Annotated in this window: 83 protein-coding genes; 35 read left to right on the forward strand and 48 right to left on the reverse strand. The window is 73.9% G+C overall.

Annotation, left to right across the window (positions count from 1 at the left end):
- Window positions 1-91: 91 nt before the first annotated feature.
- Genes ACF1BN_RS21075 through ACF1BN_RS21090 form a run of 4 tightly spaced genes read right to left on the reverse strand, consistent with a single transcriptional unit; the run spans window position 92 to window position 4,863 of the window.
- Window positions 92-1,111 (reverse strand): DUF5914 domain-containing protein, encoded by a 1,020-nt coding sequence (locus tag ACF1BN_RS21075; RefSeq protein ID WP_392333101.1) that lies wholly within the window; start codon window positions 1,109-1,111, stop codon window positions 92-94.
- 1 nt (window position 1,112) lies between these two features.
- Window positions 1,113-2,141 (reverse strand): phytoene/squalene synthase family protein, encoded by a 1,029-nt coding sequence (locus ACF1BN_RS21080; RefSeq protein WP_392333102.1) that lies wholly within the window; start codon window positions 2,139-2,141, stop codon window positions 1,113-1,115.
- On the reverse strand, window positions 2,138-3,676 hold the full coding sequence (gene crtI / locus ACF1BN_RS21085; RefSeq protein ID WP_392333103.1) for a phytoene desaturase family protein: 1,539 nt from the start codon (window positions 3,674-3,676) through the stop codon (window positions 2,138-2,140). Before crtI ends, ACF1BN_RS21080 begins: the two co-directional genes overlap by 4 nt.
- On the reverse strand, window positions 3,673-4,863 hold the full coding sequence (locus ACF1BN_RS21090) for a polyprenyl synthetase family protein (RefSeq protein WP_392333104.1): 1,191 nt from the start codon (window positions 4,861-4,863) through the stop codon (window positions 3,673-3,675). The genes crtI and ACF1BN_RS21090 overlap by 4 nt, the downstream gene beginning before the upstream one ends.
- A gap of 248 nt (window positions 4,864-5,111) precedes the next feature.
- Here ACF1BN_RS21090 and ACF1BN_RS21095 point away from each other — a divergent pair, with 248 nt between their 5' ends.
- Together ACF1BN_RS21095 and ACF1BN_RS21100 are read left to right on the forward strand one after the other, a co-directional pair.
- Window positions 5,112-5,873, forward strand: coding sequence for a class I SAM-dependent methyltransferase (locus ACF1BN_RS21095; protein ID WP_392333105.1), 762 nt, complete (start codon window positions 5,112-5,114; stop codon window positions 5,871-5,873).
- A 290-nt stretch (window positions 5,874-6,163) separates the two neighbouring features.
- Window positions 6,164-6,736, forward strand: coding sequence for a DUF4383 domain-containing protein (locus ACF1BN_RS21100; protein WP_392333106.1), 573 nt, complete (start codon window positions 6,164-6,166; stop codon window positions 6,734-6,736).
- A 190-nt stretch (window positions 6,737-6,926) separates the two neighbouring features.
- Here the strand turns inward: ACF1BN_RS21100 and htpG are convergent, their stop codons facing one another.
- Together htpG and ACF1BN_RS21110 are read right to left on the reverse strand one after the other, a co-directional pair.
- Complete coding sequence (gene htpG, locus ACF1BN_RS21105; RefSeq protein WP_392333107.1) at window positions 6,927-8,846, reverse strand: molecular chaperone HtpG; 1,920 nt, start codon at window positions 8,844-8,846, stop codon at window positions 6,927-6,929.
- 132 nt (window positions 8,847-8,978) lie between these two features.
- A complete protein-coding gene (locus tag ACF1BN_RS21110; protein WP_392333108.1) occupies window positions 8,979-9,626 on the reverse strand; it encodes a type III effector protein in 648 nt (215 codons plus the stop codon).
- 127 nt (window positions 9,627-9,753) lie between these two features.
- Between ACF1BN_RS21110 and ACF1BN_RS21115 the strand changes: the two genes are divergently transcribed.
- Together ACF1BN_RS21115 and ACF1BN_RS21120 are read left to right on the forward strand one after the other, a co-directional pair.
- Window positions 9,754-10,185 carry an Hsp20/alpha crystallin family protein gene (locus ACF1BN_RS21115; protein WP_392333109.1) on the forward strand — a complete coding sequence of 144 codons (432 nt, stop codon included), beginning with the start codon at window positions 9,754-9,756 and terminating at the stop codon, window positions 10,183-10,185.
- A gap of 248 nt (window positions 10,186-10,433) precedes the next feature.
- Window positions 10,434-10,877, forward strand: coding sequence for a DUF2267 domain-containing protein (locus ACF1BN_RS21120; RefSeq protein ID WP_392333110.1), 444 nt, complete (start codon window positions 10,434-10,436; stop codon window positions 10,875-10,877).
- A gap of 132 nt (window positions 10,878-11,009) precedes the next feature.
- Here ACF1BN_RS21120 and ACF1BN_RS21125 read toward each other — a convergent pair whose 3' ends face one another.
- The 3 genes from ACF1BN_RS21125 to ACF1BN_RS21135 all read right to left on the reverse strand — a co-directional run bounded on the left by ACF1BN_RS21125 (window position 11,010) and on the right by ACF1BN_RS21135 (window position 13,376).
- A complete protein-coding gene (locus ACF1BN_RS21125; protein WP_392333111.1) occupies window positions 11,010-11,186 on the reverse strand; it encodes a hypothetical protein in 177 nt (58 codons plus the stop codon).
- Window positions 11,187-11,352: 166 nt separating this feature from the next.
- Window positions 11,353-12,786: a carotenoid oxygenase family protein gene (locus tag ACF1BN_RS21130; protein WP_392333112.1), complete on the reverse strand. Its 1,434-nt coding sequence runs from the start codon at window positions 12,784-12,786 to the stop codon at window positions 11,353-11,355.
- A gap of 209 nt (window positions 12,787-12,995) precedes the next feature.
- A complete protein-coding gene (locus ACF1BN_RS21135) occupies window positions 12,996-13,376 on the reverse strand; it encodes a hypothetical protein (protein ID WP_392333113.1) in 381 nt (126 codons plus the stop codon).
- A gap of 231 nt (window positions 13,377-13,607) precedes the next feature.
- On the opposite strand from ACF1BN_RS21135, the gene ACF1BN_RS21140 reads away from it, so the two are divergent.
- Complete coding sequence (locus tag ACF1BN_RS21140) at window positions 13,608-14,714, forward strand: PI-PLC domain-containing protein (RefSeq protein WP_392333114.1); 1,107 nt, start codon at window positions 13,608-13,610, stop codon at window positions 14,712-14,714.
- A gap of 83 nt (window positions 14,715-14,797) precedes the next feature.
- On the opposite strand, the gene ACF1BN_RS21145 is transcribed toward ACF1BN_RS21140, so the two are convergent.
- The 8 genes from ACF1BN_RS21145 to ACF1BN_RS21180 form a co-directional block, all read right to left on the reverse strand.
- On the reverse strand, window positions 14,798-16,639 hold the full coding sequence (locus tag ACF1BN_RS21145) for a N,N-dimethylformamidase beta subunit family domain-containing protein (protein WP_392333291.1): 1,842 nt from the start codon (window positions 16,637-16,639) through the stop codon (window positions 14,798-14,800).
- A 65-nt stretch (window positions 16,640-16,704) separates the two neighbouring features.
- Window positions 16,705-18,105, reverse strand: a complete 1,401-nt coding sequence (locus ACF1BN_RS21150) for a condensation domain-containing protein (RefSeq protein ID WP_392333292.1) — start codon at window positions 18,103-18,105, stop codon at window positions 16,705-16,707.
- A 71-nt stretch (window positions 18,106-18,176) separates the two neighbouring features.
- Entirely contained in the window at window positions 18,177-18,602 is a 426-nt protein-coding gene (locus ACF1BN_RS21155; protein WP_392333115.1) for a phosphopantetheine-binding protein, read from the reverse strand.
- Window positions 18,599-18,823 carry an MbtH family protein gene (locus ACF1BN_RS21160; RefSeq protein ID WP_376599195.1) on the reverse strand — a complete coding sequence of 75 codons (225 nt, stop codon included), beginning with the start codon at window positions 18,821-18,823 and terminating at the stop codon, window positions 18,599-18,601. Before ACF1BN_RS21160 ends, ACF1BN_RS21155 begins: the two co-directional genes overlap by 4 nt.
- A complete protein-coding gene (locus ACF1BN_RS21165; protein WP_392333116.1) occupies window positions 18,820-21,939 on the reverse strand; it encodes an amino acid adenylation domain-containing protein in 3,120 nt (1,039 codons plus the stop codon). Before ACF1BN_RS21165 ends, ACF1BN_RS21160 begins: the two co-directional genes overlap by 4 nt.
- The gene (locus tag ACF1BN_RS21170) at window positions 21,936-23,507 is read right to left on the reverse strand and encodes an AMP-binding protein (protein WP_392333293.1); all 1,572 of its coding nucleotides are present in this window, start codon (window positions 23,505-23,507) and stop codon (window positions 21,936-21,938) included. Before ACF1BN_RS21170 ends, ACF1BN_RS21165 begins: the two co-directional genes overlap by 4 nt.
- Window positions 23,508-23,524: 17 nt before the next feature.
- On the reverse strand, window positions 23,525-29,560 hold the full coding sequence (locus ACF1BN_RS21175; RefSeq protein WP_392333117.1) for an amino acid adenylation domain-containing protein: 6,036 nt from the start codon (window positions 29,558-29,560) through the stop codon (window positions 23,525-23,527).
- Window positions 29,557-32,838, reverse strand: coding sequence for an amino acid adenylation domain-containing protein (locus tag ACF1BN_RS21180; protein WP_392333118.1), 3,282 nt, complete (start codon window positions 32,836-32,838; stop codon window positions 29,557-29,559). The genes ACF1BN_RS21175 and ACF1BN_RS21180 overlap by 4 nt, the downstream gene beginning before the upstream one ends.
- A 604-nt stretch (window positions 32,839-33,442) precedes the next feature.
- Here ACF1BN_RS21180 and ACF1BN_RS21185 point away from each other — a divergent pair.
- Both ACF1BN_RS21185 and ACF1BN_RS21190 read left to right on the forward strand, forming a co-directional pair.
- Window positions 33,443-35,311, forward strand: a complete 1,869-nt coding sequence (locus ACF1BN_RS21185; RefSeq protein ID WP_392333119.1) for a glycosyl hydrolase family 18 protein — start codon at window positions 33,443-33,445, stop codon at window positions 35,309-35,311.
- 243 nt (window positions 35,312-35,554) lie between these two features.
- Window positions 35,555-36,199, forward strand: coding sequence for a T6SS immunity protein Tdi1 domain-containing protein (locus ACF1BN_RS21190; RefSeq protein ID WP_392333120.1), 645 nt, complete (start codon window positions 35,555-35,557; stop codon window positions 36,197-36,199).
- 52 nt (window positions 36,200-36,251) lie between these two features.
- Here ACF1BN_RS21190 and ACF1BN_RS21195 read toward each other — a convergent pair whose 3' ends face one another.
- Together ACF1BN_RS21195 and ACF1BN_RS21200 are read right to left on the reverse strand one after the other, a co-directional pair.
- Entirely contained in the window at window positions 36,252-37,160 is a 909-nt protein-coding gene (locus tag ACF1BN_RS21195; protein WP_392333121.1) for an arginase family protein, read from the reverse strand.
- 17 nt (window positions 37,161-37,177) lie between these two features.
- Window positions 37,178-37,864 (reverse strand): TetR/AcrR family transcriptional regulator, encoded by a 687-nt coding sequence (locus ACF1BN_RS21200; protein ID WP_392333122.1) that lies wholly within the window; start codon window positions 37,862-37,864, stop codon window positions 37,178-37,180.
- A gap of 202 nt (window positions 37,865-38,066) precedes the next feature.
- Between ACF1BN_RS21200 and ACF1BN_RS21205 the strand changes: the two genes are divergently transcribed.
- From ACF1BN_RS21205 to ACF1BN_RS21225, 5 genes are all read left to right on the forward strand, one after another.
- Window positions 38,067-40,685, forward strand: coding sequence for a beta-glucosidase (locus ACF1BN_RS21205; RefSeq protein ID WP_392333123.1), 2,619 nt, complete (start codon window positions 38,067-38,069; stop codon window positions 40,683-40,685).
- A gap of 173 nt (window positions 40,686-40,858) precedes the next feature.
- Entirely contained in the window at window positions 40,859-42,139 is a 1,281-nt protein-coding gene (locus tag ACF1BN_RS21210; RefSeq protein ID WP_392333124.1) for an extracellular solute-binding protein, read from the forward strand.
- 129 nt (window positions 42,140-42,268) lie between these two features.
- Window positions 42,269-43,243 (forward strand): carbohydrate ABC transporter permease, encoded by a 975-nt coding sequence (locus tag ACF1BN_RS21215; protein WP_392333125.1) that lies wholly within the window; start codon window positions 42,269-42,271, stop codon window positions 43,241-43,243.
- A 3-nt stretch (window positions 43,244-43,246) separates the two neighbouring features.
- Entirely contained in the window at window positions 43,247-44,116 is an 870-nt protein-coding gene (locus tag ACF1BN_RS21220; RefSeq protein WP_392333126.1) for a carbohydrate ABC transporter permease, read from the forward strand.
- Between the two features lie 176 nt (window positions 44,117-44,292).
- The gene (locus tag ACF1BN_RS21225) at window positions 44,293-46,161 is read left to right on the forward strand and encodes an RICIN domain-containing protein (protein WP_392333127.1); all 1,869 of its coding nucleotides are present in this window, start codon (window positions 44,293-44,295) and stop codon (window positions 46,159-46,161) included.
- Window positions 46,162-46,267: 106 nt separating this feature from the next.
- Here the strand turns inward: ACF1BN_RS21225 and ACF1BN_RS21230 are convergent, their stop codons facing one another.
- Window positions 46,268-46,939: an SAM-dependent methyltransferase gene (locus ACF1BN_RS21230; protein WP_392333128.1), complete on the reverse strand. Its 672-nt coding sequence runs from the start codon at window positions 46,937-46,939 to the stop codon at window positions 46,268-46,270.
- Between the two features lie 116 nt (window positions 46,940-47,055).
- A complete protein-coding gene (locus ACF1BN_RS21235; protein ID WP_392333129.1) occupies window positions 47,056-48,876 on the reverse strand; it encodes a nucleobase:cation symporter-2 family protein in 1,821 nt (606 codons plus the stop codon).
- Between the two features lie 457 nt (window positions 48,877-49,333).
- On the opposite strand from ACF1BN_RS21235, the gene ACF1BN_RS21240 reads away from it, so the two are divergent.
- From ACF1BN_RS21240 to ACF1BN_RS21255, 4 genes are all read left to right on the forward strand, one after another.
- Window positions 49,334-50,062, forward strand: a complete 729-nt coding sequence (locus ACF1BN_RS21240; protein WP_392333130.1) for a helix-turn-helix domain-containing protein — start codon at window positions 49,334-49,336, stop codon at window positions 50,060-50,062.
- A 317-nt stretch (window positions 50,063-50,379) separates the two neighbouring features.
- Window positions 50,380-51,798, forward strand: coding sequence for a nucleobase:cation symporter-2 family protein (locus ACF1BN_RS21245; protein WP_392333131.1), 1,419 nt, complete (start codon window positions 50,380-50,382; stop codon window positions 51,796-51,798).
- Window positions 51,799-51,992: 194 nt separating this feature from the next.
- Window positions 51,993-52,763 (forward strand): class I SAM-dependent methyltransferase, encoded by a 771-nt coding sequence (locus ACF1BN_RS21250; protein ID WP_392333132.1) that lies wholly within the window; start codon window positions 51,993-51,995, stop codon window positions 52,761-52,763.
- A gap of 75 nt (window positions 52,764-52,838) precedes the next feature.
- The gene (locus ACF1BN_RS21255; RefSeq protein ID WP_392333133.1) at window positions 52,839-53,387 is read left to right on the forward strand and encodes a helix-turn-helix domain-containing protein; all 549 of its coding nucleotides are present in this window, start codon (window positions 52,839-52,841) and stop codon (window positions 53,385-53,387) included.
- Between the two features lie 107 nt (window positions 53,388-53,494).
- Here the strand turns inward: ACF1BN_RS21255 and ACF1BN_RS21260 are convergent, their stop codons facing one another.
- From ACF1BN_RS21260 to ACF1BN_RS21270, 3 genes are read right to left on the reverse strand one after another with little or no spacing between them, the layout of a single operon-like run.
- Complete coding sequence (locus ACF1BN_RS21260) at window positions 53,495-53,818, reverse strand: Asp23/Gls24 family envelope stress response protein (protein ID WP_392333134.1); 324 nt, start codon at window positions 53,816-53,818, stop codon at window positions 53,495-53,497.
- On the reverse strand, window positions 53,815-54,435 hold the full coding sequence (locus ACF1BN_RS21265) for an Asp23/Gls24 family envelope stress response protein (protein WP_392333294.1): 621 nt from the start codon (window positions 54,433-54,435) through the stop codon (window positions 53,815-53,817). Before ACF1BN_RS21265 ends, ACF1BN_RS21260 begins: the two co-directional genes overlap by 4 nt.
- Window positions 54,432-55,001: an RNA polymerase sigma factor gene (locus ACF1BN_RS21270; RefSeq protein ID WP_392333295.1), complete on the reverse strand. Its 570-nt coding sequence runs from the start codon at window positions 54,999-55,001 to the stop codon at window positions 54,432-54,434. Before ACF1BN_RS21270 ends, ACF1BN_RS21265 begins: the two co-directional genes overlap by 4 nt.
- A gap of 191 nt (window positions 55,002-55,192) precedes the next feature.
- Here ACF1BN_RS21270 and ACF1BN_RS21275 point away from each other — a divergent pair, with 191 nt between their 5' ends.
- From ACF1BN_RS21275 to ACF1BN_RS21290, 4 genes are read left to right on the forward strand one after another with little or no spacing between them, the layout of a single operon-like run.
- On the forward strand, window positions 55,193-55,690 hold the full coding sequence (locus tag ACF1BN_RS21275; RefSeq protein WP_392333135.1) for an Asp23/Gls24 family envelope stress response protein: 498 nt from the start codon (window positions 55,193-55,195) through the stop codon (window positions 55,688-55,690).
- 52 nt (window positions 55,691-55,742) lie between these two features.
- The gene (locus ACF1BN_RS21280) at window positions 55,743-55,925 is read left to right on the forward strand and encodes a hypothetical protein (protein ID WP_392333136.1); all 183 of its coding nucleotides are present in this window, start codon (window positions 55,743-55,745) and stop codon (window positions 55,923-55,925) included.
- Window positions 55,922-56,827, forward strand: coding sequence for a DUF6286 domain-containing protein (locus ACF1BN_RS21285; protein WP_392333137.1), 906 nt, complete (start codon window positions 55,922-55,924; stop codon window positions 56,825-56,827). The genes ACF1BN_RS21280 and ACF1BN_RS21285 overlap by 4 nt, the downstream gene beginning before the upstream one ends.
- Entirely contained in the window at window positions 56,820-57,356 is a 537-nt protein-coding gene (locus tag ACF1BN_RS21290; RefSeq protein ID WP_392333138.1) for a hypothetical protein, read from the forward strand. The genes ACF1BN_RS21285 and ACF1BN_RS21290 overlap by 8 nt, the downstream gene beginning before the upstream one ends.
- A gap of 150 nt (window positions 57,357-57,506) precedes the next feature.
- On the opposite strand, the gene ACF1BN_RS21295 is transcribed toward ACF1BN_RS21290, so the two are convergent.
- Window positions 57,507-58,274 (reverse strand): class I SAM-dependent methyltransferase, encoded by a 768-nt coding sequence (locus ACF1BN_RS21295; protein WP_392333139.1) that lies wholly within the window; start codon window positions 58,272-58,274, stop codon window positions 57,507-57,509.
- A 93-nt stretch (window positions 58,275-58,367) separates the two neighbouring features.
- Here ACF1BN_RS21295 and ACF1BN_RS21300 point away from each other — a divergent pair, with 93 nt between their 5' ends.
- Complete coding sequence (locus tag ACF1BN_RS21300; RefSeq protein WP_392333140.1) at window positions 58,368-58,925, forward strand: winged helix-turn-helix transcriptional regulator; 558 nt, start codon at window positions 58,368-58,370, stop codon at window positions 58,923-58,925.
- A 323-nt stretch (window positions 58,926-59,248) separates the two neighbouring features.
- On the opposite strand, the gene ACF1BN_RS21305 is transcribed toward ACF1BN_RS21300, so the two are convergent.
- The 3 genes from ACF1BN_RS21305 to ACF1BN_RS21315 form a co-directional block, all read right to left on the reverse strand.
- Entirely contained in the window at window positions 59,249-60,019 is a 771-nt protein-coding gene (locus ACF1BN_RS21305) for a hypothetical protein (RefSeq protein ID WP_392333141.1), read from the reverse strand.
- 360 nt (window positions 60,020-60,379) lie between these two features.
- On the reverse strand, window positions 60,380-60,874 hold the full coding sequence (locus ACF1BN_RS21310) for a hypothetical protein (RefSeq protein ID WP_392333142.1): 495 nt from the start codon (window positions 60,872-60,874) through the stop codon (window positions 60,380-60,382).
- 233 nt (window positions 60,875-61,107) lie between these two features.
- A complete protein-coding gene (locus tag ACF1BN_RS21315; protein WP_392333143.1) occupies window positions 61,108-62,343 on the reverse strand; it encodes a hypothetical protein in 1,236 nt (411 codons plus the stop codon).
- 230 nt (window positions 62,344-62,573) lie between these two features.
- Here ACF1BN_RS21315 and ACF1BN_RS21320 point away from each other — a divergent pair.
- Window positions 62,574-63,417, forward strand: a protein-coding gene (locus tag ACF1BN_RS21320) for an IS5 family transposase (protein WP_392333296.1) whose coding sequence is annotated in 2 segments (ribosomal slippage) — window positions 62,574-62,896 and window positions 62,895-63,417 — 846 coding nt in all. Because the reading frame shifts where the segments join, the coding sequence is not laid out codon by codon here.
- Here the strand turns inward: ACF1BN_RS21320 and ACF1BN_RS21325 are convergent.
- Both ACF1BN_RS21325 and ACF1BN_RS21330 read right to left on the reverse strand, forming a co-directional pair.
- A complete protein-coding gene (locus ACF1BN_RS21325; protein ID WP_392333144.1) occupies window positions 63,414-63,959 on the reverse strand; it encodes an AAA family ATPase in 546 nt (181 codons plus the stop codon). The genes ACF1BN_RS21320 and ACF1BN_RS21325 overlap by 4 nt on opposite strands.
- Window positions 63,960-64,026: 67 nt before the next feature.
- On the reverse strand, window positions 64,027-64,683 hold the full coding sequence (locus tag ACF1BN_RS21330) for an NADPH-dependent F420 reductase (protein ID WP_392333145.1): 657 nt from the start codon (window positions 64,681-64,683) through the stop codon (window positions 64,027-64,029).
- Between the two features lie 110 nt (window positions 64,684-64,793).
- Between ACF1BN_RS21330 and ACF1BN_RS21335 the strand changes: the two genes are divergently transcribed.
- Together ACF1BN_RS21335 and ACF1BN_RS21340 are read left to right on the forward strand one after the other, a co-directional pair.
- Window positions 64,794-65,231 (forward strand): winged helix-turn-helix transcriptional regulator, encoded by a 438-nt coding sequence (locus ACF1BN_RS21335; RefSeq protein WP_392333146.1) that lies wholly within the window; start codon window positions 64,794-64,796, stop codon window positions 65,229-65,231.
- A gap of 599 nt (window positions 65,232-65,830) precedes the next feature.
- A complete protein-coding gene (locus tag ACF1BN_RS21340; protein ID WP_392333147.1) occupies window positions 65,831-66,556 on the forward strand; it encodes a dienelactone hydrolase family protein in 726 nt (241 codons plus the stop codon).
- A gap of 31 nt (window positions 66,557-66,587) precedes the next feature.
- Here ACF1BN_RS21340 and ACF1BN_RS21345 read toward each other — a convergent pair whose 3' ends face one another.
- Entirely contained in the window at window positions 66,588-68,633 is a 2,046-nt protein-coding gene (locus ACF1BN_RS21345; protein WP_392333148.1) for a BTAD domain-containing putative transcriptional regulator, read from the reverse strand.
- Window positions 68,634-68,911: 278 nt separating this feature from the next.
- Here ACF1BN_RS21345 and ACF1BN_RS21350 point away from each other — a divergent pair, with 278 nt between their 5' ends.
- Entirely contained in the window at window positions 68,912-69,754 is an 843-nt protein-coding gene (locus ACF1BN_RS21350; protein ID WP_392333149.1) for an alpha/beta hydrolase, read from the forward strand.
- Window positions 69,755-70,099: 345 nt separating this feature from the next.
- Here the strand turns inward: ACF1BN_RS21350 and ACF1BN_RS21355 are convergent, their stop codons facing one another.
- Both ACF1BN_RS21355 and ACF1BN_RS21360 read right to left on the reverse strand, forming a co-directional pair.
- Window positions 70,100-70,363 carry a hypothetical protein gene (locus ACF1BN_RS21355; protein WP_392333150.1) on the reverse strand — a complete coding sequence of 88 codons (264 nt, stop codon included), beginning with the start codon at window positions 70,361-70,363 and terminating at the stop codon, window positions 70,100-70,102.
- A 56-nt stretch (window positions 70,364-70,419) separates the two neighbouring features.
- On the reverse strand, window positions 70,420-70,869 hold the full coding sequence (locus ACF1BN_RS21360; protein ID WP_392333151.1) for a hypothetical protein: 450 nt from the start codon (window positions 70,867-70,869) through the stop codon (window positions 70,420-70,422).
- A gap of 306 nt (window positions 70,870-71,175) precedes the next feature.
- Here ACF1BN_RS21360 and ACF1BN_RS21365 point away from each other — a divergent pair, with 306 nt between their 5' ends.
- The 3 genes from ACF1BN_RS21365 to ACF1BN_RS21375 all read left to right on the forward strand — a co-directional run bounded on the left by ACF1BN_RS21365 (window position 71,176) and on the right by ACF1BN_RS21375 (window position 73,873).
- Window positions 71,176-72,459, forward strand: coding sequence for a hypothetical protein (locus ACF1BN_RS21365; protein WP_392333152.1), 1,284 nt, complete (start codon window positions 71,176-71,178; stop codon window positions 72,457-72,459).
- Window positions 72,460-72,462: 3 nt separating this feature from the next.
- Complete coding sequence (locus ACF1BN_RS21370) at window positions 72,463-72,624, forward strand: hypothetical protein (protein WP_392333153.1); 162 nt, start codon at window positions 72,463-72,465, stop codon at window positions 72,622-72,624.
- 835 nt (window positions 72,625-73,459) lie between these two features.
- The gene (locus ACF1BN_RS21375) at window positions 73,460-73,873 is read left to right on the forward strand and encodes a hypothetical protein (protein ID WP_392333154.1); all 414 of its coding nucleotides are present in this window, start codon (window positions 73,460-73,462) and stop codon (window positions 73,871-73,873) included.
- A 153-nt stretch (window positions 73,874-74,026) separates the two neighbouring features.
- Here ACF1BN_RS21375 and ACF1BN_RS21380 read toward each other — a convergent pair whose 3' ends face one another.
- From ACF1BN_RS21380 to ACF1BN_RS21390, 3 genes are all read right to left on the reverse strand, one after another.
- Window positions 74,027-74,389 carry a hypothetical protein gene (locus ACF1BN_RS21380; RefSeq protein ID WP_392333155.1) on the reverse strand — a complete coding sequence of 121 codons (363 nt, stop codon included), beginning with the start codon at window positions 74,387-74,389 and terminating at the stop codon, window positions 74,027-74,029.
- A gap of 22 nt (window positions 74,390-74,411) precedes the next feature.
- A complete protein-coding gene (locus ACF1BN_RS21385) occupies window positions 74,412-74,771 on the reverse strand; it encodes an antibiotic biosynthesis monooxygenase family protein (RefSeq protein WP_392333156.1) in 360 nt (119 codons plus the stop codon).
- A 191-nt stretch (window positions 74,772-74,962) separates the two neighbouring features.
- A complete protein-coding gene (locus tag ACF1BN_RS21390; RefSeq protein WP_392333157.1) occupies window positions 74,963-75,562 on the reverse strand; it encodes a maleylpyruvate isomerase family mycothiol-dependent enzyme in 600 nt (199 codons plus the stop codon).
- A 71-nt stretch (window positions 75,563-75,633) separates the two neighbouring features.
- Here ACF1BN_RS21390 and ACF1BN_RS21395 point away from each other — a divergent pair, with 71 nt between their 5' ends.
- Together ACF1BN_RS21395 and ACF1BN_RS21400 are read left to right on the forward strand one after the other, a co-directional pair.
- Window positions 75,634-76,554: a LysR family transcriptional regulator gene (locus ACF1BN_RS21395; RefSeq protein WP_392333158.1), complete on the forward strand. Its 921-nt coding sequence runs from the start codon at window positions 75,634-75,636 to the stop codon at window positions 76,552-76,554.
- A gap of 218 nt (window positions 76,555-76,772) precedes the next feature.
- Entirely contained in the window at window positions 76,773-76,976 is a 204-nt protein-coding gene (locus ACF1BN_RS21400; RefSeq protein WP_392333159.1) for an EF-hand domain-containing protein, read from the forward strand.
- A 435-nt stretch (window positions 76,977-77,411) separates the two neighbouring features.
- On the opposite strand, the gene ACF1BN_RS21405 is transcribed toward ACF1BN_RS21400, so the two are convergent.
- From ACF1BN_RS21405 to ACF1BN_RS21415, 3 genes are all read right to left on the reverse strand, one after another.
- Complete coding sequence (locus ACF1BN_RS21405; RefSeq protein WP_392333160.1) at window positions 77,412-77,690, reverse strand: hypothetical protein; 279 nt, start codon at window positions 77,688-77,690, stop codon at window positions 77,412-77,414.
- A gap of 255 nt (window positions 77,691-77,945) precedes the next feature.
- Window positions 77,946-78,335 (reverse strand): hypothetical protein, encoded by a 390-nt coding sequence (locus ACF1BN_RS21410; RefSeq protein ID WP_392333161.1) that lies wholly within the window; start codon window positions 78,333-78,335, stop codon window positions 77,946-77,948.
- 212 nt (window positions 78,336-78,547) lie between these two features.
- The gene (locus ACF1BN_RS21415) at window positions 78,548-79,291 is read right to left on the reverse strand and encodes a hypothetical protein (protein WP_392333162.1); all 744 of its coding nucleotides are present in this window, start codon (window positions 79,289-79,291) and stop codon (window positions 78,548-78,550) included.
- A 220-nt stretch (window positions 79,292-79,511) separates the two neighbouring features.
- Between ACF1BN_RS21415 and ACF1BN_RS21420 the strand changes: the two genes are divergently transcribed.
- Window positions 79,512-80,174, forward strand: a complete 663-nt coding sequence (locus ACF1BN_RS21420) for a hypothetical protein (protein WP_392333163.1) — start codon at window positions 79,512-79,514, stop codon at window positions 80,172-80,174.
- Window positions 80,175-80,246: 72 nt separating this feature from the next.
- Here the strand turns inward: ACF1BN_RS21420 and ACF1BN_RS21425 are convergent, their stop codons facing one another.
- From ACF1BN_RS21425 to ACF1BN_RS21460, 8 genes are all read right to left on the reverse strand, one after another.
- Complete coding sequence (locus ACF1BN_RS21425) at window positions 80,247-80,393, reverse strand: hypothetical protein (protein ID WP_392333164.1); 147 nt, start codon at window positions 80,391-80,393, stop codon at window positions 80,247-80,249.
- A 108-nt stretch (window positions 80,394-80,501) separates the two neighbouring features.
- Window positions 80,502-80,972: a hemerythrin domain-containing protein gene (locus ACF1BN_RS21430; protein ID WP_392333165.1), complete on the reverse strand. Its 471-nt coding sequence runs from the start codon at window positions 80,970-80,972 to the stop codon at window positions 80,502-80,504.
- 237 nt (window positions 80,973-81,209) lie between these two features.
- Entirely contained in the window at window positions 81,210-81,668 is a 459-nt protein-coding gene (locus tag ACF1BN_RS21435) for a VOC family protein (RefSeq protein WP_392333166.1), read from the reverse strand.
- 24 nt (window positions 81,669-81,692) lie between these two features.
- The gene (locus tag ACF1BN_RS21440; RefSeq protein ID WP_392333167.1) at window positions 81,693-82,196 is read right to left on the reverse strand and encodes a DUF427 domain-containing protein; all 504 of its coding nucleotides are present in this window, start codon (window positions 82,194-82,196) and stop codon (window positions 81,693-81,695) included.
- A 98-nt stretch (window positions 82,197-82,294) separates the two neighbouring features.
- Window positions 82,295-83,011: a nitroreductase family protein gene (locus tag ACF1BN_RS21445; RefSeq protein ID WP_392333168.1), complete on the reverse strand. Its 717-nt coding sequence runs from the start codon at window positions 83,009-83,011 to the stop codon at window positions 82,295-82,297.
- Between the two features lie 163 nt (window positions 83,012-83,174).
- On the reverse strand, window positions 83,175-83,405 hold the full coding sequence (locus ACF1BN_RS21450) for a hypothetical protein (RefSeq protein ID WP_392333169.1): 231 nt from the start codon (window positions 83,403-83,405) through the stop codon (window positions 83,175-83,177).
- Between the two features lie 300 nt (window positions 83,406-83,705).
- A complete protein-coding gene (locus ACF1BN_RS21455) occupies window positions 83,706-84,902 on the reverse strand; it encodes a MerR family transcriptional regulator (RefSeq protein ID WP_392333170.1) in 1,197 nt (398 codons plus the stop codon).
- A 58-nt stretch (window positions 84,903-84,960) separates the two neighbouring features.
- On the reverse strand, window positions 84,961-85,398 hold the full coding sequence (locus ACF1BN_RS21460) for an SRPBCC family protein (protein WP_392333171.1): 438 nt from the start codon (window positions 85,396-85,398) through the stop codon (window positions 84,961-84,963).
- A 362-nt stretch (window positions 85,399-85,760) separates the two neighbouring features.
- On the opposite strand from ACF1BN_RS21460, the gene ACF1BN_RS21465 reads away from it, so the two are divergent.
- Together ACF1BN_RS21465 and ACF1BN_RS21470 are read left to right on the forward strand one after the other, a co-directional pair.
- Complete coding sequence (locus ACF1BN_RS21465) at window positions 85,761-86,144, forward strand: DUF6479 family protein (protein ID WP_392333172.1); 384 nt, start codon at window positions 85,761-85,763, stop codon at window positions 86,142-86,144.
- A gap of 415 nt (window positions 86,145-86,559) precedes the next feature.
- Window positions 86,560-87,117, forward strand: a complete 558-nt coding sequence (locus tag ACF1BN_RS21470) for an RNA polymerase sigma factor (protein WP_392333173.1) — start codon at window positions 86,560-86,562, stop codon at window positions 87,115-87,117.
- On the opposite strand, the gene ACF1BN_RS21475 is transcribed toward ACF1BN_RS21470, so the two are convergent.
- A complete protein-coding gene (locus ACF1BN_RS21475; protein WP_392333174.1) occupies window positions 87,101-88,498 on the reverse strand; it encodes a nucleotide disphospho-sugar-binding domain-containing protein in 1,398 nt (465 codons plus the stop codon). The genes ACF1BN_RS21470 and ACF1BN_RS21475 overlap by 17 nt on opposite strands.
- Before the next feature lie 361 nt (window positions 88,499-88,859).
- On the opposite strand from ACF1BN_RS21475, the gene ACF1BN_RS21480 reads away from it, so the two are divergent.
- Together ACF1BN_RS21480 and ACF1BN_RS21485 are read left to right on the forward strand one after the other, a co-directional pair.
- Window positions 88,860-90,950 carry a glycosyltransferase family 4 protein gene (locus tag ACF1BN_RS21480; protein WP_392333175.1) on the forward strand — a complete coding sequence of 697 codons (2,091 nt, stop codon included), beginning with the start codon at window positions 88,860-88,862 and terminating at the stop codon, window positions 90,948-90,950.
- A gap of 99 nt (window positions 90,951-91,049) precedes the next feature.
- On the forward strand, window positions 91,050-91,553 hold the full coding sequence (locus ACF1BN_RS21485) for a GNAT family N-acetyltransferase (RefSeq protein WP_392333176.1): 504 nt from the start codon (window positions 91,050-91,052) through the stop codon (window positions 91,551-91,553).
- The last annotated feature ends 178 nt before the right edge of the window (window positions 91,554-91,731 follow it).

The raw sequence follows: 91,731 nt of genomic DNA on the forward strand, positions 1-91,731 counted from the left end.
AGTTCCCACTCGGCATCACTCAGATCACCCCGCCCCATGTCCACATCAACGACCCGGACACGGAGTAGTCACATGATCGTCCGGACAAGTCCTAGCCGGGGAACCGGCCCGTGCTCCTGAGCCGCCAGCGGCGCTCCGCGTACGCCAGGTCGTCGCGCCACAGCCGCCCCGCCGCGGACCGCATCGCGGGCCGCAGCAGGGGTGCCAGGGCCCTGACCGCGCCGAAGTGCGGACGGTCGGACGTCGCCACGACGGCCTCGACCACGGCCGTGCGCGGACGCCCGGCCCCGGCGGGGGTCAGCGGCGTGGCGTGCGTCTCGACCACGGAACCGGATCCCTCGCCCTCCGTGATCCGCATGGTGACAGTGCGGGGTTCCGGCGCCGTGAAGACGGCCGTCACCGGCACCACGGCGCGGCCCACCACCTTGAACGACACCCGCACGACGAGGGCGTCCTCGGCGTCGGAGACCTCGTCCGCCGGAGCCGAGAGCACCTCCAGGTCGACGAAGGAGTACGGGTGGAGCCAGGAGCCGTGCCAGGGGTCGAGCCGGTTGGCGACGACGTCCTCCGGCTCGCAGCCGCCGACGCCGGTGTAGACGGCGGCGACCGCCGCCCCGCCCGGCGGCCGGGGCGGCACCACCGGGCGCGCCGTCGGCTCCTCGCCCCCCGCACGGTCCAGCCGCACCCACACGAGGACGCCGTCGTCGTGCGCCGGCCACGGTTCCCAGCCCGCGAACGGAGAACCGTCCAGCGCCAGGCCGTGCCAGCGGCAGATCAGGGTCCCGCACCGGACCACGCCGTCCTTCAGAGGGGCGCCGAGGTGCGGGCAGACCCCGGAGCCCGCGCGCACCTCGCCGCCGGCGTCGCGCCAGAGGACCACCTCGGTGCCCGCCACGCTCCGGCCCGCCGGACGATCCGCCCGGATGTCCTCGCTCGCCCCCACGACGTACCAGTTGCCCGAGGGCCGGGCCGCCGCCCGCTTCAGACCCGCGGCGATCGCCGCAGGACGCGCCTGCCGCCACGTGGCCCGCTGGCTCTCCCAGCGCACCGCGCCGCGCCGAAGGCTCAGCGGCACGCGACGGCGGTCGCCCGCTCCGTGTCGTTCCGTCACCTCAGCTCCTCTCCCGTACGTCCGCGCCCTCTCGGCCCCCAGGACCGCGCGCCCCCGACACGGCGCGCCCGGGCCCGCCTCCCGCCGCGGCGGAACCCGTCCGCCATCCGGCCCGCGCGACCCAGGCCCTCGTGAGGCCCGGCAGGGCGATCGACGCCCGTCGGCGCGCGCCGACCACGGCCCGCCGGTGCACCACCGGATACCCCTCCCTCTCGATCACCGCGAGGATGTCCTGGTACAGGACGAAGGCCGTGCGCACGCACGGGGCGGACACCGGATCCAGCAGATCGATCCCCGGCTCCGCGTCCCGGTAGACGTCACGGGTGAGCGACGCCGCCGCCCGCAGCGCGTCGGTGATCCGGCGGTCGTGGCATCCGGTCCGTCTGCTCCACCGCAACAGCTCCCCGTCCACCCCGGACGCCGCCAGCAGGTCGGCCGGCAGGTACACCCGGCCCCGGTCCAGGTCCTCTCCCACGTCGCGGAGGAAGTTCGTCAGCTGGAAGGCGACCCCCAGCGCGGCCGCGTAGGGTTCGGCCTCCTCCCTCGGCACGACGGTTCCGAGCACCGGCACCATCTGCAGCCCGATCACCGCGGCCGACCCGTGCATGTACGCGCGCAGATCGGCGTAGGTCGGGTACTCCTTCACGAACAGGTCGCTGCGCATCGAGGCGAGGAAGTCGTCGAAGTGCCGAGCGGGGATCCCGAGGCGCGCACGCGTGTGCGCCGCCGCGGTCACGGTGGGGTCCGTCACCGCCCGGCCGCGCAGCGCCCGGCGCCACTCGGCCTCCAGGACGTCCAGCGCGGCCGCGCGCTCCTCCGCCGAGGCGGAGCCGTTCTCGTCCACGATGTCGTCCGCGCGACGGGCGAAACCGTACAGCGCATGGACCGCGCTCCTGCGGTCGAGCGGCAGCAGCCGCGTGGCGAGGAAGTACGTCCTTCCGTGGCGTGCGTTCAGCCGGCGGCACTCGGCGTAGGCCGCCCGCAGCACGGGGTCGAACGCCCCGGCCGCGTCCAGTTCGCGGTTGGTCACGACGCCTCCCGCCTTCCGCCCGTGACGACGGGCACCGCGTGCCGCCGGACCCCGGGTGTCGCTCCCGTGATGCGGTGGGCGGCCAGCCTCCCCGAGATGAGCACGGGCGGCACGCCGACGCCCGGCGTGGTCCCGCAGCCCGCGAGGACCACGTTCTCCGTGCCCCGCACGAGGTTGCGCGGCCGGAACGGCCCCGTCTGGGCGAAGGTGTGGGCGACCGAGAAGGGAGTGCCCGCGCTGTGGCCCATGGCCGCCCAGTCGGCGGGGGTCACCAGGCACTCGGCGTCGATCGCGTCGCCGAATCCGTCCAGTCCGCGCCGTTCCAGTTCACGGACCAGGGACTCCCGGTACGCGGGGCCGAGCTCGCCCCAGTGCAGGGGCCCCGGACCGATGTCGGTGTTCGGGCACGGCGCCAGGACGTAGTGGAGGTGCCGGCCGGGCGGCGCCAGCGAGGGGTCCGTGGCCGTGGGCCGGGTGACGAGGAGCGAGGGATCCGTCATCAGCTCCCCGGAACGGGTGAGCTCCTCGAACGTACGGGCCCAGGCCCCGCCGAAGGAGATGGTGTGATGGGCGAGGACGGGCCAGGTGCGGTCCGTCCCCGCGTGCAGGATCACGGCACTGGGGGAGTGCCGGGTCCGCAGCGCCCGCCGCGGCGCGCGGCCCAGGAGCCGGTAGGCGTGGGGCAGCTCGGTGGTCAGCACCACCGCGTCGCACGGGATCCGCCCGTGCTCCGTCAGCACCCCGGTCACCCGGGACCCCGACCGTTCGAACGCCTCGACCCGCTCCCCGAACCGGAGGTCGGCACCGGCCCGTCGGGCCGCGTCGGCCATCGCCACCGGTACGGCGTGCATCCCGCCGCGGGGGAAGTACACGCCCGCCACGGTGTCCATGTACGCGATCACCGCGTAGGCCGCCATCGCCCGCGACGGCGGCACACCCGCGTACAGGGCCTGGAACGAGAAGACCCGACGCAGGCGCTCGTCCTTCAGGAAGGATCCGATCGCGCGGTCCAGGCGTCCGAGTCCGCCCAGCGCCGCGAGCCGGGCCATGTCCGGGTGGAGCAGCTGCGCCGGCGAGTCGAAGTTCGTGCCGATGAACCGGTGCTCCTGCACGGCGTACAGCCGGCCCAGCCAGGAGCGCAGCCTGAGATAGCCGTCGGCCTCCCGGGCCCCGGCGAAGCGCTCCACCTCGGCCACCATCGCCTCGGCCTCGGTGTGGACGTCGACAGAGCTGCCGTCCCGGAACAGCGCCCGGTACGCCGGGTGGAGCGGCACGAGCTCCACCCGCTCGCGCAGCGAGTCCCCGACGGCCGCGAACGCCTCGTCGAGGAGGGCGGGCATCGTGAGGACGGTCGGCCCCGTGTCCACCCGGAATCCGTCGAGGTCCAGCCGCCCGGCCCGCCCGCCCGGCCCGGCGTCGCGCTCGACGACGGTCACCTTCCGTCCCGCGCCGAGCAGATGGAGCGCCGCCGACAGACCGGCGAATCCCGCGCCCACCACGACGACGTGGTCCGTCCTCCCCGGAACCCTCTTCATCGCACCCCTCCCGTCATCGCGGCAGAGGACCGGGGCGCCGGCTCCCTCAGGCCGACTTCGCCCGCGCCGGTACGCGGACCCGGGGCGACCTCCGCCGGCGTCCGGCCGCAGGCGTCCAGGAGGAGCCGCTCCAGCCGCTCGCCCGGCCCGGGCACCGGATCCGCCCGCCGCAGGGCGTCGACGGCCCGCGTACACAGGCCGTCCACCCGCGCGGTGACGTGCGCACGGGCTCCTTGCCCGTCGAGCAGGTCCCGTACGCGCCGCCGGTCGGCGTCCGTGGCGGTGGGGGAACCGACGACCGTGTCCAGGAGCCGGAGCCCCGCGGTGTCGCCGCGGCGCACGCACAGCGCCCTTCCCACGGCCATGAGGTAGGTCGCCTTGCCCTCGCGCAGGTCCTCGCCGGCCGGTTTGCCGGTACGTGCCGGATCGCCGAAGACCCCTTGCAGGTCGTTCTCCAGCTGGAGGGCGATCCCGGCGCACAGTCCGGCCCGGCGAAGCTCCCGGAGGACCCCGTCCCCCGCCCCCGCGAGCCGCGCTCCCAGGAGCAGCGGATGCACCGCCGAGTAGCACGCCGTCTTCAGGACCGCGGTCCGCAGGGCGAGCCCGCGCGAGCCCGCGCCGGTCACCTGCGCGTGCAGGTCCAGATACTGCCCCGCGACCATCTCGGTCCGCATGGCCCGCCACTGCGCGCCGAGCCCCGCCGAGTGCGGGGTCCTCAGAAGCGCCTCCGCGAACACGTCGTCCGCCCAGGCCAGGGCCAGGTCTCCGGCGAGCACGGCGGCCGACCTGCCGAAGCCCGCCACAGGGCGGGCGCGCCCCTCCGTCCCGTACTGGCGGTCGAGCGCCACATGGACGGCGGGCTCACCCCGGCGCGTCCCCGAATCGTCCATGACGTCGTCGTGGATCAGCGCGCACGTCTGGACGAGCTCCACGGCCGCCGCCGCGCGCAGCGTCGCGGCGGCCTCGTCGCCCTCCCCGCCGACCGCGCGCATGGCCCACCACAGCAGCCGGGCCCTGCGGCGGTGACCACCGGTGGTGAAGTCGGCCACGCGCCGGGCGATGTCCGCGGCGAAGGTCCCCTCGATGGCCAGGGCCTCGTCGAGGCGTTGTCGGAACAGGTCGTGGAGGACGAGGTCCAGGGCGGCGGTGACGTCGCGGTCGACCGTGGGCGGCTCGAGCGTCTGCATGTGGATTCCCTTGCTGCCGGGCGTCTGGCAGTGCGGTGCGTCGGGACTTCGTTACCTCACTGCCCCGCGGATGCAGCGGTGCAGCAGGGCTTGGGCCACCTGGACCTGTTCCGCTTCCTCAGGCCCGCGCGCGGCACGCCGTACGGCCTCGACCGCTCCGGGGGACGGCGGAGCGGATGCTCACGGCGCGCCCCGTGACCTCAGCGCCCCGGGTCCGGCAGGCTGGGCGCTCGAGCGAGGGGATTCCCATGGCCATGCTGCGTGACGGAGAGCTCGCCGCCGCGTTCGACCACGCGTCGTCGTCCTACGACCTCATGACGTCCTTCAGCCCGGGCTACGCGGCCCACCTCCGCCGGTCCGCCCGCCGCCTGGGCCTGCCGGGGCGAGGAGCCGGGCTGACCGTGCTGGACCTGGGGTGCGGCACGGGTACGTCCACGGAAGCGCTGCTGCGTGCCGCGCCCCTGGCCACCGTGGTCGGGGTCGACGCCTCGGCCGGCATGCTCGCGCGCGCCCGGGCGAAGACCTGGCCGGAGAACGTGTCCTTCGTCCACGCCCCGGTCGAGCGCATGGCGGACGTCGAGGAGAGAGGCCCGTACGACGCCGTCTTCGCGGCGTACCTGCTGCGCAACGTCGCCGACCCCGACGCCGTGCTGCATGCCGTCCACCGGCTTCTCCGGCCCGGCGGCCGACTCTCCGTCCACGAGTACAGCCTCGCCGGCCGGCCGGCCGACCGGCTCGTCTGGAAGGCCGTCGTCAACGGCTTCGTGCGCCCCTGGTCCCGCCTCAACGGTGACGCCGAGCTCTACCGGCACCTCTACCGCAGCGTGCTGGAGTTCGACTCGGCGGGAACCTTCACCGACCGCGTGCGACGAGCCGGCTTCGCCCGCGTGCGCTGTCTGCCGCAGCCCGGCTGGCAGACGGGCATCACCCACACGTTCGTCGCCGAGCGCCCACGGACCCCTCCCGTCGAGCAGGAGGGGGCGGCTGCTCCGGGGGCGCGATCCGCCTGACCCGGCTCCACCGCCCGGACCGGTCGCCTCACAGCCGTCCGCGCGGCACCTGCTCGGCTCCGTCCGTTCGTCCGCGCGCCCGGGACGTGTGCCGTCCCGGCGGGCGTGCCGTCCGGGGACGGCACGTCGGCCGAGCGGAGCGGACGCGGACGGCCACCCGACCGCCGGGATCGCGGGGACCCGCATCCGCGAGCCGCACCCTGTCCGAAATGCAGGGAAAATCCGCGAGGGGGCGCGCCGCTCGGGTCCGAGCGCCGGGTCCGAGCGTGGGGGCGACGAAGGGAGTGGCTGTGCGCCTGAAGGACGAACTTCCTGTGGATCACCGTCTGGCCACCGTGTATCGCGTGGGCGCGGCGCTGTGCGGGTGCATCCTGCTCGTGTTCGGAGGCCTGGGCTTCGCGGACGCGCTCAGCTGGTTCGGCACGTCCGGCGAACGCATCGCCGGGATGACCACGAACAACACCCTGAGCCTGATCTCGGTGGTGGTGGGCGTCGCCCTGCTGGCCGGGGCCCTGGTCGGCGGAAACATCGCCTCCGGCGTGAACATGGTGGTGGGCGGATCGTTCCTGATCAGCGGCTTCTATCACCTGTTCGTCCTCGACAGGCCGGCGAACTTCCTGGACTTCGGCATGTCCAACGTCATGTTCAGCTTCGTCATGGGCCTGCTGATCCTGACCTTCGGGATGTACGGGCGGGTGTCCGGCTCGCTCCCGCACGACAACCCCTACTGGCGCCGCCGCCACCCGCGGCAGGCCGCCGCCGAGTCGCTCGCCCGTCGCCGGGCGGCCGGGGGTCCCGTACCGCCCCGAAGCGGCGGCGCGACCCGGCCGGGCCTCCCGGGGAGCGGCCCTGGAGGAGCCTGAGTGCGCCGAGGGCCCGCCGTCCCGGCTGTGGGGGCGGAGCCGACGCGGGTCGTGGCATCGGCGTCCCGGACACCCGGTCGGTCCGTGGGGGAGGGGCGGCCTCGACAGGTGCCGGCGGGTCCGCGCGGGAAGGCGCGGCTCCGGTGCCGTGCCTTCCCGCTTCCGCCGTCGCGTCCTCTCCGTCCCGTGGTTAGAGGGTGCGGGCCAGTCGCTCGGTGAGCAGTCGGGTGAAGCGGGCCGGGTCGGGCAGGTCGCCGCCTTCGGAGAGCAGCGCGCTGCCGTAGATCAACTCGGCCGTACCCGCCAGTGCCGGGTCGTCGGCTCCCGCTTCGTGAGCCTTGCGCAGGGCGGTGATGAGCGGGTGCGCGGGATTGAGTTCCAGGATGCGCTTCACCGGGGGGATCTGCTGTCCCATCGCCCGGTACATCTTCTCCAGGGTGGGCGTCACGTCGTGGGCGTCGCCGACGATGCACGCGGCCGAGGTCGTCAGGCGTGACGACAGGCGGACCTGCTTCACCTGCTCGGAGAGTGCGGTGGTCAGCCAGGCCAGCAGGGCGGCGAAGTCCTGCTCGCGCCGCGCCTTCTCGGACTCGGCCTCCTCGTCCCCCTCGGCCGGTTCGTCGAGGTCCACCATGCCCTTGGCGACGGACTGCAGGCGATGGCCGTCGTAGGCCGGGACCCGGTCCACCCACACCTCGTCGACGGGGTCGGTGAGGATCAGCACCTCGTACCCCTTGGCGGCGAAGGCCTCCATGTGCGGCGAGTTCTCCACGGTCGCGCGCGTCTCGCCGGTCAGGTAGTAGATCGTGTCCTGGCCGTCCTTCATGCGCTCGACGTACTCGCGCAGCGAGGTGGCCTTCTGCGGGTCGTGCGTGGAGGCGGCCTGCACCAGTTCGAGCAGCGTTTCGGTGTTGTCGGCGTCCTCGACCAGGCCCTCCTTCAGGGCGCGGCCGAACTGGGCCCACACCGTGGCGTAGCGCTCGGCGTCCTTGGCCCGCATGTCCTTGAGGGCGCCGAGGACCTTCTTCACCAGGCGGCGGCGCACGCCCCGGATCTGCCGGTCGTGCTGGAGGATCTCACGCGAGACGTTCAGCGACAGGTCGTGGGCGTCGACGACACCCTTGACGAAGCGCAGGTAGTCGGGCATGAGCGCTTCGCAGTCGTCCATGATGAACACCCGCTTGACGTACAGCTGCACTCCGGGCCTGGTCTCCCGGGAGAACAGGTCGAAGGGCGCCTGCGAGGGGACGAACAGCAGCGCCTCGTACTCGAAGGTGCCCTCGGCGCGCATGTGGATCGTCTCGGCCGGCGGCAGCCAGTCGTGGCTGATCTGCTGGTAGAACTCGCGGTACTCGTCCTCGGTCACCTCGCTGCGCGGCCGGGCCCACAGCGCCTTCATCGAGTTGAGCGTGGCGTGGTCGCGCGCGAGGCCGCCCTCGGTGTCGGTCTCCTCGGTGGCCATCAGGATCGGCCAGCGGATGAAGTCCGAGTACTGCTTGACGATCTGGCGGATCCTCGGTTCGGAGAGGTAGTCGGCGAGCCCGTCCTCGCTGTCGGCGGGCTTGAGGTGCAGGATCACCGAGGTGCCCACCGGCAGGCCGTCGACGGGCTGGAGCCGGTAGGTGCCCTCGCCGTCGGACTCCCACCGGGTGCCGGAGTCGGTCCCGGCCCGCCGGGTGAGGAGGGTGACCTGGTCGGCGACCATGAACGCCGAGTAGAAGCCGACGCCGAACTGCCCGATCAGCGTCTCGGCGGACCCGGCGTCCTTGGACTCCTTGATCTTCTCCAGGAGGCCGGCGGTGCCCGACTTGGCGATGGTGCCGATCACCTCCACGAGCTCGTCCCGGGTCATGCCGATCCCGTTGTCGCGGACGGTGAGGGTCCGGGCGTCCTTGTCGATCTCCAGCCAGATGCGCAGCTCGGCGGGGTCGATCTCGGAAAGACCGGAGTCCGTGAGCGATTCCAGCCGCAACTTGTCTAGGGCGTCAGAGGCGTTCGAGATCAGCTCGCGCAGGAAGATGTCCTTGTTCGAGTAGATCGAGTGAATCACCAGCCGGAGCAACTGGCGGGTTTCGGCCTGGAACTCCAGCGTCTCGACACTGCTGCCCATGCGGATCTCTTTCTGTGGGAACGTCACGTACGGATCATGAGGGAAGGGAAGTCGGATGAGGGGGGCTTCGTCCGCCCCGCCGGGGCCGGGCGCGCCCTGACCGCGACCGCGTGCGCGGCGCGCGGGGAGTCGTCAGGCGTCCTCCGCGACTGCCGTCGCTCGTCTGCCGTCGAGGGCGTCGAGCGATGCGGCGAGGCCGGTGTGGCGGGCGTCGAGGTGGGGTCGCATGAGGGCCAGGGGGGCGAGGAGCTCGGCGGCGTCGGCGGCACCGAGGGCGGCGTGCAGAGCGGTCTGCGCCGAGCGCGCCTCGGGCCCGAGGCGCGCGAGCGCGGTGAGCCGGCCCGCGAGACGCCGTAGGTCGGCGGCGTTGGCACGGGCCCAGGCGGCGGTGGCGCGCTCGGCGGCCCTGGCCTGTCGGGTGGCCGTCACGCGCTGCTCACCGGTGCTGCCGGTGCCGGGCCGGCCGCGCAGATAGCGGCGCTCGGCCGCCTGGCGGCTGGCGACGCCGAGAGGGGCGGCGAGGTCGGCCCAGCTGGCGCCCGCGACGCGGGCCGCCTCGATCAGCCCGGTCTCCCATCCGGCGAGCTGCTCGCGCACCTCGCGCAGCAGCATCAGCGAGGCCAGTGCCTGCTCGGGCCCGGGCCCGGTGGTGTCGGGGGCCTCGCGCCGGGCTTCGCGCAGCGCGGCGTCCACGGCGGCCAGGGCCGCCGAGGCGGCGAGGAAGGACGCCGGTCCCAGGGCGTCGCCACCGGGCGTGGGTGGTCCGTCTCCTGCGGTCACGGGCGCCTCCCTCCAGAGGTCATCGAGTCGATGACGGCATGTTTGTCATCCATCGGATGACATGTTACAACGGTTGCCGTGCAGCGCATTGGCAGCAACTGCTCTGACCCCTGGAGGTGTTCTCACGATGTTGATGCGCACTGACCCCTTCCGTGAGCTGGACCGCGTGGCGCAGCAGCTGATGGGCCCGGGCACCTGGTCGAAGCCGTCGGTGATGCCGATGGACGCCTACCGCGAGGGCGACGACTTCGTGGTGGCCTTCGACATCCCCGGCGTGACCGCGGACGCGATCGACATCGACGTCGAGCGGAACATGCTGACCGTCAAGGCCGAGCGGCGGCCGGTGGCGAAGGCCGACGGTGTGAAGGTCGAACTGTCCGAGCGGCCGCTGGGCGCCTTCTCCCGGCAGATCGTGCTCGCCGACACCCTCGACACCGAGCGCATCCAGGCCGACTACGACGCCGGGGTGCTCACCCTGCGCATCCCGATCGCCGAGCGCTCCAAGCCCCGCAAGATCTCCATCGGCTCCGGCTCCGGCCGCAAGGAGATCTCCGGCTGACGTCGGCAGGGCCGGGGCGGACGGAGGTCGGTGAGCCTCCCCGCCCCGCCCACAGCCCGACGAGCAGAAGGGGCGGCGGCCGATGACCGCGCGACCGTCGCCGATCCGGCCGGCGAGGAGCTGACGGCGCGGATCCCGCTCCGACTCCCCGTCGGCCACGACCTCCTGTCCGGCCGCCCCCAGTCCGTCCGACCGACACCGGGGTGCCGCACCCGGCACCCACGGGAACGTGAAAGGCACCGACCGCAGTGACCTCCGACGTGCGCGTACCGATCGAGCACCAGCAGCCGTACACGACGGCGTACGAGCAGATGCTGGAGAGAGTCCGTCACGAGGGCGCCTACCCCACCCGCGAGCGCGCCGACGAGGCCGTCCGCCTGGTCCTCGCGGGGCTCGGGCGTCAGCTGACCGGCGAGGAACGCGTCGACCTGGCCCGTTGTCTGCCCCTGGAAGCCGCGCGCGTGCTCACCGCGCAGATCCCCGACCCCCACCCGATGACCGGATGGGACTTCGTCAAGGACCTCGCCGCCCGCTCCGGGTCCTCCCTGGCCGTGACCCGCTGGGACACCGGCTCGGTCTTCGCCGCCGTCGCCGCCCACTCCGGGGCCGACCTGACAGGGCGCGTCCTCCACCGACTCCCCACCGGATGGCCCCTCCTGTTCGGCCGCGCGGAACTCGCCCCCGCCGCGTAGCCCACGAGGTCCCGGGCGGACCGCGCTCCGCCCGAACCGCCCCTGGATGACCACGTCGCGCGGGGCCGGTGGTCCCCCGGCGTCCACCGCGGACGCCGGTAGCGGGAGACCGGCGAGGCGGAGCGCCGCGCTCTACCGGCGACGGACGGGGTGCGGTGTCGGCCCGCTTTCCTCGGGCGCCCGCCGCCCCTGCTGATGGCAGGTGCAGTCGCAGTGACCGCCCCGGACGATGACGATGCCGTGGACGACGACCGTCGCCGTGCGGCAGGAGATGTGGACCCCCAGCTCGCAGTCCGGTGTCAGTGTCATCGCTGTCCCCCCTGCGGCAGGCTTGTCGGCGCGTACGTACACAGCCTTACGCCGACGGCTCCTCCGCGGATGCGTCAGCGCCCTGATCGGCCGTCCCCGTCGAATACCCGGCCGCCAGGCCGCTGACCCGGGAGGCTACGGGCGGTCCGGCGCACGGGGATCCCGGTCACTCGCCGGGCGAGGACGGGAGCCAGGAGCCGTGGAGGCCGAGGGGGACCCTGACGGGGACACGGGCGCGGGCGACGGGGCCGGAGGCGGGGTCCTCGCCCGGGAGGACCAGGAGCCAGCTCGTGCCGTCGGTGCGGTCGGTGGCGAAGGTCAGCCAGTGGCCGTGCTCGTCGGAGTCGTCGCCCGGGGCGGGCGCGTACACCGGCTCGCCCACCGACAGGTCGCCGGCGGGCCACACGAGGGAGGTCCCCCGCTCCGTGTCGTACCAGCGCAGGGCGTCGTACTCGCCGGCCAGCAGGTCCGTGCGCCCGGTCTCGGCGGTGACGGCCAGGTACCGGTGCCGGCGGCCGATCAGCCGGTCGTCGACGCGCGGCAGTTCGACGCGCGAGTCGTCCAGTTCCGTACGGGTGACGCTGCCGGCGGCCGGGTCGACGCGGGCGCGGACGAGCGCGCACCGCGGAGGTCCCTCGCCCTCGTGCCCGGGGGCGATCGACAGTCGGCTCCACTGGACGTAGTCGAGGACGACGCTCCCGCCGTCGGACGGGTCGTCGTAGGCGTTGACGGTGTGCCAGAGCCAGAACGGGTCGTCGGTCGCCCATACGACGGGACCGCCGTCCCGGGGGATGAGCGCCACCCGCGTGCCGCGCTCCGGGCGCCACGCCAGGAACGAGCCGCCGGCCATCGCCGCTTCGAGGTCGAAGAAGACGGGCGCCAGCGTCAGGACGACGTAGCGCTCGGTGAGCGCCATGTCGTGGATCATCATGGGCTCGTCCACGCTCTCGACCGGCGTGGGCTTGCGGGTGACCGTGCCGTGTCGGTCGATGACCGACCAGGTGAGGTACGGCGGCTCCAGGGCGTAGCAGAACACGACCATCTCGCCGGTCAGCGGGTCGATCTTCGGATGGGCGGTGATGCCGGCGGGAAGGGCGCCGTCGAAGGTCTCGCGGCCGACGGTGCCGAGCTCCTCGTCCACGCGGTAGGGGCAGGCCGACTCGGCCAGGGCCAGGAGCCGTCCCGCGTGGCCGACGACGTGGATGTCGGGCATGTCCTTGAAGTCGTCGGCGAGCTCGGGACCGACCTGGTCGGCGCCCGGGAGGACGAAGGACTCGACCCCGCCCCACAGGGCGTGGCCGACCCGCTCCTCGGCCTTCATGGCGGCCGTGCGCACGAAGCGGTTGCGGTAGCGCGCCCGCCCTTCGGAGAGCCATACGCCGTGCAGCATCCCGTCCCCGTCGATGGGGTACAGGTAGGAGCCGATCGGGGTGAAGCGAGGGTTGGGGCCGTTGCGCACGTAGAGCCCGTCGAGACCGGCGGGTATCTCACCCGTCACGTCCAGGTCGACGACGTCGACCTCCTCCGTCACCGGCGCGAACGAGCCGAGGAGATGGGGGACGCGCTGGGGGTCGAACCGGGGCGGCGTCGAGGTGTTCAAGGGTCCTCCCGGAGAGCGGGTGGACGTCGGGGCGGGACGGGGGCGTGCGTGGACGCGCGCCGCGCGCGATGCTTCGGGCGCCGGGCCCCGGCCTCCACGGGGGCGTGGTCTCAGCCTAGCGCCGCCTGCCGGTTCCGCGACGCGGGCGGGATGGCACCCGCCCGGGGGGCGGCCGCCCGGAGGCCGGTCGCCCGCTGCGTCGCCGTCCGTCAGCCGCCGGACCGCGCGGACCGGTGCGTGCGGAGCGCCCAGACGACCAGGGGCACCTGGAGGGGCAGGCGGGCCAGCGCCGCCGCCTTGAGCGGGGCGGGCCGGTGACGCCAGTCGTAGGCCATCTTGACGTTGGCGGGGAAGACGGCGGTGAACAGCCCCGCCGCGGCCAGGGCTCCCGCGCTACGGGTCCGCGGGTGGGCGATCGCGGCGCCGACGGCGATCTCCGCGAGTCCGCTGAGGTGGGTCCAGGTCCGGGGCGCGCCGGGCAGGCTCCGGGGGACGGTCGCGTCGAACGGCCGCGGAACGGCGAAGTGGGCGACACCGGCACCGATCAGGAGACCGCCGAGCAGGCGGGCGGGCGGGGTGGGAACGGGCATGGCGCGCCTCCGGCGGCGGGGGTGGGGCGGCGTACGGGCCTTGCATGTTACCTGAGGTAAGAGCAGGTGGGTGGAGTGGTCGAGCTGGTGTGCCTCACGGGTTCCCGGGTGTCCGCAGTGCCCCGGATCGGAGAGGTGGTGCGCCCGGGGGGTGGGGTCGGTGGCGGTCGCGTCCGGCCCGAGCCCGTCGGGCAGGGGGCAATCTCCCGAAGAGCGGCTATTCTTCCGCGCATGTTAAACGTGGACATGTCAAGCCTGCGGAGGTCCGGTGCGGGACGCGGGGGAAGCGCCCGGTACCTCGCCGCCCTTCTGCTGCTCCTGCTGAGCCTCCTGGCGACCCCGACCGTGGCGAGTGCCGCCCCGCCGCCCGCACCCGCCCGCGCCGCGACGGCCGCCGCCGTCCCGGCCGGCGCGGGCCAGGCAGGCGCCACCGCCGCCGCGACACAGGCCCGGGCGCGGTGGGGCGACAAGCGGCTCGACGAGGTGAGCTTCCTCGCCACCCACAACGCCTTCACCAACTACGAGGACGCGCGCTGGACCTCGGTCGCCCAGTCCGAGTCGATCCGCCATCAGCTCGACAACGGGGTGCGCGGACTGAGCCTGGACACCCACTGGTATCAGAAGAGCCGGTGGCTGTGCGTCATCAGTTTCGGCAGCGACTGCTACCCGAGCGACGTCTACCTCTGCCACGGCGAGTGCAAGACCTTCGCCGGGGTCACGTACGCGCTGCCCCGGCAGTCCTTCCACGGCAGCATGCAGACCGTCGTCGACTTCCTCGCCGCGAACCCCACCGAGGTCGTGAGCGTCTTCCTGGAGGACTACGTCAGCGCCCAGCAGCTGGGGAACTCGCTCGGCCGGGTGCGCGGCCTCGACCAGATGCTCTTCCGGCCCGACGCGTGGAACGTGCGCGGGCAGGGGTGGCCGCGGATGACTGACCTCATCGCCTCCGGGAAGCGCCTGCTGATCTTCAGCGACGAGGGCGACCGCGAACACCTCGGCGTCATGCACGACAAGGCCTGGACCGTCAGCAACTACTGGAGCCTCGGCGACCTCGGGAACGACGTCTCCTGCGTCACCCGCTGGGCCGACGTGCCACTGGACCGCAAGGAGCCCGGCTTCCGGCGCCTGTTCACCATGAGCCACCACCGCAACGTACCCACGGTCATCAACGCCGCCCTCGACAACGGCGCCAAGCTCCGCGACCGGATCGACCAGCGGTGCCGCCCGGCCGCCGGCGGGCGCGACCCGAACTTCGTGGCCGTCGACTTCCACCGCCTCTCCGACAGCAGCGGCCACACCCCGGCCTCGATCGTCGCCGGGCTCAACGCCCGGAACTGACCGGACCGGGCCCACCCGCCGTGCCGCCCGGGGCCGGGGCCTCCGGCGCCTGCCACCGCGACCGAGGCCCCGCCCGGCGGTCCTCACACCCCCGGGTGGCTGATCAGCCGGTCGTCCTCCGTCGCCGCCAGCAGGCGCCCCGCGTACGCGGCGAGGGCCCGGGACGGCGGGAAGGACACCGGCGGCGCGGCGGGTGCGAAGGGCGCCTCGGTGAGGACGGGCGCGCGGGTGAGGAGGCCGTCGGGAGTCACCGCGTGGAGCCGGGCCCCGAGGACCGTCAGCGCCGAGGCCTTGCCCGCCGGGCCCAGCCGTCGCCACGGGGCGCCGAAGTCGCCGGCCGGGCGCGCGTGGAGGGTGTCGTCGTGCGGGGTCACCGCGAACAGGCTGTTGTCGCACATCGCCAGGGCCGTCGTCCCCGCCGGAACGCGCCCCGCCGGGAGCCACGGCGCGGGCCCCGGCACCGGCGCCCGGTGCACCAGCCGGTCGTCCCCGGTGACCGCCAGCAGCGCCAGCGGCATCGGGTGGGAGGCCTCGCGCGGCGCGGTCAGGCAGCGCAGTTCGGGCGTCGGGGAGCCGTCGGCGGGCGGGCACGGCGTCCAGGGGAGGTTCTGCTCCGACGGCTCGCGGTGGAGCAGCGTCCGGCCGTCCTCGGACACGGCGAAGAGCAGCCCCTCGCACACGGCGAGCGCCCGCAGCCGGGGCGCCGGGCCGACGGTGTGCCAGCGCGGGGCCGGGACGACACCGGAGAGCCGGTCGAGGACGTTGCGCGTGACACGGTCGACCGCCGGATCGTGCAGCGCGCGGCCCCAGTTGATGGTGGCGGCGTTGAAGACGGTGCCCGCCCCGGCGCGGAAGACGCCCATGGTCGCCCAGCCGCCCTGCCCGTACGTCCGCCAGTGCCGCAGGTCGGCGGTGGCGAGCACGGCGAACGACCGGGGCGTCCCGTCACGGCCGGTGGCCCGCGGCACGCCGGCCGACCAGTCCAGCTCCGCCGCGTCCGTCTCGTACCCCAGCGCCCCGCGCGCGAAGGCGTCCCCGTCGCGCAGCCCGGTACCCTCGAAGACCCAGTGGCCGGCGAAGCGGACCGTGTACGCCTCGCGGCCGATCAGCGCCATCCCGTCACCCCACGCCCCCGCACCCTGCCGGAAGCTGACGCCGGTCATGGTGTTCTCCGGCCGGTCGACCGGGGAGCTCGACCACTCGACGGTCGCCCGCGCCGGATCCATGGCGGCGACGGGATCGGCGGCGGCGTCGCGGTGGCAGACCATCGTGCGGCCCCCGTCCTCCAGCCGGATCTGCCACCAGGCGGTGTTGCCGGCGAAGACGGCGAGGTTCCCGCCGCGCCGCACGAACCCCTCGACGGAGTCCCGCATCTCCGCCGTCCAGTACTCGTCGTGCCCGTTCACGACCAGGAGCCGGTAGGGCGCGAGGAGACCCGGCCCGTCGTGCAGGTCGAAGCCGGAGCAGTACTCGACGGGGCGCCCGGTCCGGTGCAGCCAGCGCAGCAGCGGCTCCTCCCACCGCTCCGGCGGCGGCCCGCCGCCCGGCGCGGCGAGGGACACCCGTGCGGCCCGGGTGGGCTGCTCCGCGTAGTAGATGCTCCGGCCGGGCTCGCCCGCCCGGTGGTACGCCCGCCACGTCGGAAAGGGGATGGAGACGAGTACGGAGGAGGCGGCACCCGGCCGCGCGGACCGTACGGCGAACCACACCTCGTGCTCGGCGTCCCGCTCCGGCGCGGGCGTCTCCGGACGGGCGTCGTGGAACGACGCGCGGTACAGCGAACTCGGCCACGCCTCCGGCACGTCGAGCGTCCAGCCCGGCCCCGTGACGTCGGCCTCCGCCACGACCCGCTCCGCCACCACGTCCGTGACGACCACCCGGCCCCGGAACCGGCCCCCGTCGCCCGCCGCCACGTGGAACCGCATCCGCCCGCCCTGCGCGCAGGACGTCGTGTCGGCGTGGGCGAGCGGCCGGGGCACTCGCCCGCCGCTCACCGGCGGGCCTCCGGTCCCGCGAGGAGCCCGGACAGCCGGGAGAGCGGCGGCGGGCTGCCGGCCGCGGACGCGACCACGACCTCCTCGATGCCCCGCAGATGGGCGTGGATCGCCTCCGGCGGCAGATAGGCCGTGTCGGCGGTGAGGGTGACGGTCAGCGCGGCGGCGTCGCCGGTCAGGTGCAGGCAGTAGCGGCAGGCCACCCGCTCCTGCGTCGCCGGGAAGTCGAGGACGGTGCGCCGCCGCGACTCCGCCAGCTCCGCGGCCGTCGGCGCCGGGCCGGTGGCCGCTGCCCGGTCCACCAGACGCATGTCGTTGAAGCAGCAGTACGGGTGCACCTCGGCGCCCCGGTCGCGGGCCGCGCGCTCCAGCAGGGCGTCCCAGCCGACCGGATCGTAGGCGGCGGCCCGGTACCCGGCCAGCGCGGCGGGCCACGCCCCGGCCAGCAGATCCGTGAAGACCGCCTCGCCGTCAGGATCGTCCGGCAGCTCCAGCACGAACAGCGCGTCCTGCGACAGCGTGCTGACCAGGGTCCTCCGCCGCTCCGCCGCCCGGTTGCCCGCGATCGGCATCACCGCGGCGGCGCGGTGCCCCTGGCCGGCCGCGACCAGCGCCGCGGCGGCGGTCAGCAGCACCGTGGAACCGCTCACCCCGTGGGCGACCGCCACCGCGTCCACGGCACGCGGCAGCGCCGCCGAGACCAGCCGACCCGTCCAGAAGCGCGGCCGCAGCGGCTCCGCCACCCGCTCCGCGAACATCGTCGGCGGCACCTGCGCCAGCCCGCGCTCCCAATGCGCCAGCGCCGCCTCGCTCGCCCGGCGCCCGGCCGGACCGCGCTGGTGCCGGGCGAGGTCCAGCGGCGTCTCCGGACAGACCGGCCCCGCGGCCCCGCGCCGCACCAGCAGCCGCAGGTCCCGTACGAGGACCTCCGCGGCGTGCCCGTCGGCGGCCAGGTGGCACAGCGCGAGCACCGCGTGGGTGATCCGCCCGCCGCTGCGCACCGCGCCCAGCCGCACCGGCCACTCCTCCGCGTAGTCGAACCGGTGCCCGGACAGCTCCGCCAGCAGCGCGGCGGCCGTCTCCCCGGCCCGGTCCGGGTCGGGCTCGTCCCGCACGAGGAGCGCGGCCCGTCCCTCCCCGTGGAGCCGCTGCGCCGGCTCGCCGCCCTCGACCGCCACCCGTGTGCGCAGCGCCTCGTGCCGTACCAGCAGGGCGGCGAGCGCCGTGCGGAGGCGGGCGGTGTCCACCGGGGCGCCCCGGTCGGCGAGGGGCAGGACCCTGCCGAGGTTGAAGTAGTGGTCGTTGGGCGCGGTCCGGCCGATCGCGTGCCAGAGGGCGCGCTGGCCCCACGTGAGGGGCGCGTCGCCCGACCGCCCGCCGGCGAAGGGGACGTCCAGGACCTCGTCGGGGACCGGGCCGTCCCCCGGCGGCGCCTGCCGCTCCGGGGCGGCGCCGGTGGCGGTGGGGCTCACGGCGTGGCCTCCGCCCCGAGCCGGACCAGGCGCTCGGTGAGGCCGCGCAGGCCCTCGGTGTGCAGGGTCCGGTCACCGAGGTCGACGAAGACGCCGTACGTCTCCTCCACGGCGTCGACCAGGCGCAGCAGGGAGAGCGAGCTGACGCCGAGGGCGGCGAGCGGTTCGGTGGAGTCGAGCAGCTCCCGTACGCCGACCGTCCCGTCGGTGGACCGCGACACGAGCGCGGCCACCTGCGGACGCAGGGCCTGCGCGGCGTGGGAGAGGACGGTGTCCGGCGGGGTGTCCGACGGCCACTCGCCCGCCGCCCGCTCCGCCGACGCGCTCTCGTCCGACGGCAGCGCGCGCGACGGCGGCGCTTCCGACGGCAGTGTGCCGGACGCCCGCGTGTCGGACGGCAGGGCCCGCTCCGGCGCGCTCATCGGGCCTCCGTCCGGCCGTCGGAGCGCTCGGCGGCCAGCCGGCGGCGCAGGCTGAGCGGGCGGATGTCGGACCAGACGCGGTCGACGTGGGCGACGCACTCCTCCTCGGTGCCGGCGAAGCCCTCGGGCCGCCAGCCCTCGGGCAGCGGGGCGCCCTCCGGCCAGACGGCGTGCTGCTCCTCGTCGTTGACGACGACGGCGTAGCGGGTCTCGTTGCTCATGACTGCTCCTCGCGCAGGGTACGGACGACGGCGGCGACGTCGCGTGCGGTGGGTGTGTCGAAGAAGACGTCCAGCGGGACGACGGCGCCGAGGCGCTCGTGGATCCGGGCGGCGATGGCCGTGATGGTCAGCGAGTGGCCGCCCAGGTCGAACAGGTCCTCGTCCGGGGTGAGGTCGTCGAGTTCCAGGACCTCGCGCCAGATGGCCAGCACGGCGGCGCCGACCGGATCCGGCGCCTCGTCCGCCGGCGGAGCGGCGGCCGGCTCGGGGCGGACGGCCTCCGGCTCCGGCAGCGCGGCGCGGTCCAGCTTGCCGTTGGGCGTCAGCGGGAAGGCGTCCAGGACGACGTACGCCCCCGGGAGCACGGCCGCCGGGAGGGAACCGGCGAGGAAGGCACGCAGCGCGTCGGGTTGCGGGGCCGCGCCGGACGGGACGACGTAGGCGGTGAGGCGGCGGTCTCCTTCCGGGCCGTGCAGGACAGCCGCCGCCTGGGCGACCGCGGGGTGCCGGGCCAGCCGGGCCTCGATCTCGCCCAGTTCGATCCGGTGGCCCCGCAGCTTCACCTGGCTGTCCGAGCGGCCGAGGAACTCCAGGACCCCGTCGGCACCGCGCCGGACCAGGTCGCCGGTGCGGTACATGCGGCTGCCGGGAGGTCCGTACGGGTCGGGCAGGAAGCGGGTGGCGGTGAGCCCCGGCCGCCCCCGGTAGCCGTGCGCGACCCCCGCGCCGCCCAGGTACAGCTCGCCCGCGATGCCGTACGGCACCGGCCTCGCGTCGGGACCGAGCACGTGGACCCGGGTGTTGGCGAGCGGGGAGCCGAGGGAGACGGCTCCCCCGGCGGTGAGAGCGGGTTCGGCGAGCGTGGACCAGATGGTGGTCTCGGTGGGGCCGTAGACGTTGACCAGCCGCGTGGTCGCGGCCGTCAGCCGGGCGGCGAGGGACGCGGGCAGGGCCTCGCCCCCGGTGAGCGCGGTCGGGACGGGGCAGCTGTCGTCGAGCCCGGCGTCGAGCAGCAGCCGCCAGCCGCTCGGCGTCGCCTGCACGTGGGTGACGCCCTCACGCCGGATCAGGCCGAGCAGCGCGGGCCCGTCGCGGTGGGCGCCCTCGGGGACGAGGACGACCCGGCCGCCCGTGGTCAGGGGCAGCAGCAGTTCGACGGCGGAGATGTCGAACGACAGCGAGGTCAGCCCCAGCCAGCGGTCCTCCGGGCGGGACCCCAGGTCCTCGGCGAGGCCGCCCAGGACGTTGGCGAGGGCGGAGTGCGGCACCTCCACGCCCTTGGGCAGGCCGGTGGAGCCCGAGGTGTACAGCACGTACGCGGGGAGGGAGGGGTCGGGCAGCGGCAGGGACGGCACGGCGGCGCCCGCGCCCGGGGCGAGGTCCGCCGGGCTGAGGTCGCCGGCACCCTCCGGGGCGAGGGTGACGCGCAGGGCGAGGCCGGCGTCCTCCCGGACGAAGGCCAGCCGCTCCGCCGGGTAGCCGGGATCCAGCGGCAGGTGGGCGGCCCCGGCGGCCAGCGTGCCGAGGACGGCGACGAGCTGGTCGAGGCCACGCGGCAGCCCGATGCCGACGAGGGTCCCCGGTCCGGCGCCGTGCCGGGCGAGCGCCGCCGCGGCGTGCGCCACCCGGCGGGTCAGCTCGGCGTACGTGATCCGCTCGCCGTCCGCGACGACGGCGACCGCGTCGGGGCGTTCCGCCGCCCGGGCGGCCAGCAGCGCGGGGACGGTGCGCGCGGCGAGTTCCGGGCGCGGGGCGGGCGCGGCGAGCTGATCGCGCAGCTCGTCCCCGTCGAGCAGCGGCAGTTCCCCGAGCGGGGTCGTGGGATCGGCGAGGGCCGCGTCGAGGAGCCGCGTCCAGTGGCCGACGATCCGGCGGACGGTGCCGGTAGTGAGACATCCGCCGCCGTCGGCGGCCGGGCCGTCCGTGCCGGGGACCGCCCCGGCCGTGCCGTCGTCCTGCCCGGGCGCGTGCCCGAAGGGCGGCGCGGTGCGGAACTGCGCGCTGCCGTGGATCTCGTCCCCGCCGTCCACGAGCTGGAGGTGGAGGAGGTTGCGGACGGCGCCGGGGAAGCCGATCCAGCGCACCCCGGCGGCCACGGCCCCGAAGTCCGGAGCGGGCGCGGCGGGCCGGCGCCGGTAGCTGACCGACAGCGGGGTGAGCGCCGTACGCGGGGCCAGGCCGCGGACCGCCTGACCGAGCGGGACGGCCCGGTGCGGGTACAGCGCCCGCAGCTCCCCCCGCACCGCGCGCACCCAGTCCTCGAACGGCAGACGGACCGGATCCCGGTCTTCGACGGGGCCGACGCGCAGGGGCAGTTCGTTGACGGCGAGGCCGACGCCCACCGGCGCGCCGGGCGTCCGCAGGGACAGCTCGATCGCCGTGGAGGGGGCGGGATCCCCGTACCGGACGAGGAGCGCGTGCCAGGCGGAGAGGAGGAGTTCGAAGCGGGTCACGCCGAGCTTCCCGGCGGCCTCAGCGAGCGCGGCGCAGCGCCCGGCGTCCAGCAGGAACGGCACCTCGGCGCCCGGCGCGGCCACCAGGCCGCCGTCCGCGGGCGGCACGAGACCGGGCAGGACGGGCGCGCCCGGCCCGTACCCGCGCTCCTCCCAGTACGCGCGGGCGGCGGCCAGCACCTCCGGCGCGGGCGGGCCCGCCGGCGCCTCGGCGGCGGGCGGCAGGGGCTCGCCGCGGTAGGCGGCGGCGAGGTCGGCGACCAGCCGGTCCTTCGACTCGCCGTCGAGGACGAGGTGATGGGCGGCGACCAGGAGGACGTGGCACTCCGGGCCCGTACGGAACAGGGTGAAGCGGCAGAGGGGACCGGCGTCGGCGTCGAAGGGCGCAGCGCGTTCCCGGGCCAGGGCGGCGTCCAGCTCCTCGGGCGCGCAGTCGGCGCGACGGGGGGCCGGGACCTCGCAGCGCTGGACGGAGCCGTCCGGCCCCGGCCGGCTCGTGAGCGCCGGGTGGTGCGCCGTCACCGTCCGGCAGGCGCGGTCGAGGGCGTCGGTGTCGAGCGGGCCGGCGAGGTCGAGGGTGACGGCCAGGTGGTAGGCGCCGCCGGTGTCGCGCGTGCGCTCGGTGAGCCAGATGCCGTGCTGGGCCGGGCTGAGCTGGGTCATGGGGTGGCCTCGCGGGGGTCGTGGGTGAGGATCCGGCGCAGCTCCCGCTTGAGGACCTTGCCGCCCTCGTTGCGGGGGAGCGAGTCGAGGAACAGGACGGTGGCGGGGAGCTCGTGGGCGGACAGCAGGTCCAGGAGGAAGGCCCGCAGGGCGGTCGCGGTCAGACCGTCGCGGTCCCCGCCGCTGCCCACCGGGTCCGTGCCGCGCGGGACGACGGCGGCGGCCACCACGCTCCCCAGGACGGGGTGCGGGACGCCGACCGCGGCGGCGTCCACGACGTCCGGATGGGCGTGCAGCGCGTTCTCGACCTGGAGCGTCGAGACCTTGTGGGCACCGGACTTGACGACGTCCCGCTCACGGTCGAGGAGGTGCAGGAAACCGTCCTCGTCGACCCGGCCGAGATCGCCCATCCGGGTCCAGCCGTCACGGAACACCCCGTCGTCGCCGTCCCCCAGGTAGGCGCGAGGGGCCCCGGGGGAGCGGAGCCACAGCTCCCCGGGCTCGCCGGGCGGCAGCGGGCGACCGGCCGCGTCGGTGACACGCAGGTCGGCCAGCGACGCCGGCCGGCCGGGCGACTCCGGCCGGTCCGCGTCGAAGAGCAGCGTGACCTGGGCGGGGGCGGCCTCCGTGGACGTGTAGTAGTTGACGACCTGGGCCGGGGCGAACGCCCTGCCGAGTCCGAGCGCCACCTGCTGCGGCAGGGCCGCCGCCGTCGAGCCGACGAGGCGGACGGTGTCGAGGGCGCCGCTCCCGGCGGCGGTCGCCAGGGCCGGTGAGCCGAGGAGTTCGATCGCCATGGCGGGGACCACGAACACGCTGCCCACGCCGTGCTCGGCGATGGCCCGGAGGAACCGCGCCGGGGTGAACTGCGGCGCGGTGACACAGCTCGCGTGCGCGTTGAGCGCGTTGACGAGCATGGTCTGGCCCGCGTTGCTGCCCACGGGGAACGCGTGCAGGAAGGTACGGGAGTGGCGGAGCGGCCGGCGCCGCTCGTCGCGCGTGCAGCCGTGCGCCAGGTTCGTGTGCGTGGCCACCACGCCCTTGGGCATTCCGGTGGTGCCGGAGGTGTACAGGATCTGGGCGGGGGCCGCCGGGTCGGGCTCGGGGAACCCCGGGGCGACGGGATGCCCGGCCGCGTCCTCCTCGGTGAGCACCCGCAGGCCCGGCGGCGTGCCGGCCGGCAGTCCGGGGCCCGCGTGCACGAGGAGGCGGGCCCCCGAGTCCGTCAGGGCGTGCCCCAGTCCGGCGGGTGCCATCCGGTCGGAGAGCGGGACGGCGACGCCGCCGGCCCGCAGCACGGCGAGGAACGCCACCGCGTACTCCGTCCACCGGTCCGTGCCGAAGCACAGCCCGACCCGGTCCCCGGCGGCGAGCCCGGCCGCGCGCAGGGCGGCGGCCAGAGCGCCGCTGCGGTCCCGCCAGTCGGCGAACCCCAGCCGCGCCGGGCCGTTGACGATCGCCGTACGGTCCCCGTGCGCGGCGGCCCGGTGGGCGAGCAGCGCCGGCAGCGTGGCGGGAGGGGGCGGGGGAGGACCAGAGGGGGAGCCGCCGGTCCCTGGGCGGCGGATCGCGGGACGACCGTGCGTCACGGGGCACCCGCCTTCGCCCGCCGACCGGCGGCGTCCGTCTCCGCCGCGTGGTCGATGGTGGGTGTCCGCGTGCCGGGGCCCGTGGCGTCCGTCTCCGCCGAGTGAGCCGCCGTTCCCGTCTCCGCCACGCGGTCCGCCGCGCCCGATGCCGCGCGCCGCCCGGCGGCGTCCGCCGCCCCGCCTCGGTCCGCCGCGCCCGCCTTCGCCCGGCGGTCCGCCGCGGCCCGGGCCCGCTCCCGCAGGCCGACGAGGTCGTCGGGCTCCGCGTCGGGGACGTCGCGGTCGAAGCGGGCCAGCGTCGGCAGCCGGAGACCGAGGACGACCAGTCCCGCCATCGCCAGCCCGAACAGCACGTACATCAGGGCGATGCCGCGGCCGGGACCGGTGCCGACGAGCGGTCCGAAGACCGGGGCGAGGGCACCGCCGGGTTCCATCAGCGGCCCGAAGAACGCGGAGCCGAGCGGGGCGACGACGCCGTGGCCCAGCGGGATCGTGGACCAGGCGACCAGCGTGTTCAGGGCGAACACCCGCCCGTGGAACCGCTGCGCCACCTTCGTCTGGACGATCGTCGCGTAGATCCCGTTGACCAGGGCGAGGGCGAAGGACATCCCGAAGGCCCCGAGGGCGACCACCCACAGGTTCGCCCGCAGCCCCGTCACGGCGCCCGCCAGGGCGAGGAGTCCGGCGAGGGCGAGCATGCCGCGCAGCCGGTGCCGGCGCGGCCCGCCCCAGAAGCCCATGGCCACACCGCCCAGGATCGCGCCGGCGCCGCCCGCGACCGCGACCCGGGCCGCGCCGCCGAGGTCGTCGAAGGCGAGGACCAGCGGGGTGGTGAGGAGGAAGAGCGGCGAGAGGAAGACGTTGAGCCCGGCGAACCACAGGAGCATGGAGCGGAAGCCGCGGTGCCGCCACGCGTGCGTGAAGCCGTTGCGGATCTCCGCGACGAGGGACTCGCGCCGGGTCCAGGGCAGTGTGCGCGGGAAGCGCACCACGAGCAGGATCCCGATGGCCACGGCGTAACTGATCACGTCGATGACGAGGATGCCGCGCAGCCCGATCGCCGCCATCAGCGCGACGGCGGCCAGCGGCACGACGAACTGCGCCGTGCCGAAGGCGAGCTGGACGATGCCGTTGGCGTGGCCCAGATAGCGCTTGGGCACGAGCTGCGGCACGGCCGAGGCGTACGCGAGCCGCTGGAAGGTCAGGGCGACGGAGAGCACCCCGAGCAGGACGTACACCTCCCACGACCGCAGCTGGCCGGTGAGGAGCAGGACGAGCAGTCCGGCCTGGGTGGCGCCGGCGGCGATGTCGCCGACCAGCATCACCCTGCGCCGGTCCATCCGGTCGACGAGCGCGCCGGCGAGCGGGCCGACGAGGATGCCGGGGAGCATGGCGACGACCGCGTACAGCGCGTACCGGGCCATCGACCCGGTCTCCAGGAGGATCCAGATCGGCAGGGCGAACTCGGTGAGCGCGGAGCCCATGATGGAGGCGAGCTGACCGCCCGCCACCAGCAGGAAGCGCCCCATGCCGGGCTGAGGTCCGTCGTCCGGCTCCGCACCGGGGGCCGGGCCGTCGCCGGCTCCGGGGGCGGGGCCGGGCGTGGACCCCGGCGCGTCGGCGGCGCCGGTCCCGGAAGCCGGCCCGACGGCCGTCGGATCGGCGGTGACCGGTCCGCCGGTCTCCGGTGCCCCAGCGTCGGAGGCGGGCCCCGTCTCGCCGTGGAACCACCAGGAGTTCTCCGGGTCCGCCGCGGGCAGCGCGTCGGTCGTGCCGTCCAGGACGGCCCGGTGCACGCGGGTGACGGCCTCCGCGACCTCGACGGCCCGGTAGGTGATGAAGAAGTGCCCGCCCTCGTCCAGCACGGCCACGGCGGACCGTTCGGCGAGGAGCAGCCACTCCCGGTAGCGCTCCTGGTAGAAGTCGGCGGCCGGGTCCCGGTCGCCGACCAGGGAGACGAGCGGCGCCTTCAGCCGGGGAGCGCCGTCGGCGACCTCCGCGATGGCGCGGGTGAACCAGTCCTCCGCGGCCAGTGTGTCCCGGCGCATGTTGCCGATGACGAACCGGACCTGCTCCTCGTCCAGCTCGGAGGTGTCGACGCCCATGCCCGTCAGCCAGTTGGCGTACGTCCGGTCGCCCACCAGCGGCTCCAGCGAGGCGATCTTCCCGAGGGCGGTGAGGACGCGGCTGCGCGGCTTCGCGAAGGGGTACTGGGCGCCCGCGTACACACCCTCCAGCTCCCGGCCGGACGCCTCCAGGGAACGCGCGACGGCGACGGCGAGGGCGGTGCCCACGGCGCAGTGGCCGTAGACGACGAGCGGGCCCTCCACCCGCTCCCTCACCTCCGCCGCGATGCCCTCGGCGAGGTCGTCGAAGGAGAGCCGCTCCTCGGTCACCCCGAGGTCGTGCCCGGGGATGGCGACGGCCCACAGCTCGGTGTCGGCGGGCAGCGCGTCGGCGACGGGCTGGTACACGACGGCGCTGCCGCCCCCGTACGGGACGCAGACGAGGGTGAGCCGCCGCCGCTCGGCGGGGACCGCGCGGGTCAGCCGGTGCAGCAGGGACCTCGGGCCGCGCTCCCGCTCGTCCACGGCGGCGACGGCGGCGAGCTCGCGGACCGTGCGGTGGGTGAACAGGTCCATCACGCTGATCGGGCGGGCCCCGGCCTCCGCCAGCCGCTTGCGGGCCTTGGCCACGACCTGCGTGGCGAGCAGCGAATGGCCGCCGAGGTCGAAGAAGTTCTCGTCGGCGCCCACCCGGGGCAGCCCCAGGACCTCCGCCCAGATCTCGGCGAGGACGAGCTCGGCCGGTGTCTCCGGCTCGGCCGCCCCGGCCGCGCGGTGGACCGTCGGGACGGGCAGGGCCCGCCGGTCCAGCTTGCCGTTCGGGGTGAGCGGCAGCGCCGGTACGACGGTGAACGCGGCCGGCACCTGGTGGTCGGGGAGCGTGCGGCGCAGTGCGGCGCGCAGCGCGGACGGGTCGGGCTCGTCGGCGCCGGCGGCGGCCACGAGGTAGCCGACGAGGCGCTTGTCGCCGGGCCGGTCCTCGCGCAGCACGACGGCGGCGTCCGCGACGCCGGGCTGGGCGCGGAGCGCGGCCTCGGTCTCGCCGGGCTCGATCCGCAGACCGCGCAGCTTGATCTGCTGGTCGATCCGGCCGAGGTGTTCGAGCGTGCCGTCCGGCCGCCGGCGCGCGAGGTCGCCGGTGCGGTAGAGCCGGGAGCCCGGCGGGCCGTACGGGTCGGGGACGAAACGGGTGGCGGTGAGGCCCGGGCGCCGGTGGTAGCCCAGGGCGACGGCGGTGCCGCCGATGTGGAGCTCGCCGGGGGCACCGGGCGGCACCGGGCGCAGCCGGTCGTCGAGCACGTAGAGGCGGGTGTTGTCGATGGGGAGGCCGATGGGGACGGTCTCCATGGGCCCGGCGCACTCCCAGGCGGAGACGTCCACCGCGGCCTCGGTCGGTCCGTACAGGTTCGCCAGCGCCAGGCCGGGCAGCCGCGAGGTCAGCTCGCGGGCGGCGTCCGGAGGCAGCGCCTCGCCGCTGCACACCACACGGCGCAGCCCGGCGCAGCGTTCCACGCCCTCCTCGGAGAGGAAGGCGGTGAGCATGGCCGGCACGAAGTGGGCGACGGTGACGCCGGCGGACACGATGAGGTCGCGCAGGTAGCCGCTGTCCTTCTGCCCGCCGGGCTTGGCGAGCACGATCCGCGCGCCGGTGGTGAGCGGCCAGAAGAACTCCCAGACCGACACGTCGAAGCCGGTCGGGGTCTTCTGGAGGACGGCGTCCTCGGGCCCGATCCGGTACGCCTCCTGCATCCACCGGATGCGGTTGGCGATGGCCCGGTGGGTGTTGGGCACGCCCTTCGGGCGCCCCGTCGAGCCGGAGGTGTAGATGAGGTAGGCGGTGTCGTCCGGCCGCGGGCCGGCGACCCCGCCACGGGCGCGCGGCCACTCGGCGGGGTCGTCCAGGAGCAGGACGCGGGCGGCGCAGCCGTCGGGGGTGGCGAGTCCGCGCTGGGTGAGCAGGACCGGGGCGTCGCTGTCGGCGAGCAGGAAGGCGAGCCGTTCGGCCGGGTAGTCCGGTTCGAGGGGGGTGTACGCGGCTCCGCTGCGCAGCACCCCGAGGAGCCCGGCGACGAGTTCCGGCGAGCGCTCGGCGCTCACCGCGACCAGATCGCCGGGGCCGACGCCCTCCGCGGCGAGGCGGGCGGCGATCCGCTCGGCCAGGGCGTCCAGCGCGCGGTACGTCAGGGCGGGCCGGTCCTCGACGGCGACCGCCACGGCGTCGGGGGTGCGGGCGGCCTGCTCGGCGAAGAGGGCGGTCAGGGTGGTGGCGGGCCGGTCGACAGCGGTGTCGTTGAACCGCTCGGTCTCGAAGGCCCGCTCCTCGTCGGTGAGGGCGTCGAGGCCGGACAGGGGGACGTCGGGCGCGGCGGCGACCGCGTCGAGGAGCCGTCCGAGGTGGGACGCGAGGGCGGCGACGTCCTCCTCGGCGAACAGGTCGGTGTTGTAGTTGAAGGAGCCGTACAGGCCCTCCGGCCACTCCTGGAGGAAGAGTTCGAGGTCGAACCGGGTGCCGCTCGCCCGGATGCCGAACGGCTCCACCTCCAGGGGAAGATCGAGTGCGGTGTCGTCGCGCTGCACGGCGTAGTTCTGCACGGCGAGGACGGCCTGGAAGACCGGGGGGCGCGAGACGTCGCGGGGCACGTTCAGCTCGCTGACCAGCTGGGCGAAGGGCAGCTCCTGGTGGGCGTACGCGTCGAGGCAGGTCTCCCGGGTGCGGCGGACCAGCTCGGCGAAGGAGGGATCGCCCTCCAGCCGCGCGGGCAGCGCGAGCACGTTGACGAACATGCCGACCAGCGGCTCCAGTTCGGGCTCCGGACGGCCGGCGACGGGCGATCCGACGGCGAAGTCGCGCCGCCCGCCGTAGCGGGACAGCAGGACCTGGAACGCGGCCAGGAGCACCATGTGGGGGGTGGCGTCGTGCCGGTCGCCGAGGGCGGTCAGCCGGTCGAGCAGCGGCCGGTCCACGGAGAAGGCGTGCCCGGCGCCCTCGAAGGTCTGCCGGGGCGGCCGGGGCCGCGAGAAGGCCAGCTCCAGCGGCTCGACGCCGCCGAGCTCGCGTCCCCAGTGCGCGAGTTCGGCGGCGAGCCGTTCACCGCTCAGGCGCTCGCGCTGCCACAGCGCGAAGTCGCCGTACCGCACGGCGAGTTCCGGGAGCGGGTCCGGCGCGCCGGCGACCCGGGCCGCGTAGCTCCGCAGCACCTCGCCGAGAAGCACCTCGCTCGACCAGCCGTCGCTCACGCTGTGGTGGACGAGGAGCAGGAGGACGTGGTCGTCGTCGGCGAGCCGCACCAGCAGCGACCGGAACAGGGGTCCCTCCTCCAGGTCGAAGGGGACCGCGGCGGCCTCGTCCACGATCCGCTCGGCGGCGGCCTCGTCGGCCGCCTCCGCGAGGGTGAACACGGCAGGTCCGGGCGGGTCGACGACGAGCAGCGGACGCCCGTCGCCGGTCGCCGGGTAGCGGGACCGCAGCGTCTCGTGGCGGGCGACGCTCGCGTCGAGCGCCGACCGGAGCGCGTCGGCGTCCAGCGAGCCGCGCAGCCGTCGGACGACGGGGATGTTGTACGCGGAGGTCCCGGGCGCGAACTGCTCCATGAACCACAGGCGTTCCTGCGCGAAGGACAGCGGGACGGGCGCTCCCGGGGCACGGCGGGGAATGACGGCCGCGGGCTTCGCCCGCGACGCCAGCCGCCGCCGGAGCAGCTCACGCTTGGCGTCGGAGAGGGCGGGCGCGGGAGGACCGGACGCCGGGGCGGACGCGGGGGCGGGCCGGGGCTCCGGGGCCGATTCGGCCGCAGGCGCGGTACCGGAGACCGGCGGGGACGCCGGGGCGGGCCGGGGCTCCGGCGGCGCGCCGGCCGGAGCCGTGGTGCCGGAGGCCGGGGCGGGCGGGGGAGCGGCGCCGGTGGCGCGGGCGGGCGCGGGTTCCGGGGACGGGTCGGCCGGAGTCGTGGTGTCGGTGGTGCTCATGACGTCGGTCGGCTTCCTTCCAGGGCGTCCTGGGCGGCCAGGAGTTCGACGGCGGCCGCCTCGGACAAGGTGTCGATCTCGGCGGCCAGGGCGGCTTCGACGGCCTCGGCGAAGGCGGCCACCGTGCGGTGGGTGAAGAGCGCGCGGAGCGGTACGGACAGGTCGACGGCGGCGCGGACGCGGGCGACGACCCGGGTGGCGAGGAGGGAGTGCCCGCCCAGGGCGAAGAAGTCGTCGTGCGCGCCGATCCCGGCGACGCCCAGGACCTCGCCCCAGACGTCGGCGACCAGCTCCTCGGCCTCCGTGCGCGGCGGCACGTGCGCGGCCCGGGGCACGGCTCCCGCGTCCGGCGCCGGCAGCGCGGCCCGGTCGAGCTTCCCGTTCGGGGTGAGCGGCAGCGCGTCCAACAGGACGAAGGCGTGGGGGACGGCGTGCGGCGGCAGCACCGGGGCGAGACCGCCGCGCAGGGCGTCCGCGCCGGGCGCGGGAGCGTCAGGGGCGGGGACCACGTAGGCGACGAGAACGTCCCCGCGCGCGGTGACGACCGCCCGCCCGACGCCCGGGAGCGTGAGGAGCGCGGCCTCCACCTCCCCCGGCTCCACCCGGTAGCCGCGCACCTTGACCTGGTCGTCGATGCGGCCCAGGAACTCCAGCGCCCCGTCGGCCCGGCGCCGCACCAGATCGCCGGTCCGGTAGCGGCGGGCGCCCGGCGGCCCGTCGGGGTCGGGGACGAAGGCGCGGGCGGTCGCGCCGGGCCGGCCCAGATAGCCGTCGGTCACGCCGGCACCGCCGATGACGAGCTCCCCGGGGGTTCCGGGGGGCACCGGACCGCCGTGCCGGTCGAGGACCGCGACCGTCGTCGCGCCGATCGGACGCCCGATCGGCGGACGCGCGGTGCCGTCCTCGTCGCCGAGGACCGCCGTGGTCGCGATGATCGTCGTCTCGGTGGGGCCGTACGAGTTGACCACCCGCACCCGGTCGCCGAACCGCGCCCGCCAGGCCGCGACGGCGTGCGGCCGCACCTGGTCGGCGCCCAGGATCAGCAGGCGCAGCCGGTCCGGCCAGGGGGTCTCGTCCAGGTCGGCGACGAGGTGGTGCCAGTAGGGCGTGGGCAGGTCGAGCACGGTGACGCCGGCGGCGTACGGCTCGGCCAGCTGGTCCGGGAGGGTGGTGTCGGGCCGGGCGGTGACGAGGACGGCACCGGCGGCGAGCGTGGGGAACAGCTCCTCGGCGCTGGTGTCGAAGGAGAGCGTGGCGTACTGGAGCACACGGTCGTCGCCCGTGAGGCCGTACCCCTCGCGCATCCAGGCGACACGCGCGGCGAGCGCCCGGTGCGGCACGAGCACGCCCTTGGGCGTGCCCGTCGAGCCGGACGTGTAGATGAGGTAGGCCGGGTCGTCGGGTCCGGCTTCGGCCTCGGCGGGCGGTGCCGACGGCGCGCCCGGCAGGGGCTCCGCCGGGTCGGGGAGTACGGACAGGAGCGGGACCGGACCGGGGAGCCCGTCGGCGGAACCGTCGAAGGTGTCGGGGAAGCCGTCGGGCAGGGTCCCGTCCGGGGTGACGAGCAGCGCGGCGCCGCTGTCGGCGAGCATGAAGGCGAGCCGGGAGACGGGGTACGCGGGGTCGAGCGGGAGGTAGCCCGCGCCGAGGCGCCAGGCGGCGAGCATGGCGACGACGGCTCGCGGCCCCCGGGGCAGGCACAGCGCGACCAGGTCGCCGCGGGTGACGCCGCGCGCGGCCATCCGGGCGGCGAGCGCCCGGGAGGCGTCGGCGAGCGCGCCGCGGGTCAGGCTCTCCTCGGGGCCGACGACGGCGAGGGCTCCGGGCCGCTCGGCCGCCGCCAGGTCGACGGCCCGGAGCACGGTGGAGGCGGCGGGTCCGGTGAGACGGGGGCCGCGGGACCCGTCGTCGAGGAGCCGGAGTTCGTCCGCGTCGAGCAGGGGGAGCCGGTGGACCGGCGTCTCCGGGGCGGCGAGGGCGGCCCGGAGGAGCGTCTCGAAGCGGGACGCGAACGCGGCGGCCGTGCGCGCGTGCAGCAGGTCGGTGCGGTAGCCGAGCACGACGTGCAGGTCGTCCCCGTCCGGCCGGATGTCCAGGCCGAGTTCGAACTTGACCGCGGTGTGCCCGCCGTCGGTCTCGGCGCACGCCAGATCGGCGAAGCCCTGCTCGCCGAGCGCGCCGCCCTCATGGGTGTGGACGGCGAGCAGGGTCTGGAAGATCGGGGTGCGGCCCGCGTCCCGCTCCGGCCTCAGCTCCTCGGTCAGGCGCTCGAAGGGGATGCGCCGGTGGGTGAGCGCGCGCAGCCAGTCGGAGCGGGTCCTGCGCAGGGCGGCGGTGAAGGTGGGGGCTCCGGCGAAGTCGGCGCGCAGGACGAGGGCGGACGAGAAGTAGCCGATCGTCCGCTCGCTGTCGACGGTGTCCCGCGCGGCGGTGGGCACGCCGACGCAGAAGTCGTCCTGTCCGGTGCTCCGGTGGAGCACGCTCGCGTAGGCGGTGGCGAGCACCATGAAGGGTGTGACGCGGTGGGCCCGGGCGAAGGAGTCCAGGGCGGGACCGATCCCGCGCAGCACCTGGGTGTGGTAGGCGCCGGAACTGCTCGGCTCGGCCGGTCTGGGGAGGTCGAGCGGCAGCTCCAAGGCGGGCGCACCGGCCAGGTGGTCGCGCCAGTGGGCCAGCGCGGCGGCGGCCTCGGGACCGTCGAGCCAGGCGCGTTCGGCTGCGGCGTGCGCCCGGTAGGAGGGCACGGGGGGAAGATCGAGTGCGCGGCCTTCTCCGTAGGCCGCGTAGTGCTCGGCCAGTTCGCTCCGGAGCAGTCCGAGCGACCAGCCGTCCGCGACGATGTGGTGCAGGACGAGACAGAGCAGGTGCTCCTCGTCGGCGGTGCGCAGCAGTACCGCCCTGAGCAGCGGCCCGGCGGCCAGGTCGAACCCCGCGTTGGTGAGCCGGGCCAGCGTCTCGGCGGTCTCCCGCGCGCCACCGCCCCGCAGATCGCGACGGTCGAGGGAGACGGGACCGGGAGCGTCCACGACCGCCGAGGGCCGTCCGTCCTCGGCGGGGAACCGCGTGCGCAGGGCCTCGTGGCGGGCGACGACCGCGTCGAGCGCCCGCCCCAGCGCCGCGCTGTCGAGCACGCCGCCGAGCCGCAGCACGTACGGAATGTTGTACGCGGGGTTCGCCGGCTCCAGCTGGTCCAGGAACCAGAGCCGTTCCTGCCCGACGGACAGCACTCCGGCGTACTCGTCCACGACGCCGGCCGGCGGCCCGACTCCCGAGGTCACCACATGGACTCCTGTTTCGACGCAGAGCGCGGCGCCGTCGAGGGCGCGGCACGGAAGGGAACCGGGCGTACCTGAAAGGAACGGTTCCGGACATGAAGAGAGGAGGTGTCCGGGGGATCAGGAGCCCTCGTGGGGCGGCCGCCGCGACGGCTCCGATGCTAGGGAGGGCCCGAGGCGAGGTCAATGGTCTGGACCACGAGATCGTGTCGATCTCCCACCGTCGGAGGCCTTTCGTCGCAGTTGAGAGCGGTGCGCGGGTCGTCGCCGCGCGGCCTGTCGGGGTGCCCCCTCCCGCGTGGGTGTCCGAGGGCCGCGTCCTGTCGGCGGGTGCGAGGGGCTGATGCGGCGGCGCGCGCCGAGAAGGTCGCGTCATGGCCGGAAGTGCGCGCCGGTGGGTCGGGCGATCCGCTCGTTCACCGGCCGGCGCGTGCATCACCCACGTAACAGCCTTTTGGTCCATACCACTTGACGATTGGTCTAGTCCTTCCTAGTGTCGCGGCAACACTGCGGTGGGTGCGGAGGAGGGACACCAAGCACCCGGCCACCCGCAGGGTCGACAGGACAGGGGACACCCCTGTCCGCCGAACCCCTCCGAGGAGCACCCTTGAGCACTCATACGCGACGGCGCAGTACCGGATCGCCATGGCGAATCGTCCCGAACACGCGGTCCAAGGCCCTCGCGGGCGCCACCGCGCTGCTCCTCCCGCTGGGGGCCATGGTCGCCCTGGCCGCGCCCGCGGAGGCGGCGAGCTCGGCCACCGCCACGTACGCCAAGGCCTCCGACTGGGGCTCCGGCTTCGAGGGCAGGTGGACGGTGAAGAACACCGGCACCACCACCCTCACCTCCTGGACCGTCGAGTGGGACTTCCCCGCCGGCACCAAGGTCAACTCCGCCTGGGACGCCACCGTCACCAACTCCGCCGACCACTGGACCGCCAAGAACCTCGGCTGGAACGGCACCCTCGCCCCCGGCGCCTCGGTCTCCTTCGGCTTCAACGGCAGCGGAACCGGCGCCCCCACGGGCTGCAAGCTCAACGGCGCCTCCTGTGACGGCGGCACCACCAACCCCGGCGACAACGCCCCCTCCGCGCCCGGCGCCCCGGCCGCCTCCGCCATCACCGACACCTCGGTGAAGCTCACCTGGGCCGCCGCCACCGACGACAAGGGCGTCAAGAACTACGACGTCAAGCGCGGCGGCACCACCGTCGCCACCGTCACCGGCACCACCCACACCGACACCGGCCTCACCGCGGGCACCGACTACAGCTACACCGTGGTGGCCCGCGACACGGCCGACCAGACCGGCCCCGCCTCCGGCGCCACCCCGGTCCGCACCACCGGCGGCGGTGGCGGCGGCGAGAACCCCGGCGGCAACGGGAAGATCAACCTGGGCTACTTCACCAACTGGGGCTCCTACACGGTGAAGAACCTCGTGACCTCGGGCTCCGCCCCGAAGATCACGCACATCAACTACGCCTTCGGCAACGTGCAGAACGGCAAGTGCGTCCTCGGTGACCCCTACGAGGACCACCAGAAGTCCTACACCGCCGCCCAGTCCGTCGACGGCGTCGCCGACACCTGGGACCAGCCGCTGAGCGGCCACTTCAACCAGCTGCGCAAGCTCAAGGCCCAGTACCCGCACATCAAGGTCCTGTGGTCCTTCGGCGGCTGGACCTGGTCCGGCGGCTTCGGCCAGGCCGTGCAGAACCCCGCAGCCTTCGCCAAGTCCTGCCACGACCTCGTCGAGGACCCGCGCTGGGCCGACGTCTTCGACGGCATCGACCTGGACTGGGAGTACCCGAACGCCTGCGGCCTCACCTGCGACAGCAGCGGCCCCGCCGCCTTCAAGAACATGATGCAGGCCATGCGCGCCGAGTTCGGCCCGAACAACCTGCTCACCGCCGCCATCACCGCCGACGGCTCCAGCGGCGGCAAGATCGACGCCGCGGACTACGGCGGCGCCGCCCAGTACATCAACTGGTACGACGTGATGACGTACGACTACTTCGGCACCTGGGCCGCGCAGGGCCCGACCGCCCCGCACTCCCCGCTGACCTCGTACCCCGGAATCCCCGCGCAGGGCTTCAACTCGGCCGACGCGATCGCCAAGCTGAAGGCCAAGGGCGTCCCGGCCTCCAAGCTGCTCCTCGGCATCGGCTTCTACGGCCGCGGCTGGACCGGCGTCACCCAGTCCGCGCCCGGCGGCAGCGCCACCGGCCCGGCCGCCGGCGTCGAGCCCGGCAACCAGTACTACAAGGTCCTCAAGACCACCTGCCCCGCCACCGGCACCATCGCGGGAACCGCCTACGCGCACTGCGGCACGAACTGGTGGAGCTACGACACCCCGGCCACCGTCGGCACCAAGATGACGTGGGCCAAGAACCAGGGCCTGGGCGGCGCGTTCTTCTGGGAGTTCAACGGTGACACCACCGACGGCGAACTCGTGAACGCGATCAGCAACGGCCTGAAGTAGGCGCCGACCCCTTCCCGAGCGAGCAACCGGCCCGCCCGCCCCGACCGAGGGGCGGGCGGGCCGTCGCACGTGCGCGACCGACCCGGGCTGTCGCATGTCCGGGAACGGGGGGGTGCGGTCTCGGAGGGGGCTGGACCGTTCGGGCCATCGCGGCCTCCCTCCGCGGACGGCGCAGCGGGTCGGGAAGCGCCGTCCGCGGCACGGTGGCACCATCGGCGAGGTCGAGACCACCGAGGAGTGGACATGTCCCTGGAGATTCTTCTTCGCCGCTTCCCCGTGACCGGCACGGCGGAGTCGACGGCGCCTGGCGAGGGCCGGTACCCCGTGCCCGCCACGCTCGCCGGCCTGTTCGAGCGGGTGGCGGGGAGCGTCCTCGTGGACGGTTTCCTGCGGTTCCACACGCCGGACTCCGCCCGGGAGTCCTACGAGGCCTGCGCCCGCATGATCGAGGGCATCGAGGGGCGCTACTACCCCTTCGCCTTCGACTGGACGGGCCGCGAGCTGCTCTTCGACATCCGCGACCCGGAGGCCAGGCCCCGCCACGTCATCGCGGTCGACCCGGCCGAGGGCGAGCACTTCACCACGGGCCTGACCGTCGACGAGTTCTTCGAGGCCGCGGCCGACGAGGACGAGGACGCCCTGGCCTACCCCTACTACCAGGAATGGCGGGAGGCCGACCCCGGGGCGGGGCCGCTGGGCTTCGGCCAGGTGGTCGGCTACAAGGTGCCGTTGGCCCTGGGCGGCACGGACGAGGTCACGAACATGGAGGTCACCGACCAGCGGGTGTACTTCGAGCTGTGCACCCAGCTCGCCCTCCAGCTTCGCGACCTGCCCGAGGGCACCCGGATCGACGGCGCGGCCGTCACACCCCCGGACGCGGGAGCCTGACGGCCGTGCGAGACGGCTTAGCCCGCGCGGCGGCGGAGCCGGCCCCCGCTCGTCAGTCCGCGGCGGCGGGTCCGCCGAGGGCGTCGACCAGGAGATCGGCGAGGAGCGCGCCGGCCGTGCCGTCCGGATCCAGGTCGGGGTCGTAGATGGTGACGTTGAGGCCCACGCAGCGCTCGGAGGCGAGCAGCCCGGTCAGGAGGGGGAGCAGCTCGTGGGGCAGCAGGCCGTCCGGGTCCGGGCTGTCGACGGCCGGCATGACGGAGGGGTCGAGGACGTCGGCGTCCAGGTGTACCCAGAACCCGTCGAGTCCGCCGTCCTCCAACGCGGCGAGAGCGGTCGCGGCCCGTGCCTGCCCGCCGTGCTTCCGGATCTCTCCGACCGTGCTGACGGACATGCCGGCCCCGGTGAGCTCCGTCCGCTCCTCGTCGTCGTCGCGGATGCCGAAGAGGTGGACGTCGCCGTCACGCAGGTAGGGCCGCAGTCCTTCCAGGTCGGTGAGGTCCCGCTGCCCGCGGCCGGTGGCGAGTGCCAGTTCCTCGCCGGCGGCGGCGCCGACGCTCGGGGCGTTGCCCGGGTGCCGGAAGTCGGCCGAGGCGTCGACGGCGGCCAGCCCGTACCGTCCGAGGCGCCGCAGCGCCAGCGAGGCCCCGAGCTGGATGGAGCAGTCCCCGCCGAGGACGACGGGGAAGTCCCCGGCGCGGACGTGGCGTTCGACGCGATCGGCGAGTGTGCGGGTGTACGCGGCGAGGGCCGCCGCGTGGAACACCCCGTCGCCCTCGCGCCAGTCACCGCGGTCGTAGCGGGGCGGCACGACGACCCCGCCCTCCGTGGCGTCCAGGCGTCGCAGTAAGCCCTGTTCGCGCAGGGCTCCGGCCAGTTTGTAGCAGCCGGGGACCGCCCCGGGGGCCGGCGGGCGCAGCCCCAGATTGGAGGGGGCGTCGATGAGCACGATCTTCTTCATGGGCCCATCCTGGGCGCTCAGGCGCCGCCTCGACCAGGTCCGGTCGCCGCGTCCTCGGCCGCGGGCCGGACCGGCGCGAGCCCCGCGAGGAGGGCGGTGACCGCGCGATCGGTGGAGGAGGCCATGTTCACCCGGTCCGGCGCCAGCAGCCACTGCACCTGAAGGCCGTCCATGACGGCGATGATCGCGTTGGCCGTGTCCTCCACCGAGGTGTCGCCCTCGATCTCGCCGAGCTCGCACGCCTCCCGGAGGGCTTCGGTGACCATCGCGCGCAGCCCCTCGTAGCGGGTGCGGAAGTACTCCTGCGCGGGATGCCCGTCGGTGACGCTCTCCGCCGACAGCACCGCGTACAGCCGCACGATCCCCTCGCGTTCGGCGTTGCGGGACGCGGTGTCGACCAGGTGCCGCAGGAACGCCAGGCCCCGGGGGCGCTCCGTGCCCAGCTGCTCGATGTCGCTCGCGTCGCGCTTGTCCAGCACGCTGGTCAGCAGATTCGCCTTGGACCTGAAGTAGTGCAGCACGCCCGCCTGCGTCAGGCCGGCCAGGTCCGCGATCTCCTGCAGCGAGGCGTTGTGGTAGCCGCGGGCGGCGAACGTGTCCATGGCGATGCGCAGGATGTCCTGCTGCCGCTGCTTGGCCTCCGGACTGCGGGGCGTACGCGGCTGCGTCTTGCGGTTCGTTCCGCTTACCGACTGGTTACTCACCCGCCCAGCATAGGTCCCTCGCGCTCGCGGTGATCGACTTCCCGACGACAAGCGCTGTCTGTGATTCAGGTCACTTACTAAGTACTTAGCAGGTGTGCTTTCATGTGGCCGTCATCACGACGACACGCCGCTGTCACGGCACGACGACACGTCGTCGCCACGGCACGAGGACATGCCGCCGCCACGGCTCGAAAGGATCCCCATGCCCGTCATGTCGCCCCCCGCCTCCGACCTCCCGGACCGGCTGGACCAAGGGGATGAGAGGCGCTGGGCCGAACTGCTCGGGAAGCTGGAGCCGGCCGAGAAGGTGCGCCTGCTGACGGGGGCCGGCCTGTGGACGCTGCCCTCGGAACCACGGCTCGGCCTCCACGCGGTGGTCACCTCCGACGGGCCGCAGGGCGTGCGGGGGACCGGCGAGGTGCCGGGGGAGACCGGTCTGCTGGCGCCGGCCCCGAGCGCGACCGCCGCCACCTGGGACACCGCCCTCGCCGAGCGACTGGGCCGGCTGTTCGCCGCGGAGGCGCGCCGCAGAGGCGTGGACGTGCTCCTGGCCCCGCTGGTGAACCTGCAGCGGACCCCGGTCGCCGGCCGGCACTTCGAGTGCCTGTCCGAGGACCCGCTGCTGTCCGGCGCGCTCGGCGCCGCCCTGGTGCGCGGGCTCCAGGACGAGGGTGTCGCGGCGTGCCTGAAGCACTTCGTCGCCAACGACTCCGAGACCGACCGCACCCGCTACCGGGCGCGGATCGACGCCCGCACGCTGCGGGAGGTCCACCTCGCGCCGTTCGAACGGATCGTGGCCGAGTCCGCGCCGTGGAGCGTGATGGGCGCCTACTCCGGACTCGACGACGGCACCGAGTCCGCGCCGGTCCTGGAGCACCGGCGGATCCTGCGCGGAGTGCTGAAGGACGAGTGGGGCTTCGACGGAGCCGTGATCAGCGACTGGGCCGCCACCCGGAGCGCCGCGCCCGCCGCCAACGCCGGCCTCGACCTCGTGATGCCGGGCCCCGACGGCCCATGGGGTGCCGCCCTCGTCGACGCGGTACGGCGCGGCGAGGTGGCCGAGTCCGTCATCGACGACAAGGTCCTGCGCCTGATGCGCCTCGCCTCCCGCGTCGGCAAGCTCACCGAACCCTGGACCCCGGGCGAGCAGCCCCCGCCGCTCCCCGCCGCCCCGGCTCCCGGGCCGGTCGGCGAGAGCGACTTCGCCGTCCTGCGCGAGGTCCTCACCCGTGGCACCGTCCTGTTGCGCAACGAACAGGCCCTCCTCCCGCTCGACGCCGAACGGCTCGGCAGCCTGGCGCTGATCGGCCCGAACGCCGTCGAGCCCTACCTCCAGGGCGGCGGCAGCGCCTACGTCCCCGCCGTCCGCACCGTCGGATACGCCGAAGGCCTCCGCGCCGCACTGCCCGACGGCGTCACCCTGACCGTCCACCGCGGCGGCTCCTCCCGGCGCCACGCCCCCTTCATCGACCCGGCCCGCCTCACCGGCCTGCACGCCGCCCACCTGACCGCCGACGGCACCCAGGTGGACGAGGAGGTCCGCCCCACGGGGAACTGGGGCTTCCTCCCCGTCTCCGACGACGTCAGCGACGTCGTCCTGACCGGACGGATCACGCTGGCCGAAGAGGGCACCCACACGCTGGAGTTCGGCTGCGCCGGACGCTTCACCGTCGCCCTGGACGACGACGTCGTGCACACCGGTACGGACGACCGGGGCGTCGAGCTGATCCTCGAATCCAGCCACAACCACCCCGCCACCCACCGCCACACCGTGCGGGTGGGGGCCACGCCGGTGGAACTCGCCCTGCGGATCGGACTCCGGGTCGTCGACGGCGAGGGCTACGGCCGCTTCGTCACCGCCCACCTGCGCCACCAGCCGCCCGGCCCGACGGTCGAGGACGAGATCGCCGAAGCCGTCGAGGCCGCCCGCGCGGCCGACGTCGCCGTCGTGGTCATCGGCACCAACGAGGAGATCGAGTCCGAGGGGTGGGACCGCCCCGACCTCGAACTGACCGCCCAGCAGCACCGCCTCGTCCGGGCGGTCGCCGCCGCCAACCCCCGGACCGCGGTCGTCGTCAACGCCGGCGCCCCGGTCCTGCTGCCCTGGGCCGACGAGGTCCCCGCCCTGCTGTGGCAGTGGCTGCCCGGCCAGGAGGCCGGGCACGCGCTCGCCGACGTCCTGCTCGGCCGCGCCGAACCCGCCGGCCGGCTGCCGTGGACGCTGCCCGCCCGCGCCGAGGACGTCCCCGTCCCCGACGCCGTCCCGGTCGACGGCGTCGTCGACTACCGCGAAGGCCGCCTCATCGGCCACCGCGCCTACGACCGCTCCGGCACCGCGCCCGCCTTCCCCTTCGGCCACGGCCTGGGCTGGACCACCTGGTCCTACGCCGCCGCCGAAGCCCCCGAGCCGTCCGTCCCCGCCTCACCGTCCCGCTCCGCGGGCGGGGACGGACTGCCCGTCACGGTGACCCTCACCAACACGGGCCCCCGCCGAGGACGGGAGATCGTCCAGGCCTATCTGGAGCGCCCCGCCACCTCGGGCGAGCCCGTCCGCGTCCTCGCCGGGTTCGCCGTCGCCGAGGCCGCGCCCGGCGAGACCACGACGGTCACCCTGACCGTCCCGTGGCGCTCCTTCCACACCTGGGACGACACCCACCACCGGTGGCGCCCGCGCACCGGGCCCGGCCGGCTGAGGATCGGCCGCTCCAGCCGCGACCTGCGCCTCGACCTCGACCTCGACCCGGATCTCCACCTCGGCCTCGACCTTGAGCTCGACACAGATGGCAGCGAGACCGGGCCGACGCCGGGCCCCGCCCGCTGAGCCCACCCCAGGCCGTCACGCCGAGGACCGAACGGGCCGACACCGGCCCGCCGCCCCCGCACCTCGCCCCCCCCGCACCTCGCCCACCCCGCCCTCGCCCCCCCGCACCTCGCCCACCCCTCGTACCGGGAGCCCCCGCGCCCGGCACACCCCCGCACACAGGAGTGATGAGCATGTCCCGTTCCGCCCGCGTCGCCAGAACCACCGCCGCCGGTCTCGCCGCCCTGCTCCTGGCCACCGCCTGCGGCCGGTCCGCCGACAGCGGACCCGACAAGCAGGCCGCCTCCCTCGGCGAGGGACCGGCCAAGGGCAAGGTCACCCTGTGGTCCATGGGCGACCCGGACCCGACCCTGGAGTCCCTGGCCAAGGAGTTCGAGCGGGGGAACCCCGACGCCGACATCCAGATCACCCCCATCCCCTGGGACGCCGCGCACGACAAGCTGACCACCGCGATCGCCGGCGGGAACGGCCCCGACGTCTCCCTGATCGGCTCCACCTGGATGGCCGAGATGGCCGCCATGAACGGCTTCGAGGCCACCCCGAAGGAAATCTCGCCCGCCGCCTTCTTCCCCGGCCAGTGGGAGACCACCACCTACAAGGACACCGCCTACGGAGTCCCCTTCATCGCCGACACCTCCGTGATCTACTACCGCACCGACATCGCCGCGAAGGCCGGTGTCACGCAGCCCTCCACCGACTGGAAGGGCTTCGCCGAGGACCTCAAGGCCATCCAGAGGACCGCCGGGAAGCAGAACCCGAAGCTGCGCCACGCCTCCGGCATGCAGACCGGGTTCAACGCCTGGCTGTTCTGGCTGCCGATGGTGTGGCAGGCGGGCGGCGACATCTACGACCCGAAGACCGGGACGTTCACCTTCGACACCCCCGAGGTCGCCGAGGCCCTCGCGTACTACGGCCGGATCTTCGAGGACAAGATGGCGCCGACGGACAAGACCGACGGCCGGCAGGGCTTCCACGACGGCCTGATCGCCACCCTCCAGCAGGGCGCCAGTGTCGGCGGCGCCCTCCGCAAGGACAGCCCCGAACTCGACGGCACCTGGCAGACCATGCCCCTCCCGGTCGGCAGGTCCGCCGCGGGCCTGGCCGGCGGCAGCGATCTGGCGGTGTTCAGGAGCAGCGACAACAAGGACGCCGCCTGGAAGTTCGTCCGCTTCCTCACCGACGACAAGAATCTCGCCACCTACGGCGCCGGCACCGGACAGCTGCCCGCCGCCGTCGGCGCCTGGAACGACGCGCGCATGACGGGCAACACCAAGCTCGCCGCCTTCCGCAAGCAGCTCGACGTCACCAAGGCCCCGCCGGCGCTCACCACCTGGCAGCAGATCGCCTCGGCCATCGACTCCGAGCTGGAGAAGCTCGCTCTCGGCAAGGCCACCACCCAGGACGTGCAGAAGGCGCTGCAGTCCAAGGCGACCTCCATAGGCACCGGACGCTGACACCGCCCCACCTGCCCCGCCGCGCCCCCGCTCCCTCGCCCCGCCCCACCTGCCTCACCCCACCTGCCTCACCCCGCCCCACCTTCCTCGCCTGCCCCGCCCCGCCCCGCAAGGACGGAACGAACCGCCATGTCCCCCACCCGGACCCCCGCGCCACCGCCCACCTCGACACCCGCCGCGAGGACGAAGGCCGCCGAGCGGCAGCCACGGCCCGAGCCCTCCTCCCGCGCGGCCCGCCGCCGGAGCCGCGCCGCGTGGACCCTCGCCCTGCCGTTCCTCGCCCTGTTCGCGGTGTTCACACTGCTGCCGGTCGCCTGGTCGCTGCTCATGAGCGTCACCGACACCAAGAGCGCCGACCTCCGGAGCCCGCTCGCCGTCGGCTTCGTCGGCCTCGACAACTACATCAAGCTCTTCCAGGACCCGGTGTTCTTCACCGCCCTGCGCAACACCGGCGTCTTCGTCCTGTTCGGCCTGCCGCTCACCCTGGCGGCGGGGCTGGCCGCCGCCGTCGTCCTCGACCGGGGCATCCGCCGCTTCCGGGCCGTCTTCCGCGTCGGGCTCTACCTGCCCGTCGTCACCAGCGTCGTCGCCATCGCCGTCGTGTGGAAGACCCTCCTGGAACCACGGTCCGGACTGGTCAACACGGCCCTCGGCTGGTTCGGCATCGACGGACCTGCGTGGCTGGCGGACACCCGCCTCGCCCTCCCCGTCATGATCGTCATGGCGGTGTGGCGCAACCTCGGCACCGTCATGATCATCATGCTGGCCGGACTCCAGGGCGTGCCGCGGTCCCTGACGGAGGCGGCCGAACTCGACGGGGCGGGTCCCTGGCAGCGGTTCCGGCGCGTCACCCTCCCCCTGCTGCGTCCCGCCCTGCTGCTCACCTCGCTGACGACCGGCATCGGCTACCTGCAGTTCTTCGACGAGCCGTTCGTGATGACGAGCGGCGGCCCGCTGGACTCCACGCTGTCCGCCACGATGTTCTCCTACCGCCAGTTCGGCTACGGCAACTACGACTACTCGTCAGCGGCCGGCTACGTCATCTTCATGCTCATCGCAGCCCTCACCGTGCTGCAGTTCCGCGTGATGCGGGAGAAGGACTGACCCATGGCCGTCACCGCTCCCACCGACCCCCGTGCCGCCCGCCGGCGGCGGATCCGGCAGCGCTGGGGCAATCCCTGGCTCTACCTGCCCATGACCGGCGCCCTGCTCGTCATGCTGCTGCCCTTCCTGTGGATGCTGTCCGGCTCCTTCAAGCCCGAGGCCGACATCCGCGCGGTGCCGCCGGTCCTCGTCCCCACGGATCCGACCACCGCGAACTACGCCGAACTGTTCGCCGGTCTCGACTTCCTCGGCATGTTCGCCAACTCCCTCGCCGTCGCCCTGGCCGTGACCGCCGGCAACCTGCTCTTCTGCTCGATGCTCGGGTACGCCCTGGCGAAGCTCGAGTTCCGCGGCCGCAAGGCGGTCTTCGCCCTGGTCCTGGCCACCCTCATGGTTCCCGGGCTCGTCACCTTCGTCCCGCTGTACGTCCTGACGACCCACCTCGGTCTCACGGACTCGCTGCTCGGCCTGATCCTGCCGTTCCTCGCCGCGCCCTTCGGCGTCTTCCTCATGCGCCAGTTCATCGGTTCGCTGCCCGACGAGCTCATCGACGCGGCCCGCATGGACGGCTGCGGTGAGCTCGCGATCTTCTGGCGGATCATCCTGCCGATGACCAAGCCCGCCCTGGCCGCCCTGGGCATCATCAGCTTCCTCGGGTCGTGGAACAACTTCCTGTGGCCCCTGGTCGTCGCCCAGAACGAGGAGCAGTACACGCTGCCCGTCGGCCTCGCCCTGGTCAGCAGCGGCCAGGACTTCACCCGGTACGGCGTCCTCCTCGCCGGCGCCGCCGTCGTCCTGATCCCTGTCCTGGCCGTCTTCCTCCTCTTCCAGCGCCACTTCATCGCGGGCATCGCCACCACCGGCCTGAAGTAGCCGCCTCCCTCCGATCTCCGGTCCGTCCCCGCGGGCACCCCTGTGCCCGCCCGGCGGACCGGGTGCACCACCTCGCGAGACCCCGGCCGTCCCTGTCAGGGCCCCGACGCACACACCGGGGCAGGCCGGCGCACCACACCTCGTCACAGGTCACCCCACCGAAGGAGAGCCGCAACGTGTCCATCCGGACGACCGCCAGAGCCCGCGCCGCGGGCGCGGCCCTGATCCTCGCCGTATCCGGCCTCGCCGCCACCGGCACCGGAACGGCCCAGGCCGCCGACCCCACCGCCCAGGTCTGGGTCACCACCGCCGACGGTTCCAGGAAGCTCGCATCCGAGACCGTCCCCTTCAACAGCTCGGCGCAGCCCGTCGACATCCGCGTCGACGCGCAGAGCAAAGGCCAGAAGTTCACCGGGGCCGGCGCCTCGATCACCGAAGCCTCCGCCCACCTCATCCAGAGCCTGCCCGTCGACAGGCGCGCCGAGCTGATGAGGTCGCTGTTCTCCACCACCGAGGGCATCGGCCTGAACTACCTGCGCCAGCCGCTCGGCTCGACCGACTTCAACTCCGGCGGCTTCTACACCTACGAGGACACCAAGGGCGCCTTCTCCCTAGCCCGCGACCAGCAGCAGATCATCCCGGTCATCAAGCAGGCGACCGCCCTCAACCCCTCGATCCGGTTCATGGGATCGCCCTGGTCGCCCCCGGCGTGGATGAAGACCGGCAACTCGCTCAACGGCGGCAGCCTCAGGACCGACCACTACCAGGCGTACGCGGACTACCTGGTCAAGGCGATCAAGGCGTACGGGCAGCAGGGCATCGTCCTCAGCGACCTCACCGTGCAGAACGAGCCCGAGTTCCCCACCACCTACCCGTCGATGTCGATGACCTCGTCCGAGCAGGCCGCCTTCCTGAAGGTCCTCGACCGGACGCTGACCGCCGGCGGGCTGCCGACCAACATCCTGGCGTACGACCACAACTGGGACCACCCGAACTACCCGGTCGAGGTCTTCGGCTCCACCCAGGGCATCCAGCGCGTCATCGGCGCGGCGTTCCACTGCTACGGCGGAGCCCCCTCCGCCCAGCAGCGGGTCGTCGACGCGGGCAAGCGGGTCTTCTTCACCGAGTGCTCCGGCACGGACTCCGCCGACACCTTCGCCGACACCCTCCAGTGGCACTCCGAGAACCTCGTCGTGCAGAACCTGCGCCACGGCGGCGAGACCGTCGTCAACTGGAACCTCGCCCTCGACCAGAACGGCGGCCCGCACCAGGGCCACTGCGCCAACCGGTGCAACGGCGTCGTCGAGATCGCGAACGGCAACGTGACCCGGGGCGCCGAGTACTACGTGCTGGGTCATGTCACCAAGTTCATCAAGCCCGGAGCCACTCGTGTCGGCTCCACCAGCCAGGGCGCCGGCGGCGTGCAGAACGTCACCTTCCAGAACCCCGACAACTCCTTCGCCACCTTCGTCGTCAACACCGCCTCCTCCTCCCAGCGCTTCTCGCTGACCGAGGGCGGCAAGACCCTCGCCTACACCCTCCCGGCCGGCGCGATCGCGACCGTCACCTGGACCGGCGGCGCCACCGGCCCCGACCCGAGCGGGCCCATCGACCCCGCCGCCTGGTACCGCGTCGTCAACGCCGGCAGCAACGCCTGCCTGGACGCCGCCGACTGGGGCACCGCTGACGGCACCGCCCTTCAGCAGTGGGCCTGCGGCACCGGCGGCAACCAGAAGTGGCAGCTGCGGCCCACCGGCGACGGCTACTACCAGGTCGTCAACCAGCACAACAACCGTGTCTGGGACGTCGACGGCGGCCCCGGCGCCACCGCCGACGGCACCAGGGTCCACCTGTGGACCTACGTCGCCGGCACCAACCAGCAGTGGCGCCCCGAGGCCACCGGCACCAGCGGCCAGTACCGCTTCGTCGCCCGCCACAGCGGCAAGTGCCTCGCCGTCACCGGCGGATCCACCGCCGACGGCGCCCGCCTGGTCCAGCGGTCCTGCGACACCTCCCAGGCCCAGAGGTTCTCCCTGACCGGCTGACCCCTCCGCGACACGGCACAGCGGGGCCCGGCACCACCGCCGGGCCCCGCACACCTCTGCCTCCCCACCCCCGCCACCCTGATCCGTCGGGCGCACCGGGGGAGTGTCAGGGGGTGGCTCGCACGATCACCAGCGAACCCTCGTAGGTCGGTCGGCGGCGGAGGTGTCCGAAGCGCTCGTCCCAGTCCCCGGACCGCAGTTCGCGGCGCAGCCGCGTGTCGAACTCCTCGCGGACCCGGTCGTCCACGAAGCTCCAGGCGGATCCCGCACGGCGGGCCGCCGGGTCGAGGAGCAGTTCGGGGCGGCCGTAGTAGGCCTCGTCGAAGGTGTCGGTGCAGTCGAGCGGGACGGGCACGCGCCGCACGGCGGCGGTTCCCCCGAGCGCGGCGGTCAGCTGACCGATCGCCGGGTGGCGGCGGGCTTCGAGGGCCAGCAGGTCGGGGGCGTACCGGTCGAGCCAGAAGTCGCGGACGCGCGAGGGGTCGGTGGCGAGGAGTACCACCGGTCCCCGGGTGACGCGGCGGAGCTCCCGCAGCCGGGAGCGGATGTCGGACAGATGGGGGGCGTCGCACAGCAGCGTCGACGCGTCGAACTCCTCGTCCTCGAAGGGGAGTCCGCTCGCGCCGTGATCCGGCAGCGCGTGTGCGTCGAGCACCGATCGGGCGGGACCGAGGGCTTCGGCGACGCTGCGGGCGATCCGCTCGTCCGGAGGGTGGTGCGGCGTCGTGCCGCAGGGGGCGCCGCCCGTGCCGATATGCGGGGCGGAAGCGGTGAGCATGCGGTGCTACCTCGTCTCATCGACTCGTCGACCGGGGGAGGGGTACGGGGCGCGGGCGGCGGCGGTGCGTCGTACTGCTCGTACCGCCGGCCGCGCGCGCCTCGGCCTGCCCGGTGCTACCCCGTGCCGCCGGGAGCGCCGGGGCCGCCGGCGTGCTGTCCGGTACCCGCCGCCGGAGCGGGGCCGTGTTCCGCCGACGGGTGGCCGGGGCCGTGCTGCCGCAGGTGGAGGGGGTGGAGCGGGCCGGGGAAGGAGGCGTCCTCGGAGGCTGCGGCCGCGCCGGGGCCTGCGGACGGGGAGGGCGACGGCGGAGGGAAGCCGTCGTCCCGCGACCGGGGGAGCGGGTCGGGGGCGACGCCGTCCGCGGGGCCGGTCACGTAGGGCCAGGCGAAGGCCGGCGCGGAGGGCGCCGTGCCGCTCGGCGCGTGGTCGCGGGCCGCGGCGCGCGGCGAGGGGGCGAACGGGGACCAGCCGGTGCGCGGGCCCGGCGCACCGACGGAGGTGCGCGCGCCGTCGAGAGCGGCCACCTGCTCCGGCGGGATCCCGTCGGGGTCCGCCTCCGTGCCGCGGCCCAGGTGGTTCAGGAGGTAGTTGAGGAGGACCGCGACGAGGCATCCGGCGGTGATGCCCGAGCCGAGCACGGTCGCCGCGGGCGCCGGGAGGCTGTCGTAGAAGTCCGGGTCGAGGACGGGGAACAGACCGAGGGCGAGGCTGACCGACACGATCAGGGCGTTGTGGCCGGTGCCCAGGGCCGCCCTCGCCAGGGTGCGGATGCCCGCGACGGCGACGGAGCCGAAGAAGACCACCCCCGCGCCGCCGAGGACGGGCAGCGGGACGAGTGCGACCAGCGACCCCAGGACGGGGACGAAACCCATCAGGACGAGGATGGCGCCGCAGAGCGTCACGACGTACCGGCTGCGGATCCGGCTGAGCGCGACCAGGCCCACGTTCTGGGCGTACGCCGTGCTGGTGAAGGCGCCGAGGACGCCGCCGAGGGCGGTGGCCAGCCCGAGGGCGCGGAGACTGCCGGCGATGGTCTTGTCCTGCGTCGGGCGTTCGGTCACGGCGCCCAGCGCCAGCAGCGCGGCGGTGGACTCCATCATGGACACGATCATGACGACCACGGCGGTGGCGATCACCGTGGGCACGAACTGCGGTGCGCCGAAGCCGAAGGGTGTCGGCAGGGCGAACAGCGGTGCCTGAGTGAGCGGGTCGAGGTCGACCTTGCCCAGCGGGACGGCGATCAGGGTGCCGGCCAGCATCCCGATCAGAATCGCGACGCGGCCGAGGAAGCGACCGGAGAGCGCGCGGTGGACGGTCAGGGTGATGACGAGGGTCGCCGCCGCCAGGGCCAGGTCGGCGGGGGAGCCGAAGCCGGGGGCCTCCGGGTCGCCGCCGCGGACCCAGGTGCCGGCCACCGGCAGCAGGGAGAGGCCGACGAGGGTGATGACGCAGCCGCTGACGACGGGCGGGAAGAACCTGACCAGCCGGCAGAAGACCGGGGCGAGCACGAGGCAGAGGACCCCGGTCACGAGCGTGGCGCCGAAGATCGCCGGGAGGGCGTCGTCGGCCCCCCGCGCGGCGGCGGTGGCGAGCGCCGGGGAGACCACGGCGAACGAGACCCCGTTGACCAGGGGGAGCCGTGCGCCGACCCCGAGGACGCCGAGCGTCTGGGCGATGGTGCCCAGGCCGGCGATCAGCAGGGCCGCGGCGAGGAGGGCCGACAGCTGGGCCGGGGTCAGCCCCAGGGCGCTGCCGATGATCAGGGGTGGAGCGGTCAGGCCCGCGTACATGCTCGCGACGTGCTGGAGCGCGGCGGGCAGCAGGCGGCGGGCGGGAAGGGTCTCGTCGACGGGATGCGGAGAGGAGGACGGGAGGGGCTCGTCGACCGGGTACGGAGAGGAGGACGGCGGGGGAACGGCGGCGCGGGGCAGCAAGGCGGGTCCTAGGGACACGGCCCGGGGGCAGGGACTGCCGTGGGCGTGCGGGCAGGGATGACCGGCGCCGGGGGACGGCCCGAACCGGGGTGCGGCCTTCCGGGCACGCCGCGTGGGGTGGGCGACGGCGACCGGTGGTTTCGCATGACGGAATTGGTTTTCCGCTGTGGACGGGACGGGACTTTATGACCCGCCCCATCCCTCGTCAACTCCCCCAAGAAGTCCCTCCAGTTCCCGCGGAAGTCTGGAGGAAACGCCAGTAGCCGACGACCCGAACCCCACCCTCCCGCACGGCAGATACCGCGAACCGCGAGGTCAACAGGGGTCCGCGCCCTGGGGTCATCGGACGAACCCCTCGCTCCCGCCCCCTCGGAACCCTCGCGGCGCCCTCACAGGACCCCCGTCCGAAGCTCCCGGCCCTTGGCCAGGACCCGTCCGGTCCCTACGGTGTCCCGCTATGCCACCCGCAGACGATCCCTACGCCCTGCCCCCCTTCGCCCCGGCCCGCGCCGCGGCGGTCCGCGACCAGCTCGGCCTGACGACCGGCCAGGTCGCCTGGGCCGTCGCCGCCTACTGCGGCTCACCCGTGCACCCCGAACTCGTCAGAGCCTGGGAGACCGGCACCGCCACACCCGAGAACATCCACGTCAAAGCCCTCGCCGCCGCCCTCTGGTGCTCCCCGGCCGACCTCGTCGGAGAAGCCACCACGCTCGCCCAGTGCCGTACCGTCGCCGGACTCACCCTGAACGAGACGGCCGCCGCGCTCGGCATCACCCGCGACCAGTGGGAGAAGGCGGAACGCCGCAACCGCTGGCAGGGCACACCCGCCCAGACCCAGGCCCTCCTCAGGACCCTCTGTCCGCCGCCGCCCTGCTTCGTCGCCGCCTGCGGCCGATCCGAGCAGCTCCGCGTCCTGCTCAGGGAGGCCGTCACGACCTGGTGGCCCACCTACGTCGGCCCCCTCGCGCGCATCGTGCCGCTCGACCCGGCCGTCCTGCGCCACGTCCTCGAACGCCTCCACCTCACCTACCAGCGCTGGGAGGGCGCGACCGGCGGCCGGGCCCAGCAGGCGGTCCAGGCCGAGGCACGGGCCGCCGACTTCCTCGAACACATCGACCAGCACCTCTGGCAACACCTCCGCGAGGTGCTGCACTTCGCCGGACACCCGGGCCGCTCCACCCCTTGACACCCGCGCCGCACCGTGAGGAACTGTTCCGACTTCGCCGGACGGAGTGACCCCGCATCACGGACAGATGCGCGGCGCCGGCCGAGGGAACCCCAGGACTCCCGGGACACGAATCCCCCTCCTGACGACTCCCCGGCCTTCTTCACTCCCCGCTCTCCGGCCGCGGCCCCCGCAGGATCGACGGCCCTCCCGCCGCGCCCTCGACGCCGCGTCCTTCCCCGTACCACCCGCACCCGCGGAGCCGCGCGTCCCGGACGCCGGCTCTCCCCGAGGGCTGCCCGCGTTCCCCCGGGAACGCCGCCGCCAGGAGGCACGACATGCCGGAAACCCCTTCCGCCCCGGAACCGACGAAGACCGAGGCGGGAACCGATGCCCGTCCGGACACACCCGCCAGACCGGACGACACGCATCCGGTCGACCAGATGCTGCCCCCGCTGAAGCTGTTCAGCGCCGGACTGCAGCACGTCGCCGCCATGTACGCCGGGGTCGTCGCGCCCCCGCTGGTCGTCGGCATCGGCGTCGGCCTGTCCACCGCCGACATCGCGTTCCTCATGAGCGCGAGCCTGTTCACCTCGGGCATCGCCACGCTCCTGCAGACGCTCGGCTTCTGGAAGGTCGGAGCGCGGCTCCCGTTCGTCAACGGCGTCTCCTTCGCCGGCGTCGCGCCGATGCTCGCGATAGCGAAGGCCGAGGGCCCCGAGGACGCCCTGCCCGTCATCTACGGCGCCGTGATCGTCGCCGGCGTCTTCGGATTCCTCCTCGCCCCCTTCTTCTGCAAACTGATCCGCTACTTCCCGCCCGTCGTCACGGGCACCGTCATCACCCTCATCGGCGTCTCCCTGCTGCCCGTCGCCTTCAACTGGGCCCAGGGCGGCAACTCCCAGGCACCCGACTACGGCAGCCTCAAGTACATCGGCCTCGCCACCGCCACCCTGCTGATCACCGTGATCCTGCGCCGACTCCTGACGGGTTTCCTCAAGCAGATCTCCATCCTGCTGGGACTCGTCGCCGGCACCCTGATCTCCCTGCCGCTGGGCGTCGCCGACTTCAGCTCCGTCGGCGACGCCGACATCATCGGACTCCCCACCCCGTTCCACTTCGGAGCACCGCAGTTCGCCGCCGCCGCGATCATCTCCATGTGCATCGTGATGCTCGTGTCGATGACCGAGTCCACCGCCGACGTCCTCGCCCTCGGCGAGATCGTCGACAAGCCCGCCGACGAGAAGACCCTCGCCGCCGCGCTTCGCGCCGACGGCCTCGGCACCGCGATCAGCCCGCTCTTCAACGGCTTCGCCGCCAGCGCCTTCGCCCAGAACGTCGGCCTCGTGGCGATCACCAAGGTACGCAGCCGCTTCGTCGTCGCCGCAGCCGGTGGCATCCTCCTCCTGCTCGGCCTGTGCCCCCTCCTCGCCTCCGTCGTCGCCCTCATCCCCCAGCCCGTCCTCGGCGGAGTCGGCATCGCCCTCTTCGGCACCGTCGCCGCCAGCGGCATCCAGACCCTCGCCGGAGCCGCCCTCGAACGCGGCGACAACGTCCTCATCGTCGCCATCTCCCTTGGCGCCGGCATCATCCCCATCGCCGCCCCGGACTTCTACCACTCCTTCCCCGAGGGCGCCCGCATCGTCCTCGACTCCGGCATCAGCACCGGCTGCGTGGTCGCCGTCCTCCTCAACCTCGCCTTCAACCACCTCGGCGGGAAGACCGACCCCGCCCCGGAGACACTGCCCCACCACTGACGCCACCGGCCCGGGCCGCCCCCTCACCGAGGGAGCGGCCCGGACCGCTGGCCGCCCCGCACGCACGCCCACCGCACCGCGCCGCCGCCCCGCGCGCCCGCCACCCCGCCGCGCCCGGGGCGCGGAAGCGGCGCCACCCGCCCCGGACCCGGAATCGCCCCCCACCGCAGGGCCGTCCGGGCCACGATGGCCTCATGACGGCTCCCACCCACACCGCTCGGGCCCACTCCTTCAACGCGGCCGCCGCCCAGTACGCCGCGAACCGCCCCTCCTACCCACCCGCCCTCCTCGACGCGATCGAGGAACACACGGGCCGCCCCCTGCGCGGCGCCCGCGTCGCGGACATCGGCGCCGGCACGGGCCTGGCGACCGCGCTGCTGCACGCCCGGGGCGCGGACGTCGTCGCCGTGGAACCCGGCTCCGGTATGGCGGCGGAACTCCGCCGTACGCATCCCGCCATCCCCCTCGTCCGAGGCGACGGCAACCGCCTCCCCCTCGCCTCCGCCTCCGTCGACCTCCTCACCTACGCCCAGTCCTGGCACTGGACCGACCCCGACCGATCCGTCCCGGAGGCACTGCGCGTGGTGCGTCCCGGTGGCGCGATCGCGCTGTGGTGGAACACGAGCCCCGCGGACATCCCCTGGATCGCCGAGGCGGGTGCCCGCCAGGCCGCGCACTTCGGCATCGACGTCGAGGCGGGCGGGAAGCCCGGCTCGCACGCCGACGCCGCCGACCCAGAAGGCCGCCTGGGCCTCGTCCCCCGCACCCTGCGCTGGAGCCGCCGCGTCCCCCTCGCCACCCATCTGGCGAACCTCGGCAGCCACTCGCTCTTCCTCGTCGACTCCGAGGAACGCCGCACCGCCTACCTCGCCGAGGAACGCGAGCACCTGGCGAAGGTCTTCCCCGACGGCGTCGTCGAGGAGACCTACGACGTCGACCTGCTGATCGCCCGCACCGCGCCCTGACCTCACGGCTCGGGCGTTCGGGTGAACCGTCTCGATCACGCGTCACGAGGCGGACAGGCGGATTGTCACATCGGTATGACAACAGCGCAGCAGGTCTTCCCCCATCAGATTCCCCGCCCCGCCACCACGGCCTCCCCGCGCCGCCCGGGACAGCTGCCCGATCCGGGCGAGCGGCGCCGACTGCGCGAGCAGTGGGGCCTCTCGACCCGGCAGGTGGCCCAGGCGTTCGGCGTGACACCGGCCACGGTCCGTTCCTGGGAGCGCGGGCGTTCGACACCCCGGGGCGGGCGCAAGGAGGCCTACCGCCGGTTCCTCGCGGGACTGGCCCAGCACGGCGCCGCCGGTGCGGGAACCCCCGACGGGTCCGCGAGCCGTGTGCGGCGCCCGAAGGACCGCCCCCCGCTTCGCGCGCGGACGCGGCCGGCCGCCCCCACCACGGACGGAACGTCCCGCCGGCCGCAGGGCCCCGCCGGGCCCGCGTCGCCCTGGGTGCGGCCCGTCGGCCGCGGCGGGCCCGACCCCGTGGCACCCGCGCGGATCCGGCGCCTGCGGCTGCTCGGCGCCGCGGCCTGCGTGTGGTCGCTCGCCTGGTGGGTCGTCCTCACCTGCCCACCCCCGCTCTAGCGACGGTGGGTCGTCCTCACCTGCCCACCCCCTCTCCAGCGACAGGGACCCACGGGCGTGACGGGGACTCCCCGCCGCACCCGTGGGCCCCCGGTGCGGCGGAGGGCTCATACGATGCCGGTGACGTTCACCCGCACCACCTCCGGCGGAGCCGCCGCCGCGACGGCGGCCGCGGCCCGGACGGCCCGGGCGGTCCGCGCCGCCTGATGCTGCTCCCGTACGACGACGTCGACACGCAACCCGCTCACCGCCCCGCCGGGATCGAGACTGACGGACACCGACGCACCGGGAGTCCCGCCGGGGGCGGCCGCGCCGGTCACGGAGGCCCGCAGCAGACCGCGCAGGCCCGGCCGGAGGCACGCCACACCGGGCACGCCCAGGACGGCCTCGGCGACCGCCTCGGAGAGGAGCTGCGCCTGTCGGGTCTTCATGTCCGGTGCTCCCGCGGTCGGTCGTGAGGGTCGTGGAGGTCGGTGACCATGACGTCGAAGGCGGAGACGGCCAGGCCGATGCGCTCCCGGGCGGCGCGGGCCAGGCCCTCGCGGACCGCTTCGGTGGTGGACCGCAGATCGCGGCCGTACTCGACGGTGATGGCGATCCGCACACCGACCGGGCCGCGCCCCGGGCTGACTCGGCTGCCCTGCGGGGTGACGCGGCAGCTCCCGGCCCGGACACCGGGTACCTCCTCGGCCGCCGCGCGCAGGGTGCGCGCCGCGACGGACTCGTAGATCCAGCTGTCCTCGTCGGACTCGCCGAGCGGAAGGTCGCGTCCCGGGCGCAGTTCCAGCCGGACCACGTCCATGACGCGCTGGACCAGGGCGGACGTGTCGAGGTCGGCCGGCGGCGTCCCGGTCGCGAAGGGCAGGGCCGCGGCCCGCAGGCGTTCGAGGTCGGCCACGGCCTGCGAACAGTAGGCGCACGTGAGGGTGTGGAGGTCGTCGGCGGGCGCGAGGCTCGCCTGTTCCCACACGGCGGCCAGGTCCCGGCCGCACGCCAGGAGTTCGAGGTCCTCGTCGTCAGGGTTCCCGCGGGGAGGGGGGGTGCTCATCGCCACGCGGCCATCGCCTCCATCAGCACGCGCCGGGCCCGGAACACGCGGGCTCGGACCGCCTCGGGTCTGATCCCCACCGCCTGGCCGATCGCCTCGTAGGGCTGCCCTTCGACCTCCCGCAGCACCCAGCAGACCCGCTGCTCCGCGGAGAGCGCGTCCATGGCCTGGGCGAGGTCGCGCACGGCGGCGTGCGATTCGGCGGCGCGGGCGGGCGAGGAGCGATGGTCCGGAGCGGCGGGCTCGGCGACCGCGTCGAGGTCGGCGGCGGGTCTGCGGGACCGCAGCAGGGTCAGACAGCGATTGGTGACGATGCGATGCAGCCAGGTCGCGAACCCCGCGTCGCCCCGGTACTCGGGAAGGCTGCGCCACGCGCTGACGAAGGCGTCCTGGACGGCGTCCTCCGCTTCGGCGCGACTGCCCATCAGGCGCTCGGCGAGCTGGAGCATGGCGCCCGAATGGCTTCGTACCAGCATCTCGAACGCCTCCTCGTCCCCCTCGGCCGCCCTGACGGCGAGCAGCCGGCCTCCGGGATCAGCCGTCTCGCCGTACACGTCCGGGCTCAACGGACTCCACCGAGCACTCACGCGCGGGCTCCTTCCAGCCTCCACCGCATTGACAGCGCTCGCCGCGGTTTCGTTACGCCCGGGCGATTCGCACTGTTGTCCCGCACGTCCACGGAAGAGCTGCGTAACGAACGGCCCTCCGGCGCTGTCAAAGGAGTGCCGCCACACAAGGACGAGTCCAGGGAGCAGAGATGACCCTCACGCAGGAGAAGACCCCGACCCGACACGCTCACGCCGACGGGACCGCGACCGCGACCGGGAGCGGGGGAGGAGCGGGGCGCACCGAGGTGACCGAGCCCGCCGGGACGCGGGGCAGGACGGTGATCGCCGACGCCGTGGTCGTCAAGATCGCCGGCCGTGCGGCACGGGAGGTCCCCGGCGTCCACGACATGGGCGGCGGTCTGTCACGCACGCTGGGTGCCGTACGGGACCGGGTGCCCGGCGGGCGCCCGCAGCTGGGGCGCGGGGTGAAGGTGGAGGTCGGCGAACGACAGGCGGCCATCGACGTCGAACTGGTCGTGGAGTACGGCGTCCCGGTGCCCGATGTCGCCCGCGACGTCCGCGAGAACGTGATCGGCGCCGTGGAGCGGATCACCGGCCTGGAGGTCGTGGAGGTGAACATCGCCGTCACCGACGTCCACCTGCCCGGCGACGACCGGGACGAGCCCGCCGACACCCGGGTGGCGTGATCCCCGCGCCACCGACCCCGCACGAACTCCTCGACAGGAAAGGCAGGCAGCCGTGGGCAAGGACGCTCTGGGGCTGATCGGTGGGATGGCGCTGGGATTCGCCGGCTGGTTCGGGGGGTTCGGTGCCTTCCTCCTGGTCGCCGTCCTCGGCGGGCTCGGCTACGCGGCCGGCGGGTTCCTGGAGCGGGGCGGCGACCCCCGCGACCTCCTCACCGCCGACCGCGGGCGACGATGAGCGGCCCCCGACGGGGCGTCACCACCGTGACCGACCGCGTCACGGCCCGGATCGCCCGGCAGGCCGCCGCCGAGGCCACCGCTCCGCTCGGCGGACACGTGCTGAGCAGCAGCGCGAGCAGGACCGGTCGCTCCGTCGAGGTGGCGGTCGCGGTGGACCTGCCGCTCTCGGCACCCGCCGACGCGGACCGCATGGCCCGCCTCCGGAACCACCTCGTCCACCGGACCGGCGAGTTGACCGGGCAGGTCATCGCGCCCGCCCGGATCCGGATCCGCGCGCTCGGCGTCGACCCGCCGAGCGCCCAGCCACCGCCTCGGGACACGGCACCGCCGCCGCTCACGGTGCGCGGGTCCTGGTCCCGGCGGCGACCGGCCACCGCGTGCCTGGCCCTCGCCCTGGCCGGGGTGAGCGGACTGCTGCTGTGGACCGCGACGTCCTGGCACCTCCCCGCCGTCCCCGCGCCGCCGTGGCCGCGCGTGGAAGACCTCGTGCGACGCGCCACCACCCCGGCCGTCGTACGCGACTGGGCCGTCCCCGCGGCGGCCCTGGCGGGAGCGTGGCTGATCCTGCTGGCCGCCACACCGGGCCGTTCCCGCGGGCTGCCCCTCGGCTGCGCGTCCCCGGCCCGCGCCCGGACGACCCGTAGGAGCGCGGCCCGTCTCGTACACGGGGCACTCCTCGACGTCCCCGGACTCCGCGTGCGCGGCGTCCGCTTCACCGCCCGCCGCGTCACCGTGCGGGCCGAAGCGGTCTTCGGCTCACCGGACGACACGCGCGACAAGGCGGTCGACGCCGTCGCCGCCGCCGTCGCGTCCCTGCCCCTGGCGCGCGGACCCGTCGTGCGCGTCGTGCTGAGGGAAGGCCGGACTCGGCGGCGCGAAGGGCGGGACGCCGATGGCTAGCCGTACGACCGCGGCCAACCGGGCGGTCCTCGCCCTCGCGGGGAGCGCGCTCCTCGCGACGGCGGCCGGCGCGGTCCGTTGGGGCGGACACGACGTTCTGCGCGCCGGGCTCCGGCACGCGGAGCGGACGGGACACGGGTACGCGGCCCTGGTGGTGGGCCTCCTGGGGACGGCCGCCGGGCTGGGAATCCTGGCTGCGCAGCTCCCGCGACGGGCGCCCCGGCGTCTGCCTCTCGCGGCACCCGGCTACGCGCTGGACCGCCGGGCGGTCCACCGGGCCGTCCGGGCCGGCTGCTCCGGGTTCCCGGGCGTCGTCCGGGCCCGTCCCCGCCTGACACGCAGGGGGCGGAGCCTGGAGCTCTCCCTCACCCTCCGGATCACCTGCGGGGCGGACCCGGGCGCCGTCCTCGCCCACGTCTCCACCGTGGTCCTCCCACCCGTCGAAGCCCTGCTCGCACCCCGCCGGACACGCTTCCGCATCCGCCTGAAGGTCGGGCGCCCCCGCCCCCGCCCTCGCAGGACCGCATGACGCGGCCCGACCCCGACCCCGGCCCCGGCGCCCGGTCCCAGCGTCCCTTCCCAGCGTCCGGCCACCTCCGCCTGGCACCGTTCTCTGCCTGGCACCGTCCTCCGCCTGCCACCGTCCTTTTGGCGCCGTCCGGACCGACCCGCCGGCCGCTCAGCTCCGGCGGACCGCGTACCCCAGATAGGTCACCAGCGGGCTGCCCCCGGGGTCGAGCACCATGTCGACCAGTTCCGGCAGCCGTTCGTCGGTCAGCGTGCCACGCCGGCGCCCGCGCGTGGCACGCACCAGGCTCCGGACGTCTCGCGGCTTGAACGCCGTCACGTCCCGCGAGGACAGCCCCGCCCGGTCCAGGGCGTCGGCGATCTCCGCCGGACGGCGCAGCCGATGCCCGGCGTAGCGCCCGCGCGGCATGATCCGAGTCCCGGGAAAGGCCTGGAAGGCGCCCAGATAGATCAGGCGGGACAGCGGAGTGCGGTTGACCGTGTCGTAGACGAAGACCCCGCCGGGACGCAGGACGCGCGCCGCCTCGGCGAGGACCGCGTCCGGCCGCTGGGTGATCTCCAGGGTGTCGGCGCAGTACAGGAGGTCGAACGACCCGTCCGGGAGCCCGAGTTCCTCCGCGGGCGCCGTCAGGTGGGCCACCCCCGGCCCGTTGTCGGCCGCCCGGGCGAGGGCCGTGGCGGCGGGGGAGGGGTCGGTGGCGACGACGTCGAGGCCGAGCCGGGCCAGGCCGTGGGCCAGAAGGCCGCGACCGCCGCCGACGACGAGCGCCCGGCCGCCGTCCGTCGCGAGCCCGGTGCGGGCCAGCACCTGCCGCAGGTAGGCGAGGCGCACGGACTGAAAGGTGACGGCCCGAATGTGGCGGCCGTCGACGGCCCCGGCGGCGTCCGTGTCGAGCGCGATGTGCGGGGCGATGACCATGCGGGGCTCCCTCGACGCTACAGCTTGAGTTCCCTGAGGGAACCTAGCATGGGTGAGTTTCCCGAGGGAACCTGGCAGCGGTACGGTGCACCCGTGACCCGTACCCCCCTTTCCGGCGTGGCGTGCTCGATCGCCCGGGCGACCGACCTGTTCGGCGACGCCTGGACGGCGCTGATCATGCGCGACGTCCTCCTGGGAATCCGCCGCTTCGAGGAGTTGGCGGAGGACCTCGGCCTGTCCCGCAAGACCCTGGCCGCCCGGCTCGCCCGGCTGGTCGAGGAGGGGGTCCTGGTGCGGCAGCGCTACCAGGCGTCCCCGCCGCGCGAGGAGTACGTCGCCACCGAGAAGGGCCGGGAGCTCTACCCCGTCCTGCTGGCGCTCATGGCGTGGGGCGACAAGTGGTACGGCGAGCCCGCGGGGCCGCCCGCCCTGATCCGCCACGACACCTGCGGCCACCTGGCCACGCCGGTCGTGGCCTGCGACACCTGCCGCGCGCCCCTCACCGTGGCCGACACGACACAACTCCCAGGCCCGGGAGGGCAGGTGGGGCCGGGCACGCGGCTCCTGGGACCGCTGATCGCCGCGCGAGGCGAAGCCGAACGCGAGCCCACCGCCTCCGACGACCCCGCCCGCTCGGCCCCTCCCCGCTGATCGCGCCGACACCGCCGACCCGGCGAGCACCCCACGCGAGGGAAGTGCCGCGGAACGTGCCGAACCGGACCGGCCGGACCAACGCGGGGGTGGTCAGTGTTCCCGCAGCCGTCGAGCGTACGACCGGCGAGCACGACGGCGGGACACCGTCGCGCGGACCCAGAGAGCGCACCAGGCGAGCCCGAGCAGCGCTCCCGTGACGCGGAGCCATGCCGACGTGCCGGAGCTGGCCATGGTCCAGCCCCACACGAGCACGCACCCACCGATCCAGACCGGGCTCGCGAAGAAGTCCCGTCGAGGGTGGGGAGGCGCCATCGCTGTTCTCAGCCTTCTCGATGCCGGAGGGAGTGGGACGCGCGGCGCGGCAGCCCGCGCAGCGACTTCCACGATACGGCGACCGCCCCCGCCCCCGCCGCTGGGGCCCGCAGCACGAAGAACCTCTGGAGACTCGCGTCCCGCCCGTACAGGACGGACGCCAGCGCGAAGGTGTACAGCCCCAGGGCGATGACCGATCCGGTGACCACGGCCGGGGGCGTACGCCGCCCAACCGGCGCGTCGTCAGGGCGCCGCACCCACCACCGGCCGGCGAAGCCGCAGCCCAGCCCGCCGGCCAGGGCGAGCACGATGCCGAACCCCGCCGCGAACAGGGAGCCTCCCACCGGGTGGGAGTCCGTCCGCTGCCCCGCCTCGGCCTCGGTGGTGGAGAGCAGGACGATCGAGCCCCGCCACGAGGTGCCCACGACACGATCACCGCGCCCGGTCTCCTCCAGGAACGCGGCGGCTCCGGTGAACTTCACCGTCCGGGAGTCCCCCTCAGGACCTGAGAGCTCGATCTCGCCGCCGGAGGTCCTGCCGCCCCGGACGCGGACGGAGTCGACGGTGAACCACGTCGTGCGCAGACAGTCGTCCGTCGAGCCGCCGGTGCACGGGGCCGCCGAAAGGAAGGCCCTCTCCTCCGCGACGGCCCGGGGCAGCACTCCGATCAGGAGCGCGGCGCCGGCCAGGAGGGCGACGAAGCCGACCAGGCCGAGGAGCGCGTTCTGGGAGCGGCGCCGACCGGCGTCGAACGCCGCGCCGTGACGGGGCCCGGTCACGGCGACCTCCGGCGGGCGGGGGAGGGGCGGCCGGCGTCGGCCTCCGCGTCGCAGGGTCCGCTCTCCGTCGCCGTCATGGTCCCCCCGACCGTACGTCGATGTGTCCTCGTCGCGTGCGCTCCGCGTCCTGCGCCCTGGACCGTGCAGCGTGCCACGGTCCGGGAGCCGCGTCGACTGCCCGGTCCCGGCAATCCGGGCGCCCGTTCGGTGCCGTGTCCGCACGCGTACGGCGGGGCCCGGAAGGGCAGTCGGGTCCGTCGCCGCTCCACCGGTGCCCGGCGCCCCTGGTGAGGCGAAGGTCCGTCGCATCCTTGCCGTGTCGGTGTCGCGGTGCGACCGGGGCAAGCTCGGCGAGCGGCCCTACGCGCAGGGCCCGTTGCTCACCGTCGCGTGGGAGACGTAGAAGGCGAGCATGTCCGGGGCAGGAGGCGGGAGGTCCGCGGAGTCCGGGAAGACGACGGGCGGTTCCTTGTCGAGGGTCAGGGTGAGGCGGGCGCAGAAGGCGGTCGTCGTGTCCTCGGTGCTGACGGTGTAGCTTCCGGCTCCTTCCTCGCGGGTGTCGACGCCGTACCTCGGCCCGATGCCGCTCTCACGTATCGCCTCGGTGATCAGGAGGCCGTGGTCGCTCTCCGGACTCGTGTAGTGACGCCCCCCGTCGAGGCGGCTGACGCCCGCGTGGACGGCGTCGCGGAACTCGCCCTCGCTCCACGTCGACTCGGCCCTCGCACCGATCAGCACGCCGAGCGCGAGGAGCGGCGTCAGGACGATGAGGGCGAGACCTGCCGGGCTGCGGTGGTTGTAGACGTACCGGCTGGTACCCCACTTGCTCCGGATGAGGACGGGCTCGTCGTTCACCGTGCTGACTCCGTATCGTCGCGTGCGCGGTCCTCCGGCCCCTCGGCCGCAGCCCCGCCTGGGGGAAGACGTGATTCTACGGGCAGGGTCGCGGCCGGCGGCAGGCGCGAACAGCCGGGGTGTACGGCCCCCGTGACGGCACACCGGCATGACGCGACGCGGCCCCTCGCCGACGTCCCGGCGGGAGCGACCGTCGACGAGGACGTCCGGGACCGCCGCACGCACTCCGGTGATCAGCCGGCGTCCTCCTCCCGTGGGCGGTGGTGCTGCTTCGGATCTCCGGTCGGGGTGAGCGTCCACGAGCCGCGCGACCGGAGGTACAGCAGGCAGGGCTTCTTCGGCGTGACGGTCGCAGCCGTGAACGCGCCGGTCTCCTCGCACAGAAGCTCTCCGGGCCGGAAGTCGGGCCGGAGGACGTGCATCGAGAAGGCGGAGCCGTCGTGCTGGGTGACCCGCAGGGGCTCCCTGCCGCCGGGATGCCGCAGGACGTACGCGCCGGTCGAGCTCACCTCCCCGTCCAGGAGCGGGATGTCCTGGGGAGGGTGCAGCCAGATCCGCCACCCTCTCGGGGTGCGCATGTCCAGGTGGATCGTGGCCTGGCCGTCGGCCGGAACCGGCACGACCGCCCTCGTGAGCGAGGAACCGTGCGCGAGGACCTTCCGGGGAAGACCGTCGCCGCCGCGCGGGCCGGCCAGGTCGACCCACGAGCCGGCCGCCCGCTCCAGGTGGACGACCAGCAGCACGGGTTCGCGCGCGTCGGCACGGCTCAGCTGGACGCCGGTGTCGCCGCGGCCCTCGCGGCGCTGCCGCGGCCCCGTGTGCGCGGGCCAGGTGTCGTACGCGTCGGAGGAGGCGAGCGACCGGGACGGCGGGTCCGCCCCGGCCGATCCCCGCCCGGGCCGTCCCTGCGCGCGGGGTACGGCTCGCGGTGCTGGTGCTGGTGCTGGTACCGGTGCCGGTGTCTGGTCCCGCAGGCCGCTCTCGATCGGCGGTCGGCCCTCCGAGAGACGTACGGCGTCGGCGGCGCAGACGGCGATCGTCCGAGCCGTGCCATCGGCGGGAGCCCAGCGCACCTCCTCGGCCGAGGGCCCGTGGCGGGGATCGAAGAAGCAGAGGGGGAGCCTGCGGGGGCGAGGCAGCCCGGCGACGGCGGCGTCCACGCAAGCCAGTGCGTGACGCCCCTCGTCGAGGGCCCGCAGTACATCGGCGGCGTCACGCAGGTTCCGGTCCCCGACGAAATCCCGCTTGGCCCGCTCGTACGCCTCCAGCGCCCGTTGGTAGTCGGCGAGGACGCGGGAAGCGTGTGCGCGGGCATCAGGCACGAAGGAGTGCCCGGCGAGCGCCTCCCCGAACGCGGTGATCTCCGCCTCGACCCGCGCCAGTTCACCCAGCCGCGCGCCCGCGCGCCCACGCTCCCGCCCTCGCCCCCGGATCAGGCGGGTGATCGCTCTCCCTATGCCGTCAGTCACGCGGGCGATGGTATGCGCAGCCGCGAGCCGCGAGTTGAATACGGCGTACACCTCGGTGCTTGCTTCGGCACCGTGGTGGTGTCCACGTGCGCGATGCAACGGACCTGGCAGGCCCTGTTCGATCCCCAACCCCATGCACGATCGGCCGGGCAGGTCCGGCTAGAGCGTGTCTCTTTGATCGGTTGGTCAGTTGATCGGACATGTCTGTCCGGTGAGTGATCACTGATGCGATGTGGGACCGGATCGAGCCGCTGATGCCGCCCGATCCGGTCCGCGGTCGGCGATGGGCCCATCACCGCCGAACCTTGGAGGCCATCGCGTGGAAGTACCGAACCTGCTCGCCCTGGCGGGACCTGCCGGAAGAGCTCGGCTCGTTCCAGACCGCTCACAAACGGCTGATCGGATGGGCCGTGGACGGCACCTGGGAGCGCATTTTTGCAGCGGTGCCGGCCGCGGCCGACGCCGGTGACGACATCGACTGGACCCTGTCGGTGGACTCCACCGTCTGCCGGGCTCACCAGCATTCCGTCGGAGCCAGGAAAAGGGGCCCCAGGCCGGGCCGAACCCGACGACCATGCGCTCGGACGCTCCCGTGGCGGCCTGAGCACGAGGGTCCACCTCGCCAGCGACGGCCGTGCACGCCCCCTGGCCCTCCGCGTCACCGCAGGCCAGGCGGGCGACGCCCCGGCCTTCGAAACCGTCATGGCCGCTATCCGTGTTCCACGAAGTGGACCCGGAAGACCGAGGACTCGACCCGATGCCGTCCTCGCGGACCGTGCGTACTCATCCCGCGCGATCCGGAGTCACCTCCGCCGACGCGGAATCCGCGCAGTCATCCCCCAGCCCTCCGACCAGGTCGGCCACCGGCTGAAGCGAGGCCGCGCTGGAGGCTGCCCGCCCGCCTTCGACGCTGAGGCATACAAGCAGCGCAACTCAGTTGAACGCTGCATCAACCGGCTGAAGCAATGGCGCGGCCTGGCCATGCGAACGGACAAGCTCGCCATCGCCTACCAGGCCGCACTCCACCTCGCTGCCATCCTGATCTGGACCCGACGCCGAGCGGCGCAGAACTAACCCGAGGTGGTGGGCAGCCAGCTGGTAGCGCCCAACACCTCACGAGCTATGTCCACCACTGAACGACCGTCGGTCGCCACTTGCACCGTGTCCAGAGGCGTCTGCTCATCCAGAATCCGCGCCTTCCGGGCGCTGCTCTCCAGTTCTTGCTCCAGCTCCGAGCCCAGTTCCCGACCGGTCAGGCGCTCACGAGCGGTCGCATCGGAGGCGGTGAGCACAACCCGCACGATCCTGACATTCGCACCCATGGCGCGCTGGAACATGCCCTCGTTCTCAGCCAGCACGCTCACCGTGTGCGTATAGATCAAGCGGCGGTACCCGAGCTCGGCGTAGTTCGACCAGAGCGCCGTCAGATTGCGCTCCGCGATTCTTCTGCGCCGGGGGTCCCCCTCCGGAGCAGGATGTGCCTGCCCCATGAAGTCACCTTCGACTACGCAGTGAGCAACCATCGCGGCGCGCAGACGCGCTGAGACCTCCCACCCCACTGTCGTCTTACCGACGCCCGCGCGCCCTCCGATGAGCAATACCTCTGCTTGATCCATAACGGCACCCTGCCACCTGGTGGTCGAACTGCGCGAACCTGATGTGCGCGGACCAAGGAGACAGGCTCTAGTCGTCCACGGCCCCCGGGGCCAGGGCCGGGGTCGGGAACGCGAACCGCGCCTCGCCGCCCGACCACCAGACCCCGATGGCGAAGACGGCGGTGGCCTCCAGGAGGGCAGCGCGATCGAGCCCGCCGCAGGGCAGAGGCGTGCAGCCCATGGAGGTGATGACCTCCGTCACCCGCGTCGCGGCGCCCGGTTGGTCGGTGCAGAACGGGACCGCCAGAGGGGAACCTTCGAAGGTGGGCCGGTCCAGGGTCCAGATGCTCTCGTGGCACACCCCGAACGCTTTCACCACGTGGGCACCGGGGGCGGCGTCCGCGATGAGCCGGGCGACGGAGGTGGCGCCGTCCGTGGTCAAGGCCGGACCGTCCTCGGCCGGCGCCATGGGCACCGTGCAGTCGATCACCGTTCGTCCGGTCAGCAGGGGGGCCAGTTCCCCGGCCAACTGCGGCGCGGCGCCCGCCGGCAAGGCGAGGAGGACCACGTCCCCGTGGGCCGCGGCCTCGGCGAGGCCGCCGTGCCCGGAGGCGCCGGTGAGCTGGGCGGTGCGGGAGGCCGCTCCGGTGTCCCGACCGCCCACCCGAACGTCGTGGCCGGCGCGTACCCAGGCCGCGCCGAGAGCGGTGGCCATCGCCCCTGTGCCGAGAATGCCGATGCGCATGTGTTTGCTCCTGTCGTCAGTGTCGCGAGGTGTGCGAGGTGTGACGGACCAGACGCTAGGCGCGCCGATGCACACCACACGGTGTGCATCGGGCCGGGCAGGATGAACGCATGAGCGGCACGGCGGCAGAGGCGGACGGACAGGACCTGGGCGAGGACCTGGGCGAGGACTTGGGCGGTGGTGAGTACGCCGCGGACTGTCAGGCGAGGGTGGCCTTCGAAGTGCTGTCGAACCGCTGGGACAGCGTGATCGTGTACATCCTCGGCGAGAGTGGGCCCATGAGGCCCCGTGCGCTGATCACCCGCATCGGCGGGATCAGCCCCAAGGTCCTCAACGAGGCCCTGCGCCGCCTCGAATACAACGGCCTGGTCGCACGCACGGCATACGCCGAGGCCCCGCCGCGCGTCGACTACTCCCTCACCGAGGCGGGCCTCGCGCTGCTGGTCCCGATCCGGGCGATGGGCGCGTGGGCGGGACGCTACACCGAAGCCGTCCTGGCGGCCCAGGCCCGCTGCGCACGCCGGGGAGACGGCCAGGACCGCAGCTAGTCAGGACGTTCCGCCACCCCTGCCGACGCGAGGTCGGCTGCCGGCGCGCGACACCTCCCGCGGGCCTCCGTTCCTGACTCTCGCCGGCATGTGCCGCAGCAGCCTGCCACAGGCGTTCCCCCCAATCCGGCGACAACCATCGCTGCATGTCGCCTACTTGGCGGTCGTGCGCCGACTGGCCTTGCCTGCGCCGGCGACCCGGCCGGAAGTGACGGCTGCCGTCGTGGAGGCGCGTCCGGAAGGCGCGTACGAGCAGCTCGGCGCGGCGGTCTGCCGGCCTCTCGCCCGCCTCACGGAGAACCACGTGGCTCAGGCCCCGCGCGCCGAAGCCGTGAGCGGCGCGCGCTCTGAACGACCGGCCCGTGCGCGATGTCGTCACCTGGACACGCCCGGAACTCGCCGGTCCCGTCCCACCTACCGCCGAGCCCGCACCGTTCTCTCTGCGTATCCGCCGACGCGCGGCCGGGGTTTCCGCCCCCCGCCGACCTCGCCGGCTCCGCATCCCCGGGGCTGTCCGGCGTGGCCGGAAAGCACCGCGCGGTTCAGCCCGGGGTGAACCACCGGCCCGACCACGCCCGACCACCACTACCGTCCGTCTCATGACGACGATCACCACGCGCACGGTCGAGTACCCGGCAGACGGTCTGACGATGGTCGGGCACCTCGCGCTTCCGGCCGGTGACGACCGCCGGCCCGCAGTGCTGCTCGGACCGGAAGGCACGGGGCTCAGCGACGTCGAGCGCCGCCGGGCCGACGCCCTCGCCGAGTCGGGGTACGTGGCGCTCGCCTTCGACATCCACGGCGGGCGCTATCTGGACGATCCCGAGGAGATGCTGGCCCGTTGCATGCCCCTGCTCGCCGACCCCGACCGGATGCGGGGCATCGGCCACGCGGCGCTCGACGTGCTGTGCGCCGAACCGCGGGCCGACTCCGACCGGATCGCCGCCGTCGGCTACGGCACCGGCGGTGCGATCGCCGTGGAACTCGGGCGTGACGGCGTCGATCTGCGCGCGATCGCGACCGTCAACGGGCTGGTCGTCGGCCGGCCGGGCGAGGCGGCGGGCATCCGCTGCCCGGTGTGGGCGGGGGTGGGGTCGGAGGACCCGATCATGTCGCCCGTGCAACGGGACGCGTTCACCGCCGAGATGCAGGCCGCGGGCGTCGACTGGCGTCTCGTGGTCTACGGCGGCGCCCTGCACGCCTTCCACCATCCGTCGGTCGACCACACCGTGCGCCCCGGCGTCGGATACCACCCGCGCCATGCGCAGCGGGCCTGGAAGGACGTCGTCGACCTCCTCGCCGAGTGCCTGCCCGTGACGGAGTGACCAGTGCGGTGCCGGATCCGTCCGGTGGAGGCTACGCGGTGGAGGGGCGGGTGCCCTCCCCGAGCGCCGCGTCGGCCGCGGCCAGATGGTGGATCACGGGGCCGTAGGAGATCAGGCCACTGCCCGCGCCCGCGAGTTCGGTCGCGGCGGGTGAGAGTTCCTGACGTGCGCGCCTGAGGACCGGACGGTGGCCCACGGCGGCGGCGGTTCGGGCGAGGACGCACCACAGCGCCTCCTGGAGGAGGTCGTGCGGCGGGCGGGGGACCGTGTCCAGGGCCCGGCGCGCCGCTTCGGTGGCGCCCGACGCGGCCAGGAGCAGCGGGTCGATCCAGGGTCGGTAGGGGCCGGGATCGAGCGGCGCGAGGTCGTCGGGATCGGGCAGGGCGTTCCCGCGCATGGCCGGGGTGAGGGCGACGAGGGCCGCGGCTCCCCGCACGAGTCCGGGCATCCCGCAGTGGGCGGTCCCCGCCAGGACACGCGCGTACGGGCCGCGGGCGGCGGGCCAGCCTTCCGTCTCGGCGGTGCGCAAGGCCCGGTACCAGGCCGTGAAGACCGCCGCGAGGGGGCGTTCGGCGCGTCGCGCGAGCCGGTCGATGCTCTCGGCCTCCGCGTCGGCCTCGGTGAAGGCGCCGAGGCCGGAGAGGGCCTGGAGGCGGATGACGCGGCCGAGCACCTCGTGTCCGGGGATCTGGTGGTCGACGGCGAGCCGGGTCAGCTCCCCGCCGATCGCGGCCCGCTCGGCGGCCGACCCGCAGGCCGTGAACGACTGCATGTAGGCGCCGTTGAGGGCGAAGGCGAGAAGCGCGGGGTCGCCGAGCCGACGGGCCGTCCGGACGGCCTCCTCGGCGGCCCGCGAGGCGCGTACGCGCCACGGCTCGGTGACGGGGGCGCCTGCCGCAGCCGACAGCGGCGCGTCGGCGGCTGCGTCGCCGCGCGATTCGACGGCGACGACCGACAGCAGCCGGGTACGCAGCGCGGCGGGGCCGTCGGGGCCGAGCCGGGCGGCGGCGCGCGCGGCTGCCCGGACGAGCTCGCCGGCGACGGCCGGATCGTCGGCGCGGGTCCACGCGGCCGGGACGTCGTACGCACCGATGATCCGGGCCGCCAGCTCCGGGTCGCCCGTCGCCTCGGCGGCCGTGACCAGGTCGCGACGGTGACGGTGCGCCGACTCCAGCCCGTCGGGCCCGGTCACCGCCAGGTCGCGCAGGAGCCCGGCGGTGGCATACAGACGAGCCTGTGAGCGGGCGGGCACGGAGCGGTCGTACGCCGCGGCCGCCCGGCCCCAGACGCTGTCGGCCATGCCCGCCGGATCGACCGCGGTGTCCGGCGCGGCACTGCGCAGATGGGCCTCCACGCGTGCCAGCGGACCCTCCTGCCGAGGCCGCGCCTCGGCACGGACGAGGGTGCCACGGGCCTGCGCCAGCGCCTCCCACGCCTCGCCGTGGCGTCCGGCGCGGTCGAGAGCCGTGACCAGCAGCGCCCAGCCGTCCTCCCGTCCCGGATGAGCCGCGACATGGGCCCGCAGATCGGCGACCGCCTCGCGAGCGGCACCGGTCGCCATCAGGGCGTCGGCCCGCCGCTCGACGGCGTCGAGGCGGAGCGCCCGAAGCCGGGCCTGTTCCGGGGCGGCCCACGATGCGGCGGGAAAGTCCGCGAGCACGGGCCCGCGCCAGGTGCCGAGCGCCTCGTCCCACAGGGCCACGGCGGCGTGCGGCGCCGCCACTGCTGCCCGCGCGACGGCGTCCTCGAAACGCCACGCGTCCACCGCCCCGCGGTCGGCGCGCAAGGCGTAGCCGGGGCCGTCGGTGACGAGCAGCCGGGACGGCTGCCGCGGGGGACGGTCGGGTTCCAGCGCGCGGCGCAGCGCCGCCACGAACGTACGGACCGCGCCGACGGCCGCCACCGGGGGCTCGTCCTCCCACAGGTCCGCGACGAGCCGGCCGACCGGGACGACCCGGCCGCGGGCGATCAGCAGCCGGCCGAGCACCTCCCGATGGCGGGGCGCGCCGAGTGCGAGGGGCGCGCCGCCTGCCGTCCACGCGGCCACCGGCCCCAGCAGTCCGAACGTCACGTCCACCGAGGGGTCCCTTCGAGGCCGGCGCCGCCCGGGGCGGGGGCCGCCTGCGCACACTCATCGATCGCTGATCCGGGGCGGGCAACCTGGGTGACGTCCCCGGACGCCAGGTCTACCGAGGTCAGCGGTCCGGACCTTCCACTCTGCCACGAACCCCATGAAGCCCACGAACCCCAGGAGCCACCGTGACATCCTCTCCCGTTCCCGTTCCCGTCCCCGATCCCGCTTCTTCCGTTCCCGGTTCCCTTTCCGCTTCCCTTGCCGGTTTCACCGAGCACCGCGTGCGCGTCGACGACGGTGTCGCTCTGAACGTGGCCGTCGGCGGAGCGGGCAGCCCCGTCGTCCTGCTGCACGGATTCCCGCAGACCCATCTGATGTGGCGGCACGTCGCGGCCGACCTCGCCGCCGACCACACCGTGATCTGCCCCGACCTGCGGGGCTACGGCGCCAGTGACAAGCCCGCCGAGACCGACGCCGACGTGTATTCCAAGCGGACCATGGCCCGGGACGTCGTACGCCTCGCGGCCGCACTCGGGCACGATCGCTTCACCCTGGCCGGCCACGACCGAGGGGCCCTGGTCGCCTTCCGTGCCGCCATGGACCACCCGGACGCCGTCACCGGCGCTCTCTTCCTCGACGTCCTGCCGACCCTGGACATGTGGGACGCCCTGCGCGGGGTCTCCGGGGCGGTCGGCTTCCACCTCTACCTGATGGCCCAGCCCCCGGGTCTGCCCGAGGAGATGATCCAGGCGGCCGCCGACTCCTTCTTCGCCTTTTTCCTCGACGACTGGACCGAGACGCCGGACGCGATTCCGGCGGAGCTCCGCGCCCACTACCTCGCCGCGTCCACGGCGGCCGTCCCCTCCATCGTGGCCGACTACCGGGCCTCGGCCGGCGTGGACGTCGACCACGACACCGCCGACAAGGAGAAGGGCAACCGGCTGGCCATGCCGGTGACCGTGCTCCAGCAGGACTGGGGTGCCTCGCTCGGCTACCACGCCCAGGGCCTGTGGAGCGCCTGGGCCGACGACCTGGAGCACCGTACGGTGTCCTGCGGCCACTTCATGGCCGAGGAGGACCCCCGGATGGTCGCCGACGAGATCCGCGCGCTCGCTGCCCGCTGAGCCCTCCGGGGCCCACTCCTTCCCGCCACTCTGCCCGCGGCGGGAAGGAAGGGAGTGGTCCTGGGCTTCAATCCCCGCAGCACTTGGGGCACTTGGAGTACCTGGAGACCGGGCGGCCGTCAGGGCGGCCTCGTCGACGACGTGCCCGGCACTCGCCCGGCGCGCCGGCCGCACCCGCCCCCTGGTCCGCGACCACGCGCGGGCGGTGGCCGAGGCCGCCGCGTCCGTACGTCCTGGCACCGGGCCGCCGCTCCTCGCTCCCGCGCAGCGCCAGACGACGCCGGAGACGATCGAGCCCAGCCACCGCGACGGGATCGCGGTGGCTGGGCGGGTGAGGCTGCCGGGTCAGGAGACCCAGACGTAGAGGTCGTACAGGCCACCCGCGTTACGGACACACTTCGCGGAGCCGGCGTACGAGTCACGGAGCTCGACGCAGTCGCGCCGGGAGAACTCGCCCATCCACTCCCAGCCCGCGGCCAGGGCGGGTGCCGAGACCGACATCCGGTCACCGGTCGGCGCGGTGGCGGCAGCCGCCGTCGTCGTCGCCGTCATGCCCAGAACGGCCGCCGCGGCACATGCGGCGAGGACTCGTTTTGCGGTCGTACGCATCTTCTCTCCCTCGGGTCGGTGGTGCGGTGGACGTGCTGCCGAAGCGCCCCGCTCCGTCAGGAGCACGGCGTGGTGATGGTGTTCGCGTCCGACGAGACGTTGCCGGAGTAGATCCACCCGTAGGGAGCGGTGCCTCCGACGCTGACGAAGTACCACTTGTTCCGGGACTCGTTGTACGTGTAGCACCAGCCGCCGAGCCGCGTGCCCACCTGCAGCGTGTAGCCGCTCGCGTTGCCGCAGCCCGAACCGGGCCCGGTCCTCAGCCAGATGGCCCTCGTGACGGTGGCGCCGCCGGGCCCGTTCGTACCGGGCTCCCAGTCGCAGGCGGCAGCCGTCGTCCGAGGTGCGTTCGACGGGATCCAGTCTGGAGCCTCGTTCCCCGGGACGGCCGCGTTCCCTCGGTCGTGGCTCTCGGTCGCGACAGAGGCGGACGCCGCGGGCACACCGGTCGCCACGAGGGCGGCGCCGAGCGAAACGGCGGCGAGCGCCGTACGAATCTTGCTCATGAAGCAGGTCTCCCTCACTGGTCGGGCAGGTCCGTTCCCCCGTTCGGCACCAGAAGGTGTCAGCCCTCCGGACGGCCGTTCCAGGGCTTCGGCCTGTCCCGGACAGGGCGCCCGGTGTCCTCGCACGTCGACGCGGCCTGTCCGGCCGTGTCCCGGACACGTGAGCGTGCGCCGTCACGCGTACGGTGACGACCTGATTCGGGCTGGTTCGGGCGCAGCCGTACCCGAGATGCTCGGGGAATGCCCCTCACGCCCGCTCTCCCGGATCCGTCCGATGCTCGCTCGGCCTCTGAACTCAGCTCGTACATGAGGAAGTTGAGAGAGGACAGTGGACTGACCTACCGGGATCTTGAACAGCGGGCGGAGCAGGCCGGCGAGGTGCTTCCGCGCAGCACCCTGGCCACCGCACTGAGCCGGGACGCACTGCCCCGACCGGAACTCCTGCGGGCGTTCCTCATCGCGTGCGGGCACGGAGACCGGGTCGAGGAGTGGCTGGCCGCGCGCGACCGCATCGCCGCCGAGGGCGGCACCCGCTCGCGGACGGCAGACACCGAAGCGCCCACCGCCGCAGGCGCACCCTTCGATACGACAGACACCGCAGACACCGCAGACAAGACAGGCGCCGCAGGCACCGCTGTCCCCGGCGACCCGGAAGGCGCCACCGACGCGACCGACGCGCACCCTGCGCTGCCCACGGCACCCGTCCCGCGCGCGACCCGGATCCCCGACCGGGACGGGATCCCAGGCCCGAGCGCGGAACCGCGCCCCGTCCCGGCAAGAGACGCGAAGGTGGAGGCAGGGACAGCTCCGGCCCCGGCCGCGACCCCACTCCCAGCCGCCCCGGTCCCAATCCCGTCCGCCCCGCCCCCGGACCCCGCAGCAAGCCCGGACCAGCGCGCGGCCACGAACCTCGTCCCGGCCCCCCGAGGCGCGCCCTCGGCCCCTGGCACCCGCTCCAGGAGCCGTCTCGGCCTTCTCACCGCCGGAATACTGGCGCTCGCCGTCCTGGCGATCGGCGGCTACCTCGTACGGTCGGGTGCGCCGACGAGCACCCCGGCCGACTCCGTCGTCACGGGGTCGAGCGCGGGCCCGGTGCGTCCCGGGCCGGTCGAGGCCGGGACGTACCGGATCCGGGTGATCCGCTCAGGGCTGTGCCTCGGAGAGTCGACCGCCCGGGATGGCGGGGGAGCGGTGGAGCAGTACGCCTGCGCGACGATCACCCCCGTCTACCTCCTGGAACCGGCCGGCGGCGACCAGTACATGATCCGCTCCCTCCATCCCGTCCTGGGCCACGGCTGCCTCGGCGTCGACGCCGGCCTGAGCGGCGACGGCGCCCGGCTGATGAACGACTACTGCGGCCGCCGGGGCACCGCCGAACGGTTCAGCATCCGCTCCGCAACAGCGGCGGGCTCCCCTGCGTACCGGATCCTGCCGGTCCACACCGGAGCATGCGTCACCGTGCCCGGCGGCAACCGCACCCCGGGGGCGGCGGCCATCCAACTCCCCTGCTCACAGGCTGAGTCAGGCCAGCTCTTCGCCTTCGACCCGATCCCGGCTCCCACCGCGATCCCCGACATTCGTTCCAACTGACCGGTGGGCACGCTCCCTGGAAGCACCGTCTCCGAGACCGTCTCCGAGATGGGCGAGGGGATCGGGCTGGACAGCGCTGTCGACCTCCATGAGCATCCCGCCTCCCTGGCGAGGACTCCTGCGGAGAGCGGCCGGACGCTGTACTGCTGGTACTTCGCGCCCTGACGCCCTCCACCGCGTTCCCCGCCGCTCACCGGACGCGATCGTCGGACAGGTCCTCATGGCGGGAGGCGCTGCTCGACCCTCGGTACGACCGAGACGGCACCGCCGGGCCTTCGACGCCACCGCACCTGCTGAGGCCGACAACCCACCCGTCGGCCCTCCACTGAGGGCGCTGCCCCGCCCGAGGTTGCTCCGGCGGTTTCGCCGTAGGCCCGCGAGCGGAGGGCGAGCTCGCGGCACGCGAGGAGCAGCCCGGGGCCGGGAGCCCGGTCGCTTTTCGAGTCAGGTCTGACGGCGCGATACGAACCCCGCGAGGCGCGGCCGCGCCCGACCACCCCACTGTGCTTCCTGCTCGCGCGGTCTCCCTCAGGCACGGTTGCGGAGCACCGGGTGGGAACGGGCTCGTCGTCGGCGATGGGTACGCCCGCAGCGATCTGGCGGGCCCGCTCCGGGGAGTCGCAGTCGAGGAGGTAGAAGGTGGCGATGTGTTCCCTGGCGGCCAGATACGGCCCGCCGGCGACGGCCAGGCACCGTTCTCGCGTCGTACGAGCTGAGCGCCGGCGGCGTCCGCGAGCCCGTAGGCCCCGAGCAGTTCGCCGGTCTCCTGGTACTTGGTGTTGAAGGCGTCTTCACGGGCGATGGCCTCGGACCCATGCCTCGGCGGGGAACGCGTCCTGCCTGGCCTGGTTTCCGGTGCCCGGTCGCGCCCTTAGCGCAGCGCAGCCCAACCCGGCCCTGGCGCGGGCTCGTCAGGCCGGTGCGGCGTGGTGCCGCTGGGCTCCGTGGGCGTGCGGGAAAGCGGGTATCCATGGAAGGAGCGCCGCATCGAGGGGGAAGCATGACGCACACGCCGGATCCCGCAGTACCCGAGTCGGCGGACGAGGAGGAGCCCTGGCTCGCGGTCGGCGCGGTCGCGAGGCTGTGGCCGGTGCGTGAGGACTGGTTGCCGAGTGTCGCGCATCTCGCGGGTGTCCGTGTCCGGCGCTCCGGCGGGGATAGTCGGGGCACCTACGGGGCGGCGCCGACGATCTACCACTTTCATCCTGGGGACGTGCGCAGAGCCGCGGAAGACATTGCCGAAGGACGCGTGGACATCCCCACCGTCTACCGCACCGACACCCCCGACGGCCGACGGGCGGAGTTCTGGAGCAAGCTGCTGATCCGTGTCTTCGGCACGCTCTTCCTCATGGTTCTCCTGGCCTCGGTTCTCATGCTTCTGTTCGTCGCGGGATTCCTCTTGACGGTGGAGTGATCACCGGAGTCGACACCGGCGACTCGGGAAGGTGCGCCCGCCGAGGACCGTTCCGTTCCACCGGAGGCAGACGTCGTAGGTCAGGTGCGGTGCGGGCATGAATGTCGGCCCCTCTTCCGACGGTGACGTACCCGCCGATACGCTGCTCGCCGGCTACTTCGTCGCGGCGCCCGAGCGGCTCACCTTCGCGGGACTGCCCCGTACGGAGCGGCTGACGTCGGCGTCCGACTGCCTGACGGACCGGTTTCCGGACGGCGGCTGCTGGTTCGGTATGCCGCTGGAGGCACTCGCGACGTGCCTGCCTCTCTCCGGCTGCCGGTGGAGGCGCGCCCGCACGCCCTGCTGGTGCCCTCGGAGCACGCCGACAAATTCGCGGCCGACAATCGCGCCGCCGCGATCGACGAACCGGTACTGCTCTCGCACCTCGATGGTCTGAGCGGTGGGCAGGTGGCCGAGGGCGGACGCGAGCTCGGCCCTATCGAGACCGATGCCCCACCCGTCCGCGCTGGTCGCCATACAGAGGGGACGGTGAGCGCGGCTACTGCGTATCAGGTGCTGTGGCAGAGAACTCGACGGCCACGTCGTACAGGCCCCGGCTCGACGTGATCTGCGTCCGAGGGTCGTCCTGCGCCGCTTGCACGCGCCTGCGGAACTCCGGGTCCGCGGTGGCCGCCTCCCACGCCTCCTGGCTCTCCCAGTGGGACACGTTCACGAGCTGGAAGCGGGTGTCCGAGGAACGGGCCCGGTGCAACCGGAAGTCGAGGAATCCGGGCTTGGTGCTCAGCAGTGCGGCGCGCTGCTCCCATTGTGCGACGAACGCGTCGAGGTGTTCGGCGGATATCTCGAAGATGTTGATGAACGTGACGGAGGCGTTCTCCGGCCGGCTCTTTGCGGTCATGGGGATCTCCAAGATCGGCTTGTGTGCCCCGGACGGGCTCGGCGCCGGCGTCCGGGGCGGTCGGTGGGCGATGGTCGGATGCTGCCGTGCCCAGATACCGCCGTGGGGCGAGTGCGGTGGCTGCGGTGACCAGCGGCAGGCAGAACGGACGAGGCGCAGCCCCCGCCCGGGGCGTTGTCCTACGACGGGGTTCAGACCCCTCCGCGCTTGAGACGGCCCTCGGGCAGCCTCCGGCCGAAGGCGAGCAGGAGCAGGTCCTGCGCGGCACCGGTCACGGGTGTGCCGGTGCCGAAGGTCCAGTCGGTGTCGTCGGCGCGCAGTTGTGTGCCGGACAGGTCCGCGCCGAAGAACTTCGCGCTCCGGCGCGTCACGTGGTCGAGGAGGACCCGTAGTCGGTCCGCGGGCACCTGGCGGTCCAGGCCGAGCGCGACCGTGATGTCCAAGCCGTGCACGACGTCATGGCCGAGGGCCGACACCAGACCGCCGACCGGCGGCGTCCAGGGGTGGTGGGCGTTGTCACGGAGCCAGCCGGTGAGTTGCACAGGCGTCGCGGCCGCCGCGTCCCTGCGGGCCAGGCGGTCCGTCATCCGGTGCAGGTTGCCCCGCGCCCTGACGAGCTGCGCCATCACCTGGGGGGTCGAGTAGCGGAAACCCATCGACATGTGCGCCGCGACGTCGCGCACCCGCCAGCCGTCGCACAGGCTCGGTGCGTTCCACTGCTGTTCCGTCAGATTGCCCAACAGGTCGGCGATCTCTGTGCGTTCCGCGGCGATCAGGCTCGTGACGTCCATGCCTCCAAGATCGCCTGGACCCCTGCCAGAAGTCCAAGAGCGGATTCTTCTCCAGCCTAGAATCAGCAGTTATGGAGCTGAGGCAGCTGCGGTACTTCGTCACTGTCGTCGAGGAGGCCAACTTCACCCGGGCCGCCGCTCGGCTGCACCTGGCGCAGCCGGGGGTCAGCGCGCAGATCCGGCAGCTGGAGAGGGAACTGGGCCAGCAGCTGCTCGACCGCTCCGGCAGGGCCGTGACGCCCACCGAGGTCGGCGAGGCCGTGCTGCCGTACGCGCGGGCCGCGCTCGCCGCCGCGGACGGCGCGCGGCGCGCCGTGGAGGAATTCACCGGGCTGCTGCGCGGCCAGGTCACGATCGGCCTCGTCTCCGGTGCGGCCACTGAGGAGTTGAGCGTGGCAGCCGTCCTCGCCGACTTCCACGACGCCCACCCAGGGGTCGACATCGCGCTCACGGAGGACACCTCGGAGCGGATGCTCGCCGCCCTGGTCGAGGGCGCGCTGGACATCGCCGTGATCGGGCTGACCGGTCAGCCTCCGGGTCCGGGCATCACCCACCAGGTCCTGATCGACGTACCGCTGGTCGCCGCGGTCGGTCCGGACGATCCACTCCTGACGTCCACCGGCCCCGACGGCGTCCCTGTCACCGCGCTGCGTGACCGCGCGCTGATCAGCCTGCCGCGCGGTACGGGCCTGCGGGGCGTGCTCGACGGCGCCTGCGCGGAGGCGGGCTTCCGACCTCGTATCGCCTTCGAGGCAGCGGCCCCCGCCCTGCTCGCCCAACTCGCGGCCCGGGGCCTCGGAGTCGCTGTCGTGCCCGAGATCCCCGCGCCCGAGGCCGCGCACCTCGGCCTGCGCACCCTGCCGTTCACCGACCCGCTGATGCGCGGCCGCATCGCTCTCGCCTGGCGCGCCGACGGCCCGGCCGGCCCCGCGGCCCGCTCCCTCCTGTTGCGGCTGCGCCACGTCCGCGTCGCGTATCCGTCCTCCGGGTGATACGAGGAGCGGAGCCGTGCCTGTGCGACATCCCCGCCCGGTCGCGCTGAGCCGACCACCTCGACGCCCCGTCCTGGCCCCGGAGCGCGATAGCCGGAGCGTCGTCGCTCGGCCGGGCGGCCCGCACGCGGGCGGGGCCGTCAGCGAGCTGTCGAGGGTGTGGCAGGGTGGTGGGCATGTGGGCCTTCGAGGCCCGTGAACGTGAGAAAGGGTATGTCGTGAACGAGGCCGAGCTCAGGGCGCTGTTCGACGAGATCGACACGGATGGCGACGGGCGCATCAACATCGTCGAACTGGCCGAGGGTTTCAAGGCCGAGGGTGCCCATGGGCACCTCGCCGAAGAGGTCAGGAAGGCCATGGCGGCCGACGCGAACCACGACGGGGTCCTCGACTTCGACGAGTTCCGCACCCTGCTGAAGTAGCGTCAGGCCGACCCGACAGCCTGAGCGCCGCCCGCGCATGCCTGCGAGGCCGTCCGGACCAGCCTGCGATGCCGTCAGGGCATGCCTGCGAGGCCGTCCGGGCTTGCCCCTCATGACGGGTCCGCCGGGCTCCCGCCACCGGCGCTCGTGCCTCGGGCCGGCACGGCGCCATGGACCCCGGCCCCTGACGCAGGGTTCGTCGGGGTCCCGCGCGCTTTGGATGCGCCGTTCCTGTACTTGCCCGGCGCTCCTCCGTCGCGGCCGTCACGGCCCGGACGGTCCTCTCGTCGCCGATGATGTCCGTTGCGGTCTGCCGCGGGCCTTGGCGACCAGGGCCTCGGCGATCGGGGCCTCGACTCGCTCGACTGAGGTCGAGCGAGCTGGCCGACGTCTGCACCGCTCTGCGCCGCCGGCCGGGCGGCAACGCAGGTCGGGTCAGCTCGCCGCTTGACGACTCCGCCGAGCGAGACCGATGAGGAACTCCGTCGGTCGGCAGAGCCAGTGCAAGAGCGGATTGGTCACGACCCCGTAGTGGAAGCTGACTGAGCCATTCTCCTTGCCGACGATCTGGGGTGCGTCGTCCCGGTGGACGTATCGGAGGTACCGGCGGCGGATCGGTGCGCCGACGGCCAGCAGCACGGGCGAGGCCGCGAGGATCACCGCGTAGATCAAAGCCCTGGTGGCGAGCAGTCTGGCCGGTTCATCGATACGCATCCCGGCAGTGTGGCGATCCTTGCCCGCCGTGTCAGCTTGATCGTCTGCGTACGGGCAGCAGCCGGGCGGACCACGACCGGCCATACCGCCGGGCCGCCCCCACGTCGCCACCGGAGCAACCGCACCTGGCCCACCCGACCCCATACGCTCACCCACCCCGGCCAGGTCGCGGGCCGCTCACAGGAACGAGAGAGACCATCCCCGGTCGCCTGCCCGGCCGGACGGGCAGACCGGCGCGAGCGTGCAGACGGGAGGTCAGGCGCCGGGGTCGGTGGCGGGGTGGGTGAATCGCAGGGGCTTGCCCAGCGACCGGGCGTAGGCGATCTCGGCTCGGGTGCTGTCTCCGATGTAGTCGCCGACCACGAGCACCTCATCGGCGAGCCGGATCTTCGCTCGGTGCAGGTCGTCGAGTCGAGCCTTCAGCGTCTCTGCCTCGACAGGATCGGACCAGAGTTCGTGCGGCGACTTCATGTCGCACGCCGGTTTGACGACGATCCTCCCGGCCTTCGTTTCGTGGATGTCGGCCTCGGCCATCTCGGTCATGAAGCGGGTGGAGCCGCAGATCACGACGATGTGCGGGAGGCTCAGCTGCTTCTTCGCGTCAGCGAGCCTCTCCTCTGGCGTGAGCGGCTGAGGGTCCGACACTGGTTCCTCCTGGCGATGTGACCCGAGGGGGTCAGCGGAGTCGAGGACTACGGTGCCCGAGAACGATGTGTGGCGACGTGTACACCCTGGTGACCACACACTCTCCATGCGGCGACCGCTGGAAGCGCGGCGGCACGCCCCCGACTCGACAACTCGGCACCAGAATGCACCGGTTCGAGTGGCGTCATGGGCGGGGGGCGGCTTTCGCCGGATCACGACGCAAGGCAGGTCGGCGCTCCAGGACCGCCACCGGCCTTCATCGCGTCGGTCGCGGCGAGCCGGTTGTCCTGACGGTCTGTCGGACCCGACACTGAGCGCAAGGGGGTACGACGATGACTGAACAACCGTTCCAGCCCGTAGTCGCTGAGGACGAGACGGACCCGGACACACCGGCCACACAAGCTGAGTTGAGGCAGGCCGTCCATGCGGTGTTGACGCTGAAGGCGAACGCGATCCCGCTCTGCGCGCGCGACGCGGCCAAGACCGCATCGCTGGACGAGCACTTGCAGCACGTACCGGACGGGCCTCGCCGGGTGCTGTGGCGCGGCCTGGTCAAGGCGTGGCTGAAGGCCCGCTCGGACGCTCTGCTCGCCGCGCTTCGACCGCAGCTGGACGACTCGATCAAGGCCGCGATGAGCTCCTTCGTCGGTGTGCGGCACGGGCTGGTCCACGGGGACCTGTCGCCGCAGCTCACCGAGGACGCCGTGCAGCGGCTCGAACAGTTCGTGTACGACACGGACTTCGCCCAGGCGGCCGATGCCGGCCTCGTGTCTCTGAAGGCGGAGTTCCTGGAGTACTGCGCCCGCGCGGCGGAGCTGGAGCCGTATCTGGAGGAGTGCCGGGGGAGTCTGGCCAAGGCGCACGCCGACCTGAAGGCCGTGGTGCAGCAGGCGAACGACCAGAAGCAGGCGGTCGCGCACGCGGGCCTGGCGCTGTTCCTCGAACCGCGCGTGCATGCCCTGGACGGGATGCTCGCGGCGGCCGGTCAGGTCGTGATCGCCCAGTCGCCGGACCTGCTGGTCACCCAGGTGGACGCCACGTGGACGCAGTCCGTCATGGCCTCCGCCGAGGACCAGAAGGCCGTGATCACCGGTTCCCTGGCGTCCGGCGCGGCCTACTGCGACATCGCCCGAGGCAATCTGAAGCTTCCCGTGGCCCGGATCGGGGACCCCGGTCGTGGTCCAGTTCCAGCAACTGGGCGCGCTTCCGGCCGGCAACGCGGGGCGGAAGGGCTGCGTGGACCTGCGCAAGGCCTTCGGCGAGCCGTGGATCCGCGCGCTGGGCTCGCTGACCCAGCCGGAACTCACCCGGATCATCTCCCTCTGCGGACTGAAGATGGTCCGCGACACCCTCGTCAAGCGGTTGACCGCCCAGCGCATCCACGAGATGGACGCCGCCGTGGCACTGCTCGCCGCTCCCGGCGACGCGGACGTGGCCTGCGGGAAGGTCGCGAGCATGGGCTACACCCGGATCACCCTGCCGCCAGGCGTCACGGCCTTCGGCTGGCAGATCGTCGGCCAGTGGCTGCTGCCCAACGCCTTCTCGGACGCGGGCTACGAGACCAACGACACCTGCCTGAAGCACATGCACCAGGAGCTGCACCCGCAGGTCTCGAAGGCCACGGCCGAGGCCTACTTCGCCGACCTCGTCACCGCCTGTCGCACGGCACGTACGTCGTGGGGCCATCTTGCGGACAAGAGCAAGCCGCTCGACCGCGACGACATCGAGTTGACCCACCACGCGCGGTGGCACATCTCGATCAAGGCGTACCTCTCCACGTCACAGGTCTTCCACGTGGACGGCGGCTACGGGAAATCCCCCTGGCGCGCGATCCAGTAGCGCCGGATCAGTCACGAGGCGGGACGGACACCGATGGTCGTGGCGATCACGGCCCTGACGAGTTCCGTCGCTTCAGCGCCTCCACCGGCGCTCCGGGGCCGTCACCCAGAAAGTCAGACCCACCAGGGCGAAGATCACCCCTCCGACGATCGCCGTCGGGATGCCCAGGGCGAGAACGAACGTCAGCAGGAGTTCTCCCCAGGTCGGCTCATCACCCATGGTGTTCCCCTCGCGCGTCATGCAGCTCATGACTCACGAGGGGAACGATTCGGTTCCTCAGGTGCCGAGTCCGGATGCTCGCTTCCACCACCACCGCCTCGACCTAGGTCATATCGGCCCTAGGACTTCACCGGGAACGGCGTCCAGCTCAAGGGTCTCGAGCACGGACAGCAACTGCCGTTCCTCGTAACGGAAGTGGTTCTCCATGAGGGCGGCGATGCCCTCGAGGTGCTGGTCCAGCTCCTCGGGCGGGGCGGCTCGTCCGACCGCGGCCTGGAGGCCGCCGAGCAGGTGGGCGATCATGGAGTGGTCCTGTTCCAGGGAGCGCAGCACCGGGCGCAGTTCGGGATGGACGGCCGCGATGGCCGGGAACAAGGTGCGGTCCTCGCCCCGGTGATGGCCGTCGAGTGCCGCGCAGAAGCCGTGGCAGTACAGGAGCAGTTCCCGGGTGGCCGCTTCCCCGGGGGTGCCGTCGGCCAGGGACGCGCGCGTGACCGACAGTGCTTCACGCAGTCGGTGGTGGACTTGACGGAGTTCTCGGCTCCAGGCGATGAGCCTGGTCGTCTCGCGCTCAGACACGCGAGAACGAAGGGTGCGACGAACGCATCGTCGGCCTCCTTCGGTTCGACGCCTCCATGCCTGACACGGACTGCCACCGGCACGCGACGTTGTCAGCACCCTAGCGCACCTGTCGCCCCTACGGCACCGCCTGTCCCGACGGGGGATCGGCCGGTACGGCGTAGGCGTCCTCGTGCCGCACCGGCTTGGCCCGCCGTTCGTCGTGCCGTTCGCCCTACCGAGCGGTGGGCCGGTCGATCAGCCCGGTCGGTAGGTGCCCACGCTCCACTCGTGGCCCTCGGGGTCGAGGACCCGGGCCCGCCGCGTACCCCACTCGGTCGCCTCCGGCTCGATCACCGGGACCGCGCCCGCGGACACCGCGTGGAAGAACCACTGGTCCACCGCCGACGCGGAGGCGAGGCAGAGATAGAGGCCGCTTCCGGTGCTGACACCGTGGAGGGCGGGCCTGCTGTACTCGGGGTGGGCGCCGCCCAGCATCACGACGACGTCCCCGAGGCGGACCTCGGCGTGGGCGAGCGAACCGTCCTCGGCGTCCTGGCGCCGCGCGACCGCGAATCCGACCGCCGCGAGCCAGGCCAGCGCGGCGTCGGTGTCGCGGTAACTCAGGTAGGCGTGGAGATCCGCGACCGCGTCATCGCCGTCGTCCCGATGCAGAGGTGTCCCCGCGCCCTCGGCTGCCCGCGCTGCGTTCGTCATGTCGTCCTCCTTCGCGGCGGGCCGTCACCAGAACCGGGTGCCGGAGCCGCCCTTGAAAGGGCCTTCGATCTCGCGGGTGATCCACCCGCCGTAGAAGTCGCCCTCCTGGGCGACCACGACCTCCCCGTCCACCGCGCAGCGCACCGAGGACGGGTAGAAGGCCAGGCGGCCTCGGAGGGCCTCGTAGGGAGGGAGGGGGTGCTCGTAGCTCCAGGCGGCCCGTGGGGCCACGACGTCACCGACGACGATGTCCCAGTACGAGGCCGCGCCCTTCCACTCGCAGTGCGTACGGCCCGGCCGTGGCCGAAGGAACTCCGTGCGCACGTCGTGTCGGGGCACGTAGAAGACCGGAGGGTGGCTCGTCTCGAGGACCCGCGTGCTCGCGTGGGTCTCGGCCACGACCTGCGCGCCGAAGGTCACGGTGATCCGGCGATCGTCACTCAGCAGTGCGGGCGGCCGAGGGTAGTCCCACACCGACTCCTTCGGCCGCTCGTACCGAACGTCGGGCAGCCCGTCCTCGTCGCTCATGAACCGACCTCACCCTCTCCGCAAAGGCGTCTGACCGTGGTTCCCTCCGATCACGGTCCACAGATGCGGCGGCGGTCGGGGCGGGCGCCTTCCGAGACCTACCAGCCGTTGAGGTGCACGACCTCCGAGACCGGGCGGCGGCGCACGGGCCCGAAGTTGCCCATCGGCCGGCCGATGGGTATGGCGGCGAAGGTGCGCATGTCCTCGGGGATGCCGAGCGCCTGCTTCCACTCCTCCTCCAGCATCAGATGCCAGATGGTGATGTTCGCGGCGAGGCCGAGCCCTCGGGCCGCGAGCAGCAGGTTCTGCACACCGGGGTAGACACAGGAGCCCTCCGCGAGGGCCATGAAGCGTTCCTGCGTCTCCATCATGCGCTGGGTGGCGTCGGGGCCGAGGGCCTGCGCGGAAGCGAGGTAGCCCTCCTCGGTAACCCGCGGTGCCGGGAACTGGTAGCAGGGGATGATCAGTACGGGGGTGTCCGCGAAGTGGTCCCGCTGGTACTCGATGGCGGCGACCATACGACCGTAGGCCGCGTCGTCCATCCCCGCGGGGGCCAGCGCGCCCGTGGTGGCGAGGTAGGCGTCGACGCAGCGCTTCCACAAGGGGGCGAGGCGGGCCATGACGTCCCGGTCGGTGACGACGACGTACTCGAAGCGCTGCATGTTGCCGCCGCTCGGGCCCCAGACCGCTGCCTGCACGAGCTGTTCGACGAGGTCCCCAGGGATGGGGTCGGGCTTGATGCGGCGCATGGCGCGCATGGTGGACATGGTGCCGAAGAGACGCGGGTCGGTGTCCTCACCGATGATGTCGTTCATGATCGCGGAGTGTAGACCCCGTGATCGTGCCGGCAAGAGGCCACCGCGGCCGCCGAGGCCGAGGCTGAGGTTGACGCTGATGCCGAGGCTGATGCCGAGGTTGAGTCCAGGACGGCGCCGTCCGCTTCGACGTCGGGCTCGGCGCCGTGGCCGCGGACCGACGTCAGTCCTCAGGCGTGTCGTCCTCCGTCTCGTAGTTCGCCAGGGCAAGTCCCAGCGCGAAGAAGGTCGGCGCCCACTCGCCGACGAAGATGCCCCAGCGGTCGGCGCGTTCCAGATTCTCCCGTCGACTCGAGGCGAGCCACGAGGTGAGGGACAGCCCGATCGAGCCGACGGCCGCGAGGTAGGCGTGCTCACTGCGAAGGCCGGCGTCGTGAAGCCGCTTGACGACCATGTCGATCTTCCCTTCGTCCGAGGTGCCGGGCCTGCGGGCGGGGCCGGCAGGGCCGGCACCTCGTAGATCCCGAGAATGCTTCCTGCGTAGGTGTTTCCGTCCCGGCCGGCTCTCGGATGCGTTCGGGGTTCGGGGTCCTGGACGCGGGTTGCGGGTTGCAGGACGTGGGGTGTGGGTCCGGGGCAGGCCAGAGCCCCGGCCGTTCGTGCTGGATCAGCCCCCCGGTACCCCGACCCCGGCCCACCCGGCACGCGCACTCGTTGCCTCGGAGACGGGGCGCGGTCCCTCGCGAGGCGGCCCTCAGCCCTCGACCCGTGCGGCCCGATCCCGGTAGAGCCCGCAGATCAGGTCGATGCCCTTCCGCAGGCCCGTGGGGCGGATCATGCCCGGGGCGAGTGCCCGCCCGCTCCAGCCGGGGCCCGCGAGCACGACCAGGGGGGCGAGCCTGGCACCCCTCACTCCGAACGTCGTTCCCGCCACGCCTCGGGCGAGGGCGTGGTCCGCGGTGAACCTGGACTGCGACCAGAGAGCCACAGCGGCCGGACCCGACCGGCGTACCGCCGCGTCCAGGGCATGTGCGGGCACGGCCGCACCGAACATCCTCGTCGGCAGGCCCCGTTCGGCGAGGCCCGCCGCGAGGGCTTCGAGGGGGAGGGTGTGCTGCTCGGAGGGGACGCAGGCGAGGACGACGGGAGGGTCGGAGACGGTGGGCACCGGGCCGGTGACCGCCGCTGTGCGCAGCGCCGTGGAGACGTGCCACGACAGCAGATGCTCCACCTCGACGTAACGGTCGTCCGAGGACTCCCACTTGCGTCCCACCGCGTTCAGGGTCGGAACCATCACTTCCTCCCACGCCGTGACGAGCCCGTACCGCGCGAGGGCCTCCCGCAACAGCGCCTCCATGGCCGCGGCGTCGAGCCGCACCGCCGCGCGGGCCAGACCTCGGCACTCCTGCCGTACGTCACCCAGCGGCAGCCCGCCGCCGGGTCCCGCGCGGCGGGCCCGGGCGGGCGGAGTCCTCCCCGCCGTCGAGGCGTCCGATGCCACGGACCCCGTCGACTCCGAGAGTCCGGGCGGGGCGGCTGCCGACGGCCCGGTCGGCCCTGCCACCGGCCCGGGCAGGGCGGCGGCGATCGGCTCGGTCGGCTCCGTCACCGCCTCGGGCACAGCGGCGGCCGGAGGCTCGGTCGGCTCCGTCACCGCCCCGGGCACGGCGGTGGGCGATGGTTCGGTCTGCCCCGTCACCGCCCCGGGCCGGGAGAACTTGGCCGCGTGGGCCGCCTCGGCGGGCGGGACCCCTGACGACGTGAGCCGGCACATCTCCTCCAGCATGGCCACGTCCGCCGCGCTCCACCGTCGATGCTTGCCGTCGACGCGCGCGGCGGGCCCGATGCCGTAGCGCTGATCCCAGGAGCGGACCGTGGTCGGCGAGACGCCGAGCCGACGCGCGACCGCGCCTGTCGTGATCCCGTGGGTCTCTGCGGTCTCTGCGGACATGCCACCCGCCATGCGAGGAGGAAACGATGGGAACGGAGGCCACCAGGAGGCGCGGCCGTCAGATGCGCCTCGCGGTGGCGGCGGTCGGCAGGCGGGTGGCCACGCCGTCGGCCAGCCGCTCGAACTCCGACCGCAGGAACGGTGTCGCCAGCTTCGCGATGCCCTTGAACGTCAGCGAAGCGCGATAGGTCAGCCGAGTGCCGTTCCCCTCGGGCTCGAAGCGAAGATCATCGACCGCGGTGACCGTCTTGTTCTCCCCGATGAACACCAGGCGCGCCGACTCGCGCACGTCGAGCCGGTACTCGAGTTCGCTCGTACGCCCCCGGAAGACCGACCTGTTGCGCCAGCGCGAGCCCACCCGCACCGGTCCTTCGTCCAGCCGTACACACGACTCGGTGCCGGGGTCCCACTCCTCGGCTTGGGTGAAGTCCTCCAGGTACGCCACGAACTCCGGCAGGGGAAGCCCCACCACGAGTACCCTCTCGACGCTGATCACCGCACGGCCTCCCTCTCCCTGCCACTTGTCCCTCGCCTCGGGGTCGCGCCCCGGACACCGATGCTTCCGTGTGCGGGGGAGCCTCGGATGCAGGGTTCCGCCGCCCTTGTCGGCGCCCTTGTCGGCCACAGCGGTGACGGGCACCCGGGTCCTTGGCTCCGCGACGCCGTCCGTCACCAGAACGCTGCATGAACGATGCGAGTGGTTTGTGTGCTGATGTCTGAGTGAAGCTGATTTCCTTCCGCCTCGTCGCTGTCCCGTCCTGGCCGACGGCCGAACGGACGCATCGTGGAGGTGCGACGGGGCGACGCCCGACCGGGCATCGCCCTTCGGGCGGGGGTTCGATGATTGGGGAGACGCTCATGAACACCCACGTCCTCGCAGTGAACGGACTGGCTGCCGGCGTCTGGCAGTCCGGACTCGCCCAGGTGCTCGGCGGCCTGGTCGTGGTCGTCGTCCTCATCGGCGCGTTCGCCCTGGGGGTCAGGCTCACGAGGAAGGAGCTGCCGCCCCCCGACCCCGAGACCCAGCCGCACCGCCCCGAGACCGACCGGCATCCCGGTGAGATGTCCGAGTACCGCAAGCCCTCCGAGATGCCGCAGACCGATGGTGAGCACCGGCTCATGCCCTACAACCTGAAGAACTGCGGCGATGCCTCGCCCGTGCCGCCCAGCGAGGAGCAGCGCAAGTGGGGCGGGATCTCCAGCGGTGGCTTCGGCAGCGGAGGCACCGGCCACGGCGACTGAGGCGTCCGCCCCCCGCACGGAGCGGCGAACGGCGTGCCAGGGTCACTCCTGCGCACGCCGTCCCGCGTGCGACGGACGGCAGTCCTCGCCCTCGCCTGCCGGGGCATCGGCACGGCGACGGTGATCCCTCGGCGGGTGAGGGCAAGGACTCACGGTCGGCCCCGGCGAGACGACGTCCGGCCGGTTCCGGTGGGGTGGCCGCCGGCCGGCTCCGGTGGGATGGCGCAAGGCCGGCCCCGGTGAGACGGCGCCCGGCCGGCCCCGATGAGATGGCGCTCGGCCGGCCTCTGTGTTCCGCTGTTGCCGTGGGCATCTCTGCGCCGCGGCCTCGTCCCGAGGGACCCGATACGGCCGTCGGCATCGCGACCCCGTCCCTTCCCCCGGACGCTTCCGGAGACGAACGGTGTCCTCCAGCGTGCCCGCGCCCCCGTGCGCCCACTGCCTGGCCCGAGACGACGACGCGTCGCCGCACGGCGACGTCGTGCGCGAGGGCTTCGAGTCCCTCTTCACCGACTGGTATCCCGTCGTGCTGCGCTGGGCCCGGCGGCGTTGCATCGATCCCCAGGACGCCGAGGACGTCGCTCAGCGGGTGTTCGCGGACGTCTGGTCGCACTCCGGCCGGTACTGCCCGCGCCGCGGAGAATTCGGCCCGTGGCTGCGCGGCATCACGGCCCACAAGTCGGCCGACGCGTCCGGCGCGGTGGTCCGCCACCACGAAGGCTTCCGCCGCCTCGGCAGGGGACCCGCCCCGGAGAGCCCCGACCTGTGCGCGCGGGCGGTCGAGCGGCTCGGCCTGACCGGACACCTGGCCGCCCTGCCCACCGAGCGCCGCGAGGTCCTCTTCCTCGCGTACTACCTGGGGCTCACGCAGCCCGAGAGCGCACGGCGCCTCGGTCTGCCCCTGGGCACGGTCAAGAGCCATACGAGAAGGGCGCTGCGCTCCCTCGCGGGGGTCGTCAGCGAACGGGGATGACGCCCGCTCGGACGGGCCGGACGCCGTCCGGCGCCATCGCTCCCATGAGTCGGTGCGCCGCCCAGTCCGGCCCTCGCCGTCCCACCCGCCGGGACCAGTGCCGAAGCCCCGGGGGAGGGGCGTCGAGCAGCTGCCGAAGGGCTGTTCCGGCCGTCGTCTCGTCGAGTCGCGCCGGGTCGAGGCACAGGGCCAGCCCGGCGCGCTCGGCGTCGTGGGCGATGGCGAACTGGTCGCTGGAGAAGGGCAGGACGAGGGCCGGTGTCCCCGAGGCCAGCGCCTCCGTGAAGGAGTTGTTCCCGCCGTGGTGGACCATCGCGTCCACCTTCCCGAGGAGCCAGTGCTGGGGCACGACGCCTTCGATGTGGACGTCGGGTCCCGCCAGATGCGACAGGGCGGCCGCGCGGTCGCCCGCCGCCACGATCGCGGCGGCGTCGGGAAGGTGGGCCCGCAGGCTCCTCACCAGGAGGGCGAGCACGTCGTCGCGGGCGGAGAGGAAGGTACCGAGGGCGATCAGCACCACCCGCCGGCGCGTGGCCCTGAGCCGCCCCAGCACCGCCTCCCACCTCGCACCCGGGTCCGGCGGCACGGCGGGCACGCAATGCCCTCCGTGGACGACGGCCGCGCCGCCGTCCGGCCGCCCGGGCAGCCAGGGGAAATCGGGGTAGTTGAACACCACCGCGTGCGGTGAGGCCAGTGCGAAGGCGCGCCCCGGAGGCGGAGCGGCCGGAGCGTGGAGGCGTGCCGTCTCCGCGAAGCGCCGCGTGAACTCCGTGTCGACCTCCCGAGCCGCCCGACGAAGCTCCGCGAGTTCCCCGTCGGAGGGGCGGATCGCCTCGGGCCACGCGTAGGGCACGCCGAAGAGCGCGCTCCCGGAAGAGGGAACGTACGTGGGATGGCCGGGGCAGAACGTGGCGTAGCGAAGTCCCAGGCAGTGCAGGGCCAGCGTCACGGGGTAGCTCAGCTGGTCGACCACGTACCAGTCCGGCGCCAGCCGGGCGTGCAGGGACCGGATCCGCGCCAGCGTGTCCTCCGGGTCCGGCAGCATGTCCTGGCCGCGGTGCCGGCACTGCGTGAGCAGGGCGGACACCGCTCCGCGCCGGGTGGAGTCGAGGAACTCGTCGAGACGCCTCCGCTCCTCGGCGGCCTGCGCGGTGCTCCGGGCGACCCCGGTGTTCGAGTTCCGCGTGACGGCGAGCGGTACGAACGCCACCCCCGCCCGCTGCGCGAATCCCTCGAAGTGCGGACCGCACGCGAACACGACATCGGCACCGCGACGGGCGAGCGCCCCGGCCAGCACGGAGAGCGGCTGGGCGTGCGAGGCGAACGGGGGACTGACGACGACCACGCGCGGAGGGCGGTTCCCCGGGGCTGATGACTCCATGCCGACACGTTCGCCCCGGGGTACGCGGCTGGATGCAGGGGGGACAGCAGCCGGAACCTCCACGTACCGCACACGTTCCGTGACCAACCAACAATCAGTAGCCCGTCCGCCCGACCAACGGACCGCCCGACCAACCGTGACCCTACGCATCCCCCCGCGCGCATCCTCATGACGCCCCGACCCCCCTGCATCCGGATCCGGCATCGCCCGCGAACAACTGCTCGCCGAACATCGACGACGAGGAGTTGCGATGAAACGCTCCCACCCTCCCGCGGCTCACGGGGGACGCAGACCGCGGCTTTCCGCGCGTGTCCAGCCCGAGCCGTTCCTGGCCGTTCGGGCCGGGCACTGGGGGAGAGCCGTGGACGACTCCGTACGGTGGTCGAGGACACCGAACCTTCTGGCGGAACTCGTGGGGGCCGAGTACCGCAGGGACGGTCCGGCGGCACACGCTCCCCCGAGGCTCGCCTCCCCTCGGGACCTGGCCCTGGCCGAACTGAGGAAGCGGCTGCGCCTGGGGGAGGTCCCCGCACCGGAGGAGTGCGTACGCCTCCTCCTCGAAGGCTGCGAGCACACGCGCGCCGCGGTCTTCGACGCCTGGCCGGAGGTCGTACGAGGCCACGGGCCGGAGCACGCGCGGGCCGCTCTGCGCAGCGGTCTGCGGTCCGGTCGCGCCCCCGAGGCGGTACCGCAGATGCTGGATCTGGCCGCCGCTACCGGCCTACGGCCCCTCTCCCTCCCCGAACTCCTCGGAGCGGTGTCGGCACCGTCGTCCGGACGCCGGCTGCGACACGCCGCTTGGCGCCTCCTCGCCGCGATGGGCGAACGCACCCTGATACCCGACGCCGACACCGCCGTGGACGCGTACGAGAAGACGCTCCTGACCGCACTGGGCGGGGAACTCTCTCTCGGCTCGGACATCGTCGGCCTGAGGTCGGGCGTCCTGGTCGCCCAGTCCATGCTGATGGGGCACCTGGATCGTCCGGGCGAAGGGATGAGCGGCGGACTGGGCGTTCTCCTCGGCTCCCTGGGGGACGCCCTCGCGGACACCGAGGCCGTCGCCGGCGTCCTGACCGTCGTGACGGCCGACCTCGCCGAGCTGGAAGCGGACCCGAGCCTGCTGCGCCGCCGGGGCCGGAGGCATTGGGTGCTCCGGATCCCCGTGGACAGCGACCACCCGGTCCGCCCCGAGGAGACCGGGGCCCACCGGGACGCCATGGCGTGGTGGGCGACCCTCCTCCTCAGCTCGCTTCCCCGGCCTGTCGACGTCCTGCACGTCCGCTACGCCGACGACGGCTCGCTCGCCCTCGCCGAAGCCGCGCGCCGAGCCGGCCTCTCCCTGATGTTCACCGCCACCCCGGATCCCCATCGGCAGATGACCGAGCGCTACGACGCCCCGGGCGCCGACCCGCGCGCCCTCAGGGACGACCTGCACCGCGTCTTCCTCGCGGACCGGCTGCTGGAGAGGGCGGACCGCGTCGTGGGGATCGCGGGACGGGGCGGGGGAGCGGCGGAGCTCGTACGGTACTTCCCCCAGCTGGTGGACAGATACGCCGAGGGCGCTCCGAGCGCCCCGCCCGAGGGCATACCGCCGTACCTCCCGCCCGCGCGAGCGGCCCGCAGGCGCGCCGCCCTCCTCCGGGCGGTCGACGACGCCGCCGCCCCGGCGGACGGCTGCGCCGCCTCCTCGGTGCTGCTCAGCGTGGGCCGGCTCCACCCGGTCAAACAGCAGGACCTGCTGGTCCGTTCCTGGATCGACTCGGGATGCCATCGCCATACCGTGCTCGTGCTGGTGGGAGGCGGCCCGCACGCCGGCGACGCGGTCGAACGCATGATGCGCGCCCGCATCGAGGAAGCGCTCCGCACCCGACCGGAGGCACGCCGGCGGCTGCTCCTCCTTCCGGCGCTCCCCAACGCGGAGGTCAGGATGCTCGAACGAGCCCTCGCCGATCCCGCGCGACGGCTCTCCGCACGGTACGTGTGCCCCAGCGCCAAGGAGGAGTTCGGCCTCGCGCTCCTCGAAGCGATGGACGCGGGGCTTCTCGTGGCGGGCCCCCTGCGCGGCGGTGTGCCGCACTACGTGGTCGACGGCCACAACGGCCTGCTCGTCGACACGTCCACCTCCCGGACCCTCGGCGAGGGACTGACCCGCCTGCTCGCGGTCGACGACGGGCGGGCGAGGGTGATGGCCTCACGCGCCCGGACCCTCGTCAGGTCCACCTACTCGTCGACCGCCATGGCCCGCACACTGGCCGAGCACTACGCGGAGATGGCCACGCTCCGCGCGGCGAGAACCGCCGGGACCCTCCCACCGGGCCCGGCCTCCCCGAAGCGAGGGGACTCGCGGGCGCACGCGGCCGGGACGCCCCCGGCCACCCCGCCCCCGCTGCGAGCCTCAAGCGTCCCCGCTCACGCCGCGCCCCCGCCCACGCCGCCCCCACCGAGAGGCTGAAGCGTCCCCGCTCACGCCGCCCCCGCTGCGAGCCTGAAGCGCCCCCCGCCCCAGAACAGGGAGGAACGGGTGGCCGAGGCGCTGCTACGGTCGGGCCCCATGAGCTGGCTTCCCGATGACTTCGTCCACCCCGTCCTGGTACCGCTGCCGGGCGGGGGCCACCACCTGCGGCCGATCCGGGAGGCGGACACCCCGCTCGACTATCCGGCCGTGATGGGCTCGCGGGAGAGGCTGTGGGACATCTACGGCCCGGCGTGGGGCTGGCCGGCGTCCACCATGACCTACGAGGCCGACCAGGCGGATCTGCTGCGGCACGAGAAGGAGATCGCCGCACACCAGTCCTTCAACTACGCGCTGTTCGACGCGGCGGAGACCGCCCTGCTCGGCTGCGTCTACATCGACCCGCCGGAGAGGGCCGGCGCCGACGGCGAGATCTCCTGGTGGGTGGTGGACGAGCTGGTGGGCAGCGAGGTCGAGCAGGCCCTCGACGCGCTGGTGCCGCGGTGGATCGCCGCCGACTGGCCCTTCGAGCGGCCGCGTCTCCTCGGCCGTGACCTCTCCTGGTCGGACTGGCTCGCCCTGCCGGAGCACCCCGACGCGTGAGCGGTGCCGCCCGTGCCGAGTCGAAGGCCGTCGACCGTCAAACGGGGGCCTTGATCAGTCGGCCGCGACGGGGGGGGGGGGGGGGGGGGGGGGGGGGGGGGGGGGGGCGGGCGGGGGGGGGGGGGGGCGCGCCCCGCCCCCCCCCCCGGGGGCGGGGGCCGCGGCCCGCGGGCGGAGG

Source organism: Streptomyces sp. NPDC014861 (assembly GCF_043081625.1).
Classification (GTDB): domain Bacteria; phylum Actinomycetota; class Actinomycetes; order Streptomycetales; family Streptomycetaceae; genus Streptomyces.

Excerpts from the sequence above, each read along its gene's own strand:
- crtI (WP_392333103.1), bottom strand. The coding sequence starts at position 3,676 with ATGAAGAGGGTTCCGGGGAGGACGGACCACGTCGTCGTGGTGGGCGCG.
- ACF1BN_RS21090 (WP_392333104.1), bottom strand. The coding sequence starts at position 4,863 with ATGCAGACGCTCGAGCCGCCCACGGTCGACCGCGACGTCACCGCCGCC.
- ACF1BN_RS21095 (WP_392333105.1), top strand. The coding sequence starts at position 5,112 with ATGGCCATGCTGCGTGACGGAGAGCTCGCCGCCGCGTTCGACCACGCG.
- htpG (WP_392333107.1), bottom strand. The coding sequence starts at position 8,846 with ATGGGCAGCAGTGTCGAGACGCTGGAGTTCCAGGCCGAAACCCGCCAG.
- ACF1BN_RS21115 (WP_392333109.1), top strand. The coding sequence starts at position 9,754 with ATGTTGATGCGCACTGACCCCTTCCGTGAGCTGGACCGCGTGGCGCAG.
- ACF1BN_RS21125 (WP_392333111.1), bottom strand. The coding sequence starts at position 11,186 with ATGACACTGACACCGGACTGCGAGCTGGGGGTCCACATCTCCTGCCGC.
- ACF1BN_RS21135 (WP_392333113.1), bottom strand. The coding sequence starts at position 13,376 with ATGCCCGTTCCCACCCCGCCCGCCCGCCTGCTCGGCGGTCTCCTGATC.
- ACF1BN_RS21140 (WP_392333114.1), top strand. The coding sequence starts at position 13,608 with ATGTTAAACGTGGACATGTCAAGCCTGCGGAGGTCCGGTGCGGGACGC.
- ACF1BN_RS21145 (WP_392333291.1), bottom strand. The coding sequence starts at position 16,639 with ATGCGGTTCCACGTGGCGGCGGGCGACGGGGGCCGGTTCCGGGGCCGG.
- ACF1BN_RS21155 (WP_392333115.1), bottom strand. The coding sequence starts at position 18,602 with ATGAGCGCGCCGGAGCGGGCCCTGCCGTCCGACACGCGGGCGTCCGGC.
- ACF1BN_RS21160 (WP_376599195.1), bottom strand. The coding sequence starts at position 18,823 with ATGAGCAACGAGACCCGCTACGCCGTCGTCGTCAACGACGAGGAGCAG.
- ACF1BN_RS21165 (WP_392333116.1), bottom strand. The coding sequence starts at position 21,939 with ATGACCCAGCTCAGCCCGGCCCAGCACGGCATCTGGCTCACCGAGCGC.
- ACF1BN_RS21175 (WP_392333117.1), bottom strand. The coding sequence starts at position 29,560 with ATGAGCACCACCGACACCACGACTCCGGCCGACCCGTCCCCGGAACCC.
- ACF1BN_RS21190 (WP_392333120.1), top strand. The coding sequence starts at position 35,555 with ATGTCCCTGGAGATTCTTCTTCGCCGCTTCCCCGTGACCGGCACGGCG.
- ACF1BN_RS21195 (WP_392333121.1), bottom strand. The coding sequence starts at position 37,160 with ATGAAGAAGATCGTGCTCATCGACGCCCCCTCCAATCTGGGGCTGCGC.
- ACF1BN_RS21205 (WP_392333123.1), top strand. The coding sequence starts at position 38,067 with ATGCCCGTCATGTCGCCCCCCGCCTCCGACCTCCCGGACCGGCTGGAC.
- ACF1BN_RS21210 (WP_392333124.1), top strand. The coding sequence starts at position 40,859 with ATGTCCCGTTCCGCCCGCGTCGCCAGAACCACCGCCGCCGGTCTCGCC.
- ACF1BN_RS21215 (WP_392333125.1), top strand. The coding sequence starts at position 42,269 with ATGTCCCCCACCCGGACCCCCGCGCCACCGCCCACCTCGACACCCGCC.
- ACF1BN_RS21220 (WP_392333126.1), top strand. The coding sequence starts at position 43,247 with ATGGCCGTCACCGCTCCCACCGACCCCCGTGCCGCCCGCCGGCGGCGG.
- ACF1BN_RS21230 (WP_392333128.1), bottom strand. The coding sequence starts at position 46,939 with ATGCTCACCGCTTCCGCCCCGCATATCGGCACGGGCGGCGCCCCCTGC.
- ACF1BN_RS21240 (WP_392333130.1), top strand. The coding sequence starts at position 49,334 with ATGCCACCCGCAGACGATCCCTACGCCCTGCCCCCCTTCGCCCCGGCC.
- ACF1BN_RS21245 (WP_392333131.1), top strand. The coding sequence starts at position 50,380 with ATGCCGGAAACCCCTTCCGCCCCGGAACCGACGAAGACCGAGGCGGGA.
- ACF1BN_RS21250 (WP_392333132.1), top strand. The coding sequence starts at position 51,993 with ATGACGGCTCCCACCCACACCGCTCGGGCCCACTCCTTCAACGCGGCC.
- ACF1BN_RS21255 (WP_392333133.1), top strand. The coding sequence starts at position 52,839 with ATGACAACAGCGCAGCAGGTCTTCCCCCATCAGATTCCCCGCCCCGCC.
- ACF1BN_RS21260 (WP_392333134.1), bottom strand. The coding sequence starts at position 53,818 with ATGAAGACCCGACAGGCGCAGCTCCTCTCCGAGGCGGTCGCCGAGGCC.
- ACF1BN_RS21265 (WP_392333294.1), bottom strand. The coding sequence starts at position 54,435 with ATGAGCACCCCCCCTCCCCGCGGGAACCCTGACGACGAGGACCTCGAA.
- ACF1BN_RS21275 (WP_392333135.1), top strand. The coding sequence starts at position 55,193 with ATGACCCTCACGCAGGAGAAGACCCCGACCCGACACGCTCACGCCGAC.
- ACF1BN_RS21285 (WP_392333137.1), top strand. The coding sequence starts at position 55,922 with ATGAGCGGCCCCCGACGGGGCGTCACCACCGTGACCGACCGCGTCACG.
- ACF1BN_RS21290 (WP_392333138.1), top strand. The coding sequence starts at position 56,820 with ATGGCTAGCCGTACGACCGCGGCCAACCGGGCGGTCCTCGCCCTCGCG.
- ACF1BN_RS21295 (WP_392333139.1), bottom strand. The coding sequence starts at position 58,274 with ATGGTCATCGCCCCGCACATCGCGCTCGACACGGACGCCGCCGGGGCC.
- ACF1BN_RS21325 (WP_392333144.1), bottom strand. The coding sequence starts at position 63,959 with ATGGATCAAGCAGAGGTATTGCTCATCGGAGGGCGCGCGGGCGTCGGT.
- ACF1BN_RS21330 (WP_392333145.1), bottom strand. The coding sequence starts at position 64,683 with ATGCGCATCGGCATTCTCGGCACAGGGGCGATGGCCACCGCTCTCGGC.
- ACF1BN_RS21335 (WP_392333146.1), top strand. The coding sequence starts at position 64,794 with ATGAGCGGCACGGCGGCAGAGGCGGACGGACAGGACCTGGGCGAGGAC.
- ACF1BN_RS21340 (WP_392333147.1), top strand. The coding sequence starts at position 65,831 with ATGACGACGATCACCACGCGCACGGTCGAGTACCCGGCAGACGGTCTG.
- ACF1BN_RS21355 (WP_392333150.1), bottom strand. The coding sequence starts at position 70,363 with ATGCGTACGACCGCAAAACGAGTCCTCGCCGCATGTGCCGCGGCGGCC.
- ACF1BN_RS21360 (WP_392333151.1), bottom strand. The coding sequence starts at position 70,869 with ATGAGCAAGATTCGTACGGCGCTCGCCGCCGTTTCGCTCGGCGCCGCC.
- ACF1BN_RS21365 (WP_392333152.1), top strand. The coding sequence starts at position 71,176 with ATGAGGAAGTTGAGAGAGGACAGTGGACTGACCTACCGGGATCTTGAA.
- ACF1BN_RS21375 (WP_392333154.1), top strand. The coding sequence starts at position 73,460 with ATGACGCACACGCCGGATCCCGCAGTACCCGAGTCGGCGGACGAGGAG.
- ACF1BN_RS21380 (WP_392333155.1), bottom strand. The coding sequence starts at position 74,389 with ATGGCGACCAGCGCGGACGGGTGGGGCATCGGTCTCGATAGGGCCGAG.
- ACF1BN_RS21385 (WP_392333156.1), bottom strand. The coding sequence starts at position 74,771 with ATGACCGCAAAGAGCCGGCCGGAGAACGCCTCCGTCACGTTCATCAAC.
- ACF1BN_RS21390 (WP_392333157.1), bottom strand. The coding sequence starts at position 75,562 with ATGGACGTCACGAGCCTGATCGCCGCGGAACGCACAGAGATCGCCGAC.
- ACF1BN_RS21395 (WP_392333158.1), top strand. The coding sequence starts at position 75,634 with ATGGAGCTGAGGCAGCTGCGGTACTTCGTCACTGTCGTCGAGGAGGCC.
- ACF1BN_RS21405 (WP_392333160.1), bottom strand. The coding sequence starts at position 77,690 with ATGCGTATCGATGAACCGGCCAGACTGCTCGCCACCAGGGCTTTGATC.
- ACF1BN_RS21415 (WP_392333162.1), bottom strand. The coding sequence starts at position 79,291 with ATGCACGCGCGGTTCGAGGAACAGCGCCAGGCCCGCGTGCGCGACCGC.
- ACF1BN_RS21425 (WP_392333164.1), bottom strand. The coding sequence starts at position 80,393 with ATGGGTGATGAGCCGACCTGGGGAGAACTCCTGCTGACGTTCGTTCTC.
- ACF1BN_RS21435 (WP_392333166.1), bottom strand. The coding sequence starts at position 81,668 with ATGACGAACGCAGCGCGGGCAGCCGAGGGCGCGGGGACACCTCTGCAT.
- ACF1BN_RS21440 (WP_392333167.1), bottom strand. The coding sequence starts at position 82,196 with ATGAGCGACGAGGACGGGCTGCCCGACGTTCGGTACGAGCGGCCGAAG.
- ACF1BN_RS21445 (WP_392333168.1), bottom strand. The coding sequence starts at position 83,011 with ATGAACGACATCATCGGTGAGGACACCGACCCGCGTCTCTTCGGCACC.
- ACF1BN_RS21450 (WP_392333169.1), bottom strand. The coding sequence starts at position 83,405 with ATGGTCGTCAAGCGGCTTCACGACGCCGGCCTTCGCAGTGAGCACGCC.
- ACF1BN_RS21455 (WP_392333170.1), bottom strand. The coding sequence starts at position 84,902 with ATGTCCGCAGAGACCGCAGAGACCCACGGGATCACGACAGGCGCGGTC.
- ACF1BN_RS21465 (WP_392333172.1), top strand. The coding sequence starts at position 85,761 with ATGAACACCCACGTCCTCGCAGTGAACGGACTGGCTGCCGGCGTCTGG.
- ACF1BN_RS21475 (WP_392333174.1), bottom strand. The coding sequence starts at position 88,498 with ATGGAGTCATCAGCCCCGGGGAACCGCCCTCCGCGCGTGGTCGTCGTC.
- ACF1BN_RS21485 (WP_392333176.1), top strand. The coding sequence starts at position 91,050 with ATGAGCTGGCTTCCCGATGACTTCGTCCACCCCGTCCTGGTACCGCTG.